Annotated in this window: 103 protein-coding genes and 1 pseudogene (2 of these 104 running past the window's edge); 60 read left to right on the forward strand and 44 right to left on the reverse strand. The window is 50.7% G+C overall.

Annotation, left to right across the window (positions count from 1 at the left end; all coding sequences use genetic code 11):
- Positions 1 to 541 carry the 5' portion of a bifunctional 4-hydroxy-2-oxoglutarate aldolase/2-dehydro-3-deoxy-phosphogluconate aldolase gene (gene eda / locus ACO0LD_RS02095; protein ID WP_423003231.1) on the reverse strand. Its footprint begins 113 nt before the window's first position, so 541 of the gene's 654 nt are visible here — the first part of the coding sequence; its start codon is at positions 539 to 541; its stop codon lies off the left edge, out of view.
- Positions 542 to 563: 22 nt separating this feature from the next.
- On the reverse strand, positions 564 to 2,405 hold the full coding sequence (gene edd / locus ACO0LD_RS02100) for a phosphogluconate dehydratase (RefSeq protein ID WP_423003233.1): 1,842 nt from the start codon (positions 2,403 to 2,405) through the stop codon (positions 564 to 566).
- A gap of 374 nt (positions 2,406 to 2,779) precedes the next feature.
- Here edd and zwf point away from each other — a divergent pair, with 374 nt between their 5' ends.
- The 3 genes from zwf to ACO0LD_RS02115 are packed head-to-tail and all read left to right on the forward strand — an operon-like array spanning position 2,780 to position 5,831.
- The gene (zwf, locus tag ACO0LD_RS02105; protein ID WP_423003235.1) at positions 2,780 to 4,240 is read left to right on the forward strand and encodes a glucose-6-phosphate dehydrogenase; all 1,461 of its coding nucleotides are present in this window, start codon (positions 2,780 to 2,782) and stop codon (positions 4,238 to 4,240) included.
- A 14-nt stretch (positions 4,241 to 4,254) separates the two neighbouring features.
- A complete protein-coding gene (gene pgl, locus ACO0LD_RS02110) occupies positions 4,255 to 4,923 on the forward strand; it encodes a 6-phosphogluconolactonase (RefSeq protein ID WP_186955401.1) in 669 nt (222 codons plus the stop codon).
- Between the two features lie 11 nt (positions 4,924 to 4,934).
- On the forward strand, positions 4,935 to 5,831 hold the full coding sequence (locus ACO0LD_RS02115) for an SIS domain-containing protein (RefSeq protein WP_423003237.1): 897 nt from the start codon (positions 4,935 to 4,937) through the stop codon (positions 5,829 to 5,831).
- A gap of 17 nt (positions 5,832 to 5,848) precedes the next feature.
- Here ACO0LD_RS02115 and ACO0LD_RS02120 read toward each other — a convergent pair whose 3' ends face one another.
- Positions 5,849 to 7,060 carry a PepSY-associated TM helix domain-containing protein gene (locus ACO0LD_RS02120; RefSeq protein ID WP_423004072.1) on the reverse strand — a complete coding sequence of 404 codons (1,212 nt, stop codon included), beginning with the start codon at positions 7,058 to 7,060 and terminating at the stop codon, positions 5,849 to 5,851.
- Between the two features lie 15 nt (positions 7,061 to 7,075).
- Positions 7,076 to 9,160: a TonB-dependent siderophore receptor gene (locus ACO0LD_RS02125; RefSeq protein ID WP_423003239.1), complete on the reverse strand. Its 2,085-nt coding sequence runs from the start codon at positions 9,158 to 9,160 to the stop codon at positions 7,076 to 7,078.
- Between ACO0LD_RS02125 and ACO0LD_RS02130 the strand changes: the two genes are divergently transcribed.
- The gene (locus tag ACO0LD_RS02130; protein WP_423003241.1) at positions 9,159 to 9,317 is read left to right on the forward strand and encodes a hypothetical protein; all 159 of its coding nucleotides are present in this window, start codon (positions 9,159 to 9,161) and stop codon (positions 9,315 to 9,317) included. The two genes, ACO0LD_RS02125 and ACO0LD_RS02130, sit on opposite strands and share 2 nt — an antisense overlap.
- A gap of 229 nt (positions 9,318 to 9,546) precedes the next feature.
- Here the strand turns inward: ACO0LD_RS02130 and ACO0LD_RS02135 are convergent, their stop codons facing one another.
- From ACO0LD_RS02135 to ACO0LD_RS02145, 3 genes are all read right to left on the reverse strand, one after another.
- The gene (locus ACO0LD_RS02135; protein WP_423003243.1) at positions 9,547 to 10,383 is read right to left on the reverse strand and encodes a hypothetical protein; all 837 of its coding nucleotides are present in this window, start codon (positions 10,381 to 10,383) and stop codon (positions 9,547 to 9,549) included.
- Between the two features lie 234 nt (positions 10,384 to 10,617).
- Positions 10,618 to 11,748: an SRPBCC domain-containing protein gene (locus ACO0LD_RS02140; protein WP_423003245.1), complete on the reverse strand. Its 1,131-nt coding sequence runs from the start codon at positions 11,746 to 11,748 to the stop codon at positions 10,618 to 10,620.
- 12 nt (positions 11,749 to 11,760) lie between these two features.
- Entirely contained in the window at positions 11,761 to 12,744 is a 984-nt protein-coding gene (locus ACO0LD_RS02145) for an acyl-CoA desaturase (RefSeq protein ID WP_423003247.1), read from the reverse strand.
- A 473-nt stretch (positions 12,745 to 13,217) separates the two neighbouring features.
- Here ACO0LD_RS02145 and ACO0LD_RS02150 point away from each other — a divergent pair, with 473 nt between their 5' ends.
- A complete protein-coding gene (locus ACO0LD_RS02150; protein ID WP_423003249.1) occupies positions 13,218 to 14,060 on the forward strand; it encodes an HDOD domain-containing protein in 843 nt (280 codons plus the stop codon).
- Between the two features lie 18 nt (positions 14,061 to 14,078).
- Here ACO0LD_RS02150 and ribA read toward each other — a convergent pair whose 3' ends face one another.
- From ribA to pepN, 5 genes are all read right to left on the reverse strand, one after another.
- Complete coding sequence (gene ribA, locus ACO0LD_RS02155) at positions 14,079 to 14,711, reverse strand: GTP cyclohydrolase II (protein WP_423003251.1); 633 nt, start codon at positions 14,709 to 14,711, stop codon at positions 14,079 to 14,081.
- A gap of 307 nt (positions 14,712 to 15,018) precedes the next feature.
- Positions 15,019 to 16,896, reverse strand: coding sequence for a dihydroxy-acid dehydratase (gene ilvD, locus ACO0LD_RS02160; protein WP_423003253.1), 1,878 nt, complete (start codon positions 16,894 to 16,896; stop codon positions 15,019 to 15,021).
- Between the two features lie 401 nt (positions 16,897 to 17,297).
- A complete protein-coding gene (locus ACO0LD_RS02165) occupies positions 17,298 to 17,609 on the reverse strand; it encodes a hypothetical protein (RefSeq protein ID WP_423003255.1) in 312 nt (103 codons plus the stop codon).
- Between the two features lie 18 nt (positions 17,610 to 17,627).
- A complete protein-coding gene (locus tag ACO0LD_RS02170) occupies positions 17,628 to 18,629 on the reverse strand; it encodes a class 1 fructose-bisphosphatase (protein ID WP_423003257.1) in 1,002 nt (333 codons plus the stop codon).
- A gap of 42 nt (positions 18,630 to 18,671) precedes the next feature.
- Positions 18,672 to 21,350, reverse strand: a complete 2,679-nt coding sequence (gene pepN / locus ACO0LD_RS02175) for an aminopeptidase N (RefSeq protein ID WP_423003259.1) — start codon at positions 21,348 to 21,350, stop codon at positions 18,672 to 18,674.
- 455 nt (positions 21,351 to 21,805) lie between these two features.
- On the opposite strand from pepN, the gene ACO0LD_RS02180 reads away from it, so the two are divergent.
- Positions 21,806 to 22,441 (forward strand): DUF4136 domain-containing protein, encoded by a 636-nt coding sequence (locus tag ACO0LD_RS02180; RefSeq protein WP_423003261.1) that lies wholly within the window; start codon positions 21,806 to 21,808, stop codon positions 22,439 to 22,441.
- An 83-nt stretch (positions 22,442 to 22,524) separates the two neighbouring features.
- Here the strand turns inward: ACO0LD_RS02180 and ACO0LD_RS02185 are convergent, their stop codons facing one another.
- From ACO0LD_RS02185 to ACO0LD_RS02205, 5 genes are all read right to left on the reverse strand, one after another.
- Positions 22,525 to 24,780 (reverse strand): DUF1631 family protein, encoded by a 2,256-nt coding sequence (locus ACO0LD_RS02185; RefSeq protein ID WP_423003263.1) that lies wholly within the window; start codon positions 24,778 to 24,780, stop codon positions 22,525 to 22,527.
- 168 nt (positions 24,781 to 24,948) lie between these two features.
- Positions 24,949 to 25,095, reverse strand: coding sequence for a hypothetical protein (locus ACO0LD_RS02190; RefSeq protein ID WP_423003265.1), 147 nt, complete (start codon positions 25,093 to 25,095; stop codon positions 24,949 to 24,951).
- Positions 25,096 to 25,106: 11 nt separating this feature from the next.
- On the reverse strand, positions 25,107 to 26,081 hold the full coding sequence (locus ACO0LD_RS02195) for a quinone oxidoreductase family protein (RefSeq protein WP_423003267.1): 975 nt from the start codon (positions 26,079 to 26,081) through the stop codon (positions 25,107 to 25,109).
- Between the two features lie 29 nt (positions 26,082 to 26,110).
- The gene (locus ACO0LD_RS02200; protein WP_423003269.1) at positions 26,111 to 27,022 is read right to left on the reverse strand and encodes a DMT family transporter; all 912 of its coding nucleotides are present in this window, start codon (positions 27,020 to 27,022) and stop codon (positions 26,111 to 26,113) included.
- Positions 27,023 to 27,495: 473 nt separating this feature from the next.
- On the reverse strand, positions 27,496 to 29,139 hold the full coding sequence (locus ACO0LD_RS02205) for a helicase HerA-like C-terminal domain-containing protein (protein ID WP_423003270.1): 1,644 nt from the start codon (positions 29,137 to 29,139) through the stop codon (positions 27,496 to 27,498).
- A 130-nt stretch (positions 29,140 to 29,269) separates the two neighbouring features.
- Here ACO0LD_RS02205 and ACO0LD_RS02210 point away from each other — a divergent pair, with 130 nt between their 5' ends.
- The 11 genes and pseudogenes from ACO0LD_RS02210 to ACO0LD_RS02260 form a co-directional block, all read left to right on the forward strand.
- On the forward strand, positions 29,270 to 29,995 hold the full coding sequence (locus ACO0LD_RS02210; protein ID WP_423003272.1) for a YebC/PmpR family DNA-binding transcriptional regulator: 726 nt from the start codon (positions 29,270 to 29,272) through the stop codon (positions 29,993 to 29,995).
- Between the two features lies 1 nt (position 29,996).
- Entirely contained in the window at positions 29,997 to 31,271 is a 1,275-nt protein-coding gene (purD, locus tag ACO0LD_RS02215) for a phosphoribosylamine--glycine ligase (protein ID WP_423003274.1), read from the forward strand.
- Between the two features lie 108 nt (positions 31,272 to 31,379).
- On the forward strand, positions 31,380 to 32,279 hold the full coding sequence (hemF, locus tag ACO0LD_RS02220; RefSeq protein ID WP_423003276.1) for an oxygen-dependent coproporphyrinogen oxidase: 900 nt from the start codon (positions 31,380 to 31,382) through the stop codon (positions 32,277 to 32,279).
- On the forward strand, positions 32,270 to 32,962 hold the full coding sequence (gene nadD / locus ACO0LD_RS02225; RefSeq protein WP_423003278.1) for a nicotinate (nicotinamide) nucleotide adenylyltransferase: 693 nt from the start codon (positions 32,270 to 32,272) through the stop codon (positions 32,960 to 32,962). The genes hemF and nadD overlap by 10 nt, the downstream gene beginning before the upstream one ends.
- 3 nt (positions 32,963 to 32,965) lie before the next feature.
- Complete coding sequence (rsfS, locus tag ACO0LD_RS02230) at positions 32,966 to 33,715, forward strand: ribosome silencing factor (RefSeq protein ID WP_423003280.1); 750 nt, start codon at positions 32,966 to 32,968, stop codon at positions 33,713 to 33,715.
- Positions 33,716 to 33,813: 98 nt separating this feature from the next.
- Positions 33,814 to 34,284, forward strand: a complete 471-nt coding sequence (rlmH, locus tag ACO0LD_RS02235; RefSeq protein WP_305259304.1) for a 23S rRNA (pseudouridine(1915)-N(3))-methyltransferase RlmH — start codon at positions 33,814 to 33,816, stop codon at positions 34,282 to 34,284.
- 20 nt (positions 34,285 to 34,304) lie between these two features.
- Entirely contained in the window at positions 34,305 to 34,922 is a 618-nt protein-coding gene (locus ACO0LD_RS02240) for a Maf family protein (RefSeq protein ID WP_423003282.1), read from the forward strand.
- A 21-nt stretch (positions 34,923 to 34,943) separates the two neighbouring features.
- Positions 34,944 to 36,416, forward strand: a complete 1,473-nt coding sequence (gene rng, locus ACO0LD_RS02245; RefSeq protein WP_423003284.1) for a ribonuclease G — start codon at positions 34,944 to 34,946, stop codon at positions 36,414 to 36,416.
- Positions 36,417 to 36,901: 485 nt separating this feature from the next.
- The gene (locus ACO0LD_RS02250; RefSeq protein WP_423003286.1) at positions 36,902 to 37,648 is read left to right on the forward strand and encodes a TylF/MycF/NovP-related O-methyltransferase; all 747 of its coding nucleotides are present in this window, start codon (positions 36,902 to 36,904) and stop codon (positions 37,646 to 37,648) included.
- Positions 37,649 to 37,710: 62 nt separating this feature from the next.
- Complete coding sequence (locus tag ACO0LD_RS02255; RefSeq protein WP_423003288.1) at positions 37,711 to 38,016, forward strand: hypothetical protein; 306 nt, start codon at positions 37,711 to 37,713, stop codon at positions 38,014 to 38,016.
- A 216-nt stretch (positions 38,017 to 38,232) separates the two neighbouring features.
- Positions 38,233 to 38,838 (forward strand): annotated as a pseudogene (locus ACO0LD_RS02260) (ribonuclease E/G); the annotation flags it as partial.
- A 91-nt stretch (positions 38,839 to 38,929) separates the two neighbouring features.
- On the opposite strand, the gene ACO0LD_RS02265 reads toward ACO0LD_RS02260, so the two are convergent.
- The gene (locus tag ACO0LD_RS02265; RefSeq protein WP_423003290.1) at positions 38,930 to 39,583 is read right to left on the reverse strand and encodes a hypothetical protein; all 654 of its coding nucleotides are present in this window, start codon (positions 39,581 to 39,583) and stop codon (positions 38,930 to 38,932) included.
- Positions 39,584 to 39,954: 371 nt separating this feature from the next.
- Between ACO0LD_RS02265 and ACO0LD_RS02270 the strand changes: the two genes are divergently transcribed.
- Entirely contained in the window at positions 39,955 to 40,278 is a 324-nt protein-coding gene (locus tag ACO0LD_RS02270; RefSeq protein WP_423003291.1) for a hypothetical protein, read from the forward strand.
- A gap of 84 nt (positions 40,279 to 40,362) precedes the next feature.
- On the opposite strand, the gene ACO0LD_RS02275 is transcribed toward ACO0LD_RS02270, so the two are convergent.
- The 3 genes from ACO0LD_RS02275 to fabI are packed head-to-tail and all read right to left on the reverse strand — an operon-like array spanning position 40,363 to position 43,804.
- Positions 40,363 to 41,589 (reverse strand): acetate/propionate family kinase, encoded by a 1,227-nt coding sequence (locus ACO0LD_RS02275; RefSeq protein WP_423003293.1) that lies wholly within the window; start codon positions 41,587 to 41,589, stop codon positions 40,363 to 40,365.
- Positions 41,586 to 43,007 (reverse strand): bifunctional enoyl-CoA hydratase/phosphate acetyltransferase, encoded by a 1,422-nt coding sequence (locus tag ACO0LD_RS02280; RefSeq protein WP_423003295.1) that lies wholly within the window; start codon positions 43,005 to 43,007, stop codon positions 41,586 to 41,588. Before ACO0LD_RS02280 ends, ACO0LD_RS02275 begins: the two co-directional genes overlap by 4 nt.
- Before the next feature lie 17 nt (positions 43,008 to 43,024).
- Positions 43,025 to 43,804 carry an enoyl-ACP reductase FabI gene (gene fabI / locus ACO0LD_RS02285; RefSeq protein ID WP_423003297.1) on the reverse strand — a complete coding sequence of 260 codons (780 nt, stop codon included), beginning with the start codon at positions 43,802 to 43,804 and terminating at the stop codon, positions 43,025 to 43,027.
- A gap of 287 nt (positions 43,805 to 44,091) precedes the next feature.
- On the opposite strand from fabI, the gene ACO0LD_RS02290 reads away from it, so the two are divergent.
- Together ACO0LD_RS02290 and ACO0LD_RS02295 are read left to right on the forward strand one after the other, a co-directional pair.
- Positions 44,092 to 45,951, forward strand: coding sequence for a PHA/PHB synthase family protein (locus ACO0LD_RS02290; protein WP_423003299.1), 1,860 nt, complete (start codon positions 44,092 to 44,094; stop codon positions 45,949 to 45,951).
- Positions 45,952 to 46,103: 152 nt separating this feature from the next.
- A complete protein-coding gene (locus tag ACO0LD_RS02295) occupies positions 46,104 to 46,859 on the forward strand; it encodes a substrate-binding periplasmic protein (RefSeq protein ID WP_423003301.1) in 756 nt (251 codons plus the stop codon).
- Between the two features lies 1 nt (position 46,860).
- Here ACO0LD_RS02295 and waaF read toward each other — a convergent pair whose 3' ends face one another.
- The 5 genes from waaF to dnaE all read right to left on the reverse strand — a co-directional run bounded on the left by waaF (position 46,861) and on the right by dnaE (position 55,183).
- Positions 46,861 to 47,913 carry a lipopolysaccharide heptosyltransferase II gene (gene waaF, locus ACO0LD_RS02300; RefSeq protein ID WP_423003303.1) on the reverse strand — a complete coding sequence of 351 codons (1,053 nt, stop codon included), beginning with the start codon at positions 47,911 to 47,913 and terminating at the stop codon, positions 46,861 to 46,863.
- Positions 47,910 to 48,488 carry a peroxidase-related enzyme gene (locus ACO0LD_RS02305; RefSeq protein WP_423003305.1) on the reverse strand — a complete coding sequence of 193 codons (579 nt, stop codon included), beginning with the start codon at positions 48,486 to 48,488 and terminating at the stop codon, positions 47,910 to 47,912. Before ACO0LD_RS02305 ends, waaF begins: the two co-directional genes overlap by 4 nt.
- Before the next feature lie 17 nt (positions 48,489 to 48,505).
- The gene (gene msbA / locus ACO0LD_RS02310) at positions 48,506 to 50,251 is read right to left on the reverse strand and encodes a lipid A export permease/ATP-binding protein MsbA (protein WP_423003307.1); all 1,746 of its coding nucleotides are present in this window, start codon (positions 50,249 to 50,251) and stop codon (positions 48,506 to 48,508) included.
- A 92-nt stretch (positions 50,252 to 50,343) separates the two neighbouring features.
- Positions 50,344 to 51,660: an O-antigen ligase family protein gene (locus ACO0LD_RS02315; RefSeq protein WP_423003309.1), complete on the reverse strand. Its 1,317-nt coding sequence runs from the start codon at positions 51,658 to 51,660 to the stop codon at positions 50,344 to 50,346.
- 4 nt (positions 51,661 to 51,664) lie between these two features.
- A complete protein-coding gene (gene dnaE, locus ACO0LD_RS02320; protein ID WP_423003311.1) occupies positions 51,665 to 55,183 on the reverse strand; it encodes a DNA polymerase III subunit alpha in 3,519 nt (1,172 codons plus the stop codon).
- Between the two features lie 369 nt (positions 55,184 to 55,552).
- Between dnaE and ACO0LD_RS02325 the strand changes: the two genes are divergently transcribed.
- The 5 genes from ACO0LD_RS02325 to ACO0LD_RS02345 all read left to right on the forward strand — a co-directional run bounded on the left by ACO0LD_RS02325 (position 55,553) and on the right by ACO0LD_RS02345 (position 60,915).
- On the forward strand, positions 55,553 to 56,251 hold the full coding sequence (locus tag ACO0LD_RS02325; RefSeq protein ID WP_423003313.1) for a hypothetical protein: 699 nt from the start codon (positions 55,553 to 55,555) through the stop codon (positions 56,249 to 56,251).
- A complete protein-coding gene (locus ACO0LD_RS02330; RefSeq protein WP_423003314.1) occupies positions 56,248 to 57,705 on the forward strand; it encodes a hypothetical protein in 1,458 nt (485 codons plus the stop codon). The genes ACO0LD_RS02325 and ACO0LD_RS02330 overlap by 4 nt, the downstream gene beginning before the upstream one ends.
- A gap of 68 nt (positions 57,706 to 57,773) precedes the next feature.
- Positions 57,774 to 59,081 carry a hypothetical protein gene (locus ACO0LD_RS02335; RefSeq protein WP_423003316.1) on the forward strand — a complete coding sequence of 436 codons (1,308 nt, stop codon included), beginning with the start codon at positions 57,774 to 57,776 and terminating at the stop codon, positions 59,079 to 59,081.
- Complete coding sequence (locus ACO0LD_RS02340; RefSeq protein WP_423003318.1) at positions 59,065 to 59,772, forward strand: hypothetical protein; 708 nt, start codon at positions 59,065 to 59,067, stop codon at positions 59,770 to 59,772. Before ACO0LD_RS02335 ends, ACO0LD_RS02340 begins: the two co-directional genes overlap by 17 nt.
- 9 nt (positions 59,773 to 59,781) lie before the next feature.
- Positions 59,782 to 60,915: a toxic anion resistance protein gene (locus ACO0LD_RS02345; protein WP_423003320.1), complete on the forward strand. Its 1,134-nt coding sequence runs from the start codon at positions 59,782 to 59,784 to the stop codon at positions 60,913 to 60,915.
- Between the two features lie 1,350 nt (positions 60,916 to 62,265).
- On the opposite strand, the gene ACO0LD_RS02350 is transcribed toward ACO0LD_RS02345, so the two are convergent.
- Positions 62,266 to 62,685, reverse strand: coding sequence for a hypothetical protein (locus ACO0LD_RS02350; protein ID WP_423003322.1), 420 nt, complete (start codon positions 62,683 to 62,685; stop codon positions 62,266 to 62,268).
- 305 nt (positions 62,686 to 62,990) lie between these two features.
- On the opposite strand from ACO0LD_RS02350, the gene ACO0LD_RS02355 reads away from it, so the two are divergent.
- The 4 genes from ACO0LD_RS02355 to ACO0LD_RS02370 all read left to right on the forward strand — a co-directional run bounded on the left by ACO0LD_RS02355 (position 62,991) and on the right by ACO0LD_RS02370 (position 69,274).
- The gene (locus ACO0LD_RS02355) at positions 62,991 to 65,021 is read left to right on the forward strand and encodes a TonB-dependent receptor plug domain-containing protein (protein WP_423003324.1); all 2,031 of its coding nucleotides are present in this window, start codon (positions 62,991 to 62,993) and stop codon (positions 65,019 to 65,021) included.
- 2 nt (positions 65,022 to 65,023) lie between these two features.
- The gene (locus ACO0LD_RS02360; RefSeq protein WP_423003326.1) at positions 65,024 to 66,022 is read left to right on the forward strand and encodes an ABC transporter substrate-binding protein; all 999 of its coding nucleotides are present in this window, start codon (positions 65,024 to 65,026) and stop codon (positions 66,020 to 66,022) included.
- Positions 66,019 to 67,347 (forward strand): diguanylate cyclase, encoded by a 1,329-nt coding sequence (locus ACO0LD_RS02365; protein ID WP_423003328.1) that lies wholly within the window; start codon positions 66,019 to 66,021, stop codon positions 67,345 to 67,347. Before ACO0LD_RS02360 ends, ACO0LD_RS02365 begins: the two co-directional genes overlap by 4 nt.
- Before the next feature lie 178 nt (positions 67,348 to 67,525).
- Entirely contained in the window at positions 67,526 to 69,274 is a 1,749-nt protein-coding gene (locus ACO0LD_RS02370) for a glutamine--tRNA ligase/YqeY domain fusion protein (protein WP_423003330.1), read from the forward strand.
- Between the two features lie 72 nt (positions 69,275 to 69,346).
- Here ACO0LD_RS02370 and ACO0LD_RS02375 read toward each other — a convergent pair whose 3' ends face one another.
- The 3 genes from ACO0LD_RS02375 to ACO0LD_RS02385 all read right to left on the reverse strand — a co-directional run bounded on the left by ACO0LD_RS02375 (position 69,347) and on the right by ACO0LD_RS02385 (position 72,567).
- The gene (locus tag ACO0LD_RS02375; RefSeq protein WP_423003332.1) at positions 69,347 to 70,141 is read right to left on the reverse strand and encodes a hypothetical protein; all 795 of its coding nucleotides are present in this window, start codon (positions 70,139 to 70,141) and stop codon (positions 69,347 to 69,349) included.
- A 118-nt stretch (positions 70,142 to 70,259) separates the two neighbouring features.
- Positions 70,260 to 71,360: a serine hydrolase domain-containing protein gene (locus ACO0LD_RS02380; protein WP_423003334.1), complete on the reverse strand. Its 1,101-nt coding sequence runs from the start codon at positions 71,358 to 71,360 to the stop codon at positions 70,260 to 70,262.
- 283 nt (positions 71,361 to 71,643) lie between these two features.
- Positions 71,644 to 72,567, reverse strand: a complete 924-nt coding sequence (locus ACO0LD_RS02385; RefSeq protein ID WP_423003336.1) for a LysR family transcriptional regulator — start codon at positions 72,565 to 72,567, stop codon at positions 71,644 to 71,646.
- 141 nt (positions 72,568 to 72,708) lie between these two features.
- Here ACO0LD_RS02385 and ACO0LD_RS02390 point away from each other — a divergent pair, with 141 nt between their 5' ends.
- From ACO0LD_RS02390 to ACO0LD_RS02410, 5 genes are all read left to right on the forward strand, one after another.
- Entirely contained in the window at positions 72,709 to 73,503 is a 795-nt protein-coding gene (locus tag ACO0LD_RS02390) for a putative hydro-lyase (protein ID WP_423003338.1), read from the forward strand.
- A 30-nt stretch (positions 73,504 to 73,533) separates the two neighbouring features.
- Positions 73,534 to 74,409 carry a DMT family transporter gene (locus ACO0LD_RS02395; protein WP_423003340.1) on the forward strand — a complete coding sequence of 292 codons (876 nt, stop codon included), beginning with the start codon at positions 73,534 to 73,536 and terminating at the stop codon, positions 74,407 to 74,409.
- Between the two features lie 64 nt (positions 74,410 to 74,473).
- Positions 74,474 to 74,875 (forward strand): YkgJ family cysteine cluster protein, encoded by a 402-nt coding sequence (locus ACO0LD_RS02400; protein WP_423003342.1) that lies wholly within the window; start codon positions 74,474 to 74,476, stop codon positions 74,873 to 74,875.
- Positions 74,876 to 74,919: 44 nt separating this feature from the next.
- Positions 74,920 to 75,429, forward strand: a complete 510-nt coding sequence (locus ACO0LD_RS02405; RefSeq protein WP_423004074.1) for a hypothetical protein — start codon at positions 74,920 to 74,922, stop codon at positions 75,427 to 75,429.
- A gap of 23 nt (positions 75,430 to 75,452) precedes the next feature.
- Entirely contained in the window at positions 75,453 to 75,809 is a 357-nt protein-coding gene (locus ACO0LD_RS02410) for a TfoX/Sxy family protein (RefSeq protein WP_423003344.1), read from the forward strand.
- An 89-nt stretch (positions 75,810 to 75,898) separates the two neighbouring features.
- On the opposite strand, the gene ACO0LD_RS02415 is transcribed toward ACO0LD_RS02410, so the two are convergent.
- Positions 75,899 to 76,471, reverse strand: coding sequence for an outer membrane beta-barrel protein (locus ACO0LD_RS02415; RefSeq protein ID WP_423003346.1), 573 nt, complete (start codon positions 76,469 to 76,471; stop codon positions 75,899 to 75,901).
- A 339-nt stretch (positions 76,472 to 76,810) separates the two neighbouring features.
- Between ACO0LD_RS02415 and ACO0LD_RS02420 the strand changes: the two genes are divergently transcribed.
- The 10 genes from ACO0LD_RS02420 to ACO0LD_RS02465 all read left to right on the forward strand — a co-directional run bounded on the left by ACO0LD_RS02420 (position 76,811) and on the right by ACO0LD_RS02465 (position 87,492).
- Complete coding sequence (locus tag ACO0LD_RS02420) at positions 76,811 to 77,518, forward strand: hypothetical protein (RefSeq protein WP_423003348.1); 708 nt, start codon at positions 76,811 to 76,813, stop codon at positions 77,516 to 77,518.
- A gap of 257 nt (positions 77,519 to 77,775) precedes the next feature.
- A complete protein-coding gene (locus ACO0LD_RS02425; RefSeq protein WP_423003350.1) occupies positions 77,776 to 79,029 on the forward strand; it encodes an MFS transporter in 1,254 nt (417 codons plus the stop codon).
- 393 nt (positions 79,030 to 79,422) lie between these two features.
- The gene (locus ACO0LD_RS02430) at positions 79,423 to 80,259 is read left to right on the forward strand and encodes a heme-binding protein (RefSeq protein ID WP_423003352.1); all 837 of its coding nucleotides are present in this window, start codon (positions 79,423 to 79,425) and stop codon (positions 80,257 to 80,259) included.
- A 212-nt stretch (positions 80,260 to 80,471) separates the two neighbouring features.
- On the forward strand, positions 80,472 to 82,478 hold the full coding sequence (locus ACO0LD_RS02435; RefSeq protein WP_423003354.1) for a hypothetical protein: 2,007 nt from the start codon (positions 80,472 to 80,474) through the stop codon (positions 82,476 to 82,478).
- A gap of 186 nt (positions 82,479 to 82,664) precedes the next feature.
- Positions 82,665 to 83,027 carry a VOC family protein gene (locus ACO0LD_RS02440; RefSeq protein WP_423003356.1) on the forward strand — a complete coding sequence of 121 codons (363 nt, stop codon included), beginning with the start codon at positions 82,665 to 82,667 and terminating at the stop codon, positions 83,025 to 83,027.
- A gap of 2 nt (positions 83,028 to 83,029) precedes the next feature.
- Positions 83,030 to 83,539 (forward strand): EVE domain-containing protein, encoded by a 510-nt coding sequence (locus ACO0LD_RS02445; protein ID WP_423003358.1) that lies wholly within the window; start codon positions 83,030 to 83,032, stop codon positions 83,537 to 83,539.
- Positions 83,540 to 83,611: 72 nt separating this feature from the next.
- Complete coding sequence (locus tag ACO0LD_RS02450; RefSeq protein WP_423003360.1) at positions 83,612 to 84,517, forward strand: hypothetical protein; 906 nt, start codon at positions 83,612 to 83,614, stop codon at positions 84,515 to 84,517.
- Between the two features lie 155 nt (positions 84,518 to 84,672).
- Positions 84,673 to 85,197 (forward strand): hypothetical protein, encoded by a 525-nt coding sequence (locus ACO0LD_RS02455; protein ID WP_423003362.1) that lies wholly within the window; start codon positions 84,673 to 84,675, stop codon positions 85,195 to 85,197.
- Between the two features lie 147 nt (positions 85,198 to 85,344).
- Complete coding sequence (gene arsN2, locus ACO0LD_RS02460; RefSeq protein ID WP_423003364.1) at positions 85,345 to 86,283, forward strand: arsenic resistance N-acetyltransferase ArsN2; 939 nt, start codon at positions 85,345 to 85,347, stop codon at positions 86,281 to 86,283.
- 18 nt (positions 86,284 to 86,301) lie between these two features.
- The gene (locus ACO0LD_RS02465) at positions 86,302 to 87,492 is read left to right on the forward strand and encodes an MFS transporter (RefSeq protein ID WP_423003366.1); all 1,191 of its coding nucleotides are present in this window, start codon (positions 86,302 to 86,304) and stop codon (positions 87,490 to 87,492) included.
- Here the strand turns inward: ACO0LD_RS02465 and ACO0LD_RS02470 are convergent.
- From ACO0LD_RS02470 to mrtJ, 9 genes are all read right to left on the reverse strand, one after another.
- Positions 87,489 to 87,887 (reverse strand): nucleotide pyrophosphohydrolase, encoded by a 399-nt coding sequence (locus tag ACO0LD_RS02470; RefSeq protein ID WP_423003368.1) that lies wholly within the window; start codon positions 87,885 to 87,887, stop codon positions 87,489 to 87,491. The genes ACO0LD_RS02465 and ACO0LD_RS02470 overlap by 4 nt on opposite strands.
- Before the next feature lie 131 nt (positions 87,888 to 88,018).
- On the reverse strand, positions 88,019 to 90,436 hold the full coding sequence (locus ACO0LD_RS02475) for a beta-galactosidase (protein WP_423003370.1): 2,418 nt from the start codon (positions 90,434 to 90,436) through the stop codon (positions 88,019 to 88,021).
- Positions 90,437 to 90,547: 111 nt separating this feature from the next.
- Positions 90,548 to 91,492, reverse strand: a complete 945-nt coding sequence (trxB, locus tag ACO0LD_RS02480; RefSeq protein ID WP_423003372.1) for a thioredoxin-disulfide reductase — start codon at positions 91,490 to 91,492, stop codon at positions 90,548 to 90,550.
- A 45-nt stretch (positions 91,493 to 91,537) separates the two neighbouring features.
- Complete coding sequence (gene dsbD, locus ACO0LD_RS02485; RefSeq protein ID WP_423003374.1) at positions 91,538 to 93,442, reverse strand: protein-disulfide reductase DsbD; 1,905 nt, start codon at positions 93,440 to 93,442, stop codon at positions 91,538 to 91,540.
- Positions 93,443 to 93,485: 43 nt separating this feature from the next.
- Complete coding sequence (locus ACO0LD_RS02490; protein ID WP_423003376.1) at positions 93,486 to 94,682, reverse strand: DUF3570 domain-containing protein; 1,197 nt, start codon at positions 94,680 to 94,682, stop codon at positions 93,486 to 93,488.
- A gap of 15 nt (positions 94,683 to 94,697) precedes the next feature.
- Entirely contained in the window at positions 94,698 to 94,937 is a 240-nt protein-coding gene (locus ACO0LD_RS02495) for a DUF4266 domain-containing protein (RefSeq protein ID WP_423003378.1), read from the reverse strand.
- On the reverse strand, positions 94,934 to 95,386 hold the full coding sequence (locus ACO0LD_RS02500; RefSeq protein ID WP_423003380.1) for a TlpA family protein disulfide reductase: 453 nt from the start codon (positions 95,384 to 95,386) through the stop codon (positions 94,934 to 94,936). The genes ACO0LD_RS02495 and ACO0LD_RS02500 overlap by 4 nt, the downstream gene beginning before the upstream one ends.
- Positions 95,387 to 95,512: 126 nt before the next feature.
- Positions 95,513 to 97,687 carry a choice-of-anchor D domain-containing protein gene (locus ACO0LD_RS02505; protein WP_423003382.1) on the reverse strand — a complete coding sequence of 725 codons (2,175 nt, stop codon included), beginning with the start codon at positions 97,685 to 97,687 and terminating at the stop codon, positions 95,513 to 95,515.
- Positions 97,688 to 97,713: 26 nt separating this feature from the next.
- Positions 97,714 to 98,022, reverse strand: coding sequence for a JDVT-CTERM system glutamic-type intramembrane protease MrtJ (gene mrtJ, locus ACO0LD_RS02510; RefSeq protein ID WP_423003384.1), 309 nt, complete (start codon positions 98,020 to 98,022; stop codon positions 97,714 to 97,716).
- 498 nt (positions 98,023 to 98,520) lie between these two features.
- On the opposite strand from mrtJ, the gene ACO0LD_RS02515 reads away from it, so the two are divergent.
- The 5 genes from ACO0LD_RS02515 (at position 98,521) to ACO0LD_RS02535 (ending at position 103,162) form a co-directional block, all read left to right on the forward strand.
- Positions 98,521 to 99,123, forward strand: a complete 603-nt coding sequence (locus ACO0LD_RS02515) for an RNA polymerase sigma factor (RefSeq protein ID WP_423003386.1) — start codon at positions 98,521 to 98,523, stop codon at positions 99,121 to 99,123.
- Positions 99,120 to 99,797, forward strand: a complete 678-nt coding sequence (locus ACO0LD_RS02520; protein WP_423003388.1) for a zf-HC2 domain-containing protein — start codon at positions 99,120 to 99,122, stop codon at positions 99,795 to 99,797. Before ACO0LD_RS02515 ends, ACO0LD_RS02520 begins: the two co-directional genes overlap by 4 nt.
- Positions 99,794 to 101,122: a S8 family peptidase gene (locus ACO0LD_RS02525; RefSeq protein ID WP_423003390.1), complete on the forward strand. Its 1,329-nt coding sequence runs from the start codon at positions 99,794 to 99,796 to the stop codon at positions 101,120 to 101,122. Before ACO0LD_RS02520 ends, ACO0LD_RS02525 begins: the two co-directional genes overlap by 4 nt.
- A gap of 46 nt (positions 101,123 to 101,168) precedes the next feature.
- Positions 101,169 to 101,861: a TorF family putative porin gene (locus ACO0LD_RS02530; protein ID WP_423003392.1), complete on the forward strand. Its 693-nt coding sequence runs from the start codon at positions 101,169 to 101,171 to the stop codon at positions 101,859 to 101,861.
- A 248-nt stretch (positions 101,862 to 102,109) separates the two neighbouring features.
- A complete protein-coding gene (locus ACO0LD_RS02535; protein WP_423003394.1) occupies positions 102,110 to 103,162 on the forward strand; it encodes a phasin family protein in 1,053 nt (350 codons plus the stop codon).
- Between the two features lie 104 nt (positions 103,163 to 103,266).
- On the opposite strand, the gene ACO0LD_RS02540 is transcribed toward ACO0LD_RS02535, so the two are convergent.
- Positions 103,267 to 104,298 carry an AraC family transcriptional regulator ligand-binding domain-containing protein gene (locus ACO0LD_RS02540; protein ID WP_423003396.1) on the reverse strand — a complete coding sequence of 344 codons (1,032 nt, stop codon included), beginning with the start codon at positions 104,296 to 104,298 and terminating at the stop codon, positions 103,267 to 103,269.
- 179 nt (positions 104,299 to 104,477) lie between these two features.
- Here ACO0LD_RS02540 and fabF point away from each other — a divergent pair, with 179 nt between their 5' ends.
- Positions 104,478 to 105,746, forward strand: a complete 1,269-nt coding sequence (gene fabF, locus ACO0LD_RS02545) for a beta-ketoacyl-ACP synthase II (RefSeq protein ID WP_423003398.1) — start codon at positions 104,478 to 104,480, stop codon at positions 105,744 to 105,746.
- 250 nt (positions 105,747 to 105,996) lie between these two features.
- Entirely contained in the window at positions 105,997 to 106,761 is a 765-nt protein-coding gene (locus ACO0LD_RS02550) for a hypothetical protein (RefSeq protein WP_423003400.1), read from the forward strand.
- A 30-nt stretch (positions 106,762 to 106,791) separates the two neighbouring features.
- Here ACO0LD_RS02550 and ACO0LD_RS02555 read toward each other — a convergent pair whose 3' ends face one another.
- The 3 genes from ACO0LD_RS02555 to ACO0LD_RS02565 form a co-directional block, all read right to left on the reverse strand.
- Entirely contained in the window at positions 106,792 to 107,322 is a 531-nt protein-coding gene (locus ACO0LD_RS02555; RefSeq protein ID WP_423003402.1) for a GNAT family N-acetyltransferase, read from the reverse strand.
- A gap of 112 nt (positions 107,323 to 107,434) precedes the next feature.
- Positions 107,435 to 108,280, reverse strand: coding sequence for a PA4780 family RIO1-like protein kinase (locus tag ACO0LD_RS02560; protein ID WP_423003404.1), 846 nt, complete (start codon positions 108,278 to 108,280; stop codon positions 107,435 to 107,437).
- A gap of 13 nt (positions 108,281 to 108,293) precedes the next feature.
- Positions 108,294 to 108,551, reverse strand: a complete 258-nt coding sequence (locus ACO0LD_RS02565; RefSeq protein WP_422953521.1) for a hypothetical protein — start codon at positions 108,549 to 108,551, stop codon at positions 108,294 to 108,296.
- A gap of 295 nt (positions 108,552 to 108,846) precedes the next feature.
- Between ACO0LD_RS02565 and ACO0LD_RS02570 the strand changes: the two genes are divergently transcribed.
- The 9 genes from ACO0LD_RS02570 to ACO0LD_RS02610 all read left to right on the forward strand — a co-directional run.
- Positions 108,847 to 109,683 carry a plasmid replication/partition related protein gene (locus ACO0LD_RS02570; protein ID WP_423003406.1) on the forward strand — a complete coding sequence of 279 codons (837 nt, stop codon included), beginning with the start codon at positions 108,847 to 108,849 and terminating at the stop codon, positions 109,681 to 109,683.
- A gap of 22 nt (positions 109,684 to 109,705) precedes the next feature.
- Complete coding sequence (locus ACO0LD_RS02575) at positions 109,706 to 110,638, forward strand: fused MFS/spermidine synthase (RefSeq protein WP_423003408.1); 933 nt, start codon at positions 109,706 to 109,708, stop codon at positions 110,636 to 110,638.
- Positions 110,639 to 110,707: 69 nt separating this feature from the next.
- Positions 110,708 to 111,478: a DUF1223 domain-containing protein gene (locus ACO0LD_RS02580; protein ID WP_423003410.1), complete on the forward strand. Its 771-nt coding sequence runs from the start codon at positions 110,708 to 110,710 to the stop codon at positions 111,476 to 111,478.
- Positions 111,479 to 111,607: 129 nt separating this feature from the next.
- Complete coding sequence (locus tag ACO0LD_RS02585; protein WP_423003412.1) at positions 111,608 to 112,054, forward strand: DUF2214 family protein; 447 nt, start codon at positions 111,608 to 111,610, stop codon at positions 112,052 to 112,054.
- A gap of 126 nt (positions 112,055 to 112,180) precedes the next feature.
- The gene (locus ACO0LD_RS02590) at positions 112,181 to 112,552 is read left to right on the forward strand and encodes a hypothetical protein (protein ID WP_423003414.1); all 372 of its coding nucleotides are present in this window, start codon (positions 112,181 to 112,183) and stop codon (positions 112,550 to 112,552) included.
- Between the two features lie 191 nt (positions 112,553 to 112,743).
- Positions 112,744 to 113,103 carry a LiaI-LiaF-like domain-containing protein gene (locus tag ACO0LD_RS02595; RefSeq protein WP_423003416.1) on the forward strand — a complete coding sequence of 120 codons (360 nt, stop codon included), beginning with the start codon at positions 112,744 to 112,746 and terminating at the stop codon, positions 113,101 to 113,103.
- Between the two features lie 33 nt (positions 113,104 to 113,136).
- Positions 113,137 to 113,823 carry a LiaI-LiaF-like domain-containing protein gene (locus ACO0LD_RS02600; protein ID WP_423003418.1) on the forward strand — a complete coding sequence of 229 codons (687 nt, stop codon included), beginning with the start codon at positions 113,137 to 113,139 and terminating at the stop codon, positions 113,821 to 113,823.
- 26 nt (positions 113,824 to 113,849) lie between these two features.
- Positions 113,850 to 114,923 (forward strand): sensor histidine kinase, encoded by a 1,074-nt coding sequence (locus tag ACO0LD_RS02605; protein WP_423003420.1) that lies wholly within the window; start codon positions 113,850 to 113,852, stop codon positions 114,921 to 114,923.
- Positions 114,924 to 114,929: 6 nt separating this feature from the next.
- Positions 114,930 to 115,343: the 5' portion of a LytR/AlgR family response regulator transcription factor gene (locus tag ACO0LD_RS02610; RefSeq protein WP_423003422.1), read on the forward strand. Its footprint extends 333 nt past the window's final position; 414 of the gene's 747 nt are visible here — the first part of the coding sequence; the start codon lies at positions 114,930 to 114,932; the stop codon falls past the right edge of the window.

The following is a 115,343-nucleotide window of genomic DNA, read 5'->3' on the forward strand; positions in this document are numbered from 1 at the left end:
TTGATTGCTGTAATAGTGCTGGGGTCGCCTCTACCGTAACGCCACCCGTCAGACAAAATTTCACATCAGGGAAAGGGCCACCAAGTGCCTTGGCCATCTTGATGCTGCCAACGATATCGGAAGGGAAAAGTTTGACCACATTGAAGCCATGTTCCAGCGCCAGCATCAGGTCGCTGGCACCACCTACGCCAGGAAAATAAGGCAGGCCAGAATCAGCAGCGGCTTTCGCCAGCACAGGTGTGATGCCGGGGCTGATGCCAAAGGCCGCACCGGTCTCCCTGACCGCATCCAGTTGTGCTTGCGTCAAAATCGTACCTGCACCGACGGTCACTGTCGGACAAGCCTTGACGACTTCACGCAAGACTGTCATCGCATTTGGCGTGCGCAAAGTAATTTCCACAGCTGGCAAACCATTTTCTGCCAGTGTAGTCACGCAGCGTATCGCCTGGTCTACGTCATCAGTAACGAGGATAGGCAGTACGCGGATTTGCTCCAGTTGGGCGATGATGTTTCGCTTGCTCATGCTGATATTCAGGCTCATGATGGGTTTCGCTTTTAGAAAATTAATCGATGAAAAGAGTTGACGCGCCGTGTTCCGGCGCAGTCACGACACGACGCTGGGCAGCAAACAGATCACGGCCATAGCCAAAGGTAGCTTCCTTGCTAAGTTCACGCACGGCGCGTTGTGCCCAGACATCTGCATCAACCCAGGCGCGCAATTCGCCGGTATGTACATTCAACTCGACCACATCACCGTCACGCACTTTACCGAGCGGACCGCCCTGCGCCACTTCCGGGCTCACGTGCAGGGCCGCAGGTACTTTGCCAGATGCACCCGACATGCGGCCATCCGTGACCAACGCGACCTTATAGCCCGCCGACATCAGGCTGCCCAACACCGGCGTGAACTGATGCAGCTCAGGCATGCCATTCGCTTGCGGCCCCTGGAAGATGACGACGGCGACGAAATCCATGTTCAATTCGCCAGCCTTGTACGCCTTGACAAGTGCATCCTGTGATTCAAATACTTTTGCTGGTGCCTTGATGATCCATGCATCTTCAGGCACGGCAGAGGCCTTGACGATGGCACGGCCCAGGTTGCCGTGCAATAAACGCAGGCCACCGGTAGGTGCAAATGGATCAGTCACATTACGAACGACTGTAGTGTCGGTCGATTCTGCTGGCAAGGCTTCCCATCTGACTTTGCCATCTTCAGTCAATACCGGGCGAGTGGTGTGTGAGTGCAAACCATCATCACCATAGACTGTCATGACATCTGCATGCATGAGCCCAGCCGACAGCAATTCGCGTATCACAAAGACCGGGCCACCGGCATCTTCAAAAGCATTTACGTCAGCCGTACCGTTAGGATAAACCCGCGTCAGCAAAGGGATGACGGATGACAGCTCATCAAAATCTTGCCAGTCGATGATGATGCCAGCCGCGCGCGCCACGGCAATCCAGTGGATAGTATGGTTGGTTGAACCACCCGTCGCCAGCAAGGCGATGACGGCATTGACGATAGTCTTTTCATTGACCAGTTGACCGATGGGTTTGTAGTTACCACTTTGTTCCGTCAATTGCAGGACACGTTCTACTGCTGCATCTGTCAGCACACTGCGTAATGGATCTCCAGGGTGGACAAAGGCAGCACCTGGCAAATGCAGGCCCATGGCTTCCAGCAGCATCTGGTTGCTGTTCGCTGTGCCATAGAAAGTACAGGTGCCTGCGCTATGGTAGGCGGCACTTTCTGCGGCGAGTAATTCTTCCTTGGTCGCCTTGCCTTGGGCATAGCGTTCACGCACTGCGGCTTTTTCCTTGTTCGACAAACCAGAACCCATGGGGCCGGCTGGTATGAAAATCGTAGGTAGATGACCAAAGGCCAGCGCACCTATCAACAAGCCAGGTACGATCTTGTCGCAGATGCCCAGGCAAAGCGTCGCGTCAAAGGCATCATGGGTCAGGGCCACTGCAGTCGCCTGGGCAATCACGTCGCGAGAGAACAGCGACAACTCCATGCCAGGACGCCCCTGCGTCACGCCATCGCACATGGCAGGCACAGCGCCTGCGACTTGCGCAGTACCACCAAAGCGCAGGGCCGCCTGGCGTATCTGTGCCGGGTAATGTTCATATGGCTGATGCGCCGACAGCATATCGTTGTAGGCAGTGACGATGCCGATATTCGGTTTTTGTGCCTGGTTGAGCCAGATCTTGGTACTACTATCCATGGCAGCATTGGCATGTGCCTGATTGGCGCAAGACAAGCTGGCACGACGCGGGCCACGGCCACGCATGTGCTCTAACTGGGAAAGATAAGTACTGCGCAGGGTTTTACTGCGTTCGGTAATGCGCTGGGTGACCTTGTCGATAACAGGGTGCAACGCAGTGGATGGGGATGTCGTCATATAAACACCTGTGGCCCGTTTGGGCAAAATAAGAAAGCTGTAGCCATACTGAATCAATGCCAACAAAGATAGCATAAATCCCTTCATTTCTGTAACAAACTTTCAGTATTTTGATATTTAGCTGTTTTTTTTGGCATAAACGTCAAATTTATCGTAATGAAACTACATTTTTGAATATTTTCTGGCATAATCAGGATAAATCACTATCATCAATGTAGTACATATTTCGCAATACGCAGTACATGGTAATTGAGAGCAACTGTTTGAGAGCAACAGTTAACAACATACGGCAACACATCGCGGCATGTCTGCGCAATAGCGTACACAGTGCGAACATAAAGCGAATATAACAACCAACACAACCCGGAGTCAGCATGACCACATTTGTCTTATTTGGCGGCACTGGCGATCTTGCCAAACGCAAGATCATCCCTGCTTTGTATAGCGCATTTGTGAATGGCAGGCTGGACCAGAACTTCAAGTTCATCGGCGCGGCTCGTGAAAAGCTGACGGATGAAGAATTCCGTGTGCGTGTAGCTACCGCCATAGAATCTTATGCGTCTGATGTAGATGGTGCGACTGAAGAAAAGCGTGCAGCTTTTTTGGCGACCACGCATTATTCAAAAATCGATGCACGTATTCCTGAAGATTTTGCTGCTCTCAAAGAAAGCCTGCAAACCAGTGAAACCAACGCCACGCTGTTTTACCTGGCAACTGGCCCGGACATCTTTATCCCTGTTGTCGAACAATTGTCCAAGCATGGCCTGGTCGAGGGCAATGCTCGCGTGGTGGTAGAAAAACCACTGGGCCGCGATGCCCAGTCCGCCAAGGAAATCAATCAGTCCCTGCGCTCTTACCTGAACGAAAACCAGATTTACCGTATTGACCATTACCTCGGTAAAGAGATGGTGCAAAATCTGCTCGCGCTGCGTTTTGCCAATTCCTTCCTTGAGCCATTGTGGAACCGCAAATGGATACAGGATGTGCAAATCTCTATCTCAGAGCAAGTGGGTGTGGAATCACGTGGTGATTTCTATGACCATACAGGTGCCCTGCGCGACATGGTGCAAAACCATTTGCTGCAACTGGTTTCCATCGTCGCCATGGAACCGCCGGTGAATGCCAACCCTGACGCCATCCGTGATGAAAAGGTCAAAGTCTTGCGCGCCCTGCACAAGTTCACGCCAGATGAGGTCAGCAAGAAAACAGTGCGCGGCCAATACCGCGCTGGTGCTGTCGATGGCAAGCCGGTTATCGCTTACCAGAATGAGCCGGGTGTACCACCGTCTTCACGCACAGAAACCTTTGTTGCCATCCGTGCCGAGATAGACAACTGGCGCTGGGCTGGCGTACCTTTTTACCTGCGTACAGGCAAGCGCATGGCCAGCCGCAGCGCTGAGATCACGATCAATTTCAAGCCTATCCCGTATTCGATTTTTGGCAAATCGCAAGGGCCTTTGCGCTCTAACCGTCTGGTGATTTCTTTGCAGCCAGAAGAAAGCGTACAACTGTATATGAAGGCCAAGGAACCGGGTGAAGGCATACGTCTGTCTGACGTTGCCCTGAATCTGGATTTTGCTGAAGTGTCGAATTCACGCCGCGTTGAATCCTACGAGCGTCTCTTGCTTGATGCCATGCACGGCGACCTGACCCTGTTCGTGCGTGATGATGAGCTGAGTGCGGCATGGGCCTGGATAGACCCTATCATGAGCGCCTGGCAAAACGATAGCGAAGGTCTCAAGTCATACATCTCCGGTAGTTGGGGCCCGTCTGCCGCCAGTTATTTGCTGGCACAGCATGGGGCAGCCTGGGGTGAAGAATTCGTTGAAAGCTAAGCGATAAAATGACCATGAAATACCATACCTTTGACAATTTTTCGGCACTGACCGAAGCCCTGAGCCAGCAATGGCTGGACGTCATACAGACTACACCAGATGGCAGCAGCTTTGCTCTGGCTGGCGGCTCCACCCCTGCACCTGTGTATCAACGCCTGGATCAGTTGCTGTCGAATATAGATGCACACAATCCCATCAAACTGGTGGCCACCGATGAACGCTGGGTGCCGGACCAGGATACCCAGAGCAATGAAGGCTTGTTCCGCCGTTGCCTGTCTGGCTCTGCCGCAGACAAGCGCTGGCAACTGGTGTCTCTGAAAAATGCCTCCAGCACACCGGAAGTGGCGACTGAGGCCATCAATGTGCGCCTCAATGAGCAATTGCCGCAAGCCTTTAGCGCAGTCTTGCTGGGTATGGGTGCGGATGGGCATATTGCCTCCCTCTTCCCAGGTGCACCTACCCAGCATGATGACCTAGCCTGCCTGGCGGCCGTGCATCCGCAAACCCGCCAGAGCCGCATGTCGCTGTCTTTGCCACGCCTGCTCAATACCAAACGTATCTGGCTGGTGATCACTGGTGCAGAAAAACGTCAGGTGCTGGAACAGGCGATAGAAAATAATCTGCCGGTTGCGTCCTTGTTGCGTGAAGCAGGCTGTACCATAGATGTTTTCTGGTGTCCGTAAAACACATGTATATGGCCAATCCGTTCTCCGACAATAAACCCAACATTCCTCCTGAAAAAGGTTTGCTGGCACGCATACGCACTGCCAGCACAGCCTTGAGCCGCGCCGAGCGCCAGGTAGCAGAATTTTTGCTGCAAAAGCCGCATGATGCGCTGGAGATGTCGATACGGGTTTTGGCCCAGGCTTGTGATGTCAGCGAACCCACGGTGGCCCGCTTTGCCCAGAGTTTGGGCTTTGATGGCTTCAAGACTTTCAAGCTGGCGTTTGCCAAGAGCCTGGCCACTGGCATCCCGTTCTTGCATCTGGATGTGAACCAGGCTGACCATGTACGGGATGTCTTGCCCAAGGTATTTGATCGTACTATCGCAGCATTGATGGAAGCCCGGAACAATGCCAATACCGCGACCTTTGAGGCAGCAGTCAACTTGCTGGCGCGCGCACGCCGCATAGAATGTTATGGCCTGGGTTATTCCGGTGCGCTGGCTATCGATGCGCAGTTGAAATTTTTCCGCTTTGGCATACCGACGACGGTATTTTGTGACGCCCACTTGCAGGCACAGTCTGCCACTTTATTGAACAGCGATTGCGTGGTCGTCGCCTTTTCCCGCACAGGCCGCACGCGCGACCTGATAGACAGCGTACAACTGGCGAAACAGGCGGGTGCCAAGATATTGGTATTGTGCGCCAGCGGCGGCCCGCTGGCAGAGCTGGCCGACGTGCATATAGGTGTAGACGTGGAAGAAGACCCTGATATCTACACCCCGATGACTTCACGTCTCGCCCATCTGACTTATATTGATGCACTGGCAGTGGCTGTCACCTTGCTGCGTGGCCCTGCAGCCATCGATATGCTGGAAAGAGCCAAGGCCAGTATCAGTGAAAAACGACTTGTACCCAAGATAGCTTAAGGTCAATTAGGCCAACGTCAAACAGTTTGCATAGCGGCGTTGGCGACTACCCTGGCACGCCGCTTTCTCATCCAGATAATCACACCGGTGACGCTCAGCATGGCGACCACCAAACCCAGCAATGAAATCAGGATGCGCCCGGTCAGGCCCAGGATGCGGCCTGAATGCAAGGGGAATTGCGCCTGCAGGAAAATATCACCAGCAGAACCTGTTCCAGGAATTTTCCCTCCCAAGGCACTACCATCCCTGCCATCAAAATATAGCCAGGCATTGCCCAGACCAACATCGCCATGGTCATTGCCAGGCTCAAAAAATCCCACGCCATACACGCCAAATGCGGGTGAATAGAATATGCCGCCAGTTGGCAAAGTCCAGCCGCGTTTTTGCGCTTCCTGTTTCGCCAGCTCAATGACGTTCTCACGACTAATGACGGGGATGAGAGGCTTGTCCGGTGCGTGCGGCACGCGACTGGAAAATACATCTGCGCTCAAAGGTGAAATTAATGACACCACAGGACGCACCACTTGTGAATTCAGGTTCATCGATACCGAGGTAATCGCCAGCAAAAGCATGAACAGCCACAGCCAGACACCGCTGGAACGGTGCAAGTCAAAATTGAGTTTATGCCCGCCCTGACGCCAGCGAAAAGCAAATGACTTGCGCCAGCTACGCCAGTTAGGGAAAGACAGCCATAGTGCGACAAAACAATCGAGCGTCCACACTATGCCTATGATGCCCATGAACAAAATGCCCAGTTCTATACCCGACACCTCAGGTATATGCATGGTGTAATGCAGCTTGTATAAAAATGGCAGCAGGTTTTCACGGTTCAGGGATATCTCACCCCATTGCCGTTTGCCCTGTACATCGCCAGTAACAGGGTCGACTGCAATCTGGTTAAAGCCCAGCGGATAAGCCTTGCCAGTGGCGGGGTCGATTCTCCCCTCTACTGACATCTGGCTGGTATGTCCTGGCTCTGCCTCGTTCAGTACATAGGTCACCCAGATGCGGGGATCACGCGCCTCTACCCTGTTGGCCAGCTCCAGCCCTGACATGGCTTTGCCAGCCTTGCCTTGCGACTGGCTGCGCGCCTCGAACAAATGTGGATTGAGCAAAGCATCCAGCTCATGATCCCAGGAAATGAAAGCTCCGGTCAGCCCGGAAATGAATAAAAACACAGCCACCGCCAGCCCAAACCAGCGGTGCAGCAAAACAAATACAGGGCGCATCAACATACTGGCCTATCAATATTTCCAGTTGACCGTAACACTGCCATTTCTTGGCGCAGCATAATAGCCCTGGCTCCAGTACAAGCTGGTCAGATATTTTTGATCACTGACATTGTTCAGGTTAGCCGATATGCTGAGGTTTTGATTAAGGTCATAGCGCGCCATCAGACTCATCGTTGCATAACTGCCCTGGCGTATGATGTTGCCTGAACCTTCATCACGGAAAGTATTGCTCTGCCAGTTCAGGCTGCCGCCTACTTTTGCCTGTGGCATGAAAGGCAGTTGATAAGTAGTCGACAGGCGGAACAATTTGCGCGGCACATAGGTTTTGACATCCAGGTCATTGCTGCCCTTGAGATTCAACTGTGTATAACCTGCGCTAAGATTCCAGCCTTTTGCCAGCTCACCACTGGCGTCAAGTTCAAAGCCTTGCGATTGCGCATCTATGCCACGGTAATAGCTCTTGGTGCCGATATAGCCAGCCTGCTCCGCCGCATTGTTTTGCTGTATTTTGAAAACAGCTGCAGACAAATTGAGCTTGCGCTCAAACAGCTCTACCTTGACACCCAGCTCATCACCCTTGCCCTTGACCGGGTCCAGGGTTTTGCCAGATACATCCACTTCACTTTGTGGATTGAAGATTTCTGTATGGCTGGCGTACACAGAAGCATATGGTGTCAGATCATAGATCACACCAAGATACGGCGTGGTCTTGCTGGCATTCTTCTGGCTGCTGACGCCGTAGGCAAAACCGCTACTGTCTGCCTTGGTATGGTTGGCACCAAGAATCAGTTTGAATTGATCAGCCAGGTTGAAACGGGATGCAATAAATGCTGTCTTGCGTGTGTCTTCGTAGGCACTACCTTCAGTATAAGCATCGAATGCAGGTTGCGGATAATTGCCAGTCCAGTTACTGATATCTGGCAAAGCGGTGCCTATGCCTACACCGTAATGGGAAATATCATCCATCTTCGACTTCGACCAGTTGATACCAAAACTGAGGTCGTGCTTACGTCCTGCCAAGGTGAATTTACCTGTGGCAGACAAGTCAAACAAAGTCTGGGTATTGACATCGTTGTACAGCGAAGGATAGCTATACAAGCCCAGGCCAGTCTTGCGATCTGGCGTGCCATAGGCATAAAACAGTTTGGAATCGCCTGTTGATCTGTTGCGGCTCAACGTCGTCTTGATTTGCCAGTCATTATTGAGCTGATGGCTCAGTTCGACAAAGCTGCGGTCATCTTGCGTGAGCCAGCGTGACCAGTCTGCGGCGGTACTGGTTGATGTCCTGTAATTGGTTGGGCTGCCATCAGTGTAATACAAGGGCAAGGCACCCCACATGCCGCCCTTGGCATCACTTTTCTGATGGGAATGGCCCACGCTCAATACAGTGGCCTCACCCAGATTGGCTTCAATCACACCATACACCACGGTTTTTTCAGGCGAATAACGGTCGAGATAAGAGTCACCAGCCTGTTTCGCTACCACGATACGGCCAGCAACTGTGCCAGCGGCATTCAGGGCTCCAGATACATCCGCATCCAGCCTGCGGGTATTCCACGAACCCAGTGTCAGTCCGGCAGAAGCCTGGAACTGGTAGGCCGGGCGCTTGCGTATAAAGTTGACAGTCGCAGACGGGTTACCAGTTGCCGACATCAAGCCATTCGCACCCCGCACGATATCCACCCTGTCGTAGATCGCGGTATCAATATCCCCGATCAGGATGCCCGAGGTGAATGGCAAGCCTACGCCGTCGTACTGGAAATTGGTAATATCAAAACCACGTGCCATGTAATAAGTACGGTCAGTCTCTACTTTTTCTACCGACACACCTGTAGTATTAGCCAGCACATCATTCACATTGACTTGTTTGAAGTCATCCATCTTGGCGCGGGTAACGACTGATATTGATTGCGGTGTTTCACGCAAAGACAAATCGAGTCTGGTTGCCGAACTGCTTCTCCTTTTTGTATATGCACCGGTCTTTTCTGTACTGGGTTCGTTACCTGAAACGCCAGTCACAAGAACCTCAGGCAATTCTGATTGGCTAGCCTTGGCTGGTGCAGGTTCATCTGCAAAAGAAGGTACTGCCAGCAGCATGGAAAGCGCCAAAGCAATTGGGCTCAAGGAACCAAGCGAACTTACTGGCTGTAATTTTTTTTGCGGCGATGCGGGGTTGTTGCGAGACAAAACGGAAAAACTGGGAGGACAAGATGAGCGAGATGAGCGCGAAGTCATAAATAAGCCTGGAAATTGAAGCCTATGCAGAGAATTGCCTCTGATAGGATGAGAAGTAAATATTTCGGCTTATTCTACTTAGATACAAATGCAATTGCAAATCATTCTCATTTATATTTAACGATTTAAAGATGCTTGAGGCACATACCATGCCTCCCAGAGCAAAATGCTTGCCTTGCAAGTTGCGTTGTAACTTAGCCCATACTGGCACTATCCGTGCCTGAACATTCCCTTTTGTGACAGACACGTCAATCACAGGCCCCCACTGCACTACAAGCTGGATAGGTCTTTTGTTTCTTTTGCGATGCGCACTTACCAAGCCTGGAATCACAGCTAATGGTATAAGTCGTTTCCAGCACATCTACCCAGCTACCTATCTCGCATTGTTGAACATCCTTTTCCTTACCTTTGAAATCTGTTTCGCTGCGCGTCAATAATTGTATGGTACCGGTCTTGACAGGCTTTACCTCAAAGCCTTGCACCTGGTCCTGGAACTTTTCCTTAAGATAGGTTTTACCCTTTTGTTTCAGGTCAAAAATTGCATAGCCTTCACCAGCGCTGTCGCCCATGCAGCTTTGCTGGCTACCGATGGCGATGCGCAAGCTGGTGTCAGGCATGGACTGACTCTTTGTCGGGATATCTGTCAGCAATGCCATGTCGCTTTTATTGAAAAAGACGGACCGAAATTGATCTGTACCACCATCAATATCATCGCTATGCGCAGTCAGCACTTCGCGCAATTGCAGCAAGACCTGCTCACCCAGGTCTTCGAATTCAATTTGCGTAACGCCTGCGGGCAATGGTGGCAAATCCTCACCAGCTTTTGCTACACCGTGTGACTTCAATTGCTGCACATTGAATTCATCTATCCATTTACGTAAAACCGTCTCGTCATAGGATTTCATTTTCGCCTGCAGATTGGCGATGAAGCTGTCTGCAGTCTCCAGCTTAGCCGCATGTACCAGCGGCTTGCTCACCACCATGCTGGCCGCAGCAGATGCTGCAACACTTTCTGCGGAAGGAGATGTTTGTGTGTTTTCTGCTTGTTTTTTTCCACAGGCGCATAGCGCTGCGGAAATCAACATTAAACAGCAAAAACAGTAAAATCTGCTGACACTGCAAGCATGGAAAGTAAGCATGGCATTTAACCTGTTGATATACAAAGCTGGCGATTCTAAATCCAGCGTGACTTTATTGCATGCAAAAATATCTCTTTCATCCTCAGAGCCAGCTCAAGGACATGCTTGCCTCGCTAACGTGACATTGCCACCTCTGTTGGAAAAATTGGTTGGCAAAATCAGTTAGCTTGGCTAAGCAAGCTAGCCTCCGTGCTGATTTACTTCCACCTTCATGTCTGGTGTGCCACTTTGATGATTACCATTCACGGATCTTTTTTGATAGTAGCCCAAGATTACTTCTTCAAAATTTGTAATCAGCATTCTGGCGACGATATCTGCATACCAATTGAATTCTGTACTCACTCTGTAACGCATCTGTATCTTCAGCTCAGTAGTGTGCGCAGACTGAGGCTTCAGGGAGTACGTCGTATCCAGAATATCAAAATAGCGCCCACCTATCGTGACATGATCATCAAGGGCATTTGGAGGAAAAGAATCAGGGTAAAAATGATAGCGCCAGACCACATATTTATTCTCTACCCAGTCGCTGGACACCTGGTCGAAATGTATGGACTTGTTCATCCGGATATCGCGTACCAGCCCCTCTTTAGTTTCCTGAGTTATACCGGCGACTGGCAAGGGCACGCCTATGCGGTACATCCAGGCTTGTCCTACTTCGTCCTGCCGTATATTGTCTGCATGGTGCAGTTGGTACCATATCTGTTCTGGTGTTGCCTGCACCTGTATCGTCCTCTCCAGCACTGCAATACGCTGCAGGTCAGGCTCGGATGGCGGGATTACGCCAAGTAGCAATGGCAGCAAGACAAAACTTCCTACCGCCTGTTTTGGCCAATTGGTGGTGCGACAGATCAAACCCATCAACAAACCACCAAGCGCACCAAGCACGGCAAATAAAGGAATGATAATGATGGCGCAGATCATACCTTCAATAAAAATCGCCAGCGTGCCCAACACAAACAAGGCATTGGCAATGATGGGGCCACCAATATAAAACCCCCAACTCCGTCGTTTCTGGTGCTCGGCAACAAAGACCGTAGTCGCACCAACCGCCGTCGGCACCAGCAGGACAAATGTACCGGCCATAGCCGCATAGGCATCTTGAGGCTTGCCTGAAAATACCAGGCGCAGGATGATGCCTATCAGTGCACCGGCAATCAGGGGAAGCCAATTTGAAAATGGCAAGGTCTTTTTACTGCGTTTTGAAAGTAATGCTTCTTCAGCGCTATTTTTTTGAACAGTATTATCGCGGTTCACGGGATTTGAAGGCGCGGGGTTTCCTTCTGTTTTTTCTTCTGTTTTTTCTTCACTCATATCACTCTTTCCTCAAGTCGGACTGCCACTTTGGCGGCCACTCATTGCTGGATAATTTTCTGGCTTAAAACTATTCATTTTGTGGTGTTCATGTACGTGCAGCTCGGGTCGAAATGGCAAATCATCTGGCAACTTTATATTGGATACCAGGCCCATCTTCTGTAGCAGTATCAAAGCCCACCAGCCCGGGTCCCACTCACCGGCCAATAAACCAAGCCTGGCAGAACCAGGATAGGCATGATGATTGTTGTGCCAGCATTCGCCCATGGTCAGTAAAGACACGAAGCGTATATTGCGGCCCTGCACCGCCGCACCTTTGACTTCGTAATGCAATTGCCCATGATTGTGGGCAAAATAGCCAATGAACCAGTGGCCGAACACAGTCGCCGTGACACGTGCACAGACACCCCAGAATACAAATGCCCAGCCACCCCAGCCATAAAACAGCAAGGCTACCGGCAGTTGTTGCAGCATCCAGGTTCTTTCCAGAAACCGATAGAAGCCATCTTCTGCTATTGTGGGTTCTATGCGAATTGCTGGCGAGTGCTGTAAATCTAGATCACAGTGCAATTGCCACCATGCGTCAACCCAGATACCGCGTCCATGCCGCAAGTAATCATGACAATCAGGCAGGCGCTGCGCATAGTCGCGCAATTCATGTTGCCGCAATAAACCTATCGGCCCTGCCAGCCCGACTTGCACGCCCAGATAAACCAAAAAATACTCCAGCCACAAGGGGCAGGCAAAACTATTATGGATGAGTTTTCTGTGACTCCCCAGTGAATGGCCGAATAGCAAAACCACTCCCGTAGAAACGATGAACAGAACGAATGCCGCCCACGTGAAATAATTGAGGCCGCCTACCAACGCCGCCAACAACATCCCGAAAAACCAGATGGATTTGACAGGTGAATAACTGACTGTGCCAGCCAGCACACTGCGCGCATCTGGTGCCAGCACGCGATGATCAAGAATATGAAATTGCGTTGTTGTCATAAAATTCCATGGAGAGATGTAGAGTCTGTTTGCTGTGCAACATCAACACTATAAAAACGTACTGCAGGAAAACATTGACACAAGATCAGGTCAGGCCAATTAAAACACTTTAAGCTAATTAGCCAATTAACTAAACAACTAATACATTAATTGATAATTTCTTCTTTGTCAAAATTTAAATCCACTGCCAAATCAAGGTGATGGCTTGCTTTTGATATGCCCTAAAGAGATTGGCATGCAATGAAAATTGAAAATGGTCCCACTCAGCGCTGCAGTATTGCTTTGCTTAAATCTATTTTGAGACATTGACCATGCCTCACTTGAAAATCAATTTGCATGCTTAAAAGGCCCCTGAGCCTCAAAGTTTATTTTTCTGCTTTTTTGTAGCAAATTGACACAGATAAAAAAAATGCAAGTTCATTCTCCATATTTCTGGCAAGCTATAAGAAATATTCTTCAAAGGAGTCAGATTTATGAATCCCATCTCTCTTGCCCAGATTATTGACAGCGTCAAAGACTTGCCCACCTTGCCTGCCATCGTCATGGAATTGTTGAATAACATCGACAATGAAGAACTGGATATGCATGAGCTGGCGCAAAAAGTCAGCCATGACATGGCGCTGACAGCCAAGACCCTGCGTTATGCCAACTCGCCTTATTACGCCACCATGATCAAGGTCACGACGGTACAACAGGCGATTTCATTGTTGGGCTTGAGTACGGTGCGACAAATCATCATGACAGCCGCATTGACAGGCTGCTTTCCTGAAAATAATTGCCGGGGGTTTGACCATAAAGAATTCTGGCGACATTCCAATGCGGTTGCCATTGCAGCCCGCATCCTCGCCCGCCGGCTCAAACTCAATACCGATGTCGCCTTCACGGCGGGCTTGTTGCACGATATAGGTGCCCTGGTGCTGGCGACCTGCTATACCGAAGCCTATGAAACAGTATTGGCACAAAGGCAGGGACTGCAAACGACACAGTATGAAGCCGAGAAGCAGATATTGGGAATTGATCATGCCATGGTCGGAGAAACCCTGGCGACACAGTGGAATTTTTCAGAAGTGATGATCAAGGCTATCTCTGGTCATCATCATCCAGAAAAGCCTGGCCTGGGTTTTCTGGCAACCATCATCCATGTGGCAGATGGTATTGCTCACGCGCTAGGAGTGACGACCACGCCAGATCTGGCACCGCCAGAAATCACAGGGCAATCGTGGGAAAGCCTGGGGCTGGATCAGGCTTTGCTGGATGAAGTGCTGGCAGAAGCCGCCAGCGAATTTGAAAAGCTGCAAGACACCGTCGAGGTGTAAACCAGTGTTGTCAGATCTTTACAAATCAGGCTGTATCAAATGCCCTAGCTTGGTCGCCTTGGTTGCCAGATAGCGCTCATTGAACGGGTTGCGCTTGATGATCAGGGGAACATGTTCCTGCACCTTGACGTTCATGCCTTCCATCGCAGAAATCTTGCGCGGGTTATTGGTCATCAGACGTACAGACTCTATGCCCAGATGTTTGAGCATGGGGTCGCACAGGCTATAGTCGCGCAGGTCGGCAGCAAAACCCAATTTTTGATTGGCCTCTACAGTATCAGCTCCAAGGTCTTGCAGATGGTAGGCACGTACCTTGTTGAGCAAACCTATGCCGCGGCCCTCCTGGCGCAAATAGAGTAAAGCTCCGCGCCCTTCCTGGGCAATTTTCTGCAGGGCCAGTTCCAGTTGCGGGCCGCAGTCACAGCGTTTACTGAACAAGGCGTCACCAGTCAGGCATTCTGAATGTATGCGCGCAAGCACGGGCTGGCCATCAGCCACATCGCCGAGAGTCAGGGCAATATGCTCTTTGCCCGTTGCCGTTTCGACAAAAGCATGCATGCGAAAAGTCGCCCAGCTTGTGGGCAGATTACAGGAATCAACATATTCCAAGGCCTGCTCACTTAATTTGACAGGCTGGTCATTGCTTAACATACAATTCTCGCGGATTCTTTTTATGGATTATTGCCGGGCTTAATACCCTGGCTGGCGTGTAAAACAGGCCAGCCCAGACTAGAGTATAAACGAGACGCGCATTTCCTACTTGCTGCGGTGAACGATCGTCTTATTTTCCAGCACTGGGCAATATGTATGGTCTGCATGCCAGAAAGCAAGTAGCCAGGCATGTAGAGGGTTTCCACAATTTAAAAAGGGTATCCCTTGATAACAGGATACCCTTTAGCTTTGCAAGCAGATAAGACTGCTCGTATCTGCAACCTTATCTACAGCCTTATCTACGCTCTTATTTACGCTGCAACTGTGTGATATCCCTGACCGCGCCACGGTCAGCTGATGTTGCCAAAGCGGCGTAGGCCTGCAATGCTTGTGAGACATAGCGCTCACGGTCTACTGGCTGCCATGCTTGTGGACCACGTGCTTCCATCGCCGCCCTGCGCTGCGCCAGATCGCTGTCACTGACTTTGAGATTGATCGTGCGGGCGGGAATATCGATTTCTATGATGTCGCCCTCTTCTACCAAACCAATAGTCCCACCTTCGGCAGCTTCTGGCGAGGCATGGCCGATGACCAGGCCGGAAGAACCGCCCGAGAAACGACCATCAGTGAACAAAGCGCAGGCTTTGCCCAGGCCCTTGGATTTGATGTAGGAAGTCGGATACAGCATTTCCTGCATGCCGGGGCCGCCTTTGGGGCCTTCATAACGGATGATGACGACATCACCTTCATGCACGGTATCGCCAAGGATGGCTTCGACTGCAGAGTCCTGGCTTTCAAACACACGGGCTTTGCCGGTGAACTTCAAGATGCTTTCATCGACGCCTGCGGTTTTAACGATACAGCCTTTTTCTGCCAGGTTGCCATACAAGACCGCCAGACCACCGTCCTGCGAATAAGCATGGGCCTTGTCGCGTATGCAGCCAGCTTCGCGGTCAATATCCAGACTGTCAAAGCGCTTGTCTTGCGAGAAGGCAGTCTGGGTAGGTACACCGCCTGGCGCAGCACTGAATAGCTTGCGTATCGCAGCATTGTCAGTCACGGCGATATCGTTTTGCGCAATTGCATCTGCCATGGTCGGGCTATGCACGGTCGGGCGAGTAGTGTCGAGCAAACCAGCGCGTGCCAGTTCGCCCAGGATAGAGATAATGCCACCAGCGCGGTGCACATCTTCGATATGATATTTATCGGTCATAGGCGCAACCTTGCACAGACAGGGTACTTTGCGTGAGATGCGGTCGATATCTGCCATCTTGAAATCCACACCAGCCTCATGCGCAGCAGCCAGCAAATGCAAAACGGTATTGGTAGAGCCACCCATGGATACATCCAGCGCCATGGCATTTTCAAAGGTCGCCTTGTTGGCGATAGAGCGTGGCAGGATGGAGTAATCATCTTGCTCATAATGGCGCTTGGCCAGCTCAACAACCAAACGGCCAGCGCGCAGGAACAGCTCCTTACGGTCCGCATGTGTCGCCAAAATCGTGCCATTGCCTGGCAAGGACAAACCCAGTGCTTCGGTCAGGCAGTTCATCGAATTTGCCGTGAACATGCCAGAACATGAACCACAGGTAGGACAGGCAGAACGCTCTATACGGCCTATCTCTTCATCTGAGACACTACTGTCACCGGCCTTGATCATGGCATCAACCAGATCAATTTTCATGATCCTTTGTTCACCAGTCTGCTTGGGATGCAAAGTCTCCAGCACCTTGCCGGCTTCCATCGGGCCGCCAGATACAAACACAACCGGAATATTCAGGCGCATTGCTGCCATCAACATGCCAGGAGTGATCTTGTCGCAGTTGGAGATACACACCATGGCGTCAGCGCAGTGGGCATTGACCATGTACTCGACCGAGTCAGCAATCAGTTCGCGTGAAGGCAGCGAATACAACATGCCGCCATGGCCCATGGCAATGCCGTCATCCACGGCTATCGTATTGAATTCCTTGGCAACACCACCAGCAGCTTCAATCTCGCGCGCCACCATCTGGCCCAGGTCTTTCAAATGCACATGACCCGGCACGAACTGGGTAAAAGAATTAACGACAGCGACGATAGGCTTATCAAAATCACCATCTTTCATGCCAGTCGCACGCCACAGAGCGCGGGCACCGGCCATATTACGGCCATGGGTGGTGGTACGGGAACGGTATACAGGCATGTCTGACTCCAGGCGGGCGATAAATGAAAATGTTATATCAGCATGCGCTTCGTATAATCATATGTCAAATATGGAATTTATTGAGAATTAGGTCGAATTAAGTATTAAACCAAAAAAACTCACCACAGAGGCACGGAGGAAGGAAAGACTTCTTGCAAGAAGTCTTCGTTACGCAGGCGAGTGGCATGCCAGACTGCGCGTCCCGCTCGAATTCCCTGCTACACCACAGAGAAAGGCAGGAGAAAACCTAATACTTTTAAAAGGGCTTTGGGTTTCTCTGTGCACCTCTGTGCCTCCGTGCCTCTGTGTTGAGAGGTCTTTACTCAAATACGCGAAGACATAAAAAAACGCGAAGCTCACACTTCGCGTTTTTTACAATACTGTAAAGCCGAATTCAAATATCAAGAGATGTCGCTATCTGTGGTTTCCTGCAATTGCAACAATTCAATGGCGGCATTCAATTTTTTGTGAACCGTATAAAGCTCAAGGCATACCTCGACCACAACACTGACCAGAAAAACCAAAAAAATCACAAGCAAATGTGGAATGGGCAGTGGCTTCAGAAAAAAGTATGCAGCAACTGCCGCCAAGCCGATGTAAATTGCATTTGGGCCTCGTCGGTAAATTTCGGACAAAGTCGCCTTGGCATTCAGCCTGCGCTCTGCTTTGCGCAAGATGATTTCACCTTCCAGATCACCTACTTGTCGCGACATATCTCACATCCATTCTTATCATTCCTGATGGTATTGCGTCACTCTTTCCACTTCGTTTTTTGAACCCAGGAACACCGCTACACGCTGGTGCAATTTTTCTGGCTGAATATCGAGCATGCGTTGCTTGCCGTCAGTCGATGAGCCGCCAGCCTGCTCAACAATGAAAGACATGGGATTGGCTTCGTACATCAGGCGCAGCTTGCCTGCCTTGTCTGGTTCGCGCTTGTCGGCCGGGTACATGAAGATGCCGCCGCGGTTCAAGATGCGGTGGACGTCAGCGACCATGGAGGCGATCCAGCGCATATTGAATTCCTTGCCGCGTGGGCCAGTGCCGCCTGCCAGCATTTCATCGACATAGCGCGTGACTGGTGGATACCAGTGACGTGTGTTGGAAGCATTGATGGCAAATTCCTTGGTGTCTTCCGGGATTTGCATATTGCGTTGTGTGAGTACCCAGGAACCCATTTCACGGTCGAGTGTAAAGCAATTGACGCCATTGCCTGTTGTCAGTACCAATACTGTTTGCGGACCATATACGGCATAGCCAGCGGCGACTTGCTTGCTGCCGGGTTGCAGGAAATCCTGCTCGGTTGGCTTGCCCATGCCGTCTGGTGCTTTCAATACCGAAAAGATGGTGCCGATGGAGACATTCACGTCGATATTGCTGGAGCCATCGAGTGGATCAAACAAGAGCATGTATTCGCCCTGCGGATAGCGGTTCGGTATCGGGTGTATGCTTTCCATTTCTTCCGATGCCATGGCTGCCAGGTGTCCGCCCCATTCATTGGCTTCGAGCAGGATTTCATTCGACAGGATATCGAGTTTCTTTTGCACTTCGCCCTGGATGTTTTCGCTACCGGCGGTGCCCAGCACTTCACCTAATGCGCCCTTGCCTACTGCATGGCTGATGGTCTTGCAGGCGCGTGCGACGACTTCGATCAGCAGGCGCAGTTCTGCCGGTATCGAATTATTCAGGCGCTGCTCTTCGACCAGGTACTGGGTCAGGCTTACACGTTTCATGTTGATCTCTCGATTTTTCAGTAATTCTTGTAAATTGTTTGCTTAAGACGCAAGTGCCTTGCTGACTACTTCCAGCACGTCTTTCGACAGCTTCTTGGTATCTGCTACTTTTTGCAGTGCAGCCTTCATATGCGTTTGCAGGCTTTCTGGATATTTTTTCCAGCGGTCCATGCTGCGTGCCAGGCGTGCTGCGACTTGTGGATTGAGCTTGTTGAGCGCAATCACCAGTTCTGCCCACAAGGCATAACCACTGCCATCAGCGGCGTGGAAGCGGGATGGATTGGCATTGCAGAAAGCAAACGTCAAACTGCGCGCACGGTTAGGATTGTTCAGCGTGAAGGCCGGATGTGTCATCAATTCGCGCACCTTGGCAACATCAGTGGTACGTGCAGTTGCCTGCAACATGAACCATTTGTCGATGACCAAGGCTTCTTTCTTGAAGTCTTTATAAAAGGCTTTCAAGGACTTGGCTGCCGATTTGGCTTGCTTGTCATTGCCACTGAAGTTAGTCAGTGTGGTCAGCGCGGCCAGACGGTCAGTCATGTTTTCTGCTTCATCGAACTGGGTTTTCGCCAGTTCAAAAGTAGATTCGTCGGACCATTCAAGCAGATAAGACAGGGCCAGGTTTTTCAAGCCACGTTTAGCCATGGACTGTGCATCCGGGCTGTATTTGCCTGGGGTCAGATGACCTTCGTAAGCACTCAGCAAATCAGCGCGCAGATGTTCTGTGATGGTGGCGCGGGCAAACTGGCGTGCTGTATGAATGGCTTGTGGATCAACGACCTTGAATTCTTCAGCAATCATGGCTTCGGATGGCAGTGTCAGGACAAGTTCACGGAAAGCCGGGTCAAGGCTGGCATCGTTCAGGGTAGCGCGCAGGGCTTCGATGAACATGCTGTCCAGGCTCAGCTCTTCACCTTGCTGTACTGCAGTCGTCAGTTTGACGAGGCGACGTGTAGCCAGACGCTGGCCCGCTTCCCAACGATTGAACGGGTTACTGTCATTGGCCAGCAAGAGGCCCAGCTCTTCATCACTGTAGTCGATTTCCAGCACGACTGGTGCAGAGAAATTGCGCAACAGGGATGGTACTGGTTTGCTTGTAACACCCGTAAATACAAAAGTCTGGCTGGCTTCTGTCAATTCCAGCACCAGGCTGGTCGCACCAGCCTGTGCTTCGTAAGCAGCGCTATGCAAAGGAATATCTTTGCCATCTGCACTCAGCAATCCCATGGCAACCGGGATGTGGAAAGGCAGTTTTTCTGCCTGGCCTGGTGTAGCCGGGCAAGACTGGCTCAGAGTGATGGAATAAGTCTGTGCTTCTGCATCGTAAGTCGCTTCCACCTTCACGCGTGGCGTACCAGCCTGGCTATACCAGCGTTCAAACTGAGTCAGGTCACGGCCACTGGAATCTGCCATGGCAGCGCGGAAGTCATCACATTCAACCGCCTGGCCATCATGACGTTCAAAATACAGGTCCATACCTTTGCGGAAGCCATCATGGCCCAGCAAGGTGTAATACATGCGCACGACTTCTGAACCTTTTTCATAAATCGTGACGGTGTAGAAGTTATTGATTTCTACAAAAGAATCAGGACGTACAGGATGGGCCATCGGGCCTGCATCTTCAGAGAACTGTACCTGGCGCAGCAGGCGTACATCTTCTATGCGCTTGACCGCACGGCCAGTGGCTGTGCCGACCAGATCGGCAGAAAATTCCTGGTCACGGAAAACAGTCAGGCCCTCTTTCAAGGATAGCTGGAACCAGTCGCGGCAAGTGACACGGTTACCTGTCCAGTTATGGAAGTATTCATGACCAACGACGGATTCTATGCCTGCATAGTCAACGTCAGTAGCGATAGATGGATTTGCAAGCACGAACTTGGTATTGAAGATATTCAAGCCCTTGTTTTCCATCGCGCCCATATTGAAGTCACCAGTGGCAACGATCATGAAGCGGTCAAGGTCCAGCTCCAGGCCAAAGCGCTCTTCATCCCAGCGTATGCTGTTCTTCAAGGAATCCATGGCATGCTGGGTTTTATCCAGATTGCCGTCTTCTACCCAAACTTGCAGCAAGGCTTTGCGGCCAGATTTCAACTTATAGTTTTCTTCCTGGCAAACCAGCTTGCCAGCCACGAGGGCGAACAGGTAAGAAGGTTTTTTGAACGGGTCTTCCCACTTGGCGAAATGGCGGCCATCACCCAGGTCACCTTCTGCTATCAGATTGCCATTGCTGAGCAACACAGGGAATTTTTTCTTGTCGCCACGCAGCATGACCGTATATTTCGCCATGACATCAGGGCGGTCCGGGAACCAGGTGATCTTGCGGAAACCTTCTGCCTCGCACTGGGTAATGAAATTACCGTTGGACGCATACAGACCGGACAAAGAGGTATTTTTGAGCGGATTGATCAGGGTTTCGATTTCCAGCGTGACTTCGTCCGGGGCATTGGCAATGCGCAGGGTCTCGCCTTCTATCTTGTAGGCGGACTTTTTGAGGTTCACGCCATTCATGCGCAATTGCAGCAATTTCAGGGATTCGCCAAACAAGACCAGGTCTTTCTCGCTGCTGTCATGATTGCGGCGCATGGTCATGCGGGTGGCTACATGGGTGGCACTCAGATCAAGGTCGAAACCCATCTCTACCGTATCTACCCAAAATCCCGGGGCTACATAGTCTTTACGGAAAATTGTCTCTGGTTTGCTGGCAATATCGTTACGCATGGATGGAATATCTCGCGAAAATAAGTTGAATGACAAAGTCTTTTGAACCCTGCAAAGACCGCCATTTTACCAAGCTGTGTCAGTACGGGGATAAAAGTCTCTTGAATAGAGTCAAATTTAGGCAGAAAGTTTGTTAAAACCGTGAAATTTTTACAGATTCATCCTGACTGGCTGCATAAAACATGTGACGTACCCAGCTTCAGTCAAATCAGCGATCATTCGCTTTTTCAAAACTAAACTCACATAGTTAGGACTTACGCAAAATTGTCCCAGCAAGGCGTCGGCGACGAAGACAGTACTTTAGTACGGCTAGGAGCCGCAACGCAGCTGGGGCGGTTTTGCGTAAGTCCTAATAGTAACAAAGTCGATACAACCCGTTACAGTAAGAGCAACAAGTTTTCTTAATCAGGCATATCATGGAACTATAGTAAAAAATTGTTTGAAGGAGCAGCAAAATGAAAAAGTTCAGCTTATTACTTACCCTGGCCTGCACTCTGTTGCTGGGTGGATGCGCAACGACATTTACCAGTCAGGTCAGTGTATTTCACGAATGGCCAGGCACCACGCAAGACAAATCTTATATCTTTGAACGTGCGCCGGGGCAAGAAAACAACCCTGAACATAAACTATATGAAGACTTGCTGAGAACCCGCCTGCAAACCTTGGGCTTCAAGGAAATCAGCGCAGGAGCTACGCCTGCATTGAAGGTGGAATTGCGTTATGCCACTACCATCAGGGAAGTCAAGCCCAGCTTGTTCTGGCAACCCGGCATTTATGATCCGTATTGGGGACTGCATTTCAGTCGCGGCATTTACCGCCGCAATTACCTGTATTACCCAACTTTCTCGACCTGGCCATACTACCCAAGAGGTGCCCTGGATATGTATGTGCGCAGTACCTATCTGCATCAGTTACAGATACGTATTTCTGAGATGGGGAAAAATAAGGTCTTGGCCGACATCAAAACCAGTTCTGAGCAAGACAATGAGGAAATTTCACTCTATATGCCTTATCTGATGGATAGTGCGCTGAAGGACTTCCCTGGCAAAAACGGCAGCACCAGCAAGGTGGAATTCAAAGTAGAAAGCTAGCCCGCTGTCAGGAACAAACCCTGGCGAGCTTAAAAAAAGAGGCAGGCGCATTGCCTGCCTCTTTAGTATTCATATCCCTTCATTTACTTTGCTGGTGGATCACGCAACGCCTCGACCAAAGCCCGGTCAACTACAGATTCAGCAACTATCTGTATCGCCCTGCCCTCGCGGAACTGGGTAATCAGTTCTTCGCTCGACACTGAAAATGCATCGTGGCCCTGGCGATTGGTGAAGATGTAGCGGGTACGTTTGGGGCTGACCCAGGCCAGTTTGAAGCGTGTAGTGACACCATTTGGCCTGGTGAAATCTACCCAAATGCCACGCTCCATGGTTTCTATGACGCGCGCCCACTCATCTACTGGCTGCTCTATCTGATCCTGTACATGGCGGTTCAGGCGTTTTTCGCTGGCGCGCTGGGCGATATTGACCGCGATTTCAAGCTGGCGGCGCGGTGAAAACTCCAGGGGTGCACGGGCAATGCCGGCATGGCGCTCAGCCAGTTTGGAAAAGAAGATGACGCGTTCTGGCTCATCCCATTTGATGGCATTGAGCCAGGCATTCAGCAAAGACAGCATGGCTGGCAGTTTGCTGACCAGCTCCTTGCGCTCTTCTGCGCTGTTCTTGGGCTTCAGGCTCCAGATCAGGTCATCCATCGTCCGCAGGGCATTTTCCAGGGCGTTGGGCTTTTCTTCCTTGACGTTATGGGAGATCGTCAAAATCCTGATCCATTGCTCCCTGAGGAAGATTTCCAGAAAACCTGCGACTTCACCGGTTTCTACCCGAATGGCGACATCGTTTTCGGCAAACTCGCGCGCCAGCCGCATTTTCTCTTGCTTCAGCGCGACGGCTACCGGCTCGCTGATGGCGACTTCGGTTTGCTGCTCTTCGTCCTTGAGGAAGGCCTCCAGGTCAGCAACAACGTCAGAGAACAACTCTATCTGCTGGTCAAAATCCTGCTGCACACGTTCAACAATGCCTTCTATCATTTGATAGAGCGGGTCCTCTGCCGAGGCGTCGCTATTGAGCAAGACGCTGGATTTAGCCAGTGTGTCTATCAATACCCGTGCCGGATGGTTTTCCTTGAAAAAGAAATCCTTGTCGAGCAATGCCACCTTCAAGGTAGGTATTTGAAGCTGACTGATGAGGTTTTTTATGTCAGCCGGTATGCTGTTATCGTTAAAGACATAGTCAAAAATACGCGCCAGCAACTCTATCGTGCTTTGATCTATATGGGTCAGGCCACCGGCATTTGGCTGTTGCGATAATTGCCGCAAATGTGCCGTATCGGTGGGCATGGGATTGGCAGAGAAATCTCTCTGCACACTGGTCAGGTAATCAAAAAATTGCCTGTCTATGGTGACCATGTCTGGCGCGTTACCGCTGCTGGCACTACCACCAATACCGCCGCCCCCATTGCCACCAGAATGTCCGCCGCCAAAGCCGCCACCACCTCCGCCAGCATCCTGCCCGCCATTGAAGGGCATGCCCCCACCATCCATGGTCGTACTGCCACCACCACCGCCAGTAACGGTGTTGCCAAAGCTACCTGTGGGCGCATTACCAGAAAAAATATTACGCAGCTTATTTTCCAGATAAGGGTCGCGGTTACTGATATCGTCAGATCCAGACATCATGTTCTTTTTTTGCTTATTACGGTAACCATCATTCAGGTCGGGCAAGATACCGCGCTCAACCAGGGCCAAATTCAGTTCACGGTAGATCGTGCCCAGTTGCAGGAATAATTCTGGCCGCAACAGACGCAATATCAGGTGATGGGTGTCAGGATTGGGCTCCAGTTCCATCCATGCCTGATGGACAGCTTTGACAAATAATTCCGGACGGAACGGGTTTTGCGAAACACTGATAGGGGTACGGCGCAAGACATGGCCTATACGCACATTCAGTGAAACCAGTTGCTCTGCATTTGTCACTTCCAGCGACTGGCTCAAATTGCGGCTGAGCACCTTGCTTTCCATCTCTTCAAAACTGACAAGAGAAAAATCCTGCTTGCCTTCATCAGTCCTGGCGCGTTTGCGGGTATTGACGACGCTGACTTCTTTGGCAAGAGCGGCATTGACCTGCCCCGCAACCAGGCGATAAAAGGTCGTGCCATTACGTTTTAATTGCTGGTAAGCAGCGAAACTGGTGGCAACCTCTTCCGGCCTGATGGTCTGGTCAGACAGCTTGAACAAAGCTTCAGTCAGGCGTCCGGTAAATGCCTCAATTTGCGAAGAAACCAGATTGGTGGCGATAGGCACCAGACTTTGCAATATCAGCAAACGGCTAGAGCTGGAAAATTCGCTCGTCTTGGCAGCAGTATTTAGTGGAATGGTATCCATCGCTCTTTTTTATTATGGTCAGGTTATCAAAAACTCAGACGCCAGCGTTCGCGCCCAAAAACTTGCATTCTGCCAAGCCCTACAGGCTTGCGCAATGCCAGAATCTTACGGAACAGTGCAGTAAAACAACAAAGCTGCAAAACAGCTCTGCCAGATGTTCAAACGCTCTTAATTAGTATAGTAAGCCTCGGAGCCTAAGGTAATAGCAACGATGAGCATGACTGCAAAAATAAGAACCAGCAGCAGCCGTCCAAATTTTGGACTGCCGCTATCTTTGTCTGAAGGGGTTTTCGATGGTGGTGTTACTTGCGTCATATTTTCTTGCTTCAGGGAATTAATATGCTGGAGCCTGTGGTTTTTCGGGCTTCCAGCTCATGGTGGGCTTGTGCCACTGCACTTAAAGGGTAGCGTTGGCGTATGTCTATTTTAACTTTGCCGCCCTCCACCATGGAAAATAAGTGGGCCGCCATTTGTTCCAGGTCATCCCGTTTGGCCGTATAACTCATTAAACTGGGTCGGGTAATGAAAAGAGAACCGCGCGAAGCAAGCTCACCCAGGCTAAATGCGGGTACAGGGCCTGATGCATTACCAAAACTGACCATCATGCCCAAGGGAGAGAGACAATCCAGCGACGGGATGAAAGTATCTTTACCGATGGAATCATAAACGACCGGCACCCCTTTTCCATCCGTAATTTCACGAACACGCTGCACAAAATTTTCCGTATTGTAGTTGATGACATGGGCGCAACCATGGGCTTTGGCCAGTTCACCCTTCTCATCCGAACCGACAGTACCTATCATGGTGACGCCGATGGCGCGTGCCCATTGGCAGGCAATCAGGCCAACGCCACCTGCGGCAGCATGAAACAATATTGTTTCCCCGCCTTGCAAGGGGAAAGTGCGGTGAAACAGGTATTGCACCGTCAGTCCCTGCAACATCATGGCGGCTGCGGTTTCAAAACTGATGCTGTCGGGCAAGCGCACCAGATTGTCGGCGGGCATGATGCGTGCTTCTGCATAGGCACCGGTTGGTCGTCCGGCATAGGCAACCCTGTCACCAACTTGCACGTATTTAACATCTGCGCCAACTGCCTCAACGATGCCTGCCCCTTCCATGCCCAGGCCACCGGGTAATGCCTGTGGATACAGGCCAGTGCGGAAATACACATCGATAAAATTCAGACCGCAGGCTTTTTGGCGTACCAACACTTCACCCGGGCCAGGTGCACCCAGTTCGACGTCAACATATTCCATGACTTCCGGACCGCCAGTCTGCTGTATGCGAATTGCCTTGACCATTTATCTCTCCTGAAAGAATTTCATTATCTCTAAGTCTTTTTCACAGACAGCAAATACATGCCCCCCATGACCAATACTGTCCCGGCCATTTGCCAACTGGTGATGGGTTCACCCAGGAAATAGGCTCCCAAAAACAAGGTTGATACCGGACCTATCATGCCTGCTTGAGATGCGGTAGCCGCACCTATGCGTTTTACTGCAATCATGGTCATAAACACTGGCAATACCGTACACACGATGGCATTCACTATAGACAATGAATATACAGCAAGCGGCTGCACCAGCATGCTGGCGGGACGCAAAATAAAAAATTGCCCTATGCAGGCAGCACTGGAAACACACATTGCATATGACACAAGACGTAATGAACCCAGCCTTTGCACCAGTTGACCCGACTGTATCAGATAGATGGCATAAGAAATCGCCGCTCCCAGCACCAGGGCAGAGCCCAGCATGACATAGTCACCACCCAGCTTAAGGTCATGGAAGAACACCAGGACGATACCCAGATAAGACACCAAGAGGGCAGCCCATTCCAGCATGCTGACAGTGCGTTTCAAAAAGAATGCAGATATCAGCAAGACAAAAGAAGGTGTCAGGAACAAAATCAGACGCTCAAGACCCGCGCTGATGTATTGCAAGCCCAAAAAGTCCAGGAAAGACGACAGGTAATAACCAACCAACCCTAAACCCACCAGACGCCAGCGATCAGCCTTGCTCAAGCTGCCGGACTTGTGCATTTGCCAGACTGCAATCGCAGCAAAAATGGGTAAGGAAAATGCCATGCGAAAACAGATCAGTGTCACTGCATCGACGTTGTAACGATAAATCAGTTTGGCAACGATAGCCTTGGTAGAAAAGAGGATGGCACCTGTCAAGGCGATGGCAAGACCAATAAGGTAATGGCGGCGGGCGATTAATTTCGACTGTTCAGTAAGCATAAATCTCTAAAAGAAGACCGACTGTTACACGGCTTAAAACAATAATTTCACATATAAATTGCCAGGCAGAAAGCAAATAATTCCCACATGGAAAAGAACTAACAATCTTTCACATGGAATTTTACATTTGGTTGCCAAATTTGACTTTGTCTAACTATTAACTAATGCATTTTTCATTACACTTCCTGTTATGAACCACATCGCAGGAGAAAACCAGATGTACACGCCACGCTTACAATATGCAGATCAACCGGTACTCCGTCCTAAACGCGCATTACCGGATATGCCACAAAGGCAAACAAAAAAAATATCTCCAAAGCAAAACGATAGTTCCCTGAACAGTATTTTCAGGCGCCTGGCCAATAGCAGCAGCCAGGATCAGGAATAATAATTCTTCGATCAGCAGAGTACTTAGACTCTACTGATCTCTATTGGCTGTGTCGGCTTACGCATACTTTCTGGCGCAAGCTGAGTTATTTTTTCAGGATAGAGCCAAGTACCCCGCGAATAATTTCGCGTCCCACCTGAGAACCCATGGTCCTGACCGTGGATTTGATCATGGTTTCGACCACATTATCCTTGCGGCGCAAACCTCCCCCGCCTAGCAGGTTGCCGAATACGCTTTTCAATGTATCACCCACACCGCCACCGCTTTCTTGCTGTTGTGCAGGCTGAGCTGTGCGGCCTGCACTGAACGTTGGCCTGGATTGTGCTGACGGTGCCGATGCTGTGGATGGTGCAGACGGCGCATTCCCCCAGCCATTGGTATCTGCAGCCGCTGGCTCATCCCTTCTGCCGGGTTGCAGACTATCTTCTTTATCCGTCGTAGCAGCACGGGCAGCCACCCGGCCCGTCAGTTTTTCATAAGCAGACTCACGGTCTATATGTTTTTCATAGACACCGGCAACGATGGAAGTTTGCATGATTTGCTGACGCTCATCCGCCGTTATCGCCCCTATCTGCGATGATGGCGGCACGATCAGGGCACGTTGTACGATGTTTGGCCTGCCCTTATCATCCAGGAAGGAAATCAGCGCCTCACCAACTCCGAGCTCGGCAATCACAGCCGCAGTATCGAGCTTGGGATTGGGACGGAAGGTTTCTGCCGCAGCCTGCACCGCCTTTTGATCCCGGGGCGTATATGCACGCAAGGCATGCTGGACACGGTTACCCAGTTGCCCCAGCACGGTATCAGGGATATCCAGCGGGTTTTGCGTGACGAAATACACGCCCACACCCTTGGAGCGTATCAGGCGCACCACCTGCTCTATCTTTTGCAGCAAGACCTTGGGAGCCTCATCAAACAACAGATGGGCTTCATCAAAGAAAAACACCATCTTGGGCTGATCAACATCGCCTACTTCTGGCAAATGCTCATACAACTCGGACAGCATCCATAGCAAAAAGGTGGAATACAGGCGTGGCGATTGCAACAATTGATCTGCTGCGAGGATGTTCACAAAACCACGACCTTCGCCGTCTGTCTGCATCATGTCATCCAGGTTCAGCATGGGTTCGCCAAAGAATTGCTCACCGCCCTGCTCCGAGATGGTCAGCAAAGAGCGCTGGATAGCGCCGACACTGGCGGCAGAGATATTGCCGTATTCAGTCTGGAATTCAGAGGCATTCTCGGCCAGGTATTGCAACATGGCACGCAAATCCTTGGTATCCAACAGCAGCAAGCCATGGTCATCAGCGATCTTGAAGGCCAGTTGCAAGACCCCTTCCTGGGTATCATTGAGATTCAACATACGACCCAGCAGCAAAGGACCAAGGTCAGATACCGTGGCGCGTACCGGGTGACCCTGCTTGCCAAACATGTCCCAGAATGTGACCGGGCAAGCCTGCCATTTGGGTTCATCGACTTGCAGGGCTTGCAGCCTTTGCTGCATCTTGCTGGTGGCGCTACCTGCTTTGGCCATGCCAGACAGGTCACCTTTGACGTCTGCCATGAAGACAGGCACGCCAATTCCAGAAAACGCCTGCGCCAGGGTTTGCAGGGTAACGGTCTTGCCAGTGCCCGTAGCACCAGTGATACAACCATGGCGATTGGCCCAGTCTGACAATAAATTCAAGTCGAATTCGGCGTTTTTAGCGATCAACAAAGGTTTTGACATAGTTTTGGAGGGTGATTTGGGGAAGTCGGTTGGTGCCACTATGGTAAAATACTGGTCTTCATTATAAAACCAAGCCAGGCAAAATTGCCGCCCTCAGGGTGAGCTATTGTCAATTCAGGAAAGAGCGATCATGGCAGGACATAGTAAATGGGCCAATATCAAGCATAAAAAAGCAGCAACCGATGCCAAACGCGGCAAGATATGGACGCGTCTGATCAAGGAGATCACGGTTGCAGCACGCATGGGCGGTGAGGATGTCGATTCCAACCCGCGCCTGCGTCTGGCGGTAGACAAGGCGGCTGACGCCAATATGCCAAAAGAAAACGTCACGCGCGCAATACAACGCGGCGCTGGCACATTGGAAGGCGCAGATTACGAAGAAGTGCGTTATGAAGGTTATGGCATAGGCGGTGCCGCCATCGTGGTTGACTGCATGACAGACAACCGCGTACGCACAGTGGCAGAAGTACGTCACGCATTCAGTAAATTCGGTGGCAATATGGGTACTGAAGGCTCGGTCGCCTTTTTATTCAAGCATTGCGGCCAGATGTTTTTTGCCCCGGGCACGAATGAAGATGCCCTGATGGAAGCTGCTTTGGAAGCGGGTGCTGACGATGTCGTCACCGATGAAGAAGGCGGCATAGAAGTATTGTGCGCACCATTCAGCCTGTCTGACCTGCGCGCCAGCCTGGAAAAAGCCGGTTTCAAGGCAGAAGTCGCTGAAGTCGTCATGAAACCAAATACTGAGACCGTATTTACCGGTGACGAAGGCATCAAGATGCAAAAATTGCTGGATGCACTGGAAAACCTTGACGATGTACAAGAAGTATTCACCAACGCCATCATAGAAGATTAAGATGAAATTACTCGTAGTCGGCTCTGGTGGCCGTGAACATGCCCTCGCCTGGAAACTGGCGCAATCTGAACGTGTACAAACTATTTTTGTCGCCCCCGGCAATGGTGGTACGGCTGCTGATAGCCGTCTGAAAAACATCAACATCACAGACCCCGCAGCACTGGCAGACTTTGCCGAGCAAGAAAACATAGGCATTACCGTGGTCGGCCCTGAAGTGCCGCTGGCTGCTGGCATCGTCAATCTCTTCCGCGACCGTGGCCTGAAAATCTTTGGCCCGACCAAAGAAGCTGCACAGCTGGAAAGCTCCAAGGATTTCGCCAAGGCTTTCATGCACAGGCATGCTATTCCTACGGCTGAATATCAGACTTTCTCTGAGCTGGCACCTGCGCATGAGTACATCAATGCCAAGGGCGCACCTATCGTCATCAAGGCCGATGGCCTGGCGGCTGGTAAAGGTGTGGTCGTTGCCATGACGGCTGAAGAAGCACATGCAGCAGTCGACATGATGTTGTCTGACAATAAGCTGGGTGATGCCGGTGCACGCGTCGTCATTGAAGAGTTTTTGGCAGGCGAAGAAGCCAGCTTCATCGTCATGGTTGATGGCAAGAATATTTTGCCACTGGCAACCAGCCAGGACCACAAGCGCTTGCTTGACAATGACGAAGGTCCGAATACCGGCGGCATGGGGGCCTACTCCCCTGCACCGATCGTGACGCCACAACTGCATGCGCGCGTCATGCGCGAAATCATCGTGCCTACGGTGCAAGGCATGGCCAAGGATGGTATCGTATTTACCGGCTTTTTGTATGCTGGTTTGATGATCGATGATCAGGGCAACCCAAAAACCCTGGAATTCAATTGCCGCATGGGTGACCCTGAAACCCAGCCCATCATGGCACGTTTGAAGACAGATTTGCTGCATGTTGTTGAACATGCAGTCAATGGCACGCTCGATACTGTGGAACTGGAATGGGACAGACGTACCGCCATGGGCATCGTCATGGCAGCTGCTGGTTACCCTGATACACCGCGCAAAGGTGACAAGATCACCGGTATTCCTGCAGAAACCACAGAAACCGTTACCTTCCATGCTGGCACATCACTCAATGAAAAGACCTTGAACGTAACCGGTGGCCGTGTCTTATGCGTGGTTGGCCTGGGCGACACTGTCAAACTGGCACAAAAACATGCCTATGACGTGGTGGAAAAAATCCATTTCGATGGCATGCAATATCGCCGTGACATAGGCTGGCGTGCGCTGAACCGCAAGCATTAAGTCTTGATCATGCGTACATTTCGATATACGCAACCGATCTTTTAAAGCGGGTTGAGAATAGTCCAAAGACTAGTCCAACCCCTTGCGTTTTTTAGAGTAGATAGCAGAATGACAGATACACTCGCGGTTAAAAATTACTTCTTGGGCTTGCAGGCTGGTATAGTCGCGGCTCTTGAAGAAGTTGATGGCCATACTTTTATTACGGATAGCTGGGAACGCCCTGAAGGCGGCGGCGGTATCTCGCGCGTGATAGAAGAAGGCAAGGTATTTGAACGTGGCGGTGTAAATTTCTCGCATGTCATGGGTAAAAACCTGCCACCATCCGCCGCTGCCGCCCGCCCTGAGCTGGCTGGCCGCCAGTGGGAAGCCATGGGTGTCTCGCTGGTTCTGCATCCACGCAACCCGTATGCGCCCACTGTGCACATGAATGTACGCTTTTTCACCACCCGCGCCGAAGGGCAGGAAGATGTCTGGTGGTTTGGCGGTGGCATGGACTTGACGCCTTACTACGGTTTTACTGAAGATGCTGTGCATTTTCACCAAACCTGTAAAATGGCGGTCCAGCCTTTTGGTGCAGACTTGCATGCCCGCTTCAAGAAATGGTGTGACGAGTATTTTTACCTGAAGCACCGTAAAGAAGCACGTGGTGTAGGTGGCATCTTCTTTGACGATTTCAATGAGCAGGATTTTGCCAGCAGTTTTGCCATGATGCGCAGTGTGGGTGATGCCTTTATTCCGGCTTATCGCCCTATCCTGGAGCAACGCAAAGACCAGAAATATGGTGAGCGTGAGCGTGATTTCCAGGCTTATCGCCGTGGCCGCTATGTAGAATTCAATCTTGTATTTGACCGTGGCACGCATTTCGGCCTGCAATCTGGCGGCAGGACAGAATCCATACTGATGTCCATGCCCCCCATCGTCAAATGGCGCTATGACTGGAAACCGGAAGCAGGCAGCCCGGAAGCAGCACTGGCTACAGACTTTCTGGTACACCGGGAATGGGTATAGAAACTACGGAAACTACGGAAACTGCGGCACCACCTTGTATCCTGGTATTGGGTGGCAGCTTTGACCCTGTGCATCTGGGGCATATTGCCCTCGCTCATAGCCTGGCGACGGCATTGCAACCGGATGAATTGCGCATCATTCCCGTAGGCCAGCAATGGCAAAAGAATGAATTGCAAGCCACAGCAACGCAAAGACTGGCCATGCTGAAGCTGGCTTTTGAAGACTGGCAACTCTGCCCTGTCAGGATAGATGAACAAGAAATCATCCGCGCAGAACAGGGTAAAAGTAATTACACCATCGATACCTTGCACCAGCTACGCAGAGAAGTTGGCGATGAGGCATCACTGGTATTTGCCATGGGTGCAGATCAGTTGCAAAATTTGCACACCTGGCGCAATTGGCAGGCCTTGCTCGAGGTAGCGCATTTGTGTGCTGCCTCGCGACCGGGTTTCAGCCTTGATATCAGCAGCCCCGACATTGCTGACATCTGGAAGAAAAATGCCATCAGCGCCCTGGAAATGCGCACACGGCCAGCCGGTGGCACTTATCTGGAGAGAAATCTGGCGCAGGATGTATCTGCGACCCAACTACGTACTGAATTAAAACAGCATAACCCGACAACAAGATTGCTAGTCCCGCACAAGGTGCTAGACTACCTACAACAACAAACTATCTACCAATAAAATATGGATATTAAAAAACTGCAAACTTTGGTCATTGACGCTCTGGAAGACGTCAAGGCACAAGACATACAATTATTTGAAACAAGTCATCTGACCAGCCTGTTTGACCGCGTTTGTATCGCCTCTGGTACATCCAACCGCCAAACCAAGGCTTTGGCCGCGTCCGTACGCGACAAAGTCAAGGAAAACGGCGGCACTATCATCAGTATGGAAGGTGAAGCGACTGGCGAATGGGTACTGGTCGATCTGGGCGACATCGTCGTCCACATCATGCAGCCAGCCATCCGCGCCTACTACCGTCTGGAAGAGCTGTGGGGCGACAAGCCTGTCAAATTCGGCGCGGCAAAGCGCACTTCCGCTAAAAAGGTCGAGGCTGAAGAAGAAAGCGATAAACCTAAACGCGTCCGCAAAGTGGCTGGCAAAGCCGCTACGCTGGAAGTCACGCATGACATGATGGCTATCCAGACCACGCTGGAAGATGAAAAGAAACCAGCGCGCAAACCACGCGTCACCAAAACTACGGGCGATGCAGATGGCAAGCCAGCACGCAAACCGGTAGCCCGCAAAGCTGCTGATGGTACAGCTGCTAAACCGGCCAAACCAGCCAAGATACCAACTGGTGGTCGCGTCAAAGTGGCAGCAACTAAAACTGCAGTTGCTTCCGCCAAGCAAGCGGCAGAAAAACGCACTGCCAACGCTGCAGCAGCGCCAGCAAAACGCGCTCCGGCACGTAAGAAAGCAACAGAGGAATAATTCTCTGTTTCGTTTTGAATCCAAATGGCTGCCTGGTGCAGCCATTTGTTTAAGCTGATCAGGTTTCTATCTACTATTCGCAGCAAACAGACACAAACATGCAATTGATCATCGCCGCCGTCGGCCACAAAATGCCCTCCTGGATAGAAACAGGCTTTCAGGAGTATGCCAAACGCATGCCGCCAGAATGCCGCGTCATCCTCAAAGAAATCAAACCGGTAGAACGCTCGGGCAGCAAAACGGCTGAAACCGTCATGGCCCTGGAGCGTACCAGGATAGAAGCCGTGATACCCAAGAATGCCCGCATAGTCGCCCTGGATGAGCGCGGCAAGGACTGGACCAGTGTCGCCCTGTCACAAAACCTCACGCAATGGCAGCAGGATGGCCGCGATGTGGTCTTCATCATCGGTGGTGCCGATGGCCTGGACGCAGAATTCAAGGCCAAAGCCGATACCCTGATACGCATCTCCAGCCTGACCCTGCCGCATGGCATGGTCAGGGTACTACTGGCTGAACAGCTATACCGAGCCTGGTCAATTACCCAGAACCACCCTTATCACCGGGTATAAGTTATACCAAGGAGACCGCCATGCTAAAAGAAAATAAAATCTACCTGGCATCAAAAAGCCCAAGACGCCGTGAACTACTGCACCAGGCAGGCATAGAGTTTGATCTCCTGCTGCTGCGCGACGCCGCACCACGCGGGCCGGATGTGACCGAAATCGTCTTGCCCGGCGAAGCACCAGAAGCCTATGTCAGCCGTGTTACCCAGGAAAAAGCAGACAAGGCATGGGAAATCATGCATCTGCGCAAAATGCTGCCACGCCCCGTGCTCGCCGCGGACACCACCGTGGTACTCGGCAAGCAAATACTGGGCAAGCCCGCCGACAAGCAAGAAGCCATACAAATGCTGAGCATGCTGGCAGGGCAAACACATCAGGTACTGACCAGCATCGCCGTACATTCTGCAATGGGCAGTGCCGCTGTCACCCAATGTTCTGAAGTCAGTTTCGCAAAGCTCGATGAACAGCAGATACTCGCCTACTGCAATAGCAATGAACCCTATGACAAAGCCGGTGGCTATGGCATACAGGGCGCGGCTGCCCGCTTTATTTCACACATCAAAGGGAGTTATTCTGGCATCATGGGATTACCTTTATTTGAAACCTGCCAGTTGCTGCGCCAGGCAGGTATCTTTATTCCCTAAATTGAAGTACTAGAGAAGCTTATGAGCGAAAACCTCCTCATCAATATCACACCTCAAGAAACACGCGTTGCCCTGATGTTCCAGGGTGCCGTACAAGAACTCCATATTGAACGTACATTGTCACGCGGCCTGGTCGGCAATATCTACCTGGGCAAAGTCGTGCGCGTCTTGCCCGGCATGCAGTCTGCCTTTATCGATATAGGCCTGGAACGCGCCGCCTTTTTGCATGTGGCCGATATCTGGGATGCCCGTTCGCAAGATGCCAATGGCAATACCAATGCGCCACTGACACCGATAGAAAAATTGCTGTTCGATGGCCAGTCAGTGACTGTGCAAGTCGTCAAAGACCCGATAGGCACCAAGGGCGCGCGCCTCTCGACACAGATTTCCATTGCAGGCCGCATGCTGGTTTACCTGCCGCAAGATTCACATATAGGCATCTCGCAAAAGATAGAAAACGAAGCAGAACGCGAAGCCCTGCGTACCAAGGTACAAAACCTGCAGCAGCCAGAAGAAAAAGGTGGCTTCATCGTCCGCACCATGGCAGAAGATGCCTCGGATGAAGACCTCAAAGCCGACGTCGATTACCTGCGTCGCACCTGGTCCACCATACTGCAGTTAGCCAAGACCCAGCCACCGACTACCCTGCTGTATCAGGATCTTAATCTGGCACAGCGCGTCTTGCGCGATTTCGTCAATGAAGAAACCGACAGCATACAAGTCGACTCGCGTGAAAATTACATCATGCTGCAAGAGTTTGCCACGCATTACATGCCGTCGGTACTAGGCAAGCTGCAACACTATATAGGCGAGCGCCCGCTGTTTGACTTGCATGGCGTGGAAGAAGAAATAGAACGCGCCCTGGGCCGTCGCGTCGACCTGAAATCTGGTGGTTACCTCATCGTAGATCAGACCGAGGCCATGACCACCATCGACGTCAATACCGGCAGCTTTGTCGCTGGCCGCAATTTCGATGACACCATCTTCAAGACCAACCTGGAAGCTGCCCACGCCATCGCCCGCCAGCTACGCCTGCGCAACCTCGGCGGCATCATCATTCTCGACATCATCGACATGGAGAATGAAGAACACAAAACCGCCGTGCTATCAGAACTCAACAAGGCACTGTCACGCGACCGCACCAAGCTATCGGTATCCAATTTCTCTGCCCTTGGCCTGGTCGAAGTGACCCGCAAACGCACACGCGAATCACTCGCCCATGTCTTATGCGAACCCTGCCCTGCCTGCAGCGGCAAAGGCCAGGTCAAAACCGCCCGCACTATCTGCTACGAAATCCTGCGCGAACTGCTGCGCGAAGCCAAACAATTCAACCCCAGAGAATTCCGCATCATGGCTTCACAAGTCGTGGTCGACATGTTCCTCGAAGAGGAGTCCCAACACCTGGCCATGCTGGGTGATTTCATCGGCAAACCGATTTCACTGCAAGTAGAGAGTGTGTTTCATCAGGAGCAATACGATATTATTTTGATGTGATTTTTTTATCCATTAAAATCATGTACTTATCGCTTTACTTCAAAAATATACTGAATTAACTACAAAGTTAGCTACACATAATTTTGAGATATCGACCTCCAGTCAAAATGAATTTGTTTGTGAAAATAAATACCAATCCATGAGCAATGCAAATCGCTTGAGTGACGAAGACTACTTAAGTATTCGCAATGCACTAACCCTCGCATTACGTTCAGAAAAGATGCCATTTGCTTTGAGCGAAGAGGAAAAAAAGATGAGCCTGGATGATTGGGCATGGTTATCCTGTCAGTTTTTATGTGATTCTGAGTTACCCTATTTGCATATATAATCAATAATCATGCCACTCTGCTCATGCAAACAGCAGGCTGCATCAAGTGACTCACTCTTTGCAATTAACTCAATCAAGCAAAAGAAATTGATGTTTTCACTTAACTATCATTTCGAAAAAATCAATAATATCAGCTTGCTGACCAGGAAATAAATTTATGCAAAATTTTACGACAAGCCAGTTTTATGGTCTTAAGGATCACAGTCTATTCATGAAACACATCCAGGATGCTGTTGATCAAATGGAACACAAAGTCGGTATTTTTGCTGGTGATCATATATTTACATACAACCGCAACCTCAGCTTTCTTGAAGACGAAAAGTTCATGGCAGCATTCTATGCACACACAAGTGATCTGGCGGAGCAATCACTGATATGGCGTTACGCGACCGTATGCTGGGCAGCAAAGAATGGTGCAAAGCTGGACGGAGATTTTGTCGAAATTGCCTGTTATAAGGGAACGACGGCAAGGATCGTTTGTGACTACATGGATATGAAAAACTCCGACAGGAAATATTTTCTATATGACTTGTTTGAGCATGATGAAAAAATGCCGCATCACGCCATGCCTGATCATAGCAAGAGTTTATATCAACAAGTCCAGGAAAAATTTTCCGACTTCCCCAATGTCTGCATCACTCAGGGAAATATTCCCGACAGCCTGACCATTGCCGCTCCTGAGAAAATTGCGTTCATGCATCTGGATATTAATAATGCACAAGCAGAAATAGGCGCCCTTGATGTTCTGTTCGAGAGAATGGTTCCTGGTGCCGTACTGATATTAGATGACTATGGCTGGGTATATTATAGAGAACAGAAATTGGCCGAAGACCCATGGTTCGAAAAACTGGGGTATCAGGTTCTTGAGCTCCCCACGGGCCAGGGCATGGTCATCAAACAATAATTGATATACTTAAAATGCTGTCCATACAGCCTCTTTAATGTAGATTTTCTTGAAGGTGCCTGATGATCAACTGGTTTAATGCAAAAGCTGCGATAGATTTTGGAAAAGAATTGGCGGAATTTATCGCAGGAGACATGCCGCAAGAAATGGCGATGAACAATGATAGATTTTTCTGGAAAAAACAGGAAACTTTGCAGTTGATTACGATGAAAATTTGTCAATTCAATCTCAAGCAAGACATGAATATCTATAAAAAAGCACAATTTGCCAGAAGTTTTAAATCGCGATTGACTGAAAATGGTTTTCAAAAAGAAGCCACTCTCAACATGCTCAGCCTGACGATTAAGGAACTAAGTAAAAAAAGATAGTTCACTCTGCTCAAAAAACAGTCGAATGATCTTATGCAATTGGGGGCGTTAACCCCGCAATATGGAATCACATGAGAGATCCACTCACTAATGGTCGCTAAATCGATACAGCCAAGTGTGCTCGACCTTAACCCGCATGCGAGACTTATGACGGTTGCTCAGGCACTCTCTTCTGTCAATGTGTGACTGCATACAGCACTAAGGTTAGCAGAATTTGGCGGTTACCTGATCGTCGACCAGACCGAGGCCATGACCACCATCGACGTCAACACCGGCAGCTTCGTCGCTGGCCGCAATTTCGATGACACCATCTTCAAGACCAACCTGGAAGCTGCCCACGCCATCGCCCGCCAGCTACGCCTGCGCAACCTCGGCGGCATCATCATTCTCGACATCATCGACATGGAGAATGAAGAACACAAAACCGCCGTGCTATCAGAACTCAACAAGGCACTGTCACGCGACCGCACCAAGCTATCGGTATCCAATTTCTCTGCCCTTGGCCTGGTCGAAGTGACCCGCAAACGCACACGCGAATCACTCGCCCATGTCTTATGCGAACCCTGCCCTGCCTGCAGCGGCAAAGGCCAGGTCAAAACCGCCCGCACTATCTGCTACGAAATCCTGCGCGAACTGCTGCGCGAAGCCAAACAATTCAACCCCAGAGAATTCCGCATCATGGCTTCACAAGTCGTGGTCGACATGTTCCTCGAAGAGGAGTCCCAACACCTGGCCATGCTGGGTGATTTCATCGGCAAACCGATTTCACTGCAAGTAGAGAGTGTGTTTCATCAGGAGCAGTACGATATTATTTTGATGTGATGAAATCGAGATTAAATTGTTCATGGAAATTATTGCAAACAACATGAAAAGATGGAATGGATGGACGTACTTGGACGTCCATCACGTTTCATTAGGCTTTCAACAGGTACACCAAAGACACGAAAGCAGCCCCTATGCATAAAATAATCCAGAACCAGGGGCGGCGAAAAAATGCTTTTGTCGGCTTTTTTAATATCTGTGTTGCTTTTGAATTTGCGCGTTTAAAATCTGTAGCGTACTGATCATTCAAAAATCGAATGACGAGAATTTTCCCATTGTCAACGAACTTCAATGGCCGGACATTTGCGGCATTTTTTGCCCACATCAGTGTCAGAAATCCCAGCCAGCCAAACACAAGGAAGGCTATTGTCGCCACTTTTCCGACACCAAGCATATAAGCAAGATCGACAAGTGTCATGTGATTGGCAAATTTCTGATACAGGAAAAAACACGACATAAAAAGGGAGAAATACACCAGCCCCCTGAGCACTGTCATGAAGACGCCGCCTTCCAGTAAAGTCAGAGCCCATTCATTACTGGACGCATGCTTCGCACACATGGGAAAATTAATTGATGACACTTTCTCGCCAACGGAAACCGAGACCACATTGTATGAAGCGGTACTACGTACAATATGTGCTTTTACATTACTCAATCGCCCTGTTGCTCCACATGCGGGACAACGGTCAGGCCAGTTAATTCCGCCGTCAAGCCGGTTCAACGCTACACGAATTACTTCGGACATCTGCCCTCCTGTCAATAATTTCAGCTAAAAACTCAAAGCGGCATGATTGCAGCAAACAAACCCGCTGGTCAATCAAAATAAGTTGTGGCTGGAAAAACAAAGGTATTTAAACAAGCATCGAACACAACAAACCATCTTGCCAATCAATTACACAGAGTGTCATGGACTGACACGCCACTTGTGGCGGTTCACAAATTAGTCGCAAACAAAGAGTAAAATAATCCCCATCTCTGCACAGTTCCTTGAAGAGTAGACCATGGTGCGGATATTCAAAAAGACATGTCAATGAGGTGTGCTGTCAATAAAGGACGTTCTTGTTTCAAGTAGTCTGTGATTGTTTATTGAAATTCTCATCAAAACAAGGAGCTATCATGTATCCATGGTTATGGGTTTGGTCACCACAGGTTCACTTTCCCTGGAGTGGCAGTGTTGCGCAAAGCATAGAGCCGAATACAACCTGGTTCTACAATATGATTCCGCCTGTTTCTGGGGATGCAGGAATAGAGGCGCAAGTATTTCAGCTAGCGTCATATGGTACTCAACTGGGTCAGATCACTGATGTGTTATTGGACATCGTGAAAGAGACAGAAAACCTGTCTCCCAAAGCCCTTGAATCGCTAAAGGAATTACAAACCTTGAAAACCAAAATTGAAGTGATCAAGAAGAGATCGGCGCAACCAGCAAAACTAGAGTGAGCCAAGATTTTTGATATTACGGCAAACTTTGTTTTGGGTCCAAGGCTGCTGTGTAATCACTTAGAGTCATTTAAAAAATTCACCTCATTGCTTGGGGTGGAGTAGGTGCTGCGCATCCATTGCAGCGATACGTCCCTCATCAGTAGGCACCACCCAGACTTCTATGCTGCTGTTCGGAGTATGGATTGCCATGATATCGTCACTACGCGCTGCGCTATTTTTGTTTGCATCAACTTGCACACCAAGATACGCCAGCCCTTCTGCCACTTGCTGTCTTAAAGCGGCATCGTGCTCGCCTATACCGCCAGTAAACACCAGCACATCCAGGCCGTTCAAACAGGCGCTTAATGCACCGCATTCGCGTATGACGCGGTAAGTGAATAAATCGATCGCGAAGCTGGCTTGCGGGTCGCTGCTGGCGCGCAGGGTGCGCATGTCAGCAGAAATTCCGGAAACTCCCAGCAAACCAGATTCTTTATACAGAGTCGTTTCAAGTCGTTTTTCATCCCAGCCCTGCTGCATCAGGTACAGCAAGACACCGGGGTCGAGTGCGCCGCAGCGGGTGCCCATCATCAGGCCGTCGAGTGCAGAAAAGCCCATGGAGGTGGCGATGCTTTTGCCGTTTTTCATGGCGCAGGCGCTGGCACCATTGCCGAGGTGCAGCATGATGACGCGCCCGGCAGCAGGATCAAATGCGCGTGCCGATTGCTGGGCCATGTGGCTGGCGACATAGCGGTAAGACAGGCCGTGAAAACCGTAACGGCGTATGCCAATGGCACGCAGAGATTGCGGTAAAGCCAGCGTGGTTTCGCGTGCAGGCATATCGGCATGGAAGCCAGTATCAAAACAGGCTATTTGCGGTATGCCGGGATAGGCACGACGGAAGGCGGTTACTCCTTCCAGATTATGCGGTTGATGCAGGGGTGCCAGCGTATCAAGGGTATGCAAGTAAGCAAGGGCGTCATCATCAATAATAATGGACGGTGAAAAGCGCTCGCCACCGTGGACTATGCGGTGGGCAACAGCAGCTATTTGCATGTCTGCGCTATGACTCAGCAATAAACCATGCAGGGCTACTAATGCAGCAGCAAACTGATCACCATCTGCCGCCTTGATTGCAGCTTCGTCCAGAGTCAATTGCTGCACTTCGGTGCCAGCACGGAATTGTATGAATGGCTTGCCACCGGGTTGCAGACCCTCAATCACCCCAGTCAGATTGCTGCGCGTGACTCCTGCATCAGTATACGGGTACAGCGCAAACTTGATGCTGGACGAACCTGAATTGACAGAGAGGATGACCGGGTTTTTCATGGTGCATTCTTCCGGTATTCATGGGCCAGTAATTTAACCAGTGCGGCTGAAGCAACCCTGGAAGATGGCCCATCGGCACGGCTGGTCAATGCAATAGGCACTTTTGCACCCAGGACGACACCACAAGTCGCAGCGCCTGCCAGATATTCAAATTGCTTGCCCAGCATATTGCCCGATTCCAGATCCGGCACCATGAGAATATCAACATCTCCAGAAACGGCAGAAACTATGCCCTTGATCTGTGCTGCACGGGCAGATATGGCATTGTCAAATGCCAGCGGGCCATCAACAATTGCGCCAGTGATCTGTTTGCGTTCTGCCATTTTGCACAAAGCAGCGGCATCGATCGTAGACATGATTTTAGGGTTAACCGTTTCTACCGCCGACAACAGCGCGACCTTCGGTAGAGGAATGTTCAGTGCATGGGCCAGGTCGATGGCATTTTGCAGTATGTCAGCTTTTTCTGGCAGGGTGGGATAGATATTCAGAGCGGCATCTGTCAGCAACAAGAGCTTGTGATACATGGGCACATCCAGATGATAAACGTGCGACAACCGTCTACCAGTGCGCAAGTCAGTGCATTCAACCACGGCATGCATGAGTTCATCAGTATGCAGGCTGCCTTTCATCAGGGCTTCCACTTGGCCCTTGGCAGCCATTTCGGCGGCTATGTCGGCAGCGGCATGGCTATGTGGAGCATCAACTTTTTCAAATCCTGTGATATCAATATTCGCGGCTGCAGCAACGGCGAGCAGTTTTTCCAGTGGGGCGACCAGCACCGGAATAATCAAGCCCTGCCTGGCGGCATCTACTGCCCCTTGCAAGGAGTCTGCATCACAGGGATGAACAACCGCGCAGCGTATCGCTGGCAAATCCTTGACACTGTCCAGCAAATGGCGCTGGCGTTCACCCAGGTCAAACATGGTCATGGTAGGCAAGTGGGTGCGCGGGCGGCTGACTTTTTCTGTCGGAGCGATGACCAGAGCATTGCCATAGACGACTCTCTCACCCTTCTGGTTAATGATTTCGCAGTCCAGGGTCACGCGCTTTTTTTCGTCGCCTTTTGCCACGACGGTAGCTGACACAGTCAGGGTGTCGCCTATGCGTACAGGCTTGGCAAAGTGCAGGTTTTGTTCCAGGTAAATCGTACCTGGCCCAGGCAGGCGCGTGCCAAGGATAGTGGAAATCAGCGCCCCGCCCCACATGCCGTGAGCGATGACACCATGGAACAAGGTATGTGCTGCATACTCGGCATCCAGATGGGCAGGATTGACGTCACCTGATACCGTGGCAAAAGCCTGGATATCGGCATTAGTCAATGTACGTATCTGGCTGGCGCTCTGCCCTATTTGCAAATCTTCGTACACCACGTTGGAAATGATGTCTGGCTCGTTCAAATCAGTGTTTATGGTATTCATAGAATATTGGACTTTCATCAATTCACGATGTGATAACCACCATCAACATACAGGGTTTGGCCTGTCATGCCGGAGGATGCATCGCTGACCAGAAAGGCGGCCAGCCTGCCAATTTCATCCAGTGTCACCAGCCTGCCTAAAGGTGAGCGGGCTATGGCTTTTTGCATCAATGCATCAAAATCCTGCAAACCCGATGCGGCGCGGGTAGGCACAGGGCCTGGGGAAATGGCATGTACCCGCGTACCCCTGGCGCCAAGCTCGGTCGCCAGGTAACGTACTGTTGATTCCAGCGCGGCCTTGACCGGGCCCATGATGCCATAATGAGCAACTGCTTCCTCTGCCCCCAAGTAGGTCATGGTCATGATACTGGCATTCTTGCTCAAATGTGGTTCGCATAATTTAGCGAGGCGGGCAAATGAATGGCAAGACACATTCATCGCACGCGAGAAGCCAGCACTGGAACTGTCGATGACGCGACCATGCAAATCATCCAGCGGTGCCCAGGCGATGGAATGAATGACAAAGTCGAACTCACCCAATTCTTTGGCTGCGGCATTAACCAGCGCTTCCAGCGAGCCATCCTGCTCGACATCGCACACCACCAAGCTTGATTCAAGCGCGCCTGCCAGTGGCGCCACGAATTGTCGGGCTTTGTCATTCACGCAGGACAACACCATTTTTGCACCCAGTTGCCGCAACATGGCAGCACAGCCATAGGCGATGCTGTGTTCATTGGCCAGGCCGATGATAATGCCACGCTTGCCTTGTAATGAAAAAGAAGAACTTGCTTCAGTCATTTGTTTTACCGATCCGGGTGATGTAGGAAACCTGCGAGCGCCATCTTGCTTGCGCATGCCAGAAACTGTCGCGTTGTCCATCAATAGATTGATGCAGATCAAACTTTGCTCGCATCCCCTACCAACACAAGAGAAGACAAGGCCAGACAAGATGATTGTTAATCACGAAGAAGTGTACTCTGAATGTATTGCTGCATTTGCACAATGCAATTGATACGCATCAATTCAATTGAGTGACATGTTTGCCAGAATGTGCAGACCTACAGGCCAACTATAAGGATGTGCCGATGAAAACTGATTACAACCCTGCCTTGCCCCATCAACAAGCTGAAACAAAGTCTGTGGAAAAAGAAAAAAACGAAGAGTTGTGCTATCTCAGTGACGGCAAAGCAGAAGTACATCCTCTGGACATGCTCTTGCAAAACAACATCGCCAAACTGACTGGCGGCCTCTCGCCTGCCAGCATGGCACTGGCCTGGATGGATTGGGGCATGCATATCGCAATGTCACCCGGCAAGCAGATAGAGCTGGCTAACTTGCTGCAAAAGCAGATGGGTAGCTGGCCACAATTAATGTCATCTTTAAAGAATAGTCCTGTAGAAGAAAAGAGTGTATCAAGTGCACCGGCAGATAGCCGCTTTTCTTATGCTGGCTGGGCTAACTGGCCTTTCAATGCCATGAGCCAGTCATTCTTGCAAGGGCAAGAATTGCTGCAAGTGGCGACCACTGGCGTGCGTGGCGTCAGTGCCCATCATGAGAATGTCGTCAACTTCATGTCCAGGCAAATGCTGGATGTAGTTTCACCATCCAACTTCCCCATGCTCAATCCCGAAGTCATTGCCAGCACGCAGGAAACTGGTGGCAAAAACCTCATGACAGGTGCAGCGCACTGGATGCAGGATCGCAGCCTGGAATTCAATATTCCTGATGTGCTTGCGGACGTAGTTGCGGGTGAACGCAAGACTGAACAACTGTCTTACCAGCCAGGCCGGGATGTCGCCATGACTGAAGGTAAAGTGGTGTTTCGCAACCACCTGATAGAACTCATACAGTATGCACCGCAAACTGCCAGAGTATACGCAGAGCCGGTCATGATCGTGCCTTCGTGGATCATGAAATACTATATTCTCGACCTGTCGCCGCATAATTCACTGGTGCGTTTTCTGGTGAGTCAGGGTCACACGGTTTTCATGATTTCCTGGAAAAATCCAGGCAAGGAAGACCGTCATCTTGGTATGCAGGATTATCTCGACAGTGGCCTGTTTGCAGCGCTCGAAGAAGTCGGCAAATCAAGTCAGCACAAAACTGTGCATGCAGTCGGCTACTGCCTGGGCGGCACTTTGTTGGCCATTGCTGCGGCAGCGCTGGCGAGTGAACATGCCAAAGAATACACCCATCACTTGCCAACCGTGCAGACGGTGACTTTGCTGGCATCACAAACTGATTTTACCGAGCCTGGCGAACTTGGCCTGTTCATTGATGAAAGCCAAATAGCCATGCTGGATGCGCAAATGTGGGAACAAGGCTATCTCACTGGCGAACAAATGACGGGTTCATTTCAATTGCTTAATTCACGCGACCTGATCTGGTCAAAGATCATGCGTGAATACCAGCTGGGCACACGCAATTCGCCAAACGATTTGATGTCATGGAATGCCGATACCACGCGCATGCCTTACCGCATGCATAGCGAATATCTGAAGCACCTGTTCCTGCACAATGACCTGGCAGAAGGCCGTTATGAAGTGCATGGACATGCCGTGGCGCTAAATAATATTCACACTCCTATGTACGTGATTGGCACTGCACGTGACCATGTATCGCCCTGGCGCTCTGTCTATAAAATCCATGTGCTGACAGATGCACCTATTGATTTTGTATTGGCATCTGGCGGCCATAATGCAGGTATCGTTTCTGAACCCGGCCATGCGCATCGCACATATCAACACTTGCCAGCAGACCAGCGTGCGGCCTCATTCCAGCAAGCGGATGACTGGTTGGCTGCGGCAACAACTGAAACAGGTTCATGGTGGACACATTGGCAAGCCTGGCTGGCAAGCCATTCAAGCAATACGCGCATCAAAGCCAGGGTTGTCACCGATAAGGGCCTGGGTGTTGCTCCAGGCAGCTATGTATTTGCAAAATAAACTTAAATAACATCATTTGAAATATGCCCCAAAATCATAAGGAGTAGAATCGTTTTTGACGATAGCGATTGTTGATCACTATGCACAGCTAAATTGCGGGGGAAGTCACAACGATGATATTAAAAAAGTCACATCAGCTCAGAAGACATCTTTTGACCGCTCTTCCCCTGATTTTTTCATCAACAAGCTGGGCCGCAGAATTGCGCAAGGAAGTCTTGCTGATCGCCGAATCCAATACTACCAATAGTCCACAAGTCCCTTACAATCCTGTCTTTCAACAAGCTGTGGGCTATGTGGAAAAGGAATTGCAAGTACAGTTTGAATACCGGCGCTATCCCTGGAATCGCCTTTTACAAAGCTTGAATGAAGGTGAAGGCTTGGCTTTTGGTTTGTCGAAAACCAGGGAACGGGCGCAAACCCTGCATTTTTCTCTTCCAGCTTTTGCCACCCATGTCTGGCTGGTGGTCAGGAGTGACAAGAGTTTTGCATTCTCCCGCTTGTCTGACTTACAGGGCAAAACCGTGGGCATGGTGCGTGGCTCTACCTATGGCGACGAATTTAACAAGGCCAAAGCAAGCTTGCTGCTGATAGAAGATGATGTGTATTCCCTGCCTTCACGCTTGAAAAAACTACTCAGCAAGCGCACGGACGTCATGCTGTTCAGTCATCATGACCCCGACCCGCGCAAGGTGGAAGCCATGCTGAACAAGACCATGCCCGAGATAGCCCCAGACACGCCCATGCCGCCGGGTGTGACATTCAAGGTGCTTGACCATTTTCTGTTTGTGGATTACATCCACTTTGCGATTTTGGCGTCGCAAGATAAGGGCATTATTGAGCAGATCAACAAGGCCATTAAAAAAGGGCAACAAGACGGGTCCATGCCTGCCGTTAACCTATCCAGATAAATCAGGTGGCAGTTCCAGTTGTCAATAGCGCTTGCAAGGGTTGCCAGACCATGTGACTGTCGAGCTTGTTCATACAGTCATGATGACCTAACGGGCACTCTCTCTGCTTGCAGGGGGCGCAAGCCAGACGCAGCGATAGAGAATGCGCAATATCAGAAAATGGCGGTGCGTGATCAGGGTCAGTCGGTCCATAGATGGCAATCACGGGCCGGTTGAATGCCGAGGCAATATGCAATAAGCCAGAATCATTCGACACCATGGCGTCACTTGCTGCTATCAGTGCCAGTGCCTGATCCAGTTTGGTCTTGCCAGCAAACTGGTGAACGGCAGGGCAAGCTGCCTGTATTTGCTGACAAACTTCCACATCCTTGGGTGAACCCAGTAAGACAATTTGCGCATCAGGATGCGCATGCAGGATGGTCCTGGCCAGTTCTGCAAAATGGCTGACTGGCCAGCGTTTGGCATTGCCGAATTCTGCACCGGGGGCAAAACAGATCAAAGGCTGCTGTGCCGACAAACCCATATCCTGCATGACTGCGTCTATCTGCGTCGCCGCAATTTGCAAGCGCGGCTTGGGGAAACTCTGCACAAGATCAGTCACTGGCTTGCTGGCCAGTGCTGCATAAAATGCCACCATGGCGCGCGGTACGGGCCTGCTGTCATGATGCATGACATTGATGAGGCCGTAACGGCTTTCGCCCTTGTAGCCTACACGTTTTTTGATGCCTGCCATCCAGGGCAACAGTGCAAACTTCAGGGTATTCGGTAAAACGTAGGCGGCTGCATAGCCTCTTTGACGCAAGATTTTTGCGTAACGCCAGCGCTCACGCAATTGCAGTGAGCCATGCTTGAATGGCGTTTCCAGCACCGTATCCACTTCCACCATGGCGCGTAAAACCGGTGCTACCCAGGCGGGTGCCAGCACGTCAATCGCAGCTTGCGGATGGTCGCGTTTCAGCAACTGCAGCAAAGGCTGCGCCATGACGGCATCACCTATCCAGTTGGGTGCAATGACGAGGATGCGGTTTGCAGGACTTTGCACGACTACACTCATCTTGGCGTGCGTCCCATGAGGAAGAACTCATCATTCGGGCGCATGGAAATCACATTTGCCATACGGTTCGACAAACCAAAGAATGCGGTAATGGCAGCGATGTCCCAGATATCTTCATCATCAAAGCCATGACTGTGCAATGATGCATAGTCAGCATCATTAACACTTTGCGAATCCAGGCAGACCTTGATGGCAAAATCCAGCATGGCGCTTTGGCGTGGCGTGATATCTGCCTTCAAATGATTGACGGCAACCTGGTCAGCCACCAGGGTATTTTTGGCATAGATACGCAAAATGGCACCATGGGCAACCACGCAATACAGGCAATTGTTTTTGGCGCTGGTGGCAGTGACTATCATCTCGCGCTCGGCCTTGTTCAGGTTGCCGGTGGTCTTCAGCATCAGGGCATCATGATAGGCAAAGAAGGCACGGAATTCATCTGGCCTGTGCGCCAGTGTCAGGAATACATTCGGTACAAAGCCAGCTTTTTCCTGCACGGCCAATACCTTTTCGCGTATGTCGTCCGGCAGGTCTTTTATTTCTGGAACAGGGAAACGGGAAATTGCGGTAGTCATGGCTTCTCCTTTATCAATCAGGCGGCAAATTGCAGGCGATGCAGATTGGCATACGTGCCGCCATTATCGAGCAACTCTGCATGCGTACCCATCTCGATTATCTTGCCGTCGACCAGCACGGCAATACGGCTGGCGCGTTCTATGGTTGATAAACGGTGGGCAATCACCAGCGTGGTACGGCCCAGCATCAGTTCATCCAGTGCAGCCTGCACGGCGCGCTCAGACTCGCTGTCGAGCGCCGATGTGGCTTCATCCAGTATCAATATCGGTGCATTTTTATAGATGGCGCGGGCGATGGCGAGGCGTTGCCTTTGTCCACCAGAGAGACGCATGCCATTATCGCCTATTACTGTATTCAAGCCATCGGGCAAATCACGCACGACATCGGTCAGGTGTGCTGCCTGCACTGCCGCCGCCACGCGTGCGGGGTCAGGGTTGGAGTCACCATAGGCAATATTTGACACCAGGGTGTCATCAAACAAGACCACATTCTGGCTGACCATGGCAATTTGTTCGCGCAGGCTGGACAAGGAAATATCCTGCAACGAAATACCATCCAGCAGGATGTCGCCAGAATCTGGCGTGTAAAAACGAGGGACCAGATTCACCAGCGAAGTCTTGCCACCGCCAGACATGCCGACAAGGGCGATGGTTTCACCCGGCGCTATACTGAGGTTGATGTCTTTCAGGGCTTCCTGTTCCTGGCCTGGATAAGAGAAGCTGGTGTGTACAAATTCCAGCTTGCCTTGCGCACGGGCCGGCAAGGCTGTGCCGCTATCAGTTTCTGGCGCAGTATCAATCAGGGAAAACACTGATTCTGCGGCAGCCATGCCGCGCTGCATAGGCCCGTTCAAGTCTGCCAGACGCTTCAAGGGTGTCAGCAATAACATCATGAGAGCGACAAATTCTATAAAACTTCCGGCTGTAGTTGAATCCTGTGCTGCCTGCGATACCGCAAACATGATGACTACCGCCACCGCAATCGCTGCCGCCAGTTGTGTCAACGGAGTGGTGGATGCCACCGCGACAGTTGTCCGCATGGCATAGCCGCGCAACTTTTCATTCTTGGCTTCGAACCTTTCCTGTTCATATTTCTGTCCACCGAAAATGCGTATCACCTGGCTCGCGCGGGTTGCTTCTTCTATGACCTGTGTCAGTTCATTGCTGACATCCAGTTGGCTTTGATTAAGCTTGCGCAAGCGCTTGCTGACACCACGCACCAGATAAGCCATGACGGGCATCATAATCAGGGCAATGATGGTCAGTTTCCAGTTACTCCACAACAAGGCTGCCAGCAAAACTACGACAGTCAACGAATCACGGAACAGCGTCGTCATCGAGACCTTGAGCATCTCGACGATTTGCTGCGCCTCAAACATGATGGTGTTGATGATGCGGCCACTGGATTCACTCTGGTAAAAACTGATGGGCACATTCAGGATGCGACCAAATACACTTGCACGTAGCTGGTTCAGCAGCCTGGTGGATATCCAGGTCATAAGGTAGCTGGTGGTAAAGGTGCAAATACCCCGTAATAAAAAAATCCCGATGATGGCAGTTGGCACCATCCATAAGGCCAGGTTTTTTGCATTGCCATGAAAGCCATGGTCAAGGATATAGCGCAATACTTTGGGGAACATGACCTCGGTCGAAGCCGTGCCCAGCATGGTCAGCAGTGCCCACCACACGCGGGACCGATATGGTGTGATGGCCAGCCACAAGCGGCGGAACACATCGATGGTTTCTTTATTGATCAAACTCATAGTGTGAAATTCATATCCTGTCTTGGCGCAAGCTGCTCAATCAATCAACTAATCAATCAAGCTTGCGCATAAATAATCTATCTGCGGCGTGACTAATTTTTATTACGCATGCCAGCCAACGGTATCGCCAGCAAAATCATGAAAGCCATGCCAAACACACCGTCACGCAAGATCGCATTGAACATGCCACCCAGCATCATGGCGATGGTCAGCATCAGCAGGGGCATGGCCATTTCTCTGGTGTTGGGGTTTTCATGCGCAGTCATACGGTAAGCCACCCAGTATTGTGTCGCCCAGATCGCCAGCAAAGCCAACAGGCCAACTACACCCACCTCGGTCAAATACAAAAGATAATCGTTGTGTGGCGTGGTCATGGTGGCGCTGATCAGCCCTTTGGCTTCTTGCTGATAGAGATGCATCCAGGTGGCGATGCCATGGCCTGTCAATGGCTCTTCTGCAATGATCTCGCTGGTGATTTTGTAAAGTTCCAGGCGCATGCCATCATCATTGACTTTGCGTCCCTGAGAAAAATCATGCAATTGATGCACAGTGCAAAGGCTGCGCAGTTTGAAGATTTCCCATGGACCTGCTTGCACCAGACGCACTTCACAAGTTGTTGGTGGTGGCAGGCTCAATGCATATTTCCAGGTGCCGCCCAGTGCTGCCAGCAAGATCACCGGTAAGGCCACAGTGCGCCATGACCAGCCCATCTGACGCAAGATCAGTACACCGCATAACAGGAAAAACAACAGACTGGCAGTCCTGGTTTTTGCCAGCAAGACCAGCGCCGCTGCTACATATACAATCGCCAGCACACGCCAGACCAGATGGTCACGATGCATGCGCAAGTCATGCAACATCCAGGCGGCTGCAATAGCCATCAGTATGCCCAGCAAGATGGATTTATTGCCTTCATAAATCACGTAGCTGCGAAATACAGTATTGGCGGGCAAGAGATGGAAAAAATTTGCCACGAACAACGTCGCTGCCAATATCGCCCCAGCAAAAAATACATACGTGGCACGCCTTTGCCATAGGCCCGCAGTGACGGTCAGGAAAGGCAAAAGAAATAAATAAGTCTGGTAATGCAAAAAGCCCGGCCAGAATTCTTTACTGATTTCTGGCGGCACATCCTGCAATGCTGCCAGCACCATGCTGACCAGGCTCAGGCCGAGTATGGGTAACAACATCGGGCTTTGCCTGATCCTGTGTATCTTTTTCAGGTAACTGCCTGACACCAGCAAGCTGATATAAAACAGCAGCACGCCGCCATACATGACACCAACGGGAAAGAACAAGGTCAACGGCAAACCAGTTAATATCTGTTGCGGCAAGAACTGACGCCAGCCAGTTTGCGGTTCCATCTGCATGGAACCGCCACCCGTTGGCAATACACTGGCTGCACTCATGGCCTCAGGCGTATTCAATTTTGACGTTTTTCATGGATAGCCACTCACCCAGATTCTGTCGCAAGACATCGTCCGGGTTCACCCGCCACTGATCTGACAGATACAGTTCTGCGCTGGCATTGGCGTTTTGGTAGCGTACCAATACCGGGCAACCATCGGCATTCAAATGTGGCTTCAGCATCTCTTGCAGCTTTTTAGTGTCTGCGCTGGATGTCAAAGTCAAACGCAAACCTTGAGAAAACTGTACGCGGGCACGGCCTATGTCCATGACTTTTTCAGCCGAGATACGCAAGCCGCCAGAGAACCTGTCTTCAGACACCTTGCCCAGCACCGCCAGGAATTCATCTTCCTTGAACAGGGATTTGAATTCTTCCATGAGTTCGCTATACACCGTTACCTCAACCACGGCAGTGCCGTCATCGAGGCTGACGATGAGCAGCTTGCCACGCTGTGTCATCTGGGTGCGCACACCTGTGATGATGCCGCAAATCAGTCGCAAGTCGCGTGAAGGCTCCAGCTTGGCCAAGGTAGTCTTGATGAACTGGCGTACTTCTGGCGCATAAGAATCAAACAGATGGCCAGACAGGTAAAAGCCCAGCGCGAGTTTTTCTTCAGTCAGGCGCTTCTTGTCTGTCCAGACGGCTACATCCAGATAATCTGGTGGCGAGATCAAATCGTCGTCATCGCCAAACAGGCTGACCTGGTTGGCTGCGGCTTCTGCCTGCATCGCTGCTTCCAATGCAAAATCAACGGTGGCCAGCAAGATGCCACGGTCTTTGCCCAGGCAATCCATGGCACCGGCACGTATCAGGGACTCTACCGTACGGCGGTTGACCTGGCGTTTATCGACGCGCTTGCAGAAATCGAATAAATCCTTAAATGGCCCGCCTTCTTTTCTGGCCGTGATGATGCTTTCTATCGCATTCTGGCCAGAACCTTTGACGGCACCCATGCCATAGCGTATCTGGCTCGATTTTTTACCAGCTTCGGCAACAGGCATGAAACGGTATTCAGATTGGTTGATATCCGGCGGCAGCATTTTGAGCTTGCAGATATCGATCGCATCTTCGACCAGGATCTTGACCTTGTCAGTATCATCCATGGCCAGCGACATATTCGCTGCCATGAAGGCAGCGGCATGATGTGCCTTCAAATAGGCTGTGTGATAAGACAGCAAGGCATACGCGGCAGCATGGGATTTATTAAAACCATAGCCCGCGAATTTTTCCATCAAATCGAAAATCTCATCGGCTTTTTCTTGCGGCAAACCATCCTTGGCAGCACCGTCACGGAAAATCTGGCGATGCTCGGCCATCTCTTCAGCTTTCTTTTTACCCATGGCACGACGCAGCAAATCGGCACCGCCGAGTGAGTAACCACCGACTACCTGCGCCATCTGCATAACCTGTTCCTGATACACCATGATGCCGTAGGTTTCAGACAAAATACCTTCGGTACGTGGGTCAGGATAATCGAAACGTTCACCATGCTTACGTTTGCAAAAATCCGGGATCAGATCCATAGGACCTGGGCGGTACAAGGCCACCAGGGCGATAATGTCTTCAAAACGATCAGGACGCGCATCTTTCAGCATGCCTTGCATGCCGCGGCTTTCCAGCTGGAACACGGCCACCGTCTTGGCCTTGGTCAGCAATTCATACGATGGCCTGTCATCCAGCGGCAATTTGGCCAGATCGAAATCTGCCATGGCTGGGTCCATCATCTTGATATAGCGCACTGCCCTGTCAAGGATGGTCAAGGTGGTCAAACCCAAAAAGTCGAACTTGACCAGGCCCACGGCCTCGACGTCATCTTTATCGTACTGCGAGACCACGCCAGAATCACCGCCCTGAGTGTAGAGCGGGCAAAAATCTGTCAGCTTGCCCGGTGCAATCAATACACCACCGGCATGCATGCCGATATTACGGGTAATGCCCTCTACCTGTTGCGCCAGGTCGAGCAGGGTTTTGACTTCTTCTTCGTTTTCCTGACGCTCAGCCAGCAGGGGTTCTTCAACAATAGCTTCGGCAATCGTGACCTGCTTGCCCGGCTTGAACGGAATCAGCTTGGAGACGCCATCGCAAAACATATAGCCAAAATCCAGCACGCGGCCTACGTCGCGTATCGCGCCCTTGGCAGCCATGGTACCGAATGTGGCAATCTGCGACACAGCTTCTTTGCCATAACGGTCTTTCACGTATTGAATAACACGGTCGCGACCTTCCTGGCAAAAGTCAATATCAAAGTCGGGCATGGATACCCGCTCTGGGTTCAGGAAACGTTCGAACAGCAAGTTATACTGCAAAGGATCAAGATCGGTAATCAATAAAGAATATGCAACCAGAGAACCGGCACCAGAACCACGGCCCGGCCCCACCGGCACGCCATTATTTTTTGCCCACTGGATAAAGTCAGCAACGATGAGGAAGTAACCAGGGAAACCCATCTTGATGATAGTGTCGGTTTCAAACTTCAAACGTGCCTCATAACGGGCGCGCTCTTTCTCGCGCTTTTCTGCATTCGGGAAAAGGTGATTAAGGCGGAACTCAAGACCACGCTGGGATTCATGCACCAGGAAGTCATTGATGGTCATGCCCTCAGGCGTAGGAAAATCCGGTAACTTGGGCTTGCCCAGTTCCAGCATCAGGTTACAGCGCTTGGCGATTTCAACTGAATTGCGCAGTGCTGCTGGCAAATCGGCAAATAACTCTGCCATCTCAGCCTGGGTCTTGAAGCATTGCTGTTCGTTGAACCTGCGTACGCGGCGGCCATTGGCCAGCATATCGCCTTCGGCAATACAGACGCGCGCTTCATGGGCAGTGTAATCGTCCTTGCTGATAAATTGCACAGGATGAGTTGCCACCACCGGCAATTTTAGCCTGCCAGCCAGGGCCACGGCAGCGCGCACATGGTTGTCCATGTTCGCCTGGCCTGCCCTTTGTATTTCTATATAAAAATGATCAGGGAAGATACTGGCCCAGCGCCTGGCATTTTGTTCAGCCAGTTCAAGATTGCCATTATCGATAGCAACACCGACGTCGCCAAAATGCGCGCCAGAGATGGCGATGAGACCACCGCCCTTGCCTTCTTCAAAAATACTCTGCAGCCATTCATAACGGATTTCTGCTCGACCCTTGTGCTGGTTTGTCAGCCAGGCCTGCGCCAGCAATTCGCAAAGCTGCAAATAACCCAGCTTGTTCTTGACCAGCAAGAGCAACCTCGATGGCTTGTCGCGGTCAACATCATTGCTGACCCAGACATCGCAACCGGCGATGGGCTTCATGCCCTTGCCGCGTGCGGCTTTATAAAATTTCACCATGGCGAACAAATTCGCCAGATCAGTGATGGCCATTGCTGGCTGTTTGTCTTTTACTGCTGCCTTGATGACATCATCAATACGCACCAGGCCGTCGACAATCGAATATTCAGAGTGGATGCGCAGGTGGACAAAGGCAGGCTCGTAGGGCTTGCTCACGGCAACTTCATTGCTCGCTTCAGGGGAGGTAATTAATTCTGTAGTCATACCGCTATTTTACAGCCTGAGCAGGGGATACAGTAGCTTTCAGCCACTCTCTGGAGACAGACAGCACCGGGCGCGCATAAAAATTATCAATTAAATACTTTAAAAGATACTAATCCATACCTTGTTCATATCTTAATGAAAATAATAAAGCAAAATTGCGCATTTTTTCGCTGACAGCAACATCCGTCAATTGAAGTTTTCTTAAAACTATATTAAGTTAGTTACAGTTTTTTGGGCGGATGCAAAATTGCCTGGACAATACTTGGCAATGCATTGCAACGATCATAATTTCATATGCATTGCAAATAAAATTGCAATAACAACAACTTAGTGTAATCCGGGTCACACCGCCATCTACTACAGGCATTAATGAAATTACCCGCAACCGTTTATCTGAATTCTCTGGTTTTTTTTGCCTTGTCCGGCTTTATGCTAACGGCCCAGGCAGACAGCCGCAGTGACAATCTGGCACGTTGCCTCAAGGATTTTGATGGTATGCAATGGCTATTGCCTTATCAACCTTCGACCAAAATTCGCTCTTGCAATAGTCCAAACGCACGCCATGAAACTGGTATCGTCCTGCCTGAAGGCCAGCGTGAACTGGAATTGATGGCAGATCTGGGATTCATTTTCGACGTGTACCATACCAGGCAAGAAGATCTCGACAAGCAAAAAGGTCACAAAATAACTTCTCACGATGCTGACACTGTCGAAAGATCTGATCGCCAATATGCAGCTATCCAAAATGCCATGTTCGCTCACTTTGACGGTTTGATCAAACGCCATGGATACAGACGTGAAGACATCACTTATGGCGATGCAAGAACTCGCGTTTCGATTGCCACTCAAAGAATGTTAAACCGTTTGCCTCCTTTATCAAAAGAAGTGGAAGACAGACTGCAAAAAATAGAAGACAGCAAACCACCTATCCCTTATTCGAGCGAAGCCCGTTATATACGGTCGGTCTCAGGCCGATACCTGCATCTGAATTATGCAGGCGCCAACCGGAATACCTGGAAAATCCAGTTAAGCGGCTTGCCAGATACGACAACAGGATCACAGAAATGAAGAAGCGCACCATCATCATTTTTGCGTTCTTCGCACTGCCATTGTTGCTTGTGCTGGGTGCATTTTTTAATAAACCAGGCATCAGCAAAGAAGGCGACCAGGCTCTGGTTCACTATACCAGCAAGCATGGTGCTGCTTATGGTGGGATAGACCAGTGGGCTTACTATGGCATGCCAGCCAAAGAAGCACAGGACATACTTAGCAAACAGGCATATACATGCAATGCTGATGGTAAGAATGCAGAATCCGCGGCTACAGAGCAAGTCAAAAGTATCCTCTGCAACAAGCAAGTCAAATGGCCCGTAGCAAGAATTCTGACTATCAATTTACAGATTGCTCATAGTGACCGTGATCGCGTCATCTCTGCCGAAGCAGGCAGTGTCGCGACTGGCTCACATCTGATCGCCAGTCTGCTACGTAGCAGCAAATGGATAGAAGCAGAAAAGTTGCTTGTCCGGGGGCTGGAAATCAATTCTGCAGATATGCTGGCACGCTACCTTGTTGATGCGATACAGGAAAATCGCTGGCGCAGTAACTGTACGGATGGTTTGACCGCGCTGTACTGTCAGAGTCTGGCAGAAGAAAGGCTGGCCTCAGGTTTCCCGACGCTGAGCAAAGACCCGGTCGTGGTTAACGACCTGGTCCATGTGCACGGCAGTTTGCAAGATCGTGGGCTGGTATCCATGCAGGGAAATACACGGGTCAGTAACAAGCTCAGGGTACGTGCAGATAAAAACCTGCTATGGCTGGACTATAAAGGGCAGGATTTCAGTGGTCATCAATTCCAGGTTGCACTTGCTCTGGAAAGTGAAGGTGGCAGGCCCGTCATGCTGGAAACCAGCATGAACAATGAAACCAAAAATCAACTCCTGAAGGGCAATGCAACTGTTGCCAACAACGGCAGCCTGCTTTATCTGGTACCGGCTGCCGGTTCAGGCCCATCCAATCTGGCAAGCTGGCTGGGCATGCCTGATCTTGGAAATCCGCACAGTATTGATGTATTAATTGAGTTTATTCCCAAATCCAACTTCGCCATATCAGCCACTTATATCAAAAAAGTGATTGCGGCCCTCAGCATCAGTAACACCGACGAAGACAACCTGAACCTGTACCCACCAATGTACACGATAGAACGCATAGCCAACGTGCTACGCACTTCACATGCAGAAAATCTCTTGCCAGACAACCAAGCCAGTGAGATCATCCGCCAAAATTATGCAGACAATGGCATATTCAGGGCTGCCTGGGCTTTGGGAACCTGTGAGACAGGTAAGAATGGCGAAAAAACCCGCAGCATGAACCTGGCATGCTGGCAAGCATTCAAAACCGCCGATAAAGAAGCCTGGCAACTGCTGCGCAATGAAATTACTGAACAGCAAACCCAGTATGCAGAACTGGAAGCCAGCCACCCGATTAAATTAAGATTGAAGGAACTCAGTGATGCCCTGTCCTGATCTCGCTCCATCAATCTGCCTGAAACATCATGTGCACTATGTGCACCATGAGCAAAGCCGACCATAACATGGCGACATCCCAAAATAAAAGTAAAGATCTCAAAACCATATTCGTCGTCGCCCTCGTTGGCGGCGCGATGGCTTTCAAGCTTTATGCAAGCAACCGGATACATAGCGATCAACCCGTGCTGCCAGTCACTGGCCCGCTGGCCCCTTATGCTGTGTCTGGCGATGCAGCGACAGCATTTGCTTGTCATGAGGCTTCATGCACTTATGCCACTGTGCAAGCTAAAAGCACACAGGTTTTCAGTCAGTACCAGGCTAAATTATTACTGCCAGCAGTAGAAAAATTAAATACTCCGCCAGGGAAGATATTGCGTATTTCCAGGGCATTCAGCTTTGACTGGTACACCTATTGGAAATCACCACAAGAAGCAAGCAGCTATATCCTGGCACATATGGCAGACGTGGGCAGCATAGATACGAGTGGTGAAACAGATCAGGCATTTAAGGTTAGCAACCCAGGTTATGTCGTCAGTGCAACCGTTGCAGGCAATAGCAAAACTGTGGCTTATCAAATTGCCCTGAATGGAAAAGTCAACAAAGCGGGTCTGGAATCATGCAGTTATGCAGGGCCTTTAGGGCAGGAACAATTACGTCTCGACAATCCTGCTTATAGTGGAATCGAATTCCAGGCAGTGCCACCAGTCTTGCGTTTACAGATCAGCCATACGGGCGTACTAAAAATACAAAATGGCGATGTGCTGGCATTGCAATTTTCAGCGCCAGCGTCTTCCTCCTCCTTAAGCCAGTTACCTGGCAGGGCAATAAAACAGTACCCCGCACAAATAGAAAAAGTGACGGCTGGCAGTACTACAGGAAGCACGCTGGTAGAAGCCAGGCTGACAGGCAATGATGCCATGAGCATCATCAGAGACAGGGTGATTCTCGAACAACAGACAGGGGAAACTGCCTTCCCTGAAAATCTGTGGCTGCAAATATCGCAAAATTTTGAACGTGCCAACGGACAGTTGCTGGAAGTACCCAATACCGCCATCCAGACAGGTGATGAGCATACGCAGATCTGGATCAATCTGGCGGGCATGGCGGTTCCCATCAATGTTGATGTTCTCAGTACAGGCAAGGAAAATAGCGTCATTGCAGAAAAACCGGGGGCACGCGGCTTGCCCATACACCAGGAATTCTGGCGAGCCATGAGTGAAACCGAACGCAAAGCCATCATGAATCTGCTTGCACAACAAGGCACGCCCATGACTGGCAAACTGCTCAACAATAAATCGGAAATTATCTTGCAAGCAGACCAGCATCTGAAACCCGGCAAGAGCATAAGGAATGGCAATGGCACAGGTAACTGACAGAGGCGCAGAGATACCGGAAAATATCGTCAGCAAGCGTGCTGAGGAATTACTGGCACTGGGCAAATCGGCCGTCACTGATCTGGGACGCAAGGCTGGCAGCAATGCAGCCGATGCCTTGAAATTATTGGAAGACATCAGCGGCAGCACGGGCACGCTGATGGATGTCAATCAAAAACTAATTCCTCTGATTGCCAGTTTCAAAGACCAGTCAAAAAAACCAAGCTGGTGGTGCTGGTTTACCGGTGAACAGCTGGAAAAAGACGTGTTTTTCGAACGCACCCGGCTCAGCATAGAAAATCTGATCGAAGCGGGCCAGCAAGCCGATGTCAACATGCACAAACATGCACAGGCTTTGCGCAATCAGCAAAAATTAATGGCCATCGAAGTCAAACTGCTGGAACTTGATATCAAGGCGGGGCACTTGCTGACCTCCTCTGCTTATGCTTTCCAGCTGATCGAAGCAAATTTGATCGATGAAGAACTGGACAGGTTGATCCGCAGGATCAGTAATCTGGAAGCCATGGCCACCGCTGCCTCACTGACGCAGGCACAATATGCGGTTGCCAGCCAGCATGCTGTCACGGTGTCAGACCGTTATCATGAAATACGTAATCTGTTATTGCCGATCTGGAAGCAAAATATGGGGTTCGATTTATTCTCCCGCCAGGTTGCAGGCCAAATTCATTAAGGAATCCACATGCAAAACTTAGCCAATACCAGCAACACCTCTTTGAATAACAGCGCTGTTTCAGGAATTACGCTGGAAGCAGTCAGGCAAGAAGTGGTGCAAGAGTTGATGCAACAACTGGAAAGTGGCTCACTCGATGCCATCCACGCCTTTGGCCGCGATATAGGAAAACAAACGGCGGAGTTTACTGACACTCTGCTGGAGCAAGTCAGGTCCAAAGACCTGGATGTGATAGGCGGCCATCTGTCGGCGGTAGTCGTCACGGCAAAATCACTCAATATGGGCAGCCTGTCTGACAAGCGTTCACGTATCCCTTTGATAGGCGGCATGATAGACAAGGTCAAACTCAAGGGTGCCAGTATCACTGTCAAATTCCAGGACGTACGCACCCAGATAGACAGCCTGCTTGATGAAGTGCAAAGCATGCAGGGCGGTTTGGCAAAACGGGTAGAAATGCTGGGACAGGCATTTGAGTCTGTCAAACATGAGCATGCTTTATTGGGGGCGCATATAGAAGCGGGGGAAACTGCCAGGCAAAACCTGACGGGTAAACTGGCGCAACTGAGTGCCAGTCAACAAAATGGGCAAGATGATCAATTAGGTGCTCAGGACGTGCAGGATCTTAAGGATGCCTGTGCCGCGTTGGAAAAAAGAGTGGCCGACATGCGAGTATTACAGCATTCGGCACTCCAGCAATTGCCCATGATCAGAATGGTGCAAGCCAATAACCGCATGCTGATCGAAAAATTCTACACCATCAAGGAACTGACAGTACCAGCATGGAAGCGCCAGTTCACCCTGGCATTATCTTTGAATGAGCAAAAAAATGCGGTACAACTTGCCAATGCCATCGATGATGCCACCAATGAATTCTTGCGTGAAAATGCAAAGTTATTGAAAGACAATACGATAGCCACGGCCAAGGCCAATCAGCGCATGGTCATTGATGTCGCCACCCTGCAAGAAGTGCATGACAGCCTCATGAGTACGGTTCAGGAAGTCGTGCAAATCAACCTGGATGGCATTGCACAACGTAACGCAGCCTGTTCACAACTGCAAGGCATGCGCGAAGAAATTACCCGCCAACTGGGCCAGCAAGAAAAACCCGTCGGCCATATTCAGCATCAGCCTGGCACAAGGTGAACAATTGGCTTCATTAACGTCAACATCCTCACCCGCCAGCATGCACGACAATCTGCGATCACGCTTTGCTTCGCTGAAGTTGCGCGCTTTATTGCTGGCGCTGGGTGCTTTGCCAGCATGCTACTTTGGCATGCACTTATTTTTCAGCAGCCTGGTTCAACTGGTTTATAGCGCCTATGATCTGTCGCAGAATCAGACCAGCGTACCGCTGCTGCATATTCCCCCTTCGGCACCAGAAAATCTTTTTTCCTGGTTGCCGCAACTGGCTTTTTTTGCAGTAGGTGGATTATGTATCTGGGGCTTTTCTACCGGTGCGTTTGGTCGCAGTTCGGCCAAAATCGTTTTTATTCCCGTGGCAGCACTGGTGATGTCAATCTCCTTGTTTGTGCCAGGAGCCAATCTGCTGGGCAAAGCGTTTCCCGGAAAACTGGAAAGGCAAATTTTGCGCGCGCAATTTGCCCAGGCCGAAGCAAGTTTGGCAGACATGCATTTATCAGAAAATAATAATCAATATATACGCGCACAAATCGCCATGCGCGCCAGGGATGCGCAAGGTGTGAAACAGCAGGCTGAGCCTTTATTGCAACTGACCGACAAATGGGCTTATGGATTATTAAAAAACAGCGGCAGCGACGCCATACTTGCAGGTGAATTAATGCAATTCAATCCTGAAGTAATCCATGCCCTGGATGTCGCACTCAATCAAAAACCGGAAACTCAGGTAGGCATACAGTGGGAACAACAGCATGGTTTGCAAAGGCAAGAGCGCCCGTTATGGCATGGTGTCAAACTCGTGTTGACACTGGTGATTGGCGCCTTGCTATTTTTTGCGGCGCTCGCTGCCTGGGGGGTCTGGAACCGCATGCGCATGCGCATACGTGAAATAGACGGTTTCTTGCTTGAAAAAACGGTATCCGGACCTGCTGACTCAGCACCAGACAGCAGGCGAAGCAAGGAAATACCAGCCAGTATCAGCGAGGCTGCGACATCAAAATCCGGCAACATGGCAAAAGATGAGAATACTGCGCAATCTGCGCCACCCGAACCACCCAAGCGGCAAGATGCTGCAACAACAATACCAGCGCTGGAGATTGAGGCGGCAGCTACCGCAATCATGGAACAGCATGCAGGCGGGGTGAGTCATACTGCCAACACGCCAACAATATTCAACAAGCCTGGCAGGCCTGCTCGTGCTTTCATTGTGCTTTGTTTGATAGCGATATTTGGTCTGCTGTTTTACATGAAGGTCATGCGCGCACCGCCTAGCTTCAGGGCAGAAAAAACCAGCTCTTTTGTAGCTAGCCAGGCTAGGACAAAAGCAAGTGGCCTGCTATCAGCTTGGTTGATAACTTAGCTGGCAACTACCTCTGCATAAAACACCCACCACCAGGCAATTGCCAGTACCCATATACTGGCAAAATAACTGACGATAGCATCAAGCGGGAACTCTGCAAAAAAAGGGCCATGTAGTATGAAATAAAGAACAGGAAGATGCACGCCCGTCCATACCAGGAGCCAACTCAGCATATTCAATTTATGCCGTTTGAGCAGAGCGCGCAATGCAGGTATCCCTAAAACCAGGCTAAGCAACAGGCTGATACTGATTTGATTGGTAAAAGCCAGTTTTGCTACATCGCCATACGTTAATGCTGTATGTTCGCCCGTATACAGCCAGTCAACTCCACTGCTCATCAGGAACAAGGCCTGATTGATTATCGAAATCAAGATAGGCAAACCTATGATTTTTAAAAGTGAAAACTTGTTTTCCATCGTGCTTGAAAGTCAATTTAAGTAAATGCCAATAAATATGTGGCAATCGGTTTATTCCATTTTACATCTGCACAGTAAAACAATTGCAATGAAACAAACTTCGCAGACACATTTCAGCTACCTATTGCCATATGCATAAGCTATGCAGCTGGAACTTGCACTATTCATCACCAGGAAACAACAGTCCGCTATATTGATAAATAAGAAGGAAAGAAATCTTTCCTTGCAACACTCTTTGCATTTACACTATTTTCATTGCACTGCAATGTTGCTTTTTACCAATATCTTTGATACCGGAGTTGAACTTGTCGGTTGAAACTAAAAAGCTCTTCAAAGCAAGCACTGCATTTCTTGCCGTGTTAGCAGCCTTGTCAGGCACTGGTCTGTCAGAGCTGGGACTGGGGCTGGCGATGGCAAACCCGGCAGGAGGGGAAGAGTCCATCTTCCTCGACGATGTGCCCGTAGTCTTGTCTGCCTCACGCCTGTCACAACCCATTAATGAAGCCCCGGTTGCTGTCACCATCATAGACAGGCAAATGATCAAGGATTCTGGTGCCTGGGATTTATCCGAGATTTTTCGTCTGGTGCCCGGCATGTATGTAGCTTACCATGCCGACCCTTATTATTCAGCAGACAGCACTGTTGCCTATCATGGCATGGTCACCACCACCACGTCAGACCGCATGCAAGTCTTGATTGATGGCCGGTCTGTGTATGCCAGCCTGTTTGGCGGCGTGAACTGGAGCGACCTGCCCATCGTCCTCGACGACATAGAACGCATAGAAGTCATACGGGGGCCGGATTCAGCCAGCTATGGTGCCAACTCCTATTCCGGTGTCATCAATATCATCACCCGCCACCCGGCAGAGACCCAGGGCACAATGATTTCCATGGCGTTTGGCAATGGCCGCAAGGAAAGCATATTCCGCTATGGCGGCAAGAGTGGCGCACTGAGCTATCGCCTGACAGCCAGCATCAGGGAAGACAAGGGAGAGGACGACCGCATACAGCGACCAACATCTGCTTTTACTTTCTGGAACCTGAATAAGTTTGACAACAAGACCATACAGAATCTGAACCTGCGCGCCGATTACCAGGTCAATTCTGCCGACACCCTGGAATTCCAGTTCGGCTATAACGGCGGGCCGCGTGAAGTGGGTGAATATAATAATGTCTCTGCCATCAGCAGACGGGCTGAAAACCATTTTGAAATGCTGCACTGGCGCCGGGCACTGGAAGGTGGCGGCGAATTATCTGTACAAGCCTTTCATACAGTTGAAAGAGTGTATGCCCGCCTGAAAGATTCAGATGGCGTCAGTGATGGCGATGCCATCTTGCGGCGCTATGACCTGGAAGTGCAACACACCTTTTCACCATTCAAGAATGCCCGCCTGGTCTGGGGTGGCAGCATACGCTATGACCAGACTTATGCACCCTATTATCTGGGTGTAGGCGACAACCAGTATCTGTATGGTGATTTCCCTTATCATCTGCGCCGTTTTTTTGGCAACCTTGAATGGCGCGCCCGCCCTGACCTGGTTTTCAATGTCGGTGGCATGATAGAGAACAATACTTATACCGGCACTGATACTACGCCCAGGGTTGCGGTCAACTGGCATATGCAACCCGGCCATACCCTGCGCCTGAGTCATTCACGCGCCACGCGTTCACCCTCTGTCTACGAGAAAACCTATGACAGCTATTGGCGCAGTGCAGGGTTTTATCCTGGCTTGCCAGAGATGCAGACAGAGAGAGTGAAATCGAGCGAGATAGGCTACATAGGCAAATATGGCAATCTGGATGTGGACTTTCGTCTGTTCTATGATGACTACAGCCAGTTGATCGATGTCAGGAACAAGCGCTCTGCCGCTGGCGGTAACCTGAATGCAGGCACCGCCATCATGCGTGGCTATGAATTGCAATTGAAGGCACAACTGACAGACAAGACCCGGCTTATTTACGGTCTGTCTGGTGGTGGGGTGAAAAGTGATAATGTGAATGGCGTCGTGTATAGCGATTCTCTCCCCAAATACAACCACAACCTGCTGCTCAGCCATAAAATCAATGAGCAATGGAGCACCAGTCTCGCCGCTTATCAAGTCGCAAAAACCAAGTTTAATTCCACCGATTTTAATCCGCGTGAAAACCGTGCTTACTTCATCGATGGTAACCGGCGTTTTGATGGCAGGCTCAATTACCAGTTCAAAGTCGGTGGCAAATCAGCAGAGTGTTCTCTGATTGCCCAAAACATTGCTGATGCACGGTATTTTGAATACCGGCACGATAATGAATTGCCAGGACGCGCGCTGAGGCTGAATTTCAGACTGGACCTTTAAACATGCATTGGCAGTCAACCCGGTATCTGCGGTATTTGCGGCATTTGAGATATGTAGCGAATTGCATAGGTTTGATCCTGAGTTTGCTTTATGTACAAACTGCTCTGGCCGTAGATAACATTACCATCTTGCTTAGTGAAGAAGGCTCTGCCTATACTGAATTTTCCAACCAGTTAAACACACTGCTCAGTAGTCAGCCGACGCAGGGTAACACGACAAAAAATACCATCAAGGTTTTGAGTCTCAACAATTACAAAAGCGAAGACTTGCCGCGCAATGCCAACAATCAGCTACTGATTGCCGTTGGTACGCCTGCCATGACTGCCATGGCACAAAAACCGCCCGCCATGGCTGTCTTGAATGTACTGGTGCCCCGCAATACTTTTCAAAAAATAGCAAAGCAATATGGCCGCCATCAAGACCCGCATCATTTCTCTGCAATTTATTTTGACCAGCCCTGGCACAGGCAATTAGGGCTGATACGCATCAGCATGCCAGGTCGCAATCGCACAGGGCTATTGCTCAGCAAAGATTCAAACGAGATGCTCGTCGGCTTGCCAGCCATCGCCAAAGAAATGGACATGCAAATCAATGTTGAAACCGTCACTGATGATTCAGAATTATTGCCTGCCCTGCGCCGCCTGCTCAATAATAGTGACAGCCTGCTGGCCCTGCCCGATGCCGCCATCTATAACCGCAATAATATCCCCAGCATCTTGCTGACCAGCTACCGGCAAAAAGTGCCCTTGTTTGGTTTTTCCGCCGCCTATGTCAAGGCAGGTGCCTTGGCGGGCGTATATAGCTCAGCCGCCCAGATCGCCCAGCAAGTGGCAGAGATCATACAGGCGCAGCCTAACAGCGTATATCTGCCTCTGCCACAATATCCGCGTCACTTCAGTGTCAATGTAAATACCCAGGTCAGCCGTTCACTCAGCCTGGAAATTGATGATGAAGTAAGCCTGACGCGTAAATTGAAATCATTAGCGGAGCGTGCCCAATGAAGAACTGGCCACTCGCTCATCGCATATTATTCCTGGCTTTGGCACCAGTCTGGATTATCTCTGTCCTGCTGGTATTGATGGTGGTGATCGTCGGCATTACAGAAATTGATGGGGCCATCAAGGCACGCGGCACCGTCATCACCCGTCAATTGGCACCGGCCAGTGAATACGGTGCTTTCTCTGGCAATCGCGAAGTCTTGCAGGCCTTGACGCAATCGGTCATGAAAGAAGATGACGCCAAGGCCGTGGTCATCACCGATGCCGATAATAAAGTACTGGCAGTCAGCGGCAAACCCAGCAAACTGGGGCCTGAACATGCACGTGCTGCCGACAGCGGCAAGATATTGCGCGGTGATCATGAATCCCTGATCTTTGCTGCCCCCATTTATCAGGGCAAATCTGAGGCAGATGCCTTTGACTTGTTTGACCGCGTCCCCAGCGACAAGACTGGCAAGCAAAAGCTGCTGGGCCGCGTCTACCTGGAACTGAGCACCCATGCCAGCCACCAGTCCAAGAATGTCTTTGTCGCCCTCAGCATACTGATAGGCCTGGTCGGTACGGTTTGTGCCTCGATACTGGCGCTGCGCATGAGCCGTGACCTGACCCGCCCGCTGTCACGCTTGCTGGATGGGGTACACCGCATGGAAAAAGGCGCACTTGATACCCGCATCACGGCAAATTCTGGTGGTGAATTGCAAGAACTTGAAGCTGGCTTTAACCAGATGGCCGAGAAACTCGAAGGCAGCCATAAATCCATGATGGAAGTTAACGCCAACCTGGAAAACCTGGTCGTCGCCCGCACCCGTGAACTGGAATTGCGCAACCATGACCTGGAATTATTATCAAGCACAGACCGGCTCACCGGCCTGTATAACCGCCTGAAGCTGGAACAGATACTGGATGAAGAACACCAGCGCAGCCAGCGCTATGGCACCAGCTTTTCCATCGCCATTGTCGATATTGACCTGTTCAAACAAGTCAATGACACTCACGGCCATCAGACTGGTGACCAGGTTTTGATCAATATCGCCCGTCTCTTGCAAGACCATGTACGCAGCATGGATGCCGTGGGCCGCTGGGGTGGCGAAGAATTCCTGGTCATCTTCCGCGAGACCACCATCCACGCCGCCATCGCCACCGCTGAAAAACTGCGTTGCGCTATCGCCAACCATGAATTTGAAGTCGCAGGCAAAAAGACTGCCAGCTTTGGCGTCACCAGCTATTACCATCCCGACAATATCAACGACATGATGAAGCGGGCTGACAATGCCCTGTACCACGCCAAGAAATGCGGGCGGAATCGCGTAGAATCCAGTGAAATGTAAGCTTTGACATTGTCGTATTTGCCACTTCCCAGAGCAGTTTCGCTCTGATACTCTCTTGGGAACTGGAATTCCAGAAGCTAGTCTTGCCAAACAGTCGCGCCATCTATGCTGCGCTACGGTAAAATGCTTGTCATCTCCCTATTTAGAGTGCCTTACAAGGCCCACAAAGTTATTCGCCATGAGCAAAGATATTAAAAATAACAGCAATGCAGCATCTGCAACGCCAGCAACACCGGCACCAATTTCCAACTTCCTGCGCGCCATCATCGACAATGACCAGGCTGCTGGCAAATACGCCCGTGATGGCTTGCCGACGGTCATCACCCGCTTCCCGCCTGAACCGAATGGTTATTTGCATATCGGACATGCCAAGTCCATCTGCCTGAACTTTGGCCTGGCACGCGATTACGCTGGCCGCTGCCATCTGCGCTTTGATGACACCAATCCTGAGAAAGAAGACCAGGAATATGTTGATACCATCATGGACAGCGTCAAATGGCTGGGCTTTGACTGGAACAACAAGGGCGAAGAACACTTGCACTATGCGAGTGACTATTTTGACCGTCTGTATGAAATCGCCGAATACCTGATCGGCGCAGGCCTGGCCTACGTCGACAGCCAAAGCGCTGCCGACATGGCGACCAACCGTGGTGATTTTTCCAGGCCAGGCGTGAACTCGCCTTTCCGCGACCGTGCGCCAGCCGAATCACTGGACCTGCTGCGCCGCATGAAGGCAGGTGAGTTCAAGGATGGCGAACACATCCTGCGCGCCAAGATAGACATGGCATCACCGAACATGAATTTGCGCGACCCGGCCATCTACCGCATACGCCATGCCCACCATCACCGTACTGGTGACAACTGGTGCATCTATCCTATGTATGACTACACGCATCCTTTGTCAGATGCCATAGAAAACATCACGCATTCAATCTGCACGCTGGAATTCCAGGATCACCGCCCTTTCTATGACTGGATCATAGAACGCGCCGCTGAAGGTGGTTTCTTCAAAAAACCAGTACCGCAACAATATGAATTCGCCCGTCTGAACCTGACCTATGTTGTCACCAGCAAACGCAAGCTGCGCCAACTGGTAGAACAAAATATCGTCAACGGCTGGGACGACCCACGCATGCCCACCATCGTCGGCATACGCCGTCGTGGCTACACGCCAGAGTCATTGCAACTGTTCTGCGAACGCATAGGCGTCACCCGTTCTGATGGCTGGATAGACTACAGCACGCTGGAAGGCTGCCTGCGCGAAGACCTTGACCCCAAAGCACCACGCGCCACCGCCGTACTGCGCCCGCTGAAACTGATCATCGACAATTTCCCCGAAGGCGAAAACATCGCCTGCACCGCACCTATCCATCCGCACCACCCTGAGCTGGGCAACCGCGAATTCACCATAGGCAAAGAACTATGGATAGAACAGGAAGACTTCATGGAAGAGCCAGTCAAAGGCTACTTCCGCCTGTTCCCTGGCAACAAGGTGCGCCTGCGCTATGGCTACGTAGTTGAATGCACAGGCTGCGACAAGGATGAAAACGGCAATGTCATCGCCGTCCATTGCAACTACTTTGCCGACAGCAAATCCGGCACCGAAGGCAGCGCCAACTATAAAGTCAAAGGCAACCTGCACTGGGTCAACGCCGCCGACGCGCTGGAAGCCGAAGTCCGCCTGTACGACCGTCTGTTCACTGATGCAAACCCGGATGCGGGCGGCAAAGACTTCATGGCCTTGCTAAACCCGGATGCACTGGAAGTAGTACGTGCCTATGTAGAACCTGGCCTGGCGACCATTACGCCGGATACACGTTTGCAGTTTGAACGCCATGGTTACTTTGTGGCAGATCGTGTGGATTCTATAGTTGGGAAACCGGTGTTTAACCGGGTGACAACTTTGAAGGATTCGTGGGGGAAGTAGTCCAACTTCAAACACCGTACCAAAACCCGCTTTAGCGGGTTTTTTTATAACTCAAATATCCAGATTATTGCATCAATAAGACTTGCCGCTAAAAGCTTTAGCACGCTGACCAGCAAATTGCCCTCTGCCAAAACCTGTCAAATTCCAGTGGCCTGACACGGCACCTGTTTTGAGATTTATTTTGCCATCGAAACTGGCTGAGCCTGCCAAGCCTTTCCCTGTCATTTGTACGACACCATCTGTCGATACTTTACCGGTAATCGTTAAACTGCTATGGGCTGTGCCTGAATCGGCAGAACCAAAGATATTGCCAGCACGATCGACATGGATATAAAACGTACCTGTATCAGCACCGCCATAGCTGCCGTAATAATCGCCAAGAATACCCGTATAGCCAGATTCACTGGCCTCACTTTGTGCAGACTCTTTGGCTATTGACGTTGCCTGTGAGCGAAGCTGGGCAAGATTTACTGAGGATTTGGTTGGCACATCTGCTTCGACGCCTGCTGTTATATCGGCAAATGATTTTGCTGTTGCCGGAGGTGCAGGCAATTTCTCAACTGATGCTGGATTCGTTGTCGCCCTGGGTAAAGGTGCAGACTCTTTTTGGGCAACAGGCGGCGGCTTTTGATGCTCTGCGTCTTGATGTTCTGCTTTTCGATACTCAATTTTTGGTGTCAATGGATCTGCTTGCGGTACAACAGGCGTCAGGAAAGTCACGACCGTTCCAGATTCGTCTTTGTCTGTCCGGGGAGTGTAGCTGTGAGATAAAGCCAGGAAGAGCAGGATGTGCATCAGCAGGATGACGAACAGAGGCCGCATCCTGACATGGGTAGTTCCAAGCAATGCTTGCTGTATTGATGTCATTCACGTATCCACAGTCTTGCATACCATCCATTGATCATGACGGTGCCATCCCTCATGGTTCTGCTGCAATTTTTTATTTCTTTGATGGCTGCAGGCGCATCTGCCTGCAGCCATCAACTCATTGCGCCAGCGGGAACTCGTTATTGATAATCTTGTTACCGATATCGCTGACGCTGACATCTGCATTCGACAATATTACTACGCCCTTACCCGCTTTTTTATCAAAGGCGATATAGCTGCTGTAGCCGCCTGTCTTGCCTTCCAGGCCGAGGATGGAACTGTCGAATTTATTATTATAGCCACCCCAGACAAACAAGAGACGGTTGCCGCTCTCGAATGGTACCTGCAGCTTGTGCATGGTGCCGTTTACGGGCGTCTTGGTCTGGTCCATATTAGCAGCAAGGAATTTAAGCATGTCATTGGCAGATGAGTGCAAGCCGCCTGCGCCTTCGAATGAAGTGAAGTTCCAGGCTGGTGCAGTGGCAAATTGTGCTTTGCTGCTGTAACCGGTTGCCATGCGTTTTTGCATGTCTGCATTGAGGTTGACGCTGGTGGCAGTCATGCCCAGAGGCGTGGTGACGCGGTTCTTGATCAGGGTGTCATAGTCTGTACCGGCGTGCTGACTGAGTGCCAGACCCAACAGTCCATTGCCAAAACTTGAATAGACAAATCGGCTACCGACATCGTATTTCATGTCGTAGTTGGACAAAAATTCATAAGCCTTGTTGGCAGTAAAACCTGCATAGGGATTATCGCTGCCAGAATTTGCTGGTACGGCAGCTATCGCAGGTAAGCCAGAGCGGTGTGAGGACAGGTCAGCGAGTGTGATTTTCCTGTCGTCATAGTAGGGTACCTTGACGCTACCAGGCAAGTACGTGGCGAGTGGATCTTTTAATCTGATTTCATTTTTTTCTGCCATATCCATCATGGCCACGCCAGTAAATGCACTGGTGACGGAACCAATTTCAAACAGGGTATCGGCATCGACAGGACGACGTTCTGCCAGGTTGGCATAACCGTAGCTGATCACCCTGCTGCCTTTTTCATCGACAATGCCAACCACCAGGCCGACGCCTTTCTTGTCTGTATCTATGCGCTGTTTGAGGATGTTCAAAATGTCTGCGTCAGACATGGAAGTTGCCGCGTGCGCCTGAATTGCACCCAGTGCCAGCGTTGCCATCAGTAATTTCGCAGGGAGGAGGCGGTAAGTTTTTTTCATGTTCGTTGTGCTTTCTGATTCAGGATTGAGAAACCCAGACTCACTCTTGGTGAAATCTGCAAACTGGTAAAACTGTGCAAAGGCAAACTTGCTCCTTCGCCGGTGCGGCTTGATTGCATGCACATGGCGCAATATAGGCAATACCTGCTTTTCAAGTTGGCAGATTGAGACGGAAGCGCAATATTTGGGATTGAAAGTGAAATTTTGAGGAACCAAATGCACGAACCGTTCGTGGATTCTGCGCGCACCTGAGCGCAATTGATGCCGCAGCGGGCTGGCGGTTTTAACGCGGCAACGGCAATGTCAGGGGCAAAAGCAAACCGCTTTGCTGCAATACTTCACGGGCCATGGTGACGAGGTTGCCATCCGCCAGCCCCTGCTCTTGCCGTAGATAGGAAACGTAATACATCAGGGGATTCAGCGGTGGTTTGACTGTCAGTGTGCGGATGATTCCACTCTTGATTTCTGCATCGACCACGGCACGTGGCAGCACGGCAATGGCGTGGCCTGCTGCGACCAGCTTGATCATCATCGCCATGGAATTGCAGATGCTGAGGTTTTCTGGCTCATGGCCTGCCAGCCTGAACCATTCCATCACGACATTGCAGATTGTCGTTGGTGATGGCATGGCGACGACAGGCAATGCCGCCATGCCTGCAGGGTGCAAGGCTTGTTCATTGAGTACAGTTTGGGTGGATGCCACCCATGCCAGGTCTACATGGCCTATCGCAACATCAACGACATGTGGTGCCGAGACGGGGTCGCTGAGGATGGCGATGTCGAGTTCGCGGGCATTCAGTTTGCGGCTGAGGTTGGCCCCCACATCAATGGTCAGTTCTATACGCACATCGGGGTATTGGGCTTTTAGCCGCCCCAACAATTCTATCAGGCCGGACATGGCTGTCGACTCATTCGCACCCAGGCGCAGCAGGCCGCGCATGGGGTTGCGCCGCTTGCTGATTTGCTCCAGATCATCAGACAGGCGCAGCATTTTTTCTGCCTGTGCCAGCACATCGCGCCCTACCGGAGTGATGACGGCACGGTGGCCGCCGCGCTCAAACAGCTTGAGACCAAGTATGTCTTCCAGTTCCTGGATCCTGGCGCTGATCGTGGGCTGGGTCAGGTGCAAGTGCTTGGCTGCCGCATGAAAGCCACCCAGCCGGGCTATCCAGTAAAAGGTTTCAAGTTGCTGTAGTGAGGGTCGCATGATAGATAAATCTTATCAACTATTGGCAATAACTTCAATTATCTTCTATCAAGATCGCATTTTATACTGGTTGTACTGGTCGTCAGGTAGTCATAACTGATTGATAACCACCTTCCCTATTCACATGCTATGGAGCAACCTATGTCCTCACCCTCTATCTCCCAGTCACCCGCAGAATTGCGCCTTGCCATGCGTCGTGGCGAGTGGCGTAAGGAAACCTCGGGGCTGGCACCTGGTTATGTACAGGTGAACCTGGTGATCCTGCCTGCAAAAGACGCCAGCGACTTTCACCGCTTTTGTCAAAAGAATCCCAAGCCCTGTCCCTTGATTGCGGTGTCAGAGATTGGTGACCCTTTCATGCCTTTCCTTGGGATTGATCTTGATATCCGCAGCGATGTGCCGCGTTATCGCGTATTCCGCAATGGTGAGCTTGTGACTGAACCTTTTGACATCAGTGATATCTGGCGTGATGACCTGGTGACCTTTGCCCTGGGTTGCTCTTTCACGTTCGAGCATTCGCTGATGGAAAATGGCATAGGCATACGTCACATACAACAGGGGCGTAATGTGCCCATGTACCGCACAACCATACCAACCTCGCCAGCAGGTGCATTCCACGGGCCTCTGGTAGTCACAATGCGGCCCATGAAGGCGGCAGATGCAATACGGGCGATACAGATCACCTCGCGCTTCCCTGGCGTGCATGGTGCGCCTGTACATATCGGTGACCCTGCATTGATAGGCATCACTGATCTTGCCCAACCTGATTATGGTGATGCGGTGACGATCAATGAGGGTGAGTTACCCGTATTCTGGGCTTGTGGTGTCACACCCCAGGCAGCACTGATTCACGCCAAACCAGAGCTATGTATTACCCACGCGCCTGGCCACATGCTGTTGACGGATTTACGCAATAGCGATTACTCGGTGCTTTGAAAAAAATCCACTCTATAGAGGATGTGCGCAATGGGTTTGATTTACGGTTTGCTGGTGGCATTGATCTGGGGTGCGCAGCCGGTGGTTGCCAGTTTTGGTTACCGCGCATCGCTGGATATTTTTGACCTGACCGTATTGCGTTTTGCTGTCAGCGGCGTGGTGATGCTACCCTTCTTTATCAGGGGTGGCGTGTGGAATGCCGCTGGCATAGGCTGGCGCAGGGCGCTGGTCTTGCTGTTGCTTGCAGGCCCCGTGTACAACATGGTGCTGGTTGGTGGTCTGCACTGGGCACCTGCTTCGCATAGCTCGCTTATCTATCCGGCATTTACGCCATTGTTCACGTCCTTGCTGGCAAAGCTGATGCTGGATAAGCGTGACGGCATCCCCATGCTTGGACTGAGCCTGCTTTTGGTTGGTGTCGTCATCGTCAAGGCAGGCAGTATTTTGCAGCCACAGTCAGGCGCTTACGCCCGGGCCTGGCGTGGTGATTTGCTGTTCATGCTCGCAGCCCTGATGTGGTCGTTTTATACGGTGCTGATGCGGCGCTGGAATACCAACCCGCTATCGGTAGTCAGCGTGATACAGGTGGGTGGCCTGCTATATGTGCCGGTGTATTTTTTCTTTGCTGGTACGGCCTTGTTCCAGCTTGATGCCAGTGCTATCGCTGTGCAGGCGGTTTATCAAGGCTTGCTGGTGAGTGTGATATCGGTCTTGTTGTTTAATCTGGCCGTCAAGCAGCTGGGTGCCAAGGCATCGATGTTCACAGCCCTGATGCCCATCGTCGGTGTATCACTGGCCATCATCGTACTGGGGGAAACTTTGACTTTATCCCTGTTACTTGGCGCGGTGTTAATATCAGGAGGATTGTTTTTGTCACTCAAGCCGCCTGGCAAGATAAAAACCTGAATTTTAAATCCATGCATGGAGTAGCACCTCTAGAGGTATTCAAATCGATATTCATACAGCTTTTATGGAAAGGCAAATTGCTGACCAACAAAATGCTAACCAACAAATTACGAACAAAAATGAGCCCTGTCTTGATTGTGGCGCCTGTTGCGCCAGTTACCGTGTTTCATTTTATTGGGCCGAAGCAGATGTCAATGGCATTGCTGATTCCATGGTCCAGGCATTGACGCCGGTATATTCTTGTTTAAGCGGCACCAATCAATCCAGGCCGCACTGCCAGGCTCTGGTAGGTGTAGTCGGCAAAGTCGTCAAATGCAGCATGTATGAACAAAGACCATCCCCCTGCCGTGAGGTGCAACCAGGTGATGACAAATGCCAGAAGGCCCGCGCCAAACATGGTTTGGCTGCCCTGCCGGTGCCAAGCTCGGTGCTTACTAAGAAGGATTCAGACAAACTGGCCGCTTGAGTGTAGGATGTGCAGCCTGAAGAAATAAACCGGGAACAGCTTTGATTAACGATAACGAATACACATCAGAAGATAACGCACCTCAGGAAGAGGACAACCGCATCCGTGAGCCACGCCTGTGGCGCGACAAAGGCTGGACAGCCCAGGTCATCAAGAATGACGATGATGAAGGCTGGGCCGTTGCCATGATCAAGGATGGTGAACCTGAACCTGCCCTGGTTGGCCCGTGGACCATGGGGCGCGATAAAAAGAATCCCAAACCACTGGACGCGAATGCTTTTGGCACGCTGGTGAAAACCGCATCTGAAGTGATACGTCGTCATGAACAACAATTGCATGCAACGCTGCACAAGAGCCTGATGGTCGCTACCGATGAAGCTGATTTCAAGATCATGCTCGACATCGTACCTGATGAAGATGATCCCTATGCCTGGCTCAGTGCACAGGATGCTGGCAGTACCGAGTTAGCCAGGGTCAGGGTTGGGCCTAACTATAAATTGAACCAGCAAAATGCCAGGGCCTGGATAGCGGATGATTTTCGCCGTCCCGACTGAGATTAAATTTTTCAGAAAAAATCATGGGATCACAAGCAAGTTTTGTAGAGTTTGTTCTCGATCAGTTGAGTGCCTGTGACGATGTCATCGCCAAGAAAATGTTTGGCGAGTATGCGCTGTATATGTCTGGGGCGTCAGGGAAAATGTTCGCGCTGATCTGTGATGATCAGCTATTCATCAAACCGACAACAGCCGGGCGGGAACTATTAGGCACGGTGACTGAAGCACCGCCCTACCCTCAGGCCAAGCCCTGGTATCTGATCGATAGTGAATTATTGGAAGACCGCGACGCTTTGACTACGCTTGCGCGTGCCACTGCTGCCGCATTGCCGGTACCCGTAAAAAAGACCAAGCTTGTGACCAGGAAAAGTAAATCCTGAATCCTGAAAAGCTTGCTGTGGAATGCTGCAAGCGTTGATGGAATATATCCATCAACGCCACGCACTTACTGACGTGTACTTAAGTTTGCTTAGAAATTGTATTGCAAACCAGCCGACAAATTACTGGAAGATGTTCCAGTATTGGAAAAAGTATGAGGATTGTATTTCTCGAACTCTGCACGGACTGCCAGGTTAGGATTGATCTTGTAAGTCACACCTACACCATACAATGCCTGATTGCCAGTATTGGAAGCTGAATATGAAGGCAGGCCTGAAGTATCGTAAGTCGTTTCCGCTTTTACGCGCGCGATACCCAATTTGGCAAAGCCGGCAAAAGCTTCATTAAACTCATAGTTGTACACGCCAGCCAGACTGAAGCCGGTTTTCTTTTGCTCGCTATGGCCGAGCGCCAAACCTGAGTTTATTGATGTTTTACCAGCAGAAAAATAACTGCTTTCCACGGCAAAATGCTTGTCTATGTTATAGCCGCCAAATACCTTGAAACTGGTGGCTTTGGAATCACAAGTCGTGCTGTAGTTACAGTAATTGCTGGCATCACTCTGACCAACAGAGCCGCCAAGATAAGTCTGGGCGGAAGCGAAAGAGCTGGCGAGCATGCCTGCGGCGGCGCAGACGATGATGGAAATTTTTTTAATCAACATAATTAGCCTTTGTTCATTTGTTTATGTCTCCGGGCTGAGCCAGGAACCGGACCTGAAGCATGAAGGAGTACCAAATAAAGCACCAAAGAAGAACACCAAAGTGCATGGCAATTGTCTGATGCTTTATTGCTCAGGAAACATCTACAGGGTATATAAAGGCTTGCAAAAATTAAATCAAAAATGCCCAAGTACCGCTTTAGTGTCTTATTGGTATCATCTGACTAGACTCTGGCAATGACCATTGAACAAGATGTTTTTGCCCCAATAAGGCGGCTGGTCTTGAAATTCCCCCTGATGACATCAAATAGATCTATACCTAGCTAAGTCACCGGAGAAAAGATGGCGTTTGACCCACTGAATCTGAAACAGGCATCGTCTGCTTTTGAACAGAGTCTGAACCGTGTCATTGATGAGCGGGTAGCACCACTGATGGACAGATCCATCCATCAGGTCAGCAATGAATTATCGGAAGTGATACGCCAGGCTGGCGAGCAGGTAGACAGGAATATCGCGCTGCTGTCGGACGAAATCCATAGCCAGCGCAGCATGACCAAGGACGACATCAGGGAACTGATAGATTATTCCACGGCACAGATAGGCGCAGCAATAGACCAGCGCATACTCGCCATCAAGCATGAAACCTCCACACTGATCAATGAAAAAGTCGACTTGCTCAAGTGTGAGCTGGAAGACGCAGCCGTCAACAGCCGCAAGACCATGTATGCCAACGTCGCCATTTCTATAGGCGCAGCGGTGCTGATGGCACTGGTTGGTCTGGCGTATAAAAAAATATCCTTGGGCGAATTAAATCTCTTGAATGTGTTCAGGGTGACTTTGCTGTCTTGCGCGACGTTTACCTTTGTGCTGTCCATGCTTAAATTCATACAGCGCTGGCGCAGCATGAAGCGGGTCAAGAAAGGTGTGACGACGGTGGCGATTGGTTATCTGGGTATCTTGCGACCAAACGGGGCAACTGGTTTGCTACTACTCAGCGTCTGTCTGATGGCAGGCTGGACCTGGTTGTACCTGGGGAAAATCTGGTTTTAGGGTTTGCCACAGGGATCACATTAGAGCTTGCATCAAAGACCACATATGAGCCGGGTTGGTAGTAACTTGCAGCCCGGCAACAGGTATTTGAAATTAGGCGTACAATTTAAAGCTTATTTGATTTGCTTATATCGATGAACTTTTTATGTTGAGCAGCATCACAACATAAGTTCATGCATGTCACATGCCGATCAGCATTTCATGTCATTCCTGCTTTAAGTATCCATAGCGCCGCCCAGGCGCTTACGCCCTGACCTATGCAAACCAAGAAATTCAATCCTGTATTCAATTCCTATCTGATTTACATTGGCGTCGCAATTGCGTCTGGTGGTGTCGCTTTATATACACCTATCATCGTATCTGAAACGGGTAAGGCTTTCTCGGGATTCTGGGCAGGATCGATTTTATTTGGCTTGAATCTGGGCCGGGTACTGGGCTCTTACATGGGTACCAGGTTTTCCCGCATGGCGAATCACCCGTTGGCGATTTCAGGCAACATCCTGCTGGAAGGCATAGCCCTGTATTTCATGGCTTACCTGAGTCAGGCCTGGGCACTGGCCTTGTTTGCCTTGCTGGCTGGTCTGGGTAGCGGCCTGTCTTTCCCCGGTTTAAAAAATTATTTATTGAAACTCAAGGGACTGGACCAGACGTCCATCTTCAGCAAACTGGCCTTTGCCATCCGCATGGGTCTGGTTGGTGGTTACCTGACAGCCAGTTTTGTACCACATGACCAGTTGAAGCTGGTGTTCCTGATCGTGCTGATCACCTTTATTGTTTATGGCTTGTTCATGCTGATTGCCATGCGCGCCATCAGTGAGCATGAACAAGAAAGCTTGGCGCTGGAACAAAAAGCATTGGCAGATGAGGCATCCAGTACAACTGGAATGGAAGATACTGACTCAGACAAACCCGTAGAACTGCCGCTGATGTTTTATTTGTCGAATTCAGTGTTCTGGTGTTTTGCCGTGCAACCGATGATAGGCTTCAGCCTGCATATTCCCAAGTTCACGCCTGAGATACCAGTATCCACGCCCTTCTGGCTGGCGGCACTGGTGATTATCTTTTTCCAGATACCTATTTCCAAACGTGCAGTGCGCACGCTGGATCATTTCCGTTTCTTGAAAATAGGTTATGCATGCCTGTTTGTCAGTTTTGCCATCATGGTAGTGTTTACCCATAGTGCCGCCGCCGTCGTCATTTCTGCGATTCTGCTTTCTTTCGGACAGGTATTTTATGGCCCCTCACTGGATGTGCTGGTCGCACGCTTTGCCAATAAGTCTGCGGCTGATACTGGCAGGCTGATGTCTCAGCAAATGTTTTATCAAAGCATAGGCACCATGGTCGGCAGTGTTGCTGGTGGTGCCTTGTTTGACTTTGCCCAATTCTTGAAAATGCCTGGGATCAACTGGTTCATGCTGGCAGTAGCCAGCCTGGCCATGATGATGTTCAGCCAGAAAAAAATTCCCGCACTGTATTACGATGCTGGTCAAAGAATACCCAACGCCAGCTAGATGATCGCTTTACCGGAAGCTGCCACGGCTTCCGGTGCATTCACCATGGCAACAAAAAAACCCTCCATTAGGGGATGCTTGCTCCTCATACTCCTGCTTTTAATTTCCTCTGCGCAATTGCGGCAGCTTAGCCAGCAACACTTTACTAAAAGACAAAGTTAAATATTGAAAATACAATTCTTTAATTGTGTTTTTTATTATACTATTCGATAACTGTCTTATCCGGCCACGATGCGCGGTTCATTTTCTATTCGTCTGCGACTGATCTGCTACTGATCTGCGACTGATTTGCTATTTGGACAAGACTGCTTTCACCCCCAGGTTTAGCTGTCCTGAATTTGCCCTGCAAATTCAGATTTTCCCATGTAGCAGAAACTTTGAAGGATCTTGAAAATGACTACCTATTCACCCAGGCGTGCAGCTCCCCCAGGCGATCTGGACTCATCCCCATTAGGGCATCTTGCCGAACTCGAAGGTACCTGGTCCGGACGCGGTTTTAATTTGATTGCCGTCCCCAACAAACAACACAATGCAGCGTTTCGCCTGATGTTGAATGCGACTGCGGAACGCATACAATTCACGGCCATTGGTGGTGTAGTTCCTAACCGAGGCTCAGTGCAAAATGACATCGGCATTTTCGGGCTGACTTACCTGCAGCAAGTCAACGATGCGCCAACCATGGAAGGCCTGCACATAGAGCCAGGTATATGGCTAAACGTACCGGCAACGACAGATCCCAAGGCAGGCCCCAGCATCGTCAGGCAATCAACCATTCCGCATGGCGATTCCTTGCTGGCTCAGGGTACAGGCATTAAGGTTCCTGGCGGCCCGCGCATAGATCCTGTCAGCTCCAAACCTACCGGCCCAGGCATGGCACATGCGCCATTGGGCTATCTTGACCCCTATCTGCACTCCGATCTGCCACCAGGCATGAAGCAGAGTTATGTCGCCAATATGAATGAAGCATTGATTGATGCCATACAGGGACAAAAGATAGTCAATACCACGGTATTGTCGGTCGCATCGATACCTGTTGGGGGCATCGTCAATATTCCTTTCGTTACGGCTAACGCAAATGCCACCAGGCTGGATGCGATCTTCTGGATAGAAACGGTAGAACGCCCTGACGGTACGCAATTCATGCAATTGCAATACACCCAAACGGTGATACTGAATTTCCTTGACATAGACTGGCCGCATATTTCTGTCGGAACAATGATACGCACTTGATATAGCTGTACAAATTGCATCGTGCTCATACAGAAGCTTTGAGCACGATGCTCATTAAAAATAAATCGCTGGTTTTAACGCCCCATTTAATGCTTTGTACTTCATAAGCATACTCAATATTTCACACGCAAAAGCCATCCCGTATCAACGCATCATCAATGAGCAATTCCTTTGCCAAGTAGTTCAAACCAAACCAGTAAATGAGTGTGATCATGAAAACCAAAACCTATTCCATCTTCGGTGCCGGAGCAGCGGGCCTGTATACTGCCTGGCGCTTGCTCAGCGGTAAAAGCACAGATAAAAACAAATTGCTGGAAAAAGACGATACGCTGGAACTGTATGACTGGGGACAGTATGACTTCAGTAAAGATGACAATGGCTCGCGCGCTCCGGGTGCACGTGTCTGCACCTGGCACTATCAGGATGATCCTGGCAAATCTTATGTAGAGCTGGGTGGCATGCGTTATTCAGAATGGGATACCAAGGCAAAAAACCATAACAATGGCAAAGCGCCAGGACACAGACTGGTAACAACTGTGATTCATCAATTGGGCCTGGACAAATATGTCGTCCCATTCAACGAATCAGATAATCCACTTTACTACTTGCGTAGCAAGAATTTTTACCTGAATGATGTCACCTCATTCAATCCCGCACCATATAACGTGAATAACTTTGGTGCCAGCACTTCACCGAACCAGGGGTTTACTACGGTAGAAAACTTGGCAGTGACTGCCACCACAGGACCGCAAACCCGCAGGGAGTGGGATCATTTTTACCAGCATGGCAAGATCACGGCAGAATTGCCCGCATCATCGATATTCCAGAAAGGTGACAAGCTGAAAGATATAGGTTACTGGAACCTGATGTTTGATCAGCTTGGCTCTGAAGGTTATAACTATGCCGCTGACGGCAATGGCTATACCTCGAACGTCATCAACTGGAATGCCGCCGTGGCCTTCCAGGCAAATAATGAATTCACCCCCGGCAATGAATACATGACCCTGACCACGGGTTATTCAGGCATGTTCAAGGCTCTGTTTGCAGCTATCACTGAACTGGCCCGTGACAAGGGCGTGCACTTCAATTACCAGCCTAACCGCCGCCTGCATTCCATACTGGAAATCGACAATGCCATCCATTACGGCATTGCCAACCGTGATGCCCCTAACAAAAAATCCAGCAGCGGCAAGACCGATGCAGCCTGGCTGGCCATGCCGCGTTATGCGCTGGAACTGGTGGCGCAAGCCACCCGCTATGAAAACCATCCTGGCCTGGATGTGCTGAATCATCAAAAAGTGCAGTTGTATATGGAAGCCACCATCATGCAGCCTTCCTACAAGATAGGCATGTTCTTCAAAGACCCATGGTGGTTGACGCAAGCAACTTACGCCCCGCAACTGAGCAGCTATGAAGTCACCAAGGATGTGATTGCGCAACTGGCTGAGCAAGGCTTCCCTGCCAGTTACCTGGACAAACTCAGTCAGCCCGCAACCACAGGCCAGTCAGAGATCATGAATACGCCGTACTCCAGCGCTGCCAGCTTACTGACAGCGACCGAACAACGCCTGCAGGAAAGACTGAGCGTGCCACAGGAAGGGCAGCTCCTGGCTACCTCCAGCCGTAATACCATAGGCCCTACTGTGACGGACAATCCTGTACGTATGGTCGTCTATTTTGGTAATAATGCCCTCGACAAAAGCACAGAACCTGTCTACGGCTTGCTGGCCGCCTATGACGACGAAGCCTTTACGACTTTCTGGCAAGAACTGGAACTGGGCCCGGAACAACAAAGACATCTGCCCTTGTCTGAAAATACCGAGCCCTTGAAGGGCCCGCGCAAAGTACCTGACCGCATGCTCAAGATGTTGCGCAAGCAGCTGGCAAATATCCATTTTGGCCCGAATGCAGATTTCAGTTCTGTGCCTGAACCACTGGATGCTGCCTATATCGATTGGTCGCTGCCGCCCTTTAATGCAGGCTACCATGCCTGGGCGGCGCACTATGATATCGGCGACGTGCAGCAAAAAATCCGCAAACCCTCACAACTGATACCGGGGGCTGATGCGAATATCTTCATCGTCGGCGAAGCCTATTCCAATGACCAGGCCTGGGTAGAAGGTGCCTATTGCACGGCAGAGTCGGTATTGAATGACTTCTTTGGTGTTGAACCATTGATAGATAACCGCGAATATCCTTTCATCTGCTCGGCCAAGTAAATTCCCTCCTTAAACAAGCACAGGTATTTCATCATACCTGTGCTTGCTTCCCTTACTCCCTCAAGTCTTGTTGTCAAATCCCCCATCACTGCTGACAGAAACTGACACTGCTGCATCCTAAGATGTCTTTGCCTTGAACAACATCATCAACGCAAACAACACTATCTCTTTTTAGGAGCAAACACCATGATGACCCCAAGCTATGTACTTTTGTATGTTGACAGCCCGGAAGCCAGCGCAGCGTTTTACAGCAAAATCCTGGGTCTGACGCCAGTAGAAGCATCGCCTACTTTTTACTTGTTCATACTGGACTCCGGCCACAAACTGGGTTTGTGGTCAAAACACACGGTAGAACCGGCGGCCACTTCCTCTGGCGGCAGTGAGCTGGCTTTTGCAGTAGGCGACAATGCTACGGTAGACAGCACCTATGACAGTTGGGCTACACGTGGCATGACGATAGCCCAAACACCTTGCAGCATGGATTTTGGTTATACCTTTGTGGCTCAAGACCCTGATGGTCACCGTCTGCGCGTTTTTGCACCAGCCTGATCATGGATACGCAACAGTACCGTAACTGGATCGCTGTTGCCTCTGCCGACCACGTACAGCGTGGTCAGGCAGATGGCTACATGCAAGTCTGCCACGGCAAGGCCGCGCCTTTACGCCGCATGCAAGCTGGCGACAGGGTGGTGTATTACTCGCCCAGCCAGGTCTTTGGCAGCAATATCAAATTGCAGGCATTCACAGCGATAGGCCGGGTCAAGCCGCGCGACGCCTATCAGACCGACATGGGTGGTGGTTTTCATCCTTACCGGCGTGACGTGGTGTGGACGGCATCGCAGGAGACCAGCATCCTGCCCCTGCTGCAAACGCTGGAGTTTTCTGCTGGCATCAAGAACTGGGGCTATCAATTCCGTTTCGGCCTGTTTGCCATCAGCGAACATGATATGCGCGTGATTGCTGCTGCCATGGGCGTTGCAAGAGACTTGTTTGATACTGACCATGACAGTGCAGGATTATACGTAGAAGCAAATTTACAACTCAGCCTGTGCTTAAGCTGATACTGTCTATGACCTGGAACAAGTCAGGCGTTACAATGTCGCCTGATATTTCCCCAGACATAGAGAGCAAGCTTGCCAGGACACATACAGCCCCCGACTTATCATCAGCCAGTGCGCCTGTGGGCAGCAGCGACGCTGCTATTGCTCGCGGCTGGGTGCCTGCTGGGCTGTGACAACAAGGGCGAAGGCAAAGCCTTGCAACTGACCGACTGGCTCAAGGTCAGCAAAATCGCGGCAGAAGTGCAGCAACCCGGCTCTGCCCCTGGCGATCAATCTCTGCAATATGCCATACGCAAACCGCAAAGATTCTGGTTCATTGCCTATGACAATTGGCTAGACATGAACTACGACCTGGTAAATGTGATTGATGACAAAAACATCCTGATTGCCAGAAGCAGCAAGTACGCCAAAATCCAGGCGGCTAAAGATGGCAAGGCTGCCGACACGCAAGTCAGGCTGATGAGCACCTATGGGGAAGTTGAAACTTCTCTCTGCCCATCATCAGACTTGATCAATGCCCCAGCCAATAGCGATTTTATCGATTGCGTAGAGATCAGCAAGCTCAACAAATTGACTGTCAAGCGCACGGATATTCATGGCAAATTGCTGCAAACCGTCAGCATGGTCGCGAACGAATGGGATGACCTGAGCACACAAAAGAACGTGACCTATTACGATGAGCAGCAACAAGCTTATATCCTGGAAATTGGCAAAGACAATACCTACTGTCGCCTGATCATGCCTGGCAAGGAAAAAAGCCAGAGCTTTGCCTTGAATCTCATGAATACGCAAAACAAGTGCGATGATATGGCGACCTGGGCTGCCATCACCCGTAAGAAGCTAAGCAAGGCACAGTCTTTTGGTGAACTGGGTAAAAATGTCGCAATCTGGAAAAAGCTGGAAGCATCCAATCCTGGATGGATGCCAGTCAAAGTTATCGCCGCAGATAAAAAGCCGCAAGCCCTGCCCGCCAAATAAGTCTGAAGTTCACAAGACTTAAAATCTGCAAGACATTTGACACTTGTTATCACTTCATTAGTCCTGCCGCAGTATGCAACGAGTAAAATTTCGCCAGGCATGGCAACAACACTCCATCTCCACTTACACCAGACGGTAACCCAAGATCGCCACACATGATAGTCAGAACCTTAGTCGTCATTTGTGCCATCATTTCGATTTATTTTGGCATAGACAATCTGCAAAAACTCCAAACCATGCGTATTCCGGTCAGCGAGTTTGAGCAGGTTGATGGCAGCCTTGTGCTCCTGGTGCATGAAGTCGACAATAATCCTGGTTATGTCGTGAATGGCAGTTTCAACAAGCAATTATTGCAACTGACCTACAGCTATAACCTGAACGGCGTGGAAAGAACCACCGACACCATCTCCCCCATCTGCACCCGCTGCGAGGCCAAACATGTCTTGAGGATGACAGGATTAAAACCAGAGGAACTGGTTCCTGGTGCCCAGCTCAAGGTTTATGTCTCTTCAGTTGACCCGGCCAAGGCCTACCTGGCCCTGCCAACCTCTGGTGAGCAGCAGTCACAAATGTGGACGGTATTCTTGTGGCTGATCTTTGCACCAGCCATGTGCCTGCTGTTTTACAAGCTTGAAGGCAGTAGCAAAGGGCCGGGTGAAGGTTCAGCCAAGGCAGCTTAGAATTTTCAACCCACCAACCTTCACCAGCATTCATCAACAGCGTCTGACATCCCGCCAGGTTTAATCCCTTGCATTCAAATTTAGTTGCGTTTGACAACAATAGCATTTTACGCCTATGATTGTTGCGTAAAGCAACCAATATTTAAAATGAACGATAATTCCAGCACCGGCACCCTGATCAGGGAATTTGCCAGACTCTATGTCCGTGACCAGCGCAACCATGCTTGCGGGGATGCTGCATCAACTGTGCAATGTCATTTGATGACAGAATTACTGCGCGAAGACGGGCTGACCCAGCAGACCCTGGTGAAACGCCTGGGCCTGGATAAAAGCTGGATCAGCCGGGCCACAGATGCCCTGGTTGCCGACGGCACCATCAAAAAAACTACCAATCCTGATAATCGCAGGAGCGTCAACCTGAGCCTGACCCCGGCTGGTCGCCAGCGTGCCAGCCTGCTGGATGCGCAATTGAATAACCACGCCGACCAATTATTGTCCGCAGCGAATCCAGAAGAAATGGCTCTGGTGCGGGCCGCCATGCAGATATTGCTGCCCGCAGTACAAAACGGCACAGTAAGCACTTGTGCACCTGTCAAAGCCAGACCAGCCAAAAGCCTGAGCAGATTGCATTTGCTTGCCAGTGAATTGCTAATTACTCCAGCCAGCCAAACAGACTGGCCCGCGATCGCCAGCCTGCTGCAAGATCTGGGCTTGCCGCTGGATGGCGCACAAGAGCATATCAGCAACTTCCAGTTGATACGCGCTGGCGATAATTTTCTGGGCTGCGCCGGTCTGGAGATATATGGCAAATCCGCGCTCTTGCGCTCACTGGCTATCAAGCCTGAGGCGCAAGGCCAGCATTGCGGTACACGGCTGTTACACCACATGATCAATAAAGCACGCGCAGCCAGTGTGAAGCATTTGTATTTATTGACGACAGATGCAGATGCCTATTTTCACAAACAGGGGTTTGAAAAAATCGAGACCGGTAAATTACCCATAGCTTTGCAAGCTTCGCGACAACTGCAAGGTGCCTGTCCTGTATCGGCAATTGCCATGCTGTTGAAAATCAAAAAAGCAAATTAATCAGAAACTGCCCAGACAATGAAGCATACGCCGCACGCCTACCAGACTATTGCCATACTCGCTGTCACGCAAATCCTGTCCTGGGGTTCCTTGTATTACGCCATCGCCATCCTGGCACCGGAAATCCAGCGCGAGATGGGCTGGCGTGCGGAACTGGTGTTCGCTGCATTTTCATGGAGCCTGCTGGTGGCTGGCATGATAGCCACCTACATCGGCATTTTGCTTGATCGCCACGGTGGCAAGTTCGTCATGGGCATGGGCTCACTGATCTGTGGCACGGGTTTGATCGTACTCAGCCAGGCGCAAACCCTGTCCATGTATTATTTGGCCTGGAGCATACTGGGCATGGCCATGGCGATGACTTTATATGAAGCCGCTTTTGCCACCCTGACCCAGCAATTCAAAGAACACAGCCGCCAGGCGATTTCTACCCTCACCTTGTTTGGCGGTTTTGCAAGCACGGTATTCTGGCCACTGACCCAGCAATTGAATACGGTACTGGGCTGGCGACATACTTATCTGGCCTATGGCCTGGCGCAAATCCTGCTGTGTCTGCCCTTGCATTTGCTACTGCAGAAAAAAAGCAAAGCGCAAGATGGCACCATACCTGTCGTAAAACAAAAGAAAAACTTCAGCCTGCAAGAAGCGGTGCGCCATCCTACCTTCTGGAAACTGGCCTTCGCTTTCGCTGCCAACAGTTTTGTTTTCTCTGCATTGTCAGTACATCTGATCCCCTTGCTAAAGGAAATGAATCATCCAGCAACGCTGGCAGTATTGATGGCAGCCATGATCGGCCCCATGCAAGTGCTGGGCAGGGTAGGAGAAATGACGATAGCCAGAAATGCCTTGCCACAAACCGTAGGCAAATTCACCTTTGCAGCTTTGCCTGCAGCCTTGCTGGTCCTGATCTTGATGGGCACGCAAGCCTGGGCGGTTGCCCTGTTTTGCATACTGTATGGCCTCAGCAATGGCATACTGACCATCGTACGTGGCACGATACCGCAAACCCTGTTTGGTACAGAAAACTATGGTGCTATTTCGGGCGCCATGTCTGGCCCCGCCTTGTTTTCAAAAGCAGCCGGGCCTTTGCTGATCGCCAGCCTGATTCATCACACCAGCTCACCCTACCCTATCCTGGCTTGCTTGTTACTGTTCTCGCTGGCTTCGCTGACGTTTTACTTCGCAGCCTTGCGTAGCGCGCAGCATTAGGACATGTCTGTTGTCTTATCGGTGTCGTAGGCGGTGTATTTCCTGGCATCGCCTTTCACTTGCTCTACCGGATATTTGATGGCATTCAAGACGATTTTTTCCATGCTGGCAGCGAACAAATCCACTTCCAGCGCATCGGCCAGCATGACCAGGTAATTCAACACATCAGCCATTTCATGACGGATGGCTTTTTTTGCCTGTTCATCCAGCTCTTCTGCCCTGCCGGTTGGCAGCCATTGAAAAATCTCCAGCAACTCCGCCGCCTCTACGGTCAACGCACTGGCCAGGTTTTTGGGTGTATGGAACTGCGCCCAATCGCGCTCAGCAACAAACTGGCGCAAACGATCGCGGATATCTGTATATTGAACTTCAGGTACGGTAGTTGTCTGGGACATGGTCTGGATAAAAATAGGCTGCATAAAAAGATGACTCAGTCTGTCATCAGCGCGGACGGTATTGTACATGGCTGGACAAGACAAGCCCTCAGTTTCATTCAGGCCCTATGTGCGCAAGTGCAGGCAAGATCTCAGTTAGCCGCAGACACCAGGCTTTCGCCGATAAAGACGCGGTAGGTTTTGATACGCCCGGTGGCATCATCACTGCCCTGGCGCGGGGTATACCGGAAGCCGCTTATCTTTATCTTACTACCCAGATCAATGACCAGCCGGTGCGGATGTGGTAATGCAATTTTGCCATTCAAGGCCGTGTGCCAATGATCAGATGCCTGGCCGTTGATGGCATTCAGGGCAGACCCATCTTCACGCACGCTTTCTTCACTATCGGCATAGGCAATGGTCCATGTTGCCTGGCTCATGATTTTTCCATCATGATCAAATAATTCAATTTCTGCGACTGCGGCAAAACCCTTGCCGTCAAAATCATCCAGGGATTCGAGACAAAACTGTTTGCCAAAGGCGAGTTTGGCGAAGCGGATTTCCTGTTGCGCAGATCCAGCTAAAAAGCTGCCTTCATGGACGGGGAACAAACCAGCCAGCATGAGCTGACTCCTGTTATTGCGCGGGAAGAAATCCTTCTCTGGCCGTAGTTGATCAAGTACAGGCAGTTTGAGTCCTGCGATTTCACTCCTCTCCGGTCCAGACAAATCCAGCACAACAATCTCGTTTTGGCCTGGCTTCAACCAGGGTCCGGGCAAATACATGGTCTGGGTCGGCCCTATATTCCAGAAACGCCCCAGGCAAATGCCGTTGACCCAGACTGCGCCCATGCCCCAGCTGGAGACATCCAGGAACGTGTCACCAACAGTATCGACAGAAAAACTGCCGCGCCAGAATGCAGGCTTCATCACATCTGCGGAAGCGAACTTGTCAGACACAATAGGCTGCCAATCCAGCGCAGGCAATCGTGCATCAGCACCAAAGTCCAGCGCACGTATTTCCCAATTATTGATGAGTTGTTTTTCAGGGTTTGAACTGCTGCCAGTCTTGGCTATGAAATGTATCGGGCCATGCACGCCTTTGCGGTCGTGCATTTCCATACCAAAATTTACCCGTGCAATGGTGTACAGCAAAATCTCCAGCTTCACTGGCCTGGCGCGTGCTGGCAAATTGACGCGGAAGCGACGACTGCGTGCATCCATCACGCCTGCGGCTTTACCATCAATAAATACCCAGGCCAGGTCACGTACCAGAGTCGCTTCAAGCACGCCATCAGGGCCAGCAGACAAAGTGGTGGAATAAGCAATCAGACCGCGACTGATATTGTAGTGTTCAATCGCCTGTGGCGACACGGCATGAATGACTGCAGCAGGGAGATTTGCCATGACTGCGGCAGTTTCTGCCAGCTTGAATGCCGGAATGGCGATCACAGGATTTGTCGGCGGTGCTTCTGTTATTGTTTCACCAGGCAGTAAATACGGCGTAATCGCTGCCCGGAATTGCGCGAATTTATCACCCATCCAACCCGCTTCGCTGATCGGTGCATCATAATCATAGCTGCTGGTGTCAGGGCGCATGGGGCGGTCACATCCAGCCCACAGGCCAAAGGAAGTTCCACCATGTGCCATATACAAGCTGAATGAGCCGTTGACTTTGAGCATATAGTCCAGATCGCGAATGACCTTGCCCATGTCGCCGCGCTTATGTGGTGTACCCCAGGTATCAAACCAGCCAGGGTAAAACTCACCACACATCAATGGGCCTTTTTGCACTTCAGCCAGTGCTTTAAACCCCTGTTCAGGATTAGCCCCAAAATTGGCGACGGAAAACAGTTCCGGGATATGTGAACGGACAACGGCATTAGTAGGGTTACAGGCAAACAGCGGCACATCAAAACCGGCATTCAGCATGATTTTACGCATCAAACGCATATAGGCTAAATCACTGCCAAAGAAGCCATATTCGTTTTCCACCTGCACCATCAGGATGGGGCCACCCCGGGTAATTTGCATGGGGCCTAATACACGCCCTACTTCTCGCAGCCACCGGGCGGCTGGTTCAATAAAACGCGTGTCACTGCTACGCAAGAAATTACCCTCATGCTTGAGCAGCCACCAGGGCAAGCCACCCATTTCCCATTCTGCGCAGGCATAAGGCCCTGGCCGTAAAATGACCCATAAACCTTCTTGTTGTGCCAGGCGACAAAACTCTGCGGCGTCACGCTGGCCCTGCCAGTCATATTGGCCTTCATGCCATTCGTGATAATTCCAGAACAGGTAGGCACACACCACATTCAAGCCCATGGCCTTGATGGCTTTAAGCCTGTGCTGCCAGTATTCTCTTGGTACACGCGCAAAGTGAATCTCGCCGCAGCGTATCTGCAAGCGTTTTCCATTCAATAAGAAATCCGTCTCGCCAATTGCAAATTGATGCGTAGCGCCAGCAGTGCTTTTGATATCTGCAGCTTGCGAAAATTGGGGTAGCGAACTGACAGCAAAGGTGGTAGCAATAGTTTGCAGAACGCGGCGACGGGAGATGTGATTTTTCACTAAGCTAGGAGCGAGACTATTTATAAAATAGTCTAGTCTCGCAAATTTCTCCTCCTCCAGGTTCGCAAGTTGATGATTGTTTGCAGCTTATCGTTTCTTGCGTATCCCTGATCAGTTTTCCAGGAAACGCTGCGCATCCAGCGCTGCCATGCAACCTGTGCCAGCACTGGTAATGGCCTGGCGATAGATGTGGTCCTGTACGTCACCAGCAGCAAACACGCCAGGTACATTGGTGGCCGTTGCCATGCCTTCAGTACCGGTACGGGTTTTGATATAGCTATTCTTCATGTCCAGCTGTCCATCAAAAATGCTGGTATTTGGCTTGTGGCCAATCGCAATGAAAACGCCGTGCACAGTGATAGGGCTAACTGTTCCATCTGCATCTTTGACATTGATGCCAGTCACGCCAGATTCATCGCCGATCACTTCATCAAGCGTATGGTTCCATTTGACTTCGATCTTGCCTTCAGCCACCTTGGCCATCAGGCGGTCAATCAAGATTGCCTCTGCACGGAACTTGTCGCGACGGTGTATGACTGTGACCTTGCTGGCGATGTTTGACAGATACAGGGCTTCCTCCACCGCCGTATTGCCACCACCGACCACTGCGACTTCCTTGCCACGGTAAAAGAAACCATCGCAAGTTGCACAGGCAGACACGCCCTTGCCCATGAAGGCTTGCTCAGATGGCAGGCCCAGGTATTGAGCAGATGCGCCAGTCGCAATGATCAGGGAGTCGCAAGTGTACTGCGCCTGGTCGCCAATCAGGCGTATCGGTTTTTCATCGAGCTTGGCAGTGTGGATGTAATCAAAAATGATTTCTGTATTAAAGCGTTCCGCATGCTGCAAAAAGCGCTGCATCAGTTCCGGTCCTTGTACGCCCATAGGGTCAGCAGGCCAGTTCTCTACATCGGTGGTGGTCATCAACTGGCCGCCTTGTTCTACACCAGTGATCAGTACAGGTTTCAGATTGGCGCGGGCAGCATACACAGCTGCGGAATAACCTGCGGGGCCAGAGCCAAGAATTAATACGCGGGCATGTTTGGGTGTGGGCATAGTAGTGAATAGTATATTGTGGCGATACTGTATCAGTGCGCGAAATTAGAGCGCAAAATGACGCGACAGATGCTGGATAAAGCGCTCAGGTTCCAGGTAACCAATGATGCGGCTGTTTGGCACTTCCTTGCCGTTACGGTCAAACAGGATGATGCCTGGTGGACCAAACAGGGAGAAACGCTTCATCAGTGCCTTCTGCATATCGCTATTGGCCGTCACATCAACTTGCAACAAGTGCAGTTGCTTGAGTTGTGCGCTGACTTTGGGTTCAGAGAAGGTAAACCTCTCCATCTCCTTGCAGGATACGCACCAGTCTGCATAAAAATCGAGTAGCACCGGAGCATCCGCCTTGGCCAGAGTGGCCTCAAGTTCAGCTACACTTTGAATGCGTGTGAATTTATTCTCTGCATGCTTTTCTGTATCGCTGCTACCCGCAAGCTGCGCAGCATTTTCTGTCGCACGCAAATGCGCCAAAGGTTGCAATGCGTCTTTGCCATTACTGGCAGCACCGATCAACTCGAACATACCCACCAGCAAGAAGGTAATGCCCAAGGCCCTGGCAAAGTAAAGGCGCAATTTGGCACCTGCTGGTATCTGATCAAACACATGCAGAAATACTGCACACAGTATGGCAAAAGCACCCCAGACAGCCATCATGACCTTGACCGGAAACACGGGCGACACCATCCAGATGGCGACAGCAATCAGCAACAGGCCAAACAATTTCTTGACATGATTCATCCAGGCACCGGCACGCGGCAACAGGCTGCCAGCAGAAATCCCTGTCAGCAGCAAAGGCACACTCATACCCACCGCCATGGAGAACAAGGCCCAGGCACCTGTCATCACATTACGGGTCTGGCTGATGTAGAGCAAAGCGCCCGCCAGTGGCCCGGCCACACAGGGGCCAACAATCAATGCAGACAAAGCCCCCATGACAAACACACCAAGGAATTTACCACCGCTGAAACTGCCACTGGTTTGACTCAGGCGGCTTTGCAAGCCACCAGGTAATTGCAATTGATAGACATCAAACATGGACAAAGCCAAACCAACCAGCAGTGCACCAAAAGTCAGTAATACCCAGGGCTTTTGCAAGGCTCCGGCCAAGCCTTCACCGGCCAGGCCTGCGGCCACACCCAGCAAGGTATAAACCATTGCCATGCCCAGGCAATATGACAACGCCAGCATGAAGCCACGGCCACGCGATACATTGCCTTCACCCACGATGATGGATGACAGGATAGGCACCATCGGCAATACGCAAGGAGTAAAAGACAGCAATAAACCAAATACCAGGAAGGCCAGACCTATGCGCCACAAGCTGCCACTTTGCAAGGTGCGCTGTGCCAGCGAACTGTCATCTTCGGTATGTGCAGCATCTTTGGCAGCAACAGGCGCAGCGGCAGTAGTTGCCATGGTTGCCGTGGCGGCTACGACTTGCGAGACCTGATCTGCGGGCACAATACTCAACTTGCCGGGTACAGAAGTATCCACCTTGTAGTGTTGCTCCGCGGGCGGATAACACAGCCCTGCATCGGCACAGCCCTGATAACCCACCTTCAAAGTGAAGGTCTTGTCCGCTTTGGTGACAGGCAATTCCACCACCAGTTTATCGTTATAGGTTTCAACTTCCTTATTGAAGGTGGTGTCGAATTTGCGTATGCCGTCCGGCAAGCGAGGCTCGGCAACAACGATACCCCGCTCTACGGCATTGAAACTCAGGCGCTCTTTGTAGAGATGGTAATCCTTGGCGATGGTCCAGGAAAGCACCAGAGTTTTCGCTCCGCTGACATCCTTCAACTCTGTCTGCAACTGGAATGCGCGTTCTGGCTCCAGAAAGTCATCTGCATGGGCAAGCGGATGCAATAAGCTCGCTATCAACAATACCGGCAATAGCGACAACAGCCGCCATACAGAGAACCACTTATAAAAAATATGATGCTTCATTTGAACTCCTGAATTTTTGAGCGGCAAGTCAATGACAAAGCTGCTACCACTGTTTGCTGATACCCAGTTGTATACTCTGCGCCTTCAGTGCTGCCAGACCAGGGCTGCCCTTGTGGAACAGTCGCCAGCTACCGCGTTGCTCATAGTTTTCCAGCTTGATGTCTACTGTCCAGTCACTGGTCAATTGCTTGCTTACCTTGAAGCCAAAGGTGAGTGCGCCAAAACCTGATAGGCGCTGGTCAGCAGATGTGGGCTGGGTAGACGTAAACTGATAGCCTGGCGGGAACGGTGCGCCGAGTTGCGCATCATAGACAGGGTCAAAATAGAAACTGGCCGCACTTTGGGTATACACACGCAACGATGGTGTGACTGTCCATCCTTGTGAAAATGGCTGTACATATTCTGCCGTCAGGGTATGTGCCTTGACGTCGTAGCTGTCGCTGTAATAGCGATAGCTGAAGCGGCCCGTGCCGCCCGTCCCCAGGAAGTGGTGGTTCCAGCGGGCTAACAGGGTAGTCTGGTTGCGCTCTCTTGGTCTGCGGTCAAGTGCCTTGTAGGGATCAGAAAAATATCCTTCTCCCCTGCTATGACTGAGCGTCAATTGAGCGATGTCTTCGGCAGTTAAAATCTGCGTGACACCTGCCATGATACTCATGGTTTTCTTGGTCTCGTTCTTGACGATCAGGTTGGTAGGATTGATACGGTCATGGCTGCCACCCAGACCGACAGTCCATGTCGTATTTTTATCTTCTGAAGAAAAACTCCCGGTTGCAGACAAGGCACGTGACTCGTAATCATGCTCGGTTGAATATGCAGTGCCGACTGTCAGGCTGGCGCGTGAGAAGTAGCGGGTAAACGCCACATCACCGGCAGTACGCTGGTCATTCATGCGTGATGCGCCAGAAATGGCGGTATGGTAACGTGGCGAAGCACCGGAAACGTCATCTGAAGTCAGGGTAGCATCCAGCGACCAGTCTGCACCCAGGGGAGTAATCAGTGAGAGCGAAGGTGAGTTTGCAGTAATGCGTTTCAGGCCTGCCTGTTTTTCTTCATAGTTCAGATATTTGAGACTGAGGCTGGCATGTTCAGGCGGTGTTTCGGCCTTGACCACACCGTGTAATAGCAAGGCAGCAGTCAGCAGTGCTGCACCTATGGTTTGCATGTCAGGTGAAGTTGGCAAGGTTTCAGATACAGTCGAAGCAATAAGAGGAGCAGTATGGGGAGCAGTAATTTTAGTCATGTCGAAATTCTCAGATTAGTTGCAACCACAACCGCCACCGCCTACACCTGCACCACCAGAAGCTGATTCGCGGCTGGTGTAGATGTGTTCGCCATAGCGGGATTCGAGCCTGTCGTTTTCAAAGGTCATGGCAGATTTCGCCAGATTGCCTTTTTCCCAGGGCTGCACGGCTTTGATCGTGCTGCAACCAGACAGCGCAAATGCAGCGCTGGCTATCAGTACCAGAGACGTGGTTTTCTTTCCTGTGCTCTTCATTTGATTGCTCCCAATGCGGATTTTATTTTTTCTTCCAGCGCAGCCCTGTCCGCTTCCTTGAAGCCTGCATGCTCAAAGATGATTTTTCCGTCCGGGCCTATCAGTACGCTGCTGGGCATACCTTTCACGCCATAGCTACGGGGAGTCGCACCAGCAGGATCAAAAGCCACGACAAAGCGGGCTGGCGTGGTCGCAAGGAATTGGCGGGCATCTTCATTTTTTTGATCCAGGTTGACACCAATGATTTGCAAACCCTGGGCACCGTATCTGGATTGCAGCTCATTCATCCACGGGAAAGACTGGCGACAAGGGCCGCACCATGAAGCCCAAAAATCCAGGTACACCAACTTGCCCTGATACTTGGCCAGATTGATATTGCCTTCCACACCCTTGAGATCAAATGCCGGGGCGTTATTGCCTTTATCCAGCGCCATTGCTGAGGTTGACATGACTAGTGCAGCAATGCCAAATCCAAGGCATCTCTTGCCTATATTCATAGAGAATTTCATATTCTTTGCCCTATAGTTTTCATATTCTAAAACTTGAAAAACCGGACCGCAGTCCGGCTTTACTGATTAATCCTGCGTCCTGGCCTGACGCGCCTGTTTCACCTGCTTCCTGCGCCAGATGATGACTGCAGCAGCCAGTATCACCAGCACAGGCAACATGGGATCATTGCCATCACGGGCAACCGAGCAACCGCCGCCGCCTTCATTTCTTGGTGCATTGGCTGTCACAGCTGGGGTGACGGCATTCACTGCAGTACCTGAGAAGGCTATGCTCCAGGTTGTGCTGGTGTCAGAAGAACTGATGACGACGCTGCCATTATTGGTGCCTGCATTTGCTGGTGCATAGCTGACCACCAGTTCGCATGAGGTATTTGCCTGCAGGCTAAACGGGAAACGTGGGCAAGATGCGCTATCCACCACCGCTGCATATGCACCGCTAAAGGCCGCATTTGTCAGCGCTATGGCGCTGGTACCCGGATTGGTCAGCGTGAAGCGCTTCACCAGGTTCGCATTACCTATCGTGGTCGAGCCAAAATCAAAGGATTGTGGATTGATATTCAGAGTAACAGTCTTGACAGGGATGGCTATGCCTGTGCCTGCCAGGCCCAGGCTGAGTTGTGCGCCACCATCAGTCACCAGCAAGACATTTGCGGCCTTGCTGCCAGCGCTGCCAGGTTTGAAGCTGGTATCGATGGTGCAGCTGGCTGCCGGGCTGAGCGTGCCATTCACGCTGCATGTGCCGGCCAATATAAAGTCATTGAGCTGGCTGCCATTCAAGACCAGGCTGGTGATTTTCAGCGCGGCAGTGCCGGTATTGCTCAGCGTGGTCGTATGCTTGGCAGAAGTGGTGCCAACCTGGGTGTCGCTGAACTGTACTGTGCTGGTATCTGACAAGACTGGTTTGGCAACCGCCTGTTTGGTCGCAGTGCCAGTAATGGCTACCTGCAATGGTGCAGCATTTGATGTCACGGCAAGGCTGGCGCTGATATCGCCCTCGACCGCTGGTGTGAATACCACAGGCACATTGCAGCTCGCGCCAATTGCGAGACTACTGCCACAAGTACTACCTGCACCCAGAGTAATTGCTGACGCACCACTGATTTTGATAGCAGTCAGTGACAGTGCAACGTTGCCGGTATTGGACAAACTGATCTGTTGTGTCAATGGTGCGGCAGCTACCGTCTGGGCACCAAAGGCAAGCACGCTGGGTGTTGCGGCAATGGCTGGCGCGGCTGCTGCTGCACTACCTGCCAGGCTAACGACGGCATTGCCGTTCGAGGCATTGCTGGCGATATTCAATGCTGCCGCAAAAGCACCTGCAGTGGCTGGTGTAGCCTGCAAGGTGATGGTGCACTGGCCGCCTGCGGCGACCGCAGTCTGTGTACTACAGGTACCACCCACAACAAAGATACCTGCATTTGCGCCACTCAAAGCGATGGAGCTGAAATTCAATGCGGCCTGACCGCTATTGCTGATGGTAATGGTCTGCACAGTTGAAGCAGCATTCACCAGCAGCGTACCAAAATTCAGGCTGCTGGCTGACACTGTCAGGCCAGCCTGGGCAGCGGCATTACCAGTACCGCTCAGCGTCACCAGGCTAACACCGCCTGTTGCATTATGGTTGATACTGATGCTGGTAGTACGATTGCCCTGCGCTGTCGGTTTGAATGTGGACAGTACGGTACAACTGGCACTTGGTGCCAGTGAACTGCCACCTGCGCAGCTACCGCCAGCAAGATTAAAGTCCGTAGCGGATCCACCTGTCAGCGCAATCGAAGTTATATTCAAGGCAGCAGATCCGGTATTGCTGAGCGTAGTGCTCAAGGCAGTGCTGGTCTGGCCTACGGTGGTTCCGGTAAACACCAGGCTGGCGGGCGACACTGTGGCAATAGGCCCGGCTACTACAGTTGGGTTACCGATAAATGCAGCGAGGTCAGCAATTTCAGCCTGGCTGAATTTATTGTTATATAAACTGCCCATCCCACCTTTGTTTTGTGCAAAAGCATTACTGATTTCCGTGGGATTATTCGCTCCACGCAAAATACCGTTGACGTTATTGGCAGGGCTGGCGCCATGGCAGGCCGTACAACTGGTGCCACCAGCGGTTGGGCCGTTCAGGTACAGGCTTTTACCATTCAGGGCATCAGCAGCATGGGCTGCTGATATGCTCGCAGCCAAAACAGCCCCCAGCACAATACCCTGCTGCAGCAAGCGCGTAAAACGAAAATGCAAGTTCATCATAGTTTCCCTTCAATGATTAAAATTTTTTACTGCACGCAAGCACCAAGAGCCATTCCATTGAATACGGCATGGGTCAACGCGCATAATCGCCAGTCACGCGTAGCCTGGTACATCATCGCCAGCAACACGCCCGGTAAAAAAACTGCCAGTACTACGCCCCAACCTGATGCCATATGCAAAAAACTAAATGCCGTTGCAGAGACCAACACCGGCATTAACTTTGCATAGCGACCCGACTGATAAAACCGGCCTATCAGGTATTGCTGCAAACCGGCACGCGCGACCAGCTCTTCAAGAACCGGAGCCAGTAACAAGAGCCGCAACAGAGTTGTCACATCCGCTGTCCACAATTGATTTCCACACATCGCTTGCTGAACAAAAAGAGGAGAGATGAGGTTCATCGATAAGCAATGCAGGTGGATAGAAAGAAGTTTTCTTTTTTTCGCATAAAAAAATAAACCTCTCCGTTTGTTTCAAGCGGTTAATGCGCCAATAATTGAAATTGGTTCAAAGAAAAATTAAATATTTTTTTGACGCGGGAAAAAACATCAGCAGTTTGTGAACTTGCAGGGGACTTTTTTGCGACGAAAATTTGAAGGGAAAATGTGGCGGAAGAAGATAAAAAATAGCATCATGGTGATGCGCTACAATCAACTGCTCAATTGGGACGCTTGCGCCTTGACGGGATTCGGCAGGCAGTCCAACAACACTGAACGCCGAATAATGCCATTTACACAATAAATCCTCATCAACCTGATTTCAAAATTTTTTAAGCTGCAATGAACCTTTTCTACCTGAGCAGGTATTAACAGCTAATCGAGGAGAGTGCAGGCATGTTTGAGAATTGGGGATGGCGAGGTAAAACAGACAAGAAACGTCCAAATACCCCGGAAGCGCAGGAAGTTGAATTGATCACTTTGATTGCAAACGCCGATCGCCAGGCGTTTGAGGCCTTGTATCGCCTGTACTTTGGCAGGCTGGCCAGATTTCTGGACAAGATGACACGTGACACGCACTTGATAGAAGAAATAGTCAACGATACGATGTTGGTAGTCTGGCAAAAAGCATCCAGCTTTAACCATACTTCCCGCGTATCCACCTGGATATTTGCGATAGCCTATCGCCAGGCTTTGAAGGCGATACATAGTTTTGACGAAGCTGTCGAATCCAATTTTGAGCATCATGCAGCAGAAACCAGGTACGAACCAGAGCAGCAGATGTCAGCCCAGCAGCTTGATGCTGACTTGAACCGGGCCCTGCGTGCCTTGCCCATGGAACAACGCGTCGTCGTCAGCCTGACTTATTATCATGAGATGGGATACAAGGAAATTGCTGAAACCATGGAATGCCCGGTCAATACCGTCAAGACCCGGATGTTCCACGCCAGACAGCGTTTGAGATTCATGCTTTCCGACAGCATGGAGGAAATATTATGAACACGAAAACTAAACAGGTTCACCAGCATGATGAGCCTACCCATAGCCAGGTGCAGGACTTGCTGCCCTGGTATGTCGCCAATACCCTGCAGCCAGATGAATGGCAGTTGGTGCGAGCGCATTTGCAAACCTGCGCTGCATGTCAGGATGATCTGCAATGGCAACTGAAGCTGAAGACCGGTGAACCGGCGGCAAGCACAGCTCCAGATGTGGAGCGTGCCCTCGCCCGCCTGCTGCCCAGGCTGGATGCGCAGGTGCAAGCGATCAAGCCCAAAGACGATAATTTGCTGACACGCTTGCTGGCCATGTTCAAGACAGATGGCAGGAATTCCATGCGTTGGGGAACGGCAGTAATGGCAGCACAAACCGCCGTCATTGTCGGACTGGTCGCGTTTATGGCACTGCCCAAACAGGACGACAGTAATTATCGCGTACTTGGCAGCGGTGAGCGTTCTTCCGGTAATATTGTGGTTGTATTCAAACCTGAAACGACAGTCAAAGATATACAACGCATCATGTCTATGAACGACGCCCGCATCATCGATGGCCCCACGGTCACCAATGCCTACCTGCTCAATGTGCCTGATACCAGGCTAACGCAGAGTATCAAGGAGCTGCGCTCTGAGGCAGGGATAGAGCTGGTTGAATCCCTGGGTTCGGGAGATGCAAAATGAAACCACGCTGGAATATAAATTGGACCAATAGCCTGAGTAAATTCGGCCTTTGTCTTTTTCTCTCATTGACTGCGGTATCGCTCACTAGCCCGGCCAGCGCTGACACTGTCGAGTATCAGGAGCAGAGTGCAGTAAAAGAACCTGAAGCCAAACGCCGGATACTGGTCATGCTGCACTTGCCTGCGCCACATTTTCGCCCGGATGTCAGCTATAGCGGCGGTTACAGCAATGATGTCAGCCGCACCGCACGCCGGCGTATTGCGGAAGAACTGGCGCACGCCCATGGCTTGAAACTGCTGGAGGACTGGCCCATGCCAGTGCTGAATGTGGATTGCTTTGTCATGGAAGAAAGCGATGCAATATCTGAGGAACAGACCATCGCCAGCCTGAGCAAGGACGCCCGCGTGGCCTGGGTGCAGACCATCAATACCTTTGATGCACAGGCAAAAAGTGACCCGCTGTTCCCGGTCCAGCCTGCGAACAAATACTGGCAGCTTGATGAGATACGCAAGATTGCGACTGGTCGCAATGTGGTGGTTGCCGTCATCGACAGCGGTGTAGAAATCAAGCACCCTGATCTGGCAGGGCAAATCTCACTCAATCAAAATTTCATCGATGGCAATCCCTACGTAGGTGAGACACATGGCACCGGTGTGGCTGGCGTTATCGCCGCACGCGCTGGCAATGGCGTGGGCATCGAGGGTATCGCCCCGAATACCCATGTCATGGCCCTGAGAGCCTGCTGGCAAGAACCTGAAAACAAAACCAGGTGCAATAGCTTCACCTTGGGCAAGGCACTCAATTTCGCCCTGACACAGGGTGTGCAAGTGATTAATATGAGTTTGTCCGGCCCGCCTGACCGCCTGCTGAAGCAATTGCTGGACGCTGCTATTTCACGCAACATCAAGATAGTCGGTGCCATGGACCCCAACCGTGCTGATGGCGGCTTCCCGGCTTCACATCCTGGCGTGTTTGCGGTGGCAGACAGTAAAACCCGATTGCTGGCGAATGACATACTGATTGCGCCAGGCCGTGACATACCGACTACGGCACCGGGTGCACGCTGGAGTTTCGTCTCTGGTTCATCTTACTCGGCTGCGCACATCTCGGGCATGATGGCCTTGCTCAGTGAACTGAAGCCATCGGCCAGTCTGGCGCAAATCCGGGCGGACCTGGTGGTTAATCCAGTGAACCAGAGTGATGCCAATATCAGCGGGCAAGTCAACCTGTGCGCCACCCTTAACAGACTGACCAATAAGTGTGCCTGCTCTTGCCAGTTGGCAGCCCCTTCAGCAAAAGCAGCAGCAACGGCAAATCAGCCATAACAGCATAAGATGCATCTCCTGTATGCGCATTTATCAAGGAATGGTATTGCTTAAATTTTGCGTGATTCTGGTCTTTTCCATCTTTGCTGTTACTGGCAAGGCATATGCACAAGTCAGTGGCAGTATCACGCTTGCATCAGATTATAGCTATCGCGGCATCTCGCTGAGCAATGAGCAGCCCGTGGCGCAATTAAACCTGGTATATGATGCCCCGGATGGCTGGTATGCCGGGGCTTTCGGTTCAAAAGTGAAAATCAATAGTAGCAGTAGTGATGGCGAACAAATCTTGCTGTATTCAGGATTTTCTCAACGCCTGCGCTCAGGCATGATTTGGGAAGCTGGCGCTACCGCTGCTCTTTTTCCCAAATCTACCGATCTCAATTACGGCGAAGTGTTTACCGGCCTGATGTTTGACAATCTCAGTGCCAGAATTTATTACTCCCCCAATTACATAGGGCTCAATAGCAAGACACTGTATCTGGAAGCCAATGCAGACTACCAGTTGCAAGAGCGTCTGGACGTGTTTTCCCATATAGGCTGGCTGGTTTACCCCGATGGTAAAGTCGGGCAAGTCAACCGTAATCGCGTGGACGTGCGCGTAGGTGTGGGTAGCAATTTTTCTTCCTGGAAGCTGCAACTGGCTTATGGCATCACCAGGCCACAGCACAGCTACAACACAGGAAAGTACCAGAACAACTCCCGCAATAGCCTGGTATTCAGCGCCAGTTATTTATTCTGATCGCTTTCCAGTTTGACAGGTATGCAAAGCAGACTAGAATAAACAATCCTTCCTTAATTTTTCGTCAATAAAGCAATATTATCCAAACAAATATTGCGATGCAAAAATAATGCTTACAAATTAAGCAGGCTAGCGATAGAATGCGTTATTAACAAATAATGCTGCATTGCGCCATTTTTTAAAGCAATATGCTGTTTTAATTGACGTCTATCTTCTTGATGCTTCAATTCCCTACTCTGGAGAGTTTCATGTCTTTGCTTACTGAACAATTATCATCTGCTGCCCAGAATCAATTGGCGAAACAAATTTCCGTCTTTCAAGCATGGTCACAACTGGCTTTTGGTGGACTGGAAAAACTGATCGCCCTGAATTTCAATACCGCCAAACAATCACTGGAAAATGCGAATAATGTCGCTCATGAATTGTTTGCCGTCAAACAGGCGCAAGAATTGCTGGACTTGAGCCGTGCCCATGGCCAGCCACAGCTGGAAAAAATCCTTTCCTATGGCCGCGAACTTGCCAGTATCAGTAGCGACACCAGGGCAGAATTATGGCAAATCGTCAGCAAGCAAGGCGTTGCCGGGACAATAGTAACAGTGGCTACAACTGCTGCTGCAACACCAGCCCCAACCCCTAAAGCTATCCCTGCTCCTGTGGCAAAACCAGCTGTCAAGAAGCTCGCTGCCAAACCGATAGCGGCAACTAAACAATTGACCTTGCTGGCCGAGCCAGAAGTCAAACCGACAAAAACACCAGCAAAACCCAAGGCTGTTGCTAAAGTTGCGGAAAAGCCAGTGAGCAAAGTCGCGGCCAAGCCTGCAACCAAGGCAGTTGCAGCAAAAGCTGAAGTGAAAGCAGTTGAAGCCAAGCCGGAAACGATCAAACCAGTAGCAGCAAAATCAAGCAAACCTGCCAAAACTGAAGCCACAAAAAAACCTTTGAAAACCAGTACAACGACAGCTGATGTTGCATCTGCTGCACCAGCCGCACCTGTGCCAGTGATTACACCAGCAGCGCCATTACCAGCAGCAACGACTAGCATGATAGAAAAAACCTTGGAAAAGAAAACCACTCCGGCTAAAAAACCAGCCGCAAAAACTGATACTCCAGACAATGCAGCAGCAATTACGGCGGACAGCAAGCCAACTGCCAGTACAGAGAAAAAATCTGCTGTGAAGTTCCCATTTCCGGCCACAGCCAATTTGAAGAAGGGTCCTGGGTTTCCAGCCAATAACGGCAAACCATCCTACAAGGCCAAATCCAGTGCTGCTACAGGTGCCAAGAAGCCAGTTCGTCAGTAATCAAAGTACGTAAAGTAAGCAATAAAACTTAAGCCGCAGTGCTGATCAGCTTTGATCGGCACTGCGGCTTTGTCATATCTGAGAATAGTGGATTTCTGTCATCGTCACTCATCCTGACGGCTGCCCTTTCTATAATCAGAAGGACTACTGCCGGTCCAATGTTTAAACGCGCGGCAAAAACCTGTGGCGTCGAAGAAACCAAGATCAAAGGCCAGTGCTGCCACTGCGACATTTGAATTTGTCAGCCTGTGAACGGCAATATCCCGTCGCAGTCCGTCTTTCACTGCCTGGAAATGCGTTCCTTCTTCTGCAAACCGACGGTTGAGTGTACGGACGGAAGTGTGCAATGCCTTTGCGAGATCTTGTATCGTCACTGGTTGTGTGATGTGCTGCTCAAGATACTCGCGCGTTTTGGCTGCCACCGAAGCGCGATGAAATGCGCTGAAGGTCCAGTCTTCCGGCGCACCTTTCAAGAATGCCCATAGCTCGTGCTTCTCGCGTTTGAACAACTCTGCACAATCCTGGTAAGAAAAATAAATGCTCGTCGTGCCAGCATCGAAGCACACTTCGCCGGGATACAGGAAGGCATAGTCTTCCACATGCCTGGGTCTGGCGAAACTGAACTCGACCCGCTGCAGGTTGATCTCCCTGCCAAGCAACCAGGATGCGATGCCGTGTATCAGCTTCATCATCAACTCATGTCCGAGTGGCGTGACCTGCGTGCCAGATGTTCTTTCCACCAGGGCGAGCCTTACCAGATTGTTTTTGGTTGAAATATGCAAGCGGTAATCATCCAGCAGCAAATTCCAGAAGCGGACAAAACGATTCAAGGCTACCAGCACAGTCGGCGCGTCCAGCAGGCTGAGCATGAGGTATTTCAGGGTACCAGTGCGGATAGGCCGTGACCACAGCCCCAGCATCTCGTCATCAAGTGTCGCCGCGACTGTCCTGTATAGCGCGACGTACTGTTGACGCGTCAGCCGTGCATCCGGCTGATGAAGGAGAGATTGCGGGATAGCGGCACTCGCGAGTACCTGTGCTGCCACTTTTTCTCCATGATGGGTGCGCACGAAGTGCAGCATGCCGTGCAGGAAGTGGGCCGAAACAGTAAGAGTGCTTTGCCAGGATAGCGTCATAGTTCTCTCATTATGGCGTATTTTGCATATTCATTGGCGTGATGTGCCGATTTTTCCTTTACCATCACTCTATACTAACTCCTGATTTCTACGGCACCTGATGTGTGTCTTAGCCGCTGCGTGGCGTATTTTGCCTATCGCTATCTGCGCATTTTCATTGATCAAAAGAGGAGCATGATTTGAACACAAGACGAATTGTCGTGACAGGCATGGGTGTAGTGTCCCCCTTGGGCTGTGGGGTCGAGGCTGTTTGGCAGCGCCTCTTGAATGGTCATTCAGGATTGGCTTTACTGCCTGAAGAAGTCACGGAAGGGATTGCAGCCAAAGTCGCTGGCCTCGTGCCCGACTTGTCGCCAGACCGCCCATGGGCATTCGACCCTGCCCTCGCTGTGGAACCCAAGGACCATAAGAAAATGGACAGATTCAGCCTGTTTGCCCTGGCCGCAGCGCAGGAGGCCTTGAATCAGGCGCGCTGGCAGCCCGGCACCGACAGCGAACGCGAAAGGACTGCAACCATCGTCGGCTCAGGCGTGGGCGGGTTCGGTTCTATCGTAGAGGCCGTAAGAACCACCGATGGCCGTGGGCCAAAACGGCTTTCTCCTTTCACCGTCCCCAGTTTTCTGGCTAATATGGCAGCAGGACACATCTCCATTCGCCATGGCTTTCGTGGCCCGCTAGGTGCACCTGTCACCGCCTGCGCCGCCAGCGCGCAGGCGATTGGCGACGCAGCGCGCCTGATACGTGCCGGTGAAGCCGATATTGCCTTGTGTGGCGGGGCCGAGGCCTGTATAGACCGCGTCAGCTTTGGCGCATTCGCTGCCGCAAGAACCATGTCCACCAGCTTCAATGATCATCCCACGCACGCATCCCGCCCCTTTGATATCGAAAGAGACGGCTTTGTCATGGGCGAAGGAGCAGGTATGCTGGTCATCGAAGAACTCGAACATGCATTGCGCCGCGGCGCCACGCCAATTGCAGAACTGCTTGGTTATGGCACCAGCGCTGACGCGTATCACATGACGTCCCCACCCGCCAACGGCGATGGCGGGCGGCGCGCCATGGAACTGGCGATACGGCAAGCGGGGCTAGTGCCCGAACAGATCGGGCACTTGAACGCCCATGCAACATCCACGCCAGTCGGTGACATCAGTGAGCTGGCTGCCATCAAGGCGATATTTGGAACAGGTCGCGGCCCCGCAGTATCTGCCACCAAATCCTCGACAGGACATTTGCTCGGGGCGGCTGGCGGTGTGGAAGCGATCTTCACCGTGCTGGCCCTGCGCGATCAGATGGCTCCTCCTACGCTGAACCTGGTACAGCCAGATCCGGCCGCAGAGGGCATAGACATAGTCATAGGATCAGCCCGAAAAATAGCGACGGACTATGCCATCTCCAATGGTTTCGGTTTTGGTGGCGTCAACGCCAGCCTTGTATTCCGTCGACTTTGATCTTTGTTGTGAACTCAAGAAAGAGCAGAAAGAAGAGTTGTAGGAAGAGCTGAAATACGGGCCGCAGTATCATTGACCATTCACTCACTGACGTCAGTGAGTGACACTGGGGCCTGCAAGTATCGCTGCCCGCCATGAAAAATGTATCTCTGAAGCAAAAATTACGCTTATTCCCGGTCTTTTAGTTCTGAATTTCTCTTGCAGTCTCATTTGATCGCTTAGAATGAATTAAACATTCAACGATCATAAAATGAATCTTTACCAGTTAGCGGGCACGGTGTGCACGGCGGGCATATTGATATTAAGTCAAGGTGCGCTGAGTCAAAGTGCACTTGCACAAGAAGCCATCACAGTTGCCTGGCGTATCAAGCCACCTCATCAATACCTGGAAAATGGCGTGGAGAAAGGTGTATTGCTGGAACGCGCCAAACAGGTTTTCAGCACCGCACAAATCCCTCACCGCTTTGTAGAAGAACCGGCCAAACGCATCTGGAGTAATTTTTCTGGCGGTGCCAAAAATTATTGTTCTTTTGGCTGGTACAGGATTGCAGAGAGAGAAGCGCTGGTGCAGTTTTCCGAGATTTTTCATACTGACCCGCCACATACCTTATTGGTCAGCCCTGCTGCCGCGAAACAGGTTGCCGCACATCGTACCCTGAAGTCCTTGATGTCCGATCCCAATCTGACGCTGGGCGTAGTCGACGCAGTTTCATATGGCCCCGAACTCGATACCATGTTCACTACCACCAAGAACAAGGTCGAGCGCAGCACTACCCTGCCCATGATCATGGCACGCATGGTTGCCGCCAACCGCGCATCCTATATGCTGATAGACAGGGAAGACTGGGAATACCTGAAGGACAAGGAAGAAAGCCTGAGCCAGACCACGCAAATGGATTTGCAAGGCATGCCTGCAGGCTTGAACCGTTATATCGTTTGCAGCAAGGATGTCAGCGTCGAGCAAATGCGCAAGATCAATACGGCTTTGCTCAAGATTTATCCGGTAAAGAAATGACGCTTAAGAAACGCTTAATATGCCAATTGACTAGGCCAGCTTTTCCCACTCATCCCTGAGCAAGGCGTACATGGCGATATCCCGGTGTTTGCCACGTGAGAATGTGGCACCGCGTGCAATGCCTTCTTTCTGGAAACCGCAATTGATCGCCACTTTTTCTGAAGCGATGTTGTCAATGTTCATGTGAATTTCCAGGCGATTAATGAGCATGGTATTGAACAGGTAGTCCCTGAGCAATTTCACGGCTTCAGTCATGATGCCTTTGCCATGCAAGTTTTTGACAAACATGCCGTAGCCGATTTCGCGGGAATTGAAATAAGGCACAGTCTTGAAATGAAAAACACGCCCTATCATTTTTTCATTTTCATCGATGATCAAAAAAGTCTCGAACTGCTCTTTGGAGCGCGATTCATCTTCGAATTTTTTCTCTGCCACACCTGGTAACATCAATTCCTGGGACAAAAAATCACCCTTGGCATCAGGGTGATTCATCAAGTCCCTCAGGGTCATGACATCTTCTTTTTTGACGTGACGAAGGTGAAAGCAACTTCCTTTGATCATGCAGAATCTCCTGTGCTAAACAATTGTGTGATGGGTTCACCAGTGTTCTGGATGGACAAAGACTGAAGGCAAGAGTTCCCTGGATTGCAGGGAATTATCGCGAGAAAAATATCTAGGTTTCCAGCAAGCGCCTTTGTCTTTCTTTTTCTTCAAAGATGGCGGATTCTATTTCTTCCATTACTGCACCCAGATCAACCGGGCGGGTATCTTGTGCAACGATGCCGGTCAATACGGTTTCCGGTGTCAGCAAACCTGCGGTAAACAGCTTCCAGATTTCCTTGCCAAACTTGCTGCCGTTCAGTTCAGGTGCAAACTGACCAAAATACGTCGCCAGATTGTTCACGTCTCGTTCCAGCAAGACACCCGCCTCGGTATTGCTGGCAGCATCAATCGCTTGCGGCAAATCGATGATCACTGGTCCTTCTTCGTCAACGAGGATATTGAATTCAGACAAATCACCATGAATGACACCGGCGCATAACATCAGGACTACCTGATGCAATAACTGGGCATGGTACAGACGCGCCAGCTCCGGCGTCAATTCCACGTCGTTGAGGCGGGGTGCAGCATTACCATCGGCATCTGTTACAAGATCCATCAGCAATACGCCTTCAAAACAGATATACGGCCTGGGAACTTTGACACCAGCCGCAGCCAGGCGATACAAGGCATCGACCTCAGCATTTTGCCAGACTTCTTCCTGCATCTTGCGGCCATAGCGTGTGCCTTTTTCCATGGCACGTGCCTGACGGCTGTTCTTGACCTTGCGGCCTTCCTGGTAAGAAGCAGCATTTTTAAAGCTGCGCTGACTGGCTTCTTTATAGACCTTGGCACAACGAATTTCTTCGCCACAGCGCACGACATATACGGTGGCTTCCTTGCCGCTCATGAGCTGGCGCATGACTTCGTCGATCAAACCTTCTTCCTGCAGGGGTTGCAGTCGTTTTGGTGTTTTCATTGATGGCGACGGCTCAGGCTTTGCGTGGCTTGCCGCCAGTTTTTACAAGCTTGACTGGTGCATGCCCGCGTGACTTGTTGCGCATGTCGTAAATCGTCTTGGCATCCTGCTCTGCCCGCTCTTGCGTGCGCATTTCAGGAACATCGTCATGCTTGCTAAAAAATTCAGCGGCCTGGGCGCGCATCACATGCTTGATGGCTTCATCATCGCTGAGGTCAAATCTTTCTGTCATCAATGTGGTGACTTCATCCAGATATTCTTCATAGGTCATCATGCTGGTTTTTCCTGTCTGTCATGAAGTGCGTTTGGAAATTGCGACTGTGGACGCATTGCATCCATGGCAATCTTTGTAACGAATATGGTCAATAAAATTAGCGTACTTAGTGGGCGTACTTAGTGGCCGTACTCAATGGGCGTACGCTATAGAGCTCATTCTGCACATTACGCCTGAAAGATTACGCCGAAAGACCAGTATTGTACACGTGCTACCCGCTGACAACGGTGTTGCGCTGGTTCTCGGCTACAATGCCGCCTTCCCCGAAAAATTCCAGCCTGGATATAATTGTATGAGTATCATCATCCATGAGGCCTTGCGCGCCTATATAGACCCCCTGACCGAGCATGAATTTACTGCTCTGGAACGCAGTATCCTGACTGAAGGCTGCCGTGATGCCCTGGTATGCTGGGGTGAGATCCTGATCGATGGACATAACCGCTACGCGATTTGCCAGCGCCATAACTTGCCCTACAATATTGTTCAAAACGACAACTTCAGCAATATCGAAGACGTGCAATTGTGGATGATAGACAACCATCTGGGTCGCCGTAGTGTGACTGACTTCCAGCGCGGCATGCTGGCCTTGCGCAAAAAAGAAATCGTTTTGGCCCGCATGAAGGCGCAGGAGGAACAGTCGCCTTCAGACAATGCGGAAAGCGATGTTGCCGTCCCGGTTGTCAAACCCACGCAGAGTCGCCAGGAAATCGCCCGTCTGGCAGGCATCAGCAGCAATGCCGTGGTACAGATAGAAAAAATCCAGAAAGCTGCAGCACCTGAACTGGTGCAAGCCGTGCGCGATGGCACCATCTCCATCAGTGCAGCAGCAGCAATTGCCTCCTTGCCTAATGAAGATCAAGTCGCCGCTGTAGCCGGTGGCCGCAAGGAATTGCAACAAGCCGCCCGCCAGGTCAGGGAAAAAGTACGTGAACAAAAAGCCCCGGCCAAGGCAGTTGCCACCGAAGCCAGCGCGCCCGCAGCCATCGAAGGCAGGCATGACAGCGCCAGCAGCAATGTCGGTAATTCGGACGAACTCAGCAGCCTGCGCCAGCAAGTCATGCACCTGCAGACTGAGAACAGTGAATTGCTAAGCCAGATTGCCGCGCTAAAAGCGCAACTGGCAGGCTGAACACTAAATAAAGGTAGCGGATATGAAAAAGCCCCGGCAAAGCCTGTCCAGCCTGTTTCTGAAGCAGGTGCCAGCGGCTGAGCGCGAACATATCTGCCATCTGGAAGAAATACAAGAAGCGCATGAAGGCCGCCCTTTTCACTTCGATGATGGCAATCTGCGCATCATGTACCTGAACCCCAAGTGCATGCAAAGCGCGATGAAGCTGGATGCACCGGATAAACTGGTATGCGCCTACTCACGTACTGTCATGGGCTTGCTCATGTTCCGACCACAGCCACGCCACATCTTGTTGATAGGCCTGGGTGGCGGCTCGCTGGTCAAATACTGCTATCGCCATCTGCCAGGCTGCCGCATCACAGTATTGGAAATCAATGCCGACGTGATCGCCATGCGTGAGTTGTTCATGCTGCCACCGGATGATGAACGCCTGCAAGTCATCCATTGCGATGCAGTGACCCACTTGCAGGACAATACTTATGATGCCGACGTGCTGCTGCTGGATGCCTATGATGAAAATGGCCTGGTAGCAGACTTGAATACGGCAGAGTTTTATGCGATCTGCCATGCCAATCTGGTGGAAAATGGTATCATGGTTGCCAATGTCTGGGGCAAGCCCAGTGCCCTGGCTGGCATGTTGAGTCGCTTGCGCCAGCAGTTTGCGCGCCAGGTCAGTTGGACGCGCTCACCTGACAGCTATAACCTCATTGTGTATGCCATCAAGGGCGCATTGAATCAGGCCGATGAGCATACAATAAAGACTTTGTCAGACCAGCATCCAGACTTGCAATTCACTGAGTTACAAAACCGACTGTTGAGCCTGCCTTTGTCTGTCGAATACACTGATGCAGAGGAAGAACTGGCTGCACTCAAACTAAGCCTGGCGACTATCATGGTGCCTGATGTCAATGTCCCGCAAAACTATGCAGACTGGAAAAAGCAGATAGGCGAATAAGCAAGCATCAAGATGTAAGCAAAACAGCTTAAGTGCGACTAATAGAAATCCATACTATGAGGATAGTCCATGAAAGCCCTTATCTTGCCTGGCATTTTTGCCTGCCTAGCCAGTAGTGCGCAAGCCGCCGAAATCTGCAACAAATCCAGCCCCGTACATACCGTCGCCCTGCTGGAACTGTACACCTCTGAGGGTTGCGATAGTTGCCCGCCTGCTGATAAAACCATCAGCCGCCTGTATCAAAGTACTGGCCTGAACAGTGAGCAAGTCATTCCCGTTTCCCTGCATGTCGATTACTGGGATTACCTGGGCTGGAAAGATGTTTTCGCCAAAAAAACATTCACCGACAGACAAAGGAATCTGGCCGAACTGGCCAATACCCGCTCGGTCTATACACCAGAAATTTTTATAGGCGGAAAAGAATTGCGTAGCTGGCGCAACGGCATGGCAGATGACATCCGCCGCATCAATCAAAAACCTGCCACGGCCTCATTGCGTATGGGTGTAGAAAAACTGGCGGACAACAAACTGTATTTCAATCTGCAAGGCAATAGCATGCAAGACGCGAAACTGCATTTTGCCCTGGTCGAGCAAGGCCTGGTCAGCAAAGTGCAGGCAGGTGAAAACCGCGGAGCCACCTTGCAGCATGATTTTGTCGCCAGGGAATGGGGCGAGGCTTACCAACTCACTGCTGGCAAGGTAGCCAACTTTGCCACACAACTGAATTTACCAGCCAATGCCAAACGCAAGAACCTGTCGGTGCTGGCGTTTGCCCAGGATAAGCAAGGCAATATCCTGCAAGCGCTTAGCCTGCCCTTATGTGAAACACTGCAGCAATAACACTGTTCGCGCCGGATTTTGTCTGGCTGGCGACAAAATTCACGGCCTTGATCTTATTTTTAAAGCAAGCCAGGCACAAATGACTTAGACTTTCTGTACTTCCTTGCATACCCTACAGGAGTCAATACCGTGAATGTACTCGTCGCCTTGCTGCACCACATCGCTGCCTTTACCCTGGTTGGCACTTTGCTGGCAGAACTCGTCTTGATACGTCAGCCCCTTACTCTGTCATCGGCAAAGAGCCTGCGCTTCATCGACAGCATCTATGGCGTGAGCGCCATGCTCATCATCGTGCTGGGTGTTTTGCGCGTCATGTACTTTGAAAAAGGCCAGGATTACTATCTGCATAATCATGCCTTCATGCTCAAGATGACAGCCTTCATCCTGGTCGGCTTGCTGTCAGCCTACCCTACAGTGGTATTCCTGCGCTGGGGCAAGGCTGTCAAACAAAACCAGTTACCAGAACTTCTCGCAGGGCAGGCCAAGACCATACAAACGATTTTAAAACTGGAATTGGCAGGCATACTTTTCATTCTGGCAGGTGCAGTACTGATGGCCAAGGGGCACGGGATATAAGGCAGGAGTTGTTTTAACTGCCGCTTCAAATAAGAAAAGTTGTATAAATGACTGATTTCTGGCAATCTTTCCATATCATATAGTGCTGCCAACATACTTGACAGCACGGTTATTCAGGACATTGCCATGTACGATGAAAACGACTTCACTGCAGTATCCAAGTTCCTGAAACTGGGCATTAAAATCATTTTCAGGAACCCCATGGGGCAAAACCCGACGTTTCAATCGACCTTCCCAACGCCTAAAGGAACAACAGTCACCCTGAATGAAAAAAGCCTCTATGATGTAGAACGCAAACTGCGCACCTTGATCGGCAGTGACGTGCCAGTCAAGACCAAGGTGGCACCGTTTGTCTATCTGGGTACGAATTTCCGTGGTTTGCTGTATTGCACCAAGGGTTCCAATGAGTATATTGTGCAGGAAACGCACGATCTCTTTGGGACGGAATCCAAGCGCATCGTACGTACTGCAGAACATTTCATACAGTTGCTGAGCTAAAATCATATTGGCGCTGCTCTTTATGCAGAGCTGCCATTCCACCTGTTTTTGCCCTGCCCTCACCAGCTTTTCGTCAATCACCGACGAACATCCGCCATTCGCCGAAATTGAAGCGACAAGCGCCTGCGCTTTCAGTATCTTTAATCACGGAACAAAAACACAGAAGTTTTTGGCGAATGAAAGGATAAGATATGTCTGGCAATTCTGAAGCTCAGCGGCACAGCAAGGGTAATTTGTTTTTTGGCCTGACCCTGATCGTCGCGGGTAGCGTCTTTTTGATGGATCGCATGGACATGATTCATGCGCTTGACTATTGGTTTTTACTGCCAGCCATGATCGCCATCGGCGGCGTGGTTGATATTGTCAGCCCCGGCAAGCCTGAGCATATTGCCAAAGGCTGCTTCAGCCTGGTATTTGCACTATGGCTGTATATATCCATAGAACAGCTGTGGGGCTGGAACTTCCGCACCAGTTGGCCTTTGCTGTTGATTGCTTTTGGCATCCAGCACCTGGTGGGTGGATTGCTGGCAGCCAGAGAAGTACAGAAATAAAAAATTAACGCTTACAATTTTTGGATCACTATCATGAAAAACGATAATCCTCAGGGCCGTATCCTGATCGGGGCCATGCTCCTGATTTTTGGTGCACTGGCACTGTTAGACAACTTGAATCTGTTTAATGCCCGTGAAATCTTTCACTTCTGGCCCATGGTCTTCATCTTCGTCGGCGCATTGAAGATATCAAAAAGCGATACTACTGCTGGCTATATCATAGGTTGCGGCTTTGTTGGCCTGGGTGCTTTGCTGATACTGCATCATATGGGCATCATTTATTTCCGCATGCGTGACTGGTGGCCGGTTTTCCTGATCTTTGCTGGTCTGATGGTGATATTCAAGGGCAAGATCGGTGACCATGAAAAAATGATCAACAATGGCACGAATCAGGATGCTGTCTGCAATATTGTTGCCGTCATGAGCGGCAACAAGCTGCAAAACAGTTCGCAGGAATTTCGTGGTGGTGAAATCAATTGCATCATGGGTGGTGTGGAACTGGATTTACGCACTGCATCCATGCAATCTGAAGCAACCCTGAATGTATTTGCCATGTGGGGTGGCATCGTCCTGAAAGTACCAAATGACTGGACTGTGGTTTCCCATGGCTCGCCCATACTCGGTGGCTTTGATGATAAAACGGTGCCCCCCATGTTGAATGCGAAGAAGCTTTATATCAAGGGTTATGCCGTCATGGGTGGCGTCGAAATTATTAACTAAGAAATCACTAACCAAGAAGTCACTGCATGCACCCTATTTTGTCAGACCGTCGCCGCTTTCTGGTTTATCTCACTGCCTGGATGATGACAGGCGTGCTGATCGCCAGATTGCTGGTGGCGGCTGATCTGGTAAACTGGTCGTTTGCCTTGGTCTTCTCGCTGCCGCTGGCCCTGTTTGGTAGTTTCCTGACTTCTTCGGCCTATTTTGTTTGTCGCTCACTGCCCTTCAATCGCCGCAGCTTCAGCATAGCCGCCCTGGTCTTTGCCAGTGCATCCATGATTTCCGGCATAAGCTGGCTGGGACTTTGCTATGGCTGGAACAAGGTATTGGTACTGGCATCTGATGAAGTGGAAGTACTACATCTGACCAGCCATTTATCGGTGCTGTTCTTCATCACCGGTTTTGCTGTTTACCTGCTGGCATTGCTGGCTTTTGATGTGTATATCGCCTTCGATAATATACGTGAAGCTGACAGACGCGAAGCAGCGTCACGCCTGCTGGCCAGGGATGCTGAACTACAAGTCTTGCGTTCGCAAATTGACCCGCACTTTTTATTCAACAGCCTCAATTCCATCAGTGCCCTGACTGCCATTGATGCAGTTGCCGCACGCACCATGACGATAGCGCTTGCGGATTTCTTCCGGCAAACCCTGGCGATAGCCGAGAAAGAAAAAATCAGCCTGAAGGAAGAGTTACTGTTATGTGAAAATTTTTTGGCAGTGGAAAAAATCCGCTTTGGCAAAAAACTGGGCATGGAATTTGAAGTTGCTACAGAAGCAGAAACCGCACTGATCCCGCCCATGATATTGCAACCCTTGCTGGAAAACGCCATCAAGCATGGCATACGCAATTTACCCAAGGGGGGCATCATCAAGGTCACCATATTTCAACGTGACCGCTGGCTGCATATCGCAGTAGAAAACCCTGTCAGTACCGCCCCCGGCAACAGCACTGGCAATGGCCTGGGCCTGAGCAATCTGCGCCAGCGTTTTTTTGCCTTGTATGGTGAACAGGCACGCGTCAGTTGGCAGCGCTCAGACGAAAAATTTACATTGGAAATGGCTTTGCCTTTTGAGCAGAATAATCATGAGCAAGTATAAACAAGTATGAATAAGCGCCTACAAGTCTTGATCGTCGATGACGAAGAACTGGCACGCAGATTATCGCTGGAATATTTGCGTTCGCATCCCGACATAGAAGTCATAGGTGAATGCGAAACCGGACTGGAAGCTGTGGATGCCATCAGCAAACTCAATCCTGACCTGGTCTTGCTGGATATACAGATGCCACAACTGTCAGGGCTGGAAGTGCTGGAAGTGACTGGCAGGCGCAGCGGCGTGATCTTCACTACCGCCTATGATCAATACGCATTGAAAGCTTTTGATCTGCATGCTGTCGATTATTTATTGAAACCTTTTTCACAACAACGCTTTGATGAAGCACTGAGCAAGGCACGCAAACTGCTCGCAGAGCAAACCCCGTCATCAACACAAGCCATACAAACGCTGGTGACGCAGCAA

This window comes from Undibacterium sp. Ji83W (genome assembly GCF_049340385.1).
Classification (GTDB): Bacteria; Pseudomonadota; Gammaproteobacteria; order Burkholderiales; family Burkholderiaceae_D; genus Undibacterium.

What these genes read in the sequence shown, in the direction of transcription:
- ACO0LD_RS02525 (WP_423003390.1), top strand. Translation starts at nt 99,794, where the DNA reads ATGAAACCACGCTGGAATATAAATTGGACCAATAGCCTGAGTAAATTC.
- ACO0LD_RS02180 (WP_423003261.1), top strand. Translation starts at nt 21,806, where the DNA reads ATGAAAAAGTTCAGCTTATTACTTACCCTGGCCTGCACTCTGTTGCTG.
- ACO0LD_RS02440 (WP_423003356.1), top strand. Translation starts at nt 82,665, where the DNA reads ATGATGACCCCAAGCTATGTACTTTTGTATGTTGACAGCCCGGAAGCC.
- ACO0LD_RS02550 (WP_423003400.1), top strand. Translation starts at nt 105,997, where the DNA reads ATGAATCTTTACCAGTTAGCGGGCACGGTGTGCACGGCGGGCATATTG.
- ACO0LD_RS02195 (WP_423003267.1), bottom strand. Translation starts at nt 26,081, where the DNA reads ATGGTCAAGGCAATTCGCATACAGCAGACTGGCGGTCCGGAAGTCATG.
- ACO0LD_RS02580 (WP_423003410.1), top strand. Translation starts at nt 110,708, where the DNA reads ATGAAAGCCCTTATCTTGCCTGGCATTTTTGCCTGCCTAGCCAGTAGT.
- ACO0LD_RS02185 (WP_423003263.1), bottom strand. Translation starts at nt 24,780, where the DNA reads ATGGATACCATTCCACTAAATACTGCTGCCAAGACGAGCGAATTTTCC.
- ACO0LD_RS02465 (WP_423003366.1), top strand. Translation starts at nt 86,302, where the DNA reads ATGAAGCATACGCCGCACGCCTACCAGACTATTGCCATACTCGCTGTC.
- ACO0LD_RS02455 (WP_423003362.1), top strand. Translation starts at nt 84,673, where the DNA reads ATGATAGTCAGAACCTTAGTCGTCATTTGTGCCATCATTTCGATTTAT.
- ribA (WP_423003251.1), bottom strand. Translation starts at nt 14,711, where the DNA reads ATGTTAAGCAATGACCAGCCTGTCAAATTAAGTGAGCAGGCCTTGGAA.
- ACO0LD_RS02515 (WP_423003386.1), top strand. Translation starts at nt 98,521, where the DNA reads ATGTTTGAGAATTGGGGATGGCGAGGTAAAACAGACAAGAAACGTCCA.
- ACO0LD_RS02305 (WP_423003305.1), bottom strand. Translation starts at nt 48,488, where the DNA reads ATGACTACCGCAATTTCCCGTTTCCCTGTTCCAGAAATAAAAGACCTG.
- ACO0LD_RS02140 (WP_423003245.1), bottom strand. Translation starts at nt 11,748, where the DNA reads ATGAGTGAAGAAAAAACAGAAGAAAAAACAGAAGGAAACCCCGCGCCT.
- ACO0LD_RS02365 (WP_423003328.1), top strand. Translation starts at nt 66,019, where the DNA reads ATGAAGAACTGGCCACTCGCTCATCGCATATTATTCCTGGCTTTGGCA.
- ACO0LD_RS02290 (WP_423003299.1), top strand. Translation starts at nt 44,092, where the DNA reads ATGAAAACTGATTACAACCCTGCCTTGCCCCATCAACAAGCTGAAACA.
- ACO0LD_RS02165 (WP_423003255.1), bottom strand. Translation starts at nt 17,609, where the DNA reads ATGTCGCGACAAGTAGGTGATCTGGAAGGTGAAATCATCTTGCGCAAA.
- ACO0LD_RS02420 (WP_423003348.1), top strand. Translation starts at nt 76,811, where the DNA reads ATGGCGTTTGACCCACTGAATCTGAAACAGGCATCGTCTGCTTTTGAA.
- ACO0LD_RS02575 (WP_423003408.1), top strand. Translation starts at nt 109,706, where the DNA reads ATGAAAAAGCCCCGGCAAAGCCTGTCCAGCCTGTTTCTGAAGCAGGTG.
- ACO0LD_RS02600 (WP_423003418.1), top strand. Translation starts at nt 113,137, where the DNA reads ATGAAAAACGATAATCCTCAGGGCCGTATCCTGATCGGGGCCATGCTC.
- ACO0LD_RS02490 (WP_423003376.1), bottom strand. Translation starts at nt 94,682, where the DNA reads ATGACTAAAATTACTGCTCCCCATACTGCTCCTCTTATTGCTTCGACT.
- ilvD (WP_423003253.1), bottom strand. Translation starts at nt 16,896, where the DNA reads ATGCCTGTATACCGTTCCCGTACCACCACCCATGGCCGTAATATGGCC.
- ACO0LD_RS02370 (WP_423003330.1), top strand. Translation starts at nt 67,526, where the DNA reads ATGAGCAAAGATATTAAAAATAACAGCAATGCAGCATCTGCAACGCCA.
- ACO0LD_RS02255 (WP_423003288.1), top strand. Translation starts at nt 37,711, where the DNA reads ATGATCAACTGGTTTAATGCAAAAGCTGCGATAGATTTTGGAAAAGAA.
- ACO0LD_RS02335 (WP_423003316.1), top strand. Translation starts at nt 57,774, where the DNA reads ATGGCGACATCCCAAAATAAAAGTAAAGATCTCAAAACCATATTCGTC.
- ACO0LD_RS02445 (WP_423003358.1), top strand. Translation starts at nt 83,030, where the DNA reads ATGGATACGCAACAGTACCGTAACTGGATCGCTGTTGCCTCTGCCGAC.
- ACO0LD_RS02590 (WP_423003414.1), top strand. Translation starts at nt 112,181, where the DNA reads ATGTACGATGAAAACGACTTCACTGCAGTATCCAAGTTCCTGAAACTG.
- ACO0LD_RS02150 (WP_423003249.1), top strand. Translation starts at nt 13,218, where the DNA reads ATGAATCCCATCTCTCTTGCCCAGATTATTGACAGCGTCAAAGACTTG.
- ACO0LD_RS02240 (WP_423003282.1), top strand. Translation starts at nt 34,305, where the DNA reads ATGCTAAAAGAAAATAAAATCTACCTGGCATCAAAAAGCCCAAGACGC.
- ACO0LD_RS02205 (WP_423003270.1), bottom strand. Translation starts at nt 29,139, where the DNA reads ATGTCAAAACCTTTGTTGATCGCTAAAAACGCCGAATTCGACTTGAAT.
- edd (WP_423003233.1), bottom strand. Translation starts at nt 2,405, where the DNA reads ATGACGACATCCCCATCCACTGCGTTGCACCCTGTTATCGACAAGGTC.
- ACO0LD_RS02535 (WP_423003394.1), top strand. Translation starts at nt 102,110, where the DNA reads ATGTCTTTGCTTACTGAACAATTATCATCTGCTGCCCAGAATCAATTG.
- ACO0LD_RS02435 (WP_423003354.1), top strand. Translation starts at nt 80,472, where the DNA reads ATGAAAACCAAAACCTATTCCATCTTCGGTGCCGGAGCAGCGGGCCTG.
- ACO0LD_RS02500 (WP_423003380.1), bottom strand. Translation starts at nt 95,386, where the DNA reads ATGTCAACCTCAGCAATGGCGCTGGATAAAGGCAATAACGCCCCGGCA.
- ACO0LD_RS02325 (WP_423003313.1), top strand. Translation starts at nt 55,553, where the DNA reads ATGAAATTACCCGCAACCGTTTATCTGAATTCTCTGGTTTTTTTTGCC.
- ACO0LD_RS02395 (WP_423003340.1), top strand. Translation starts at nt 73,534, where the DNA reads ATGGGTTTGATTTACGGTTTGCTGGTGGCATTGATCTGGGGTGCGCAG.
- ACO0LD_RS02470 (WP_423003368.1), bottom strand. Translation starts at nt 87,887, where the DNA reads ATGTCCCAGACAACTACCGTACCTGAAGTTCAATATACAGATATCCGC.
- trxB (WP_423003372.1), bottom strand. Translation starts at nt 91,492, where the DNA reads ATGCCCACACCCAAACATGCCCGCGTATTAATTCTTGGCTCTGGCCCC.
- ACO0LD_RS02520 (WP_423003388.1), top strand. Translation starts at nt 99,120, where the DNA reads ATGAACACGAAAACTAAACAGGTTCACCAGCATGATGAGCCTACCCAT.
- purD (WP_423003274.1), top strand. Translation starts at nt 29,997, where the DNA reads ATGAAATTACTCGTAGTCGGCTCTGGTGGCCGTGAACATGCCCTCGCC.
- ACO0LD_RS02275 (WP_423003293.1), bottom strand. Translation starts at nt 41,589, where the DNA reads ATGAAAAACCCGGTCATCCTCTCTGTCAATTCAGGTTCGTCCAGCATC.
- ACO0LD_RS02415 (WP_423003346.1), bottom strand. Translation starts at nt 76,471, where the DNA reads ATGTTGATTAAAAAAATTTCCATCATCGTCTGCGCCGCCGCAGGCATG.
- ACO0LD_RS02400 (WP_423003342.1), top strand. Translation starts at nt 74,474, where the DNA reads ATGGAAAGGCAAATTGCTGACCAACAAAATGCTAACCAACAAATTACG.
- ACO0LD_RS02315 (WP_423003309.1), bottom strand. Translation starts at nt 51,660, where the DNA reads ATGAGTGCAGCCAGTGTATTGCCAACGGGTGGCGGTTCCATGCAGATG.
- hemF (WP_423003276.1), top strand. Translation starts at nt 31,380, where the DNA reads ATGACAGATACACTCGCGGTTAAAAATTACTTCTTGGGCTTGCAGGCT.
- ACO0LD_RS02250 (WP_423003286.1), top strand. Translation starts at nt 36,902, where the DNA reads ATGCAAAATTTTACGACAAGCCAGTTTTATGGTCTTAAGGATCACAGT.
- ACO0LD_RS02425 (WP_423003350.1), top strand. Translation starts at nt 77,776, where the DNA reads ATGCAAACCAAGAAATTCAATCCTGTATTCAATTCCTATCTGATTTAC.
- ACO0LD_RS02605 (WP_423003420.1), top strand. Translation starts at nt 113,850, where the DNA reads ATGCACCCTATTTTGTCAGACCGTCGCCGCTTTCTGGTTTATCTCACT.
- ACO0LD_RS02125 (WP_423003239.1), bottom strand. Translation starts at nt 9,160, where the DNA reads ATGCTGCTGGCAGTACCTTCTTTTGCAGATGAACCTGCACCAGCCAAG.
- ACO0LD_RS02345 (WP_423003320.1), top strand. Translation starts at nt 59,782, where the DNA reads ATGCAAAACTTAGCCAATACCAGCAACACCTCTTTGAATAACAGCGCT.
- ACO0LD_RS02430 (WP_423003352.1), top strand. Translation starts at nt 79,423, where the DNA reads ATGACTACCTATTCACCCAGGCGTGCAGCTCCCCCAGGCGATCTGGAC.
- ACO0LD_RS02135 (WP_423003243.1), bottom strand. Translation starts at nt 10,383, where the DNA reads ATGTTGATTTCCGCAGCGCTATGCGCCTGTGGAAAAAAACAAGCAGAA.
- ACO0LD_RS02145 (WP_423003247.1), bottom strand. Translation starts at nt 12,744, where the DNA reads ATGACAACAACGCAATTTCATATTCTTGATCATCGCGTGCTGGCACCA.
- ACO0LD_RS02170 (WP_423003257.1), bottom strand. Translation starts at nt 18,629, where the DNA reads ATGAAACGTGTAAGCCTGACCCAGTACCTGGTCGAAGAGCAGCGCCTG.
- msbA (WP_423003307.1), bottom strand. Translation starts at nt 50,251, where the DNA reads ATGAGTTTGATCAATAAAGAAACCATCGATGTGTTCCGCCGCTTGTGG.
- fabI (WP_423003297.1), bottom strand. Translation starts at nt 43,804, where the DNA reads ATGACTGAAGCAAGTTCTTCTTTTTCATTACAAGGCAAGCGTGGCATT.
- ACO0LD_RS02565 (WP_422953521.1), bottom strand. Translation starts at nt 108,551, where the DNA reads ATGACCTATGAAGAATATCTGGATGAAGTCACCACATTGATGACAGAA.
- rlmH (WP_305259304.1), top strand. Translation starts at nt 33,814, where the DNA reads ATGCAATTGATCATCGCCGCCGTCGGCCACAAAATGCCCTCCTGGATA.
- rsfS (WP_423003280.1), top strand. Translation starts at nt 32,966, where the DNA reads ATGGATATTAAAAAACTGCAAACTTTGGTCATTGACGCTCTGGAAGAC.
- ACO0LD_RS02505 (WP_423003382.1), bottom strand. Translation starts at nt 97,687, where the DNA reads ATGATGAACTTGCATTTTCGTTTTACGCGCTTGCTGCAGCAGGGTATT.
- ACO0LD_RS02495 (WP_423003378.1), bottom strand. Translation starts at nt 94,937, where the DNA reads ATGAAGAGCACAGGAAAGAAAACCACGTCTCTGGTACTGATAGCCAGC.
- ACO0LD_RS02555 (WP_423003402.1), bottom strand. Translation starts at nt 107,322, where the DNA reads ATGATCAAAGGAAGTTGCTTTCACCTTCGTCACGTCAAAAAAGAAGAT.
- ACO0LD_RS02570 (WP_423003406.1), top strand. Translation starts at nt 108,847, where the DNA reads ATGAGTATCATCATCCATGAGGCCTTGCGCGCCTATATAGACCCCCTG.
- rng (WP_423003284.1), top strand. Translation starts at nt 34,944, where the DNA reads ATGAGCGAAAACCTCCTCATCAATATCACACCTCAAGAAACACGCGTT.
- ACO0LD_RS02340 (WP_423003318.1), top strand. Translation starts at nt 59,065, where the DNA reads ATGGCACAGGTAACTGACAGAGGCGCAGAGATACCGGAAAATATCGTC.
- ACO0LD_RS02390 (WP_423003338.1), top strand. Translation starts at nt 72,709, where the DNA reads ATGTCCTCACCCTCTATCTCCCAGTCACCCGCAGAATTGCGCCTTGCC.
- waaF (WP_423003303.1), bottom strand. Translation starts at nt 47,913, where the DNA reads ATGAGTGTAGTCGTGCAAAGTCCTGCAAACCGCATCCTCGTCATTGCA.
- ACO0LD_RS02360 (WP_423003326.1), top strand. Translation starts at nt 65,024, where the DNA reads ATGCATTGGCAGTCAACCCGGTATCTGCGGTATTTGCGGCATTTGAGA.
- zwf (WP_423003235.1), top strand. Translation starts at nt 2,780, where the DNA reads ATGACCACATTTGTCTTATTTGGCGGCACTGGCGATCTTGCCAAACGC.
- ACO0LD_RS02270 (WP_423003291.1), top strand. Translation starts at nt 39,955, where the DNA reads ATGTATCCATGGTTATGGGTTTGGTCACCACAGGTTCACTTTCCCTGG.
- ACO0LD_RS02190 (WP_423003265.1), bottom strand. Translation starts at nt 25,095, where the DNA reads ATGACGCAAGTAACACCACCATCGAAAACCCCTTCAGACAAAGATAGC.
- ACO0LD_RS02375 (WP_423003332.1), bottom strand. Translation starts at nt 70,141, where the DNA reads ATGACATCAATACAGCAAGCATTGCTTGGAACTACCCATGTCAGGATG.
- ACO0LD_RS02380 (WP_423003334.1), bottom strand. Translation starts at nt 71,360, where the DNA reads ATGAAAAAAACTTACCGCCTCCTCCCTGCGAAATTACTGATGGCAACG.
- arsN2 (WP_423003364.1), top strand. Translation starts at nt 85,345, where the DNA reads ATGAACGATAATTCCAGCACCGGCACCCTGATCAGGGAATTTGCCAGA.
- ACO0LD_RS02120 (WP_423004072.1), bottom strand. Translation starts at nt 7,060, where the DNA reads ATGCGCCCTGTATTTGTTTTGCTGCACCGCTGGTTTGGGCTGGCGGTG.
- ACO0LD_RS02115 (WP_423003237.1), top strand. Translation starts at nt 4,935, where the DNA reads ATGGCCAATCCGTTCTCCGACAATAAACCCAACATTCCTCCTGAAAAA.
- ACO0LD_RS02130 (WP_423003241.1), top strand. Translation starts at nt 9,159, where the DNA reads ATGGAAAGCGCCAAAGCAATTGGGCTCAAGGAACCAAGCGAACTTACT.
- nadD (WP_423003278.1), top strand. Translation starts at nt 32,270, where the DNA reads ATGGGTATAGAAACTACGGAAACTACGGAAACTGCGGCACCACCTTGT.
- pgl (WP_186955401.1), top strand. Translation starts at nt 4,255, where the DNA reads ATGAAATACCATACCTTTGACAATTTTTCGGCACTGACCGAAGCCCTG.
- ACO0LD_RS02350 (WP_423003322.1), bottom strand. Translation starts at nt 62,685, where the DNA reads ATGGAAAACAAGTTTTCACTTTTAAAAATCATAGGTTTGCCTATCTTG.
- ACO0LD_RS02385 (WP_423003336.1), bottom strand. Translation starts at nt 72,567, where the DNA reads ATGCGACCCTCACTACAGCAACTTGAAACCTTTTACTGGATAGCCCGG.
- dnaE (WP_423003311.1), bottom strand. Translation starts at nt 55,183, where the DNA reads ATGACTACAGAATTAATTACCTCCCCTGAAGCGAGCAATGAAGTTGCC.
- ACO0LD_RS02560 (WP_423003404.1), bottom strand. Translation starts at nt 108,280, where the DNA reads ATGAAAACACCAAAACGACTGCAACCCCTGCAGGAAGAAGGTTTGATC.
- pepN (WP_423003259.1), bottom strand. Translation starts at nt 21,350, where the DNA reads ATGCGTAACGATATTGCCAGCAAACCAGAGACAATTTTCCGTAAAGAC.
- ACO0LD_RS02210 (WP_423003272.1), top strand. Translation starts at nt 29,270, where the DNA reads ATGGCAGGACATAGTAAATGGGCCAATATCAAGCATAAAAAAGCAGCA.
- ACO0LD_RS02265 (WP_423003290.1), bottom strand. Translation starts at nt 39,583, where the DNA reads ATGTCCGAAGTAATTCGTGTAGCGTTGAACCGGCTTGACGGCGGAATT.
- ACO0LD_RS02595 (WP_423003416.1), top strand. Translation starts at nt 112,744, where the DNA reads ATGTCTGGCAATTCTGAAGCTCAGCGGCACAGCAAGGGTAATTTGTTT.
- ACO0LD_RS02330 (WP_423003314.1), top strand. Translation starts at nt 56,248, where the DNA reads ATGAAGAAGCGCACCATCATCATTTTTGCGTTCTTCGCACTGCCATTG.
- ACO0LD_RS02540 (WP_423003396.1), bottom strand. Translation starts at nt 104,298, where the DNA reads ATGACGCTATCCTGGCAAAGCACTCTTACTGTTTCGGCCCACTTCCTG.
- ACO0LD_RS02410 (WP_423003344.1), top strand. Translation starts at nt 75,453, where the DNA reads ATGGGATCACAAGCAAGTTTTGTAGAGTTTGTTCTCGATCAGTTGAGT.
- dsbD (WP_423003374.1), bottom strand. Translation starts at nt 93,442, where the DNA reads ATGAAGCATCATATTTTTTATAAGTGGTTCTCTGTATGGCGGCTGTTG.
- ACO0LD_RS02200 (WP_423003269.1), bottom strand. Translation starts at nt 27,022, where the DNA reads ATGCTTACTGAACAGTCGAAATTAATCGCCCGCCGCCATTACCTTATT.
- ACO0LD_RS02280 (WP_423003295.1), bottom strand. Translation starts at nt 43,007, where the DNA reads ATGAATACCATAAACACTGATTTGAACGAGCCAGACATCATTTCCAAC.